At 42.8% G+C, this 98,634-nt stretch carries 75 protein-coding genes, 1 tRNA gene and 3 pseudogenes; 35 read left to right on the forward strand and 44 right to left on the reverse strand.

The genetic code is table 11. The features are described 5' to 3' along the window. Positions 1-61: 61 nt before the first annotated feature. The 4 genes from JMX89_RS07350 to JMX89_RS07365 all read right to left on the reverse strand — a co-directional run bounded on the left by JMX89_RS07350 (position 62) and on the right by JMX89_RS07365 (position 5,711). The gene (locus tag JMX89_RS07350; protein ID WP_201531816.1) at positions 62-1,690 is read right to left on the reverse strand and encodes a chromosome condensation regulator RCC1; all 1,629 of its coding nucleotides are present in this window, start codon (positions 1,688-1,690) and stop codon (positions 62-64) included. Positions 1,691-2,138: 448 nt separating this feature from the next. Next, on the reverse strand, positions 2,139-2,984 hold the full coding sequence (locus JMX89_RS07355; protein ID WP_011513564.1) for an IclR family transcriptional regulator: 846 nt from the start codon (positions 2,982-2,984) through the stop codon (positions 2,139-2,141). A 197-nt stretch (positions 2,985-3,181) separates the two neighbouring features. Then, positions 3,182-4,447 carry an MFS transporter gene (locus JMX89_RS07360; RefSeq protein ID WP_201531814.1) on the reverse strand — a complete coding sequence of 422 codons (1,266 nt, stop codon included), beginning with the start codon at positions 4,445-4,447 and terminating at the stop codon, positions 3,182-3,184. A 109-nt stretch (positions 4,448-4,556) separates the two neighbouring features. Continuing rightward, a complete protein-coding gene (locus JMX89_RS07365) occupies positions 4,557-5,711 on the reverse strand; it encodes an acyl-CoA dehydrogenase family protein (protein WP_133104286.1) in 1,155 nt (384 codons plus the stop codon). Between the two features lie 313 nt (positions 5,712-6,024). Here JMX89_RS07365 and JMX89_RS07370 point away from each other — a divergent pair, with 313 nt between their 5' ends. The 8 genes from JMX89_RS07370 (at position 6,025) to JMX89_RS12910 (ending at position 14,766) form a co-directional block, all read left to right on the forward strand. Beyond that, positions 6,025-6,801, forward strand: coding sequence for an enoyl-CoA hydratase (locus JMX89_RS07370; protein ID WP_201531812.1), 777 nt, complete (start codon positions 6,025-6,027; stop codon positions 6,799-6,801). Between the two features lie 89 nt (positions 6,802-6,890). Further along, positions 6,891-8,501 carry a 3-hydroxyacyl-CoA dehydrogenase gene (locus tag JMX89_RS07375; RefSeq protein WP_201531832.1) on the forward strand — a complete coding sequence of 537 codons (1,611 nt, stop codon included), beginning with the start codon at positions 6,891-6,893 and terminating at the stop codon, positions 8,499-8,501. Between the two features lie 81 nt (positions 8,502-8,582). Then, the gene (locus JMX89_RS07380) at positions 8,583-9,785 is read left to right on the forward strand and encodes a 3-oxoadipyl-CoA thiolase (protein WP_201531810.1); all 1,203 of its coding nucleotides are present in this window, start codon (positions 8,583-8,585) and stop codon (positions 9,783-9,785) included. A 48-nt stretch (positions 9,786-9,833) separates the two neighbouring features. Next, on the forward strand, positions 9,834-11,540 hold the full coding sequence (locus JMX89_RS07385) for a fatty acid--CoA ligase (protein WP_201531808.1): 1,707 nt from the start codon (positions 9,834-9,836) through the stop codon (positions 11,538-11,540). Positions 11,541-11,637: 97 nt separating this feature from the next. Then, the gene (locus tag JMX89_RS07390) at positions 11,638-12,108 is read left to right on the forward strand and encodes an acyl-CoA thioesterase (RefSeq protein WP_201531806.1); all 471 of its coding nucleotides are present in this window, start codon (positions 11,638-11,640) and stop codon (positions 12,106-12,108) included. A 116-nt stretch (positions 12,109-12,224) separates the two neighbouring features. Beyond that, the gene (locus JMX89_RS07395) at positions 12,225-13,256 is read left to right on the forward strand and encodes a hypothetical protein (RefSeq protein WP_201531804.1); all 1,032 of its coding nucleotides are present in this window, start codon (positions 12,225-12,227) and stop codon (positions 13,254-13,256) included. 335 nt (positions 13,257-13,591) lie between these two features. Beyond that, positions 13,592-14,314, forward strand: a complete 723-nt coding sequence (locus JMX89_RS12905; protein ID WP_265088682.1) for a M14-type cytosolic carboxypeptidase — start codon at positions 13,592-13,594, stop codon at positions 14,312-14,314. Then, complete coding sequence (locus JMX89_RS12910; protein WP_265088683.1) at positions 14,287-14,766, forward strand: hypothetical protein; 480 nt, start codon at positions 14,287-14,289, stop codon at positions 14,764-14,766. The genes JMX89_RS12905 and JMX89_RS12910 overlap by 28 nt, the downstream gene beginning before the upstream one ends. Before the next feature lie 189 nt (positions 14,767-14,955). On the opposite strand, the gene JMX89_RS07405 is transcribed toward JMX89_RS12910, so the two are convergent. The 5 genes from JMX89_RS07405 to JMX89_RS07425 form a co-directional block, all read right to left on the reverse strand. Further along, the gene (locus tag JMX89_RS07405; protein WP_201551275.1) at positions 14,956-15,675 is read right to left on the reverse strand and encodes a PAP2 family lipid A phosphatase; all 720 of its coding nucleotides are present in this window, start codon (positions 15,673-15,675) and stop codon (positions 14,956-14,958) included. 47 nt (positions 15,676-15,722) lie between these two features. Continuing rightward, positions 15,723-16,166, reverse strand: a complete 444-nt coding sequence (locus JMX89_RS07410) for a diacylglycerol kinase (protein WP_133104295.1) — start codon at positions 16,164-16,166, stop codon at positions 15,723-15,725. A gap of 171 nt (positions 16,167-16,337) precedes the next feature. Beyond that, positions 16,338-17,654: a sensor histidine kinase gene (locus tag JMX89_RS07415; RefSeq protein WP_201551276.1), complete on the reverse strand. Its 1,317-nt coding sequence runs from the start codon at positions 17,652-17,654 to the stop codon at positions 16,338-16,340. Positions 17,655-17,747: 93 nt separating this feature from the next. Further along, positions 17,748-18,434, reverse strand: a complete 687-nt coding sequence (locus tag JMX89_RS07420; RefSeq protein ID WP_149491567.1) for a response regulator transcription factor — start codon at positions 18,432-18,434, stop codon at positions 17,748-17,750. A gap of 43 nt (positions 18,435-18,477) precedes the next feature. After that, positions 18,478-20,196, reverse strand: coding sequence for a phosphoethanolamine transferase (locus JMX89_RS07425; protein ID WP_201551277.1), 1,719 nt, complete (start codon positions 20,194-20,196; stop codon positions 18,478-18,480). Between the two features lie 463 nt (positions 20,197-20,659). On the opposite strand from JMX89_RS07425, the gene JMX89_RS07430 reads away from it, so the two are divergent. The 4 genes from JMX89_RS07430 to JMX89_RS07445 all read left to right on the forward strand — a co-directional run bounded on the left by JMX89_RS07430 (position 20,660) and on the right by JMX89_RS07445 (position 24,155). Beyond that, on the forward strand, positions 20,660-21,373 hold the full coding sequence (locus tag JMX89_RS07430) for a phosphatase PAP2 family protein (protein ID WP_227673042.1): 714 nt from the start codon (positions 20,660-20,662) through the stop codon (positions 21,371-21,373). Positions 21,374-21,811: 438 nt separating this feature from the next. Beyond that, entirely contained in the window at positions 21,812-22,930 is a 1,119-nt protein-coding gene (locus JMX89_RS07435; RefSeq protein ID WP_201551279.1) for an energy transducer TonB, read from the forward strand. Between the two features lie 112 nt (positions 22,931-23,042). After that, on the forward strand, positions 23,043-23,699 hold the full coding sequence (locus JMX89_RS07440; RefSeq protein WP_201551280.1) for a MotA/TolQ/ExbB proton channel family protein: 657 nt from the start codon (positions 23,043-23,045) through the stop codon (positions 23,697-23,699). A 54-nt stretch (positions 23,700-23,753) separates the two neighbouring features. Next, on the forward strand, positions 23,754-24,155 hold the full coding sequence (locus tag JMX89_RS07445; protein WP_201551281.1) for an ExbD/TolR family protein: 402 nt from the start codon (positions 23,754-23,756) through the stop codon (positions 24,153-24,155). A 202-nt stretch (positions 24,156-24,357) separates the two neighbouring features. Here JMX89_RS07445 and JMX89_RS07450 read toward each other — a convergent pair whose 3' ends face one another. The 4 genes from JMX89_RS07450 to JMX89_RS07465 all read right to left on the reverse strand — a co-directional run bounded on the left by JMX89_RS07450 (position 24,358) and on the right by JMX89_RS07465 (position 28,503). Continuing rightward, positions 24,358-25,503, reverse strand: a complete 1,146-nt coding sequence (locus JMX89_RS07450; RefSeq protein WP_201551283.1) for a HupE/UreJ family protein — start codon at positions 25,501-25,503, stop codon at positions 24,358-24,360. Beyond that, entirely contained in the window at positions 25,500-26,666 is a 1,167-nt protein-coding gene (locus JMX89_RS07455) for a tetratricopeptide repeat protein (RefSeq protein WP_201551285.1), read from the reverse strand. Before JMX89_RS07455 ends, JMX89_RS07450 begins: the two co-directional genes overlap by 4 nt. Positions 26,667-26,742: 76 nt before the next feature. Then, positions 26,743-27,024: a hypothetical protein gene (locus JMX89_RS07460; protein WP_201551287.1), complete on the reverse strand. Its 282-nt coding sequence runs from the start codon at positions 27,022-27,024 to the stop codon at positions 26,743-26,745. Between the two features lie 27 nt (positions 27,025-27,051). After that, positions 27,052-28,503, reverse strand: a complete 1,452-nt coding sequence (locus JMX89_RS07465; RefSeq protein WP_201551289.1) for a DUF4331 domain-containing protein — start codon at positions 28,501-28,503, stop codon at positions 27,052-27,054. Positions 28,504-29,207: 704 nt separating this feature from the next. Here JMX89_RS07465 and arsS point away from each other — a divergent pair. From arsS to JMX89_RS07490, 5 genes are all read left to right on the forward strand, one after another. After that, positions 29,208-30,176: an arsenosugar biosynthesis radical SAM (seleno)protein ArsS gene (gene arsS, locus JMX89_RS07470; RefSeq protein WP_201551291.1), complete on the forward strand. Its 969-nt coding sequence runs from the start codon at positions 29,208-29,210 to the stop codon at positions 30,174-30,176. A gap of 93 nt (positions 30,177-30,269) precedes the next feature. Beyond that, positions 30,270-31,079 (forward strand): DUF547 domain-containing protein, encoded by an 810-nt coding sequence (locus JMX89_RS07475; protein WP_201551293.1) that lies wholly within the window; start codon positions 30,270-30,272, stop codon positions 31,077-31,079. A gap of 17 nt (positions 31,080-31,096) precedes the next feature. Then, a complete protein-coding gene (locus tag JMX89_RS07480; RefSeq protein WP_201551295.1) occupies positions 31,097-31,837 on the forward strand; it encodes a TIGR04283 family arsenosugar biosynthesis glycosyltransferase in 741 nt (246 codons plus the stop codon). A gap of 102 nt (positions 31,838-31,939) precedes the next feature. Then, complete coding sequence (locus JMX89_RS07485; RefSeq protein WP_201551297.1) at positions 31,940-32,563, forward strand: TIGR04282 family arsenosugar biosynthesis glycosyltransferase; 624 nt, start codon at positions 31,940-31,942, stop codon at positions 32,561-32,563. Positions 32,564-32,672: 109 nt separating this feature from the next. After that, a complete protein-coding gene (locus JMX89_RS07490) occupies positions 32,673-33,728 on the forward strand; it encodes a methyltransferase domain-containing protein (RefSeq protein ID WP_201551299.1) in 1,056 nt (351 codons plus the stop codon). Between the two features lie 132 nt (positions 33,729-33,860). Here the strand turns inward: JMX89_RS07490 and mtnP are convergent, their stop codons facing one another. The 6 genes and pseudogenes from mtnP to JMX89_RS07520 form a co-directional block, all read right to left on the reverse strand. Next, on the reverse strand, positions 33,861-34,754 hold the full coding sequence (gene mtnP / locus JMX89_RS07495; protein WP_201551301.1) for an S-methyl-5'-thioadenosine phosphorylase: 894 nt from the start codon (positions 34,752-34,754) through the stop codon (positions 33,861-33,863). 47 nt (positions 34,755-34,801) lie between these two features. Then, entirely contained in the window at positions 34,802-35,275 is a 474-nt protein-coding gene (locus tag JMX89_RS07500; protein ID WP_020443458.1) for a GFA family protein, read from the reverse strand. Positions 35,276-35,526: 251 nt separating this feature from the next. Further along, the gene (locus JMX89_RS07505) at positions 35,527-36,438 is read right to left on the reverse strand and encodes a haloalkane dehalogenase (RefSeq protein ID WP_201551303.1); all 912 of its coding nucleotides are present in this window, start codon (positions 36,436-36,438) and stop codon (positions 35,527-35,529) included. Between the two features lie 190 nt (positions 36,439-36,628). Continuing rightward, positions 36,629-37,318 carry a glutathione S-transferase family protein gene (locus JMX89_RS07510; RefSeq protein ID WP_201551305.1) on the reverse strand — a complete coding sequence of 230 codons (690 nt, stop codon included), beginning with the start codon at positions 37,316-37,318 and terminating at the stop codon, positions 36,629-36,631. A gap of 112 nt (positions 37,319-37,430) precedes the next feature. Further along, entirely contained in the window at positions 37,431-37,967 is a 537-nt protein-coding gene (locus tag JMX89_RS07515; RefSeq protein WP_201551307.1) for a peroxiredoxin-like family protein, read from the reverse strand. A 482-nt stretch (positions 37,968-38,449) separates the two neighbouring features. Further along, positions 38,450-38,956, reverse strand: a pseudogene (locus JMX89_RS07520) (IS1595 family transposase); the annotation flags it as partial. A gap of 70 nt (positions 38,957-39,026) precedes the next feature. On the opposite strand from JMX89_RS07520, the gene JMX89_RS07525 reads away from it, so the two are divergent. Then, positions 39,027-39,392: a LysR substrate-binding domain-containing protein gene (locus tag JMX89_RS07525; RefSeq protein ID WP_181210457.1), complete on the forward strand. Its 366-nt coding sequence runs from the start codon at positions 39,027-39,029 to the stop codon at positions 39,390-39,392. A 96-nt stretch (positions 39,393-39,488) separates the two neighbouring features. Here JMX89_RS07525 and JMX89_RS07530 read toward each other — a convergent pair whose 3' ends face one another. Beyond that, a complete protein-coding gene (locus tag JMX89_RS07530) occupies positions 39,489-40,400 on the reverse strand; it encodes a LysR family transcriptional regulator (protein ID WP_201531786.1) in 912 nt (303 codons plus the stop codon). Between the two features lie 173 nt (positions 40,401-40,573). On the opposite strand from JMX89_RS07530, the gene JMX89_RS07535 reads away from it, so the two are divergent. Both JMX89_RS07535 and JMX89_RS07540 read left to right on the forward strand, forming a co-directional pair. Then, complete coding sequence (locus tag JMX89_RS07535; RefSeq protein ID WP_201531784.1) at positions 40,574-41,026, forward strand: DoxX family protein; 453 nt, start codon at positions 40,574-40,576, stop codon at positions 41,024-41,026. Positions 41,027-41,260: 234 nt separating this feature from the next. Beyond that, positions 41,261-42,079, forward strand: a complete 819-nt coding sequence (locus JMX89_RS07540; RefSeq protein WP_201531782.1) for a DODA-type extradiol aromatic ring-opening family dioxygenase — start codon at positions 41,261-41,263, stop codon at positions 42,077-42,079. 735 nt (positions 42,080-42,814) lie between these two features. Here JMX89_RS07540 and JMX89_RS07545 read toward each other — a convergent pair. The 7 genes from JMX89_RS07545 to JMX89_RS07575 form a co-directional block, all read right to left on the reverse strand. Next, positions 42,815-44,080, reverse strand: coding sequence for a type III PLP-dependent enzyme (locus JMX89_RS07545; protein WP_133104322.1), 1,266 nt, complete (start codon positions 44,078-44,080; stop codon positions 42,815-42,817). Between the two features lies 1 nt (position 44,081). Beyond that, positions 44,082-46,127 (reverse strand): IucA/IucC family protein, encoded by a 2,046-nt coding sequence (locus tag JMX89_RS07550; RefSeq protein WP_201551309.1) that lies wholly within the window; start codon positions 46,125-46,127, stop codon positions 44,082-44,084. Positions 46,128-46,179: 52 nt separating this feature from the next. Beyond that, positions 46,180-47,445, reverse strand: coding sequence for an MFS transporter (locus JMX89_RS07555; protein ID WP_201551311.1), 1,266 nt, complete (start codon positions 47,443-47,445; stop codon positions 46,180-46,182). Then, positions 47,445-48,947: an IucA/IucC family protein gene (locus tag JMX89_RS07560; RefSeq protein ID WP_227673044.1), complete on the reverse strand. Its 1,503-nt coding sequence runs from the start codon at positions 48,945-48,947 to the stop codon at positions 47,445-47,447. Before JMX89_RS07560 ends, JMX89_RS07555 begins: the two co-directional genes overlap by 1 nt. Positions 48,948-49,115: 168 nt before the next feature. Then, positions 49,116-49,394, reverse strand: coding sequence for a hypothetical protein (locus JMX89_RS07565; RefSeq protein ID WP_227673045.1), 279 nt, complete (start codon positions 49,392-49,394; stop codon positions 49,116-49,118). A gap of 68 nt (positions 49,395-49,462) precedes the next feature. After that, entirely contained in the window at positions 49,463-50,698 is a 1,236-nt protein-coding gene (locus tag JMX89_RS07570) for an ATP-grasp domain-containing protein (protein WP_201551313.1), read from the reverse strand. Positions 50,699-50,992: 294 nt separating this feature from the next. Further along, a complete protein-coding gene (locus JMX89_RS07575) occupies positions 50,993-53,188 on the reverse strand; it encodes a TonB-dependent siderophore receptor (protein WP_320157816.1) in 2,196 nt (731 codons plus the stop codon). Between the two features lie 205 nt (positions 53,189-53,393). On the opposite strand from JMX89_RS07575, the gene JMX89_RS07580 reads away from it, so the two are divergent. The 5 genes from JMX89_RS07580 to fecE all read left to right on the forward strand — a co-directional run bounded on the left by JMX89_RS07580 (position 53,394) and on the right by fecE (position 59,735). Beyond that, complete coding sequence (locus tag JMX89_RS07580) at positions 53,394-55,481, forward strand: TonB-dependent receptor (protein WP_227673046.1); 2,088 nt, start codon at positions 53,394-53,396, stop codon at positions 55,479-55,481. Between the two features lie 73 nt (positions 55,482-55,554). Further along, positions 55,555-56,628 (forward strand): ABC transporter substrate-binding protein, encoded by a 1,074-nt coding sequence (locus JMX89_RS07585; RefSeq protein ID WP_201531768.1) that lies wholly within the window; start codon positions 55,555-55,557, stop codon positions 56,626-56,628. 42 nt (positions 56,629-56,670) lie between these two features. After that, on the forward strand, positions 56,671-57,747 hold the full coding sequence (locus JMX89_RS07590; protein WP_201531766.1) for a FecCD family ABC transporter permease: 1,077 nt from the start codon (positions 56,671-56,673) through the stop codon (positions 57,745-57,747). A 189-nt stretch (positions 57,748-57,936) separates the two neighbouring features. Further along, a complete protein-coding gene (locus tag JMX89_RS07595; RefSeq protein ID WP_201531764.1) occupies positions 57,937-58,968 on the forward strand; it encodes a FecCD family ABC transporter permease in 1,032 nt (343 codons plus the stop codon). Beyond that, positions 58,968-59,735 (forward strand): Fe(3+) dicitrate ABC transporter ATP-binding protein FecE, encoded by a 768-nt coding sequence (gene fecE / locus JMX89_RS07600; RefSeq protein WP_011513618.1) that lies wholly within the window; start codon positions 58,968-58,970, stop codon positions 59,733-59,735. Before JMX89_RS07595 ends, fecE begins: the two co-directional genes overlap by 1 nt. A 324-nt stretch (positions 59,736-60,059) precedes the next feature. On the opposite strand, the gene JMX89_RS07605 is transcribed toward fecE, so the two are convergent. After that, positions 60,060-61,676 (reverse strand): NAD(P)/FAD-dependent oxidoreductase, encoded by a 1,617-nt coding sequence (locus JMX89_RS07605; RefSeq protein WP_020443490.1) that lies wholly within the window; start codon positions 61,674-61,676, stop codon positions 60,060-60,062. A gap of 155 nt (positions 61,677-61,831) precedes the next feature. On the opposite strand from JMX89_RS07605, the pseudogene JMX89_RS07610 reads away from it, so the two are divergent. Further along, positions 61,832-61,996 (forward strand): annotated as a pseudogene (locus JMX89_RS07610) (indolepyruvate ferredoxin oxidoreductase subunit alpha); the annotation flags it as partial. Positions 61,997-62,291: 295 nt separating this feature from the next. Here JMX89_RS07610 and JMX89_RS07615 read toward each other — a convergent pair. The 3 genes from JMX89_RS07615 to JMX89_RS07625 all read right to left on the reverse strand — a co-directional run bounded on the left by JMX89_RS07615 (position 62,292) and on the right by JMX89_RS07625 (position 63,790). After that, positions 62,292-62,367: transfer RNA gene (locus tag JMX89_RS07615), tRNA-Arg, on the reverse strand. A 72-nt stretch (positions 62,368-62,439) separates the two neighbouring features. Then, positions 62,440-63,249, reverse strand: a complete 810-nt coding sequence (locus JMX89_RS07620; protein WP_201531762.1) for a hypothetical protein — start codon at positions 63,247-63,249, stop codon at positions 62,440-62,442. A 37-nt stretch (positions 63,250-63,286) separates the two neighbouring features. Further along, entirely contained in the window at positions 63,287-63,790 is a 504-nt protein-coding gene (locus JMX89_RS07625) for a hypothetical protein (RefSeq protein ID WP_201531760.1), read from the reverse strand. 377 nt (positions 63,791-64,167) lie between these two features. On the opposite strand from JMX89_RS07625, the gene JMX89_RS07630 reads away from it, so the two are divergent. From JMX89_RS07630 to recD, 3 genes are all read left to right on the forward strand, one after another. Then, positions 64,168-68,640: an exodeoxyribonuclease V subunit gamma gene (locus tag JMX89_RS07630; RefSeq protein WP_201551315.1), complete on the forward strand. Its 4,473-nt coding sequence runs from the start codon at positions 64,168-64,170 to the stop codon at positions 68,638-68,640. A 64-nt stretch (positions 68,641-68,704) separates the two neighbouring features. Beyond that, entirely contained in the window at positions 68,705-73,153 is a 4,449-nt protein-coding gene (locus tag JMX89_RS07635; protein WP_201551317.1) for a UvrD-helicase domain-containing protein, read from the forward strand. Between the two features lie 76 nt (positions 73,154-73,229). Then, positions 73,230-75,419, forward strand: a complete 2,190-nt coding sequence (gene recD / locus JMX89_RS07640) for an exodeoxyribonuclease V subunit alpha (protein WP_201551319.1) — start codon at positions 73,230-73,232, stop codon at positions 75,417-75,419. A gap of 129 nt (positions 75,420-75,548) precedes the next feature. Here the strand turns inward: recD and JMX89_RS07645 are convergent, their stop codons facing one another. Then, positions 75,549-76,112, reverse strand: a complete 564-nt coding sequence (locus JMX89_RS07645; protein WP_011513626.1) for a hypoxanthine-guanine phosphoribosyltransferase — start codon at positions 76,110-76,112, stop codon at positions 75,549-75,551. A gap of 102 nt (positions 76,113-76,214) precedes the next feature. Next, a complete protein-coding gene (locus tag JMX89_RS07650) occupies positions 76,215-76,883 on the reverse strand; it encodes a hypothetical protein (protein WP_133104339.1) in 669 nt (222 codons plus the stop codon). A gap of 308 nt (positions 76,884-77,191) precedes the next feature. Between JMX89_RS07650 and JMX89_RS07655 the strand changes: the two genes are divergently transcribed. The 3 genes from JMX89_RS07655 to JMX89_RS07665 all read left to right on the forward strand — a co-directional run bounded on the left by JMX89_RS07655 (position 77,192) and on the right by JMX89_RS07665 (position 80,338). After that, positions 77,192-78,871 (forward strand): carbon starvation protein A, encoded by a 1,680-nt coding sequence (locus tag JMX89_RS07655; RefSeq protein WP_201551321.1) that lies wholly within the window; start codon positions 77,192-77,194, stop codon positions 78,869-78,871. Between the two features lie 123 nt (positions 78,872-78,994). Continuing rightward, on the forward strand, positions 78,995-79,288 hold the full coding sequence (locus JMX89_RS07660; protein WP_011513629.1) for a cory-CC-star protein: 294 nt from the start codon (positions 78,995-78,997) through the stop codon (positions 79,286-79,288). Between the two features lie 33 nt (positions 79,289-79,321). Beyond that, the gene (locus JMX89_RS07665; RefSeq protein WP_133104341.1) at positions 79,322-80,338 is read left to right on the forward strand and encodes an ArsA family ATPase; all 1,017 of its coding nucleotides are present in this window, start codon (positions 79,322-79,324) and stop codon (positions 80,336-80,338) included. A gap of 41 nt (positions 80,339-80,379) precedes the next feature. Here the strand turns inward: JMX89_RS07665 and JMX89_RS07670 are convergent, their stop codons facing one another. Together JMX89_RS07670 and JMX89_RS07675 are read right to left on the reverse strand one after the other, a co-directional pair. Continuing rightward, positions 80,380-81,996, reverse strand: a complete 1,617-nt coding sequence (locus JMX89_RS07670; protein WP_201551323.1) for a DUF3482 domain-containing protein — start codon at positions 81,994-81,996, stop codon at positions 80,380-80,382. A 114-nt stretch (positions 81,997-82,110) separates the two neighbouring features. Beyond that, positions 82,111-83,517: a DUF2868 domain-containing protein gene (locus JMX89_RS07675; protein ID WP_201551325.1), complete on the reverse strand. Its 1,407-nt coding sequence runs from the start codon at positions 83,515-83,517 to the stop codon at positions 82,111-82,113. A 483-nt stretch (positions 83,518-84,000) separates the two neighbouring features. Between JMX89_RS07675 and JMX89_RS07680 the strand changes: the two genes are divergently transcribed. Continuing rightward, positions 84,001-85,482: a nucleobase:cation symporter-2 family protein gene (locus tag JMX89_RS07680; protein ID WP_133104344.1), complete on the forward strand. Its 1,482-nt coding sequence runs from the start codon at positions 84,001-84,003 to the stop codon at positions 85,480-85,482. A gap of 260 nt (positions 85,483-85,742) precedes the next feature. Next, the gene (locus JMX89_RS07685) at positions 85,743-86,534 is read left to right on the forward strand and encodes an SDR family oxidoreductase (RefSeq protein WP_201551327.1); all 792 of its coding nucleotides are present in this window, start codon (positions 85,743-85,745) and stop codon (positions 86,532-86,534) included. Between the two features lie 47 nt (positions 86,535-86,581). On the opposite strand, the gene JMX89_RS07690 is transcribed toward JMX89_RS07685, so the two are convergent. The 3 genes from JMX89_RS07690 to JMX89_RS07700 form a co-directional block, all read right to left on the reverse strand. Next, complete coding sequence (locus JMX89_RS07690; protein ID WP_201531738.1) at positions 86,582-88,084, reverse strand: bifunctional 2-methylcitrate dehydratase/aconitate hydratase; 1,503 nt, start codon at positions 88,082-88,084, stop codon at positions 86,582-86,584. Positions 88,085-88,225: 141 nt separating this feature from the next. Further along, on the reverse strand, positions 88,226-88,816 hold the full coding sequence (locus tag JMX89_RS07695; protein ID WP_011513636.1) for a GNAT family N-acetyltransferase: 591 nt from the start codon (positions 88,814-88,816) through the stop codon (positions 88,226-88,228). 83 nt (positions 88,817-88,899) lie between these two features. Then, entirely contained in the window at positions 88,900-90,753 is a 1,854-nt protein-coding gene (locus JMX89_RS07700) for an ABC transporter ATP-binding protein (RefSeq protein ID WP_227673047.1), read from the reverse strand. 115 nt (positions 90,754-90,868) lie between these two features. On the opposite strand from JMX89_RS07700, the gene JMX89_RS07705 reads away from it, so the two are divergent. Further along, on the forward strand, positions 90,869-91,333 hold the full coding sequence (locus JMX89_RS07705; RefSeq protein WP_133104347.1) for a DMT family transporter: 465 nt from the start codon (positions 90,869-90,871) through the stop codon (positions 91,331-91,333). Here the strand turns inward: JMX89_RS07705 and prpF are convergent. The 6 genes and pseudogenes from prpF to prpB form a co-directional block, all read right to left on the reverse strand. Then, positions 91,330-92,571, reverse strand: a complete 1,242-nt coding sequence (gene prpF / locus JMX89_RS07710) for a 2-methylaconitate cis-trans isomerase PrpF (protein ID WP_201531737.1) — start codon at positions 92,569-92,571, stop codon at positions 91,330-91,332. The genes JMX89_RS07705 and prpF overlap by 4 nt on opposite strands. An 80-nt stretch (positions 92,572-92,651) precedes the next feature. Then, entirely contained in the window at positions 92,652-92,912 is a 261-nt protein-coding gene (locus JMX89_RS07715) for a Txe/YoeB family addiction module toxin (protein ID WP_149491611.1), read from the reverse strand. A 113-nt stretch (positions 92,913-93,025) separates the two neighbouring features. Further along, a pseudogene (locus JMX89_RS07720) lies at positions 93,026-93,274 on the reverse strand (type II toxin-antitoxin system Phd/YefM family antitoxin); the annotation flags it as partial. A 192-nt stretch (positions 93,275-93,466) separates the two neighbouring features. Further along, a complete protein-coding gene (gene acnD / locus JMX89_RS07725) occupies positions 93,467-96,100 on the reverse strand; it encodes a Fe/S-dependent 2-methylisocitrate dehydratase AcnD (RefSeq protein WP_201531826.1) in 2,634 nt (877 codons plus the stop codon). A 249-nt stretch (positions 96,101-96,349) separates the two neighbouring features. Next, on the reverse strand, positions 96,350-97,477 hold the full coding sequence (prpC, locus tag JMX89_RS07730; protein ID WP_201531734.1) for a 2-methylcitrate synthase: 1,128 nt from the start codon (positions 97,475-97,477) through the stop codon (positions 96,350-96,352). Between the two features lie 115 nt (positions 97,478-97,592). Beyond that, positions 97,593-98,483 (reverse strand): methylisocitrate lyase, encoded by an 891-nt coding sequence (gene prpB / locus JMX89_RS07735; RefSeq protein WP_201531733.1) that lies wholly within the window; start codon positions 98,481-98,483, stop codon positions 97,593-97,595. Between the last annotated feature and the right edge of the window lie 151 nt (positions 98,484-98,634).

Consider the following 98,634-nt stretch of genomic DNA (forward strand, 5'->3'; position numbering starts at 1 on the left):
GAGTAAGTCATAATGATTAAGTATATCTATTGAGATGTTTTATCCTATAACACTTTTATATTTAATACGCTATATTTTCATTACCTAATGAACCCTCAAAGCTCCAGCCCCATGTAAATAGATTGCCGTTCTTAAAAGGTATGCCATTGTTCTGATTGAGTGGCTTTTCATGTGCAATCAGATGCATTGTACCCATCGTCATATTATCGATGTTTTTTAAGCTGGTCAGCTTGTTTGTTGGTTCATTTAAGTTTTCATAACTTGTTTTGCCTTTGCCGTCTGTTTCACCAAACATGCCCCAAGCATAAAGGATGCCATCTGATGCTCGAGTGTTACTATTATTTGCTGCAACATTGTCCAACAGCACATAGCTGGCATTGCCATTGGCGTAGACACGGCGAACCTCTTGACCTGCAAACCAAGGCAATTTGGTTGGCGCAGTTATGGTGCTTGCCCAAGCGTTGACAGTATTTTTAAAGCCAATTCCATTGTAGCCTATTTGGCTGCTAGCATTTAGCCCCCAACCATAGACAGAGTCTTTGTTGGTCAGTGCTAAAACATGATCTTTACCAGCAGCAAGCTGAGTGATTATTTCTTTTTCTACCCTTTGAGCAGTACTATCAGCCAAATCCTGTGCAATGACATTGATACGTACCGGTTTATTAGTAATATTGATGCAATTGTTGGCTTTATCACATGCTTGACTGCGCCCAAGATTGGCGCTCGCGTCGCTGCCCCAACCCCATACCTGACCTTTATCATCTAAGGCATATGAGCTACTGCTACTGGCTACGACTTGTATGATATGACCGACGCCCTCTGACGCCGAAAAGTCAACTTTGACTGGTATGCTGCTATTTATAGCGGTGTTATTACCGAGCTGCCCTTGAGCATTAGCGCCAAATGCCCAAATGCTGCCGTCTTTGGTCAACACCAAATTATGATTATAACCAGCCGCTAACATAACCGCATTATCAATACCGGCAATCGCGCTTATATCAAGACGGCAATCAGCGGATTTAACACAAGAATGACGATTTGACTGACCACGTCCTAATTGTCCATAAGCATCATTACCCCAGCTATAAACTTGACCTTTATTATCGATAGCAAGTGAGTGGTTTTGATTAAATTTAATAGATATTAGGTTTTTTGGGGCATTATTCATGAGTGTCGGTAACTCTGGATGTCCCATAGTATCAGTGAATGTCGAGGTATATGCGGTGCCTGTTTGCCCATAGTTATTACGACCCCAACCATAGAGCTGCCCATCATGAAGGGCTGCGGTATGTGAGCCACCAGCTGCCACCGTATCACCCAGATACATATTTTTGGTTGAGCGCATGATATTACCTGCATTGTCAGTGGCGGCTAAGGCAATGCTGTTTTCGCCTAAATCTAACAAGATGCGATCGTTAAAATAACCATTTGTGTCAATAGTTAGTGATTGAGGTGCTCTACCGTTCAATGTATAAGTCACAGACTTTATGCCACCGCTATCTTGCACTTGACCTGAGACAAATACGGCCGCAACTGCGCTATAACCACTCGAAAAGTTGCTATCCGTTGTCAAAAGTGGCGGTGTCCCATCAATGATTTCTGTGCTGACATCAGAATCATCGCCGCAAGCAGTCAACATCAAAGTAGCGGTAATCAAAGCGACTGCTTGGGTCAGAGTGGATAAACGCATAAATGTCTCAATCAGTGATCAATAAAAATAAAAGGGGTAGCGGTGCCAATCCTAAGATAGGGGCACTTAGTAAAGTGACTGTAATAATTTAAGCGAATAATATTACAAACGATAACTATTATCAATATGTAAATTAGGATGGCAGTATATTAGATATGCTATGTTACGGATCAGAGCAGCAAATATGATAATGGCGGCGTACAGATGAGGTGGTACTTATAGGGATTTGTTATCAGTATTTTTATAGGGCTGTAGCGAGGAGAGCTTTAATAAGACTTTATGATATGGTGGTAAAGATAGCGACTAGGCGCCTATCTGGAAGTATGGTAAAAGCGCGGATCATGCCACTGCGTTATATGTATGTTTCCATGATACTGAGTTAATAATAAAATCGCATACTCACTTATAGTGTTAATAATTATGCGATCTCTATCATTAATGACATTATCTAGCTAATGTAAAGATTGCTCTCAATACTATTTTTCATATGAAGTAGACGAGGGGCAACATCTTCCTCTAGTTTTGTACGGCTCAAAACGAAATTTGGCGCGCCACAATTAAAAGTCAGTAAACCCTCAGTAGGGTGCATTAAAGCAGTGGCAACTGCATTGACATCTTTTTGCCATTCGCTAATTGAAAAGCAATAGCCATAATCTTCATAATCTTTAAAAGCTTTATCCAGTCCTCTTCTAATCTTTATCCAATCCTCTTTGTACTTAGTGCGAATGGCATCAAGGATAAATTCTTGCTCAGCCTGCGGCATACTTGCTAGACAGGCTCTGCCCATCGAACTTAAGTGAATAGGCAAGTATGAGCCGACATTACGGCGCATAGTCGTAGTACCATCACCTTGCACCACATTCAAATATACCATCGTTAGTCGATCGCGAGTGGCCATGGCAACCGCACTATTTGCATACTCTGCTAATTCTTCCATGTATGGCGTTACTAGATTGTTGATAGAGATGTTCGCCATCATCGTATAGCCAAACCCTAAGACACCGGCAGACAATTGATATTTACTACTATTTATTGATTGCTTTAAATAGCCGAGCTTAACTAAAGTATAAGTAAGACGCGTAATCGTGCCTTTAGGCAGTCCTGTTAATTGACTTAAGTCTTGATTACCAAGATAAGGACGCTGTGGGGTAAAGCAACGAAGTAGCTCTAGCCCTCGCGCCAACGCGGTAACGAACTGCCGATCATTCTTATCGCGCATCTCTGCAATCGGCTCTAGCAGTTCGATATGTGTTGTGTTAGCCGAGCCTTCGGTAATAAGGTTTTTAGTTGTCATATATTATTTTTATTCTCAATTAAGTTAATACAAACGTAATGGTCAACATACTGCTTATCGTATTTTATTATCAGAATAAATTACTTTGGGCTAATAATAGTATGCACCTTTAACCATACTATCTTAAAGGTGCATTTAAAATACTTGGCACAGCTATTATAAGCTATTTCGCTATGCGGTATATATATTGAATAATGTTATGCTTTTTGTGGGTCATACTGTTGTTCTTTAATAAACAACGTCGGAATAAGACCACATAAGAAGTACGCACCTGCCATCAGCAATAAACCTGCGCCGATAGAATTTTGCATCGCCATATAACCAATAGCGACGGGTGCAATGACTGAGCCCAGTCGTCCGATATTGAATGCACCACCGATAGCAGTACCTCGAATAGCAGTCGGAAAGCTTTCGGTCAAATAGGTGGCGTTAATCGCATAAGGAATACCATATAAGAAGCCAAAGGTTATCATTAACCAACCGATGTTTTCTGGCGTATGCATGTAGACCAATACCGGTATAAATAGTGCCGTACCCATCGTACCAAAGGCGAACACTATTTTGCGACCTATCTTATCAGCCACAATACCTGCGACTAATTTGGCAAACATCATAGTCAGATAAGTACCTGCCATATAGATAGCCATCTCTTTAAACTTGATACCTAATTCAGTTTCTAGATAAGACGGTAACCAGTTGCTTACGCCAAAATAACCAAATAATAAAAGCCCTGAACTCATAGACCATAAAATAAACATGATGCGATGCTTTGGATTCTCAAATATGGCTTTGTAAGGGTTTTCAGGTTTTTGAAGTGAGTTCTTTGCGCCACTAAGTTTAAGGGCACGTGACTCTTTCCAAGACTGGGGCTCAGACACTAGAAAATACATCAATACTGCAAGAATAATAGGTATAAAGGTTAAGAGGTATAGAGTGCGCCAACCATAGCTAGGAATAATCCAAGCAGACAGGCTCGTAATAACGAGAGAGCCTAAAGTAAACCCTGTCATCAACATCGCAAGCACCGTCGTTCGATGTTTAGTAGGGACCATCTCAGACATCAACGTATTGGTCGCAATGTATAAGCTACCAAGACCCAAACATGCGGTGAACCGTAATGCTACAAAATGTTCGTAGCTCTGCGCAAACCCACTAAAACCTGATAATACAGAGAAGAGTGCGGTCGCAATCACGATAACCCGTACCCGTCCAAAACGATCACAGGCCCAGCCGCCAAAGAACCCGCCGATTGCCATGCCAAATAATGACCAACTGCCCAAAGCACCTGCTTGTACATTGCTCAATCCAAATTCTTGTTTTAAACTTGAAAGCGTAAAGGCAAGAATACCGATATCAGCCCCATCACATAACAAGACTAAAAAACAAAATACAAAGGCCAGTTTCCAAGGTTGCTTCTTAGCAGAATTTAAGCTTGGATTCGAAGTTATAGCCGCACTTTTCACAATACATATCCTTATCGTTGTGAGAATAAAAAACTATTTTGATAGTGTCTTTATGACGGTATTCACGTCCTAGCAAATACCGGTATCGCCTAGCTCATCAAACAAACTACTATTCACTTACTTCTTTAATCATATTACGGGCGATGATAATCTGCTGAATCTGAGTCGTACCTTCATATAAACGATATAAGCGCACATCACGATAAAAACGCTCAATGCCATAATCGGCAATATAACCCGCACCGCCATGAATTTGCACGGCTCTATCAGCAACGCGGCCACACATTTCAGTGGCAAACATCTTGGCACAGGAGGACTCAGTGACGACATCTTTACCTTCATCGCGCAGGCGTGAGGCGTCTAATACCATAGATTTAGCCGCATAAATTTCTGCTTTTGAATCAGCGAGCATCGCTTGAATAAGTTGAAAATTGGCAATGGGCTGCCCAAACTGCTTACGCTCAACGGCATAATGTAATGCATCATCCAACATGCGAGTAGCGGCTCCGGTACTCGCTGCAGCAATATGTAGGCGTCCTTTATCAAGTACTTTCATCGCGGTTTTGAAACCTACACCTTCGACACCACCAATCAAAGCATCAGCAGGCACGACACAATTATCAAAGATGACGTCACAGGTATGAGCACCTTTTTGCCCCATTTTTTTGTCAATTTTACCCAAAGTAATACCAGGGGTATCACTCTCAACGATAAAGGCTGAAATACCACCCGATCTTTTATTTTGCGGATCAGTACGCGCCATCACAGTAAACACGCCAGCTTCAGGGGCATTGGTAATATAACGCTTAGTACCGTTGATAATATAGGTATCACCGTCCTTGATAGCAGTGGTCTTTAATGAAGCGGCATCTGAGCCAGAATCCGGCTCGGTCAAACAAAATGAGCCGATGATTTCACCGCTGGCAAGTCTAGGTAGATATTTCTGTTTTTGCGCTTCAGTACCATCGATGACTAGTCCAGATGAGCCGATACCGTTATTTGTCCCTATCAATGAGCGAAAAGCAGGAGAGGTGCGCCCTAATTCAAATGCCAGTGTGACCTCTTCTTCCATCGTAACGCCAAGCCCGCCATACTCTTCAGGAATAGTCAGTCCAAACAGCCCTAACTCGCGCATTTGATTGATGATATCGTCTGGCAGACGGTCGTTTTCTGCTACCCAGTGTTCCATCGGTATTAATTGGTTATTCACAAATTGGCGGATAGTGTCGGTGATTTGGTTAAGAACGTCCTTATCTCTGATCATGTGATTCTTCCTTGTTTAATTGATATTCAAATTGATAGCGGCTTCATAATTGCCTTGAATAAACAGCATAATTGATAGTTTATGAAATTACAATAGTTTTGGTTTAAATAACCGCAATGCGGTATTTATTAAAAAATTAAAGTTTAAATGGTTGGTTTATTTCTCAATTTAACTAAGATTTACCCTTCACAAAGGAAAATAAACAGTATATATTGGTCTTAAATATCGCTATGCGGTATTAATTATCATAATTACTAGTGTTTTTTAAGGGTTGATGTACTTTACCTAAGGACACTGTTTAAGGGATAGCATCATGGAAGAGCCAATCATTATTTGTGAAACATTAGAAAATGGCGTTAGTGTGATAAGACTTAATCGTCCTAAAGTTCGCAATGCTTTAAACACTGAACTACGCGAACAAATGGCAGAGATTTTCATCAAATTAAACGACGATGTGAATACCAAGGCTATTGTGCTGACAGGTGGCGATAAGGTGTTCGCAGCCGGTGCTGATATCAATGATTTTTTAACCGCGAAAACAGTCGATGTGTATTTGCGTCATAGCGAACGCTACTGGGATGCCATCACCAATTGTCGCAAGCCGATTATTGCAGCAGTCAATGGCTATGCCCTTGGCGGCGGCTGTGAGCTTGCTATGCATGCCGACATCATTGTCGCTGGCAAGTCTGCTAAGTTTGGCCAACCAGAAATAAAAATAGGGCTGATGCCAGGAGCAGGGGGTACGCAGCGGCTATTTCGAGTAATTGGCAAACATAAAGCCATGAAGCTGATATTAACGGGCGACATGATAAGCGCTGATGAAGCAGATCAAATGGGGCTAGTCTCTGAAGTAGTCGAAGATGAAACGACTATCAAACGTGCTATCGAAATTGCGGAGAAACTAGCGAGTTATTCGCCTATTGCCTTAACCCAAATCAAAGAAGTTGCCAATCTCGGGGTGGACATGCCATTACAAGCCGCGTTGGCTTTAGAGCGTAAAGCCTTTCAAATCTTGTTTGATACCGAAGATCAAAAAGAAGGGGCAAAAGCCTTCTTAGAAAAGCGTAGTGCTGAATACAAAGGGCAGTAGCTTGTTGAATCATAGAAAGACATAGCTAAGCAACCCTGAAAACGAGACTATTTAACAAGAGCGCATAAAGTAACAAGACCATATAAGGGATTATTATGACTGTTAAATCATTGGCCATTATCGGCACCGGTATTATGGGTATGGGTATTGCGCAAATCGCCGCCCAAGTAGGCATTCAGGTACTTTTATTTGATGCCAAGGCAGGCGCTGCTGAGCAAGGACGCCAATCCCTTCAAGCTACCCTCGAAAAACTAGCCGCCAAAGGTAAATTCACCGATGAGCAGCTGCAATCTACTTTGAAAAATCTGATCGTAATTGAAGATATAGCCAAAATTGCCGAGGCTGATGTCGTTATTGAAGCAATTATTGAAAATTTAGAAATAAAACAACATCTTTTTAAACAATTAGAAAGCATTGTTCCTGCCGAGACGATTTTGGCAACCAATACCTCCTCGCTAGCGGTGACCGCGATTGCTTCTAATTGCGAGCACCCAGAGCGTGTGGCAGGATTTCACTTTTTTAATCCAGTACCCTTAATGAAAATCGTTGAAGTGATTCCCGGTATCTCTACCAAACCTTCAGTGGTTGAGACGCTGACGTCTTTAGCCAAACGCATGGGACATTTAGGGGTAGTGGCAAAAGATACCCCAGGATTTATCGTCAATCATGGCGGTAGAGCTTACGGTACAGAAGCGTTGAAAATATTAGGCGAGGGAGTTGCAAGTTTTGAGGGTATCGACCGTATTTTACGTGACGGCGCTGGCTTTCGAATGGGGCCATTCGAGCTGCTTGATCTTACGGGTATCGATGTCTCTCATCCGGTTATGGAGTCAATCTATAATCAATATTACTTTGAGCCTCGCTATCGTCCGCATCCCTTGACCCGTCAAATGCTAACGGGTAACAAGCTTGGGCGTAAAGTTGGTGAAGGCTTTTATCACTACACAGAAAATAAAAAACAAGACGGTCAAAAAGTGCCAGCAGATACGTCTGAACAATCATTGTTTGAATCATTAGTTCTTAAAACAGGGTCTGATACCTCAAATATCTCAGTTTGGATTGGCGCAGATTTAGCAGAAGATAGACAACAGCTGATTGATCATCTAAACGCTAATGGTATTACTATCGACGATAATGATAAGCCAAACCCTGATAGTTTAGTATTGCTGGCAATCTATGGCGAGGATACCACCAATGCTGCTATTCGCTATCAAGTCAATCCTAACCAAGCAGTCGCCATTGATATGCTGACTGACTTATCTAAGCATCGTACCTTGATGCCAAGTATTGTCACCCAAGATAACTTTATTGCACAAGCTTATGCTTTATTTGGTAGAAAAACAGATAACCGTTTAGTTGAGGACAAAGCCATTACACAGGTTGCTGTCGATGCCACGCTAATTACTGAAAGCACTGGGTTTGTGGCGCAGCGAGTCGTGGCTATGGTGATTAATTTAGGCTGTGATATTGCGATGCAAGGTATTGCGTCTCCTGAAGACATCGATAATGCCGTCAAGCTTGGATTAGGGTATCCATATGGTCCTATTTCATGGGGGGACGAGCTTGGGGCTCAGAGAATCTTACTTATCTTAGAGCGTATTTATGGGTTAACGGGTGATCCGCGTTATCGTCCTAGTCCATGGTTACAACGCCGCGCCACGCTAGGTATTTCGCTATTTACTCAGCAAACTAATTATTAATATTAATAGCAACAACCTAGCAATCTTGCTAAACCATATATCTTAATAAGACAAACTCTCAAAACACAACAAGGAAAAGTTATGTTAGATGCCTATATTTATGACGGATTAAGAAGCCCTTTTGGTCGCCATGGAGGCGCATTAGCCACCGTTCGTCCTGATGACATGATTGCGACAGTAATGAAAGCTTTGGTCGAAAAGCATCAATTACCTAATGATATCTTTGATGAAGTGCTGATCGGTAATACCAATCAAGCTGGTGAGGACTCACGCAATATCGCCCGCAATGCTGCGTTATTAGCAGGGTTAGATGTCAAAACACCCGGTCAAACCGTCAATCGCTTATGCGCTTCAGGACTATCTACTGTCATTGATGCCGCTCGTAGTATTACTTGTCATGAAGGGGATATATTTTTAGCAGGGGGCGTTGAGTCCATGACCCGCGCACCTTTTGTCTTTGCTAAGACTGAGCAGCCTTTCAGTCGTGAGTTTAAAGTATTTGATACGACTATTGGCAGCCGGTTCCCCAATCCTATCATCGAAAAACAGTTTGGCAGCGATAGCATGCCGCAAACGGGTGATAATGTCGCCCTCAAATACGGTATCACTCGCGAAGAAGCAGACAAATTCGCAGCGGCCTCGCAAGCCAAATACCAAGCGGCAAAACAAGCTGGGTTCTTCAATGATGAAATAACACCAATTATGGTATCGCAAGGTAAAAAATTACCCGAAAAAGCGATAGCGGAAGATGAGCATCCTCGTGCCAGCTCTACTGTTGAAGCGTTACAAAAACTTAAGCCTTTAAACAATGAAGGTGTCGTCACAGCAGGTAATGCCTCAGGTATCAATGATGGCGCAGCGGCTTTAATTATTGGCTCAAAGCAGGCGGAGGAAAAGTTGGGCTTTAAGCCTATTGCCAAGATTCTTTCATCCGGTGCTATGGGTGTTGAGCCGAGTATTATGGGCGTAGGACCTGTTGAGGCCATTAAACTGGCGTTGAAACGTGCTGATCTGACCCTTGATGATATGTCCATTATTGAGATTAATGAAGCGTTTGCCTCGCAAGTACTTGGCTGCTTAAAAGGTTTAGAAATTGACTTTGATGACAAACGCGTCAACCCCAATGGCGGTGCGATTGCCGTTGGTCATCCGCTGGGTGCATCAGGCGCAAGACTTGCGTTAAGTACGGCGCGTGAGCTACAGCGTACGGGCGAAAAATACGCGGTGGTCAGTTTATGCATTGGCATTGGGCAAGGGCTTGCCATGGTGATTGAACGAGTCTAACCCTTTCAATACTTTTGCCATATATTTTTAATTTCAAGGATGACCATAATGACTACGATACTTAACCAACATGAGGATTACCAGCAAGCTCAAGAAGCCTATGGTTTTCCTTTGATTATCAAACAGCTACTAAACCGTGCAAAAATCGCCTCTAAAGATCAAACCATTAGTTATGCGGATAAGGTTACTTATACGTATTCTGAATTTTTTAAGCGTGTTAATCGCTTGGCAAACGTACTTAAAAACATGGGTTTGCAAGCAGGTGATGTGGTTGCTGTTATGGATTGGGACAGTCATCGTTACCTTGAAGCGTACTTTGCTGTGCCTATGTCTGGAATGATTTTGCAAACGGTCAATGTACGTTTGGCTGAAGATAAAGTGCTGTATACCATCAACCATTCCAAACCAAAAGCCTTGTTACTTAATGCTGAGTTTGAGCCAATGGCTAAAAACTATCGTCATGAAGCCCCTTCTATTGAGAAAATTATTTGGCTGGATGACGCTCAGTATGGTGAAGACGATACAAAAAACTATACAAAAACTGAGCAAGCCAATATGCCAGATTATGTTGAAGGTGAGTATGAGGCAATGCTAGCCGCGGCCAGTGATGAGTTTGATTTTCCCGATTTTGATGAAAATACTATCGCTACCACATTTTATACCAGTGGTACGACGGGCGATCCAAAAGGGGTTTTCTTTACCCATCGACAGATCGTATTGCAGACGCTATCGAGTACGCTGGCCTCTGCACTCAGCGCCGAAGGTCAAGGTGCTCGCTACAATGATGTTTATATGCCGATGACGCCATTATTTCATGTACATGCATGGTGCTGGCCGTATGGGGCAACCATGATAGGGCTCAAACAAGTGTATCCAGGGCGCTATGTATCCGAAGTATTGGTTGACTTGATTGAACAGTATAAGGTAACGCTATCACATGGTGTCCCAACCATTTTACAAATGTTAATCAAAGAAATGGCCACCCGAGGACGCAAGTTTAACGGTCTTAAATTGTCAGTAGGTGGCTCCAAATTAAACGAAGCTCTAGCTGAAGCCGCTATTGAAAGTGGCATAGAGTTTATCTCGGGGTTTGGAATGTCAGAGTCATGTCCTGTACTCGCCAGAATGGCATTCGGCGATCAGACAAGTGCTATGACGACGACAGAAGAGATTAATTATCGTTGTCTTTCTGGCTCACCAATTATGCTGGTATCGATGGAGCTTTGGGATGCGAACGGCAAATCTTTACCGATGGATGGTGAGTCGACCGGCGAACTCGTCGTTCGAGCGCCTTGGCTGACCCAAAGCTATTTTAAGAATCCAGATGCTGGCGATGAGTTATGGCGCGGTGGCTGGATGCATACCCAAGATATTGCCTGTATTACCGCTGATGGTACTCTCAAAATTACCGATAGGCTCAAAGATGTCATCAAGTCAGGTGGCGAATGGGTATCCTCGCTTGAAGTCGAAAATATTTTATCATTCCATCCTTGCGTTGCTGAAGTGGCCGTCATTGGAGTAGCGGATGAAAAATGGGGCGAACGTCCTCTAGCGTTAGTGGTCCTGAAACCTGATCATACCGATATTAAAGCGGAGGAGATTTTAGCATTGGGTCATCAAGCAGTTGAAAAAGGCTATTTACCAAAGTATGGCGTCCCAAGTGAAATAAAGTTCTTAAGAGAAATGCCGAAGACCAGTGTGGGTAAGCTTGATAAGAAAAGAATGCGGATGATGTACGTAGAAAAATTGATTTAGCCCAAACAACTATATCAGTGACTGCAAAAAAACAGTTAATGCAGCTTACTGATAATTTGAATAGGTATGTTCATTGGCGCGACTAGACGAGATAACTATGAAAGATTTAGCAAAATTACCAGAAATACAAGAGACGCTTAATAAAGACAATAACCATCCTATGCATGGTTTTGCGGTTATTTACTCTCAACAAGTAGAGTGGGGCGATATGGATTCTTTTGGACATGTCAATAATGTGGTCTATTACACTTATGCCCAAAATGCTCGTATCCACTATAACAGTCAATTAAATCTATTCAATGAAAAGACTTTTTCAGTCATGGCAGCATCATCCTGCCAATATTTCAAACCAGTAATCTATCCCGATACCTTATGGATTGGGGTTCGAATTAAGAAAATTGGCAATGCCAGCTTGATTCATGAATATACCTATTATAGTACCGCTATGAATACTATCGTTGCTAGCGGTGAGTCAGTACTGGTATATCTTGATAAAGCCACTGGACAAAAGAAAAATATCGACGAGACAAAAAAAGCCGCTATTAGTGATTTTGAAAGGGTTCAATAAAATAGGAGACAAGTGTTTTTGTACAAGGAGATAGTACTGGTATTTATGAGGTAAAAAAATACAGTAGCGATAGGCATTTAAAGGAATTTTCAAACAATACAAGGAATGTATAGATCATGCTTTATATCAAAAAGTTGTCTTTTGGTTTGGCGGTTCTTGGGGTATGTGCACAAGCACAAGCCATAGATCTCGTCACAAATGCAGATACTACTCTAAGTATCGGTGGTTATGTTAAAGCCGAAGGTATATTTTATTCTCCAGATGAAGGCGAGTCAGAGTTTAAAGGCAATGCACGGCAATCTCGGATTAATCTGAAAACCACTAAGAAGGTAGAGGATAAAAAATTAACGGGTTTTATCGAAGGGGATTTTTATGGCAATGCCGCAAATGACGGTTCAGACTTGCGACTTCGCCATGCTTATGTTCAGGTCAACGATTTGACCGTAGGAAAGACATGGAACGGGCAGTTCTTGGCGGTCTACCCGCTTTTGACTGAACAGCTCGATTTTCGAGGTACGGGATTAGGAACTATCTCAGGTGGGGGCGCTGATATCCGTCCAGATTTGACGGTGCATTATACCCATAAAGGGCTTCGTTTTACCGCTCAACAACCTGTTTATGAGGACGCTAATCTGCCCGATATGGTGGTCAGCTATAAAAATAACATATCTGATCTTAGCTATAACTTAGCGGTCACTGCACGTGAGGCTAAAAATGGAAACGATTCAGATGTCGGTGTCGGTGCTTCTTTGGCCGGTAAACTCAAACTGGGTAATGACTCATTACATGCGAGCGTATTCAATGGTAAAGGGATGGGCGTCTATTCGACAGTATGTGTCGGAAAAATGCTTGGGGCAACTGGAGCTATAGATTGTGATGCTGAAAACGGCGAACTTGTGTCGCAAACAGGCTTTACGGTAGGATATAGACATAAATTTACAGAGAAGCTTCTGAGTAATATGCGTTATGGTGAGATTAATGTAGATGATGCGGCTGATACTTCCGTCAATGTAAAAAGTATAAACCTTGTCTATAATTATTTACCAGATCTCGATTTTGGTATTGAGTGGCGAGATCGAAGCGATAAGACATTATCGCAAGTAAAAAAAGGTCAGCAAGTCGAAATCATGGCCAAATATAGCTTCTAAGCTAAATAATTTCTAAGCCGAATAGCTGAATAGTATGTCGTTTAAAGTTATATGCCATCATCTAAATCATGATTATATAGTTAGTACTTATATAACAGGTTGCAGAAAAGGTGCATAAAGCTTGTTACTTATGGTAGTAAAGAGCGAAAGGATAAAAGGTTGTTAGCGTGACTGCAAGCAGGTGCAATGGGATTTTTATATACGGCTATGCCAAATTTAAGCTTTAGCGTTCTTCGGCATAGCTCATTTTTGCGTTGACTGCTACACTATTACACTATCTGGCATTCCGACATATTCTTTAAAGCACTACCATAAAAACTGATTAAGGACAGGTTATGCATATCACGGCAAATTTTGATGCGGGCAATATTGAGGTTATTAGTTTAGAAGATAAAAAAGATATCCAATTGGCTATTCGTCCGGACGTCGGTGGCGAATTTTTTCAATGGTTTAACTTTCGTATAACCGGTCAGATTGGCGAGCAATATGTGCTCAATATCCTAAATGCAGGGGAAGCCGCGTTTCCTGGAGGGTGGGAGAGTTATCAAGCAGTTGCTTCCTATGATCGTGAGTATTGGTTCCGCCTGCCCACCTCTTATAAAGACGGCAAGCTGACAATAAACGTAGACATGGAATGTGAAACCATTCAAATTGCTTTTTTTGCCCCTTACAGCTATGAGCGTCATCAAGATTTATTAGCCGCTGTACAAATGCACCCATTTGTGACGTTAGAGCATTTAGGTGAAACGCTTGATAAGCGCGACTTAACCTTAGTTAAAATTAGTGATGGCGATAGCAGTAGTGACGAGAGTAAGCGTAACATTTGGATCACAGCGCGTCAGCATCCTGGTGAGACTATGGCTGAATGGCTGGTCGAAGGTCTCATGTATAGCTTATTAGACGGTGATAATGCGACTGGCAAATTATTATTAGATAAAGCAAACTTTTATATTGTGCCGAATATGAACCCCGATGGCAGTGTACGTGGTCACCTACGTACCAATGCAGTCGGAACGAACCTAAACCGCGCTTGGTCAAAGCAGTCGGAACGAACCTAAACCGCGCTTGGTCAAATTCGAGTTTAGAAAAAAGCCCTGAAGTGTTTCATGTTATTAAGAAAATGGAAGCGACCGGTGTTGACCTATTTTATGATGTACACGGTGATGAAGAGATACCTTTTGTGTTCCTTGCTGGCTCTCAAGGTACCCCAAGTTATAACGACCGGCTCGCGCGACTACGTGATAGATTTGCAGAAGTGTTAAAGCTGGCCAGTGCTGACTTTCAGACTGAAGAAGGCTATGACGTTGATGCACCGGGTACAGCGAATATGACGCTCGCAACTCACTGGGTGGCCGAACGTTTTGACTGCCTAGCCAATACTTTAGAGATGCCGTTCATAGATAACAATAATGTACCTGATGCAGATACGGGTTGGTCACCAGAGCGTTCTATTAAGTTGGGAGAAGCGTCGCTAGTTGCCATGTTAGCGGTCGTTGATGATTTACGCTAATTAATAGCTTCTCTAATCCTAACTTTATAACACCACATAAGAAAAACCATCATAAAAAGGTTGCGATCGCTATATTACAAATAGCGATCGCAACCTTTTTTATATTTATATCTAAGATATTACAAGCCAGCCCCAAGACAATCTTCCAATGGCATTATCACAATGCAACTCATAACTTGTCTAAGTTTATTATTTTAAAGACCTTCTGAAAAATAGGCTGGCAAGCGCGCAGGCAAGCGTCAATGATAACAACATCGAGACTAAAGTATGGCTAAAAAAATGGTCGCCAAATGCCATTTTATATAGCCCCATCGTCCATCCTAAAACTGTGACGAGTATAAAAATTTTATAGCGATATTTCTGTACTGTCGGTAAAAATGCCAATCCATATAAAGAAAATCCTGCGCTGGCATGCGCCGCTGGAAAGCACTTCGCAGGCGTTTTAGCGAGTATGTTTTGCCAAAGATTGAGATATGGTAAATCACCATTGAAAAGAAATAAACTATTTGGGCAGCTAACATGGGTAAAGCTCTTAAGGGTTGCGATAACCGTGGGTACTATGATGATAGTGATTAATAAATAACCTACTTCTCGGCTAGACAATGCTGCGATTGGTCTAATAAAAAACACTTTAGCATTCACAGTATTAGCGTATCGACGTTGCCAATAGTGCCAAATTAATACCATTATTAAATAGCCGCCAAATAATATTAATAATAATTTTGGAAAATCATAAAAGATAAATCTATAAGGCTGCGCGCCTTTTTCAAGAAGCCAATGTCCATTCGTATAGAAAAGCTCACTAATACGAACGTCAAATTGGCTGTGCTCAAACGTCAATGTCGCAATAATCGTTAAGCACAGCAGCTTGAGCCACGTCCAATCAGTTGTGTTTTTTGCTAGCGTCATTGAGCCTCCTTTTAAACTATATTAAGTCGAAAATTTCTGAATCCTACTTAATATAAAAGGTTCCATAACGCCATTACCCATAAGACAAACAAAAGCAATAACGCCAAAAATTGCGCCGCAGAACCTACATCTTTAGCTATTTTAGCGAGTGGATGTTGGTTCGTTGAGGTATGATCAACACTGGCTTCAATACCAGTATTAAACAGCTCAACGATAAGGGATAAAAAACAGGTGATTGTCAGCATCATTTTTATGCTGATATCAAAAGGTATAAGTATGATGGCCATTAACAAGACGCTATTAAGCCAGAATACTTGTCTAAAAGCCGCCTCATATTTATAAGCGGCTTTAAAACCATCTAAAGAATAACCGGCGGCTTTAACAATACGAGAAAGACCTTTGTTGCCTTTGGCAAGACTGGCATAACTATTAGGTGCAAGCAGTTGAGTAGCCGTCGTTTGATTTTTTGATTCAGAGTTGATTGTATTCATATTGAATTCTTAATACTCATAGATATTGAGTTACGCTAGATGTTTTGAGTAATTAAAAAAATAATCAAAAAAAATTAGCATACTGTTCTTATGGAAACAGTATAAAACAGGGGATATTAAGAAAACGTTAAGACAATATTGATTGGTTGATTCATGAAATACAGTGAAGACTTATATACGGCATTTATTATAATAAATGCTAAACGTACTACCACCTGTAGCATTGTCTTGGTGCATAAGCTCCCAGTCCATATGAGTCATGATACGTTGCACAATGCTAAGACCCAAACCGCTACCTTCTACCTGATCGCTGGTATTTATGTCATTCAGACGCTCAAATCTCTCATAGAGTAAAGGCATCATAATTTCGGGAATACCAAGACCAGTATCAGTCACCGTAATTTTTTCAGCATCGATAGTGACAATGACTTCACCATCATCTGTGTATTGAAACGCATTTTTTATTAAATTACCTAATGCCATTTTTAGCAGCTCAGGGCGGACATTTGCTATGTAATCTTGCTCAGCGACTATTTTGCAACTTACCGGTTTATGGCGGAGCAAATATGTTAAGCGTGTCACTTCATCAAGGGCGATGGTGTTGATAGAAGTTGGCGGTGTGTCCAGCTGTTCAGGCGCGCGTGATAAAAGTAATAAAGCGCTGATGATTTCAGAAGTTTCTTTGGCGGTCGTACTAATACGGTTGGCGAATTCGCTCAGGCGACTGTGGTCTTCAAGTTGTGAGGCTAGTACCTCCGATGCACCCATGATAATGGTCAACGGTGTGCGTAATTCATGACTGACATCGCCAGTAAATAGCTGCTCGCGTTTTAGATATTGCTCTAGTTTATGATTTTTTTCATCGATAGCGCGTGCTAATACCCCAACTTCTGAGGGTAGATGGGTTAAGTCAGTGAGGTTTTGATGATCGGTTTCTACCGCTTGCTTTAAATCCAGTAAAGGCTTAATGATTTGCTTAGAGGATAAGTAAGAGAATAGCGCTGCAATAAGCAAGCTCAAAATAACCGCAATTTTTAGTGCATCTGCAAATATATCCTCTAACTCTTCGAAGATGGCTAAAACAGGATAGTTTTCCATCACCATCTCAGACCCTTCTAAGTAGGTCAAAATATATTTTTGCTCATTTTGTTGATGGGCAAAAAAATGAAGATTCGTTTCAGTGTCGCCCGTTTGATTGTTCACGGTTACCTGCATCTCTTGAACAGTTCCGTTTGCTATCGCTTTTAAATTTTCAGGCGCACTGTCATAACGATAAATTTTGATACCAGGATTTGCTGTATAAGCCGCCTGTTCGCCTTCTTTTTCTTGACTAAGTTGCAGCTGTTGTAAAAGACGCCCTTTCACTAAGTCCTGTTCGATTCGCATCTCAGCGTACATAAAAATACTGACGAACGTTGTGCAAAGCAGTAAGGCAAATAACAAATAGGAGATTCGAAACTTATTAGCGATGGATTCTATAGTGAACATGGCAGGTGCTTATTTAGAGTCAGGTAATATATAGGGAAGTACAGGCGTAACTACTTATAGTAAACTTCAATCTTTAAATTGTATTATGAATTTTCAAATTTTGTCTGGGTCAATAATTTGGTAACCAACACCAGCCATTGTTACTATCATGACTTTATCAAACGGTTTATCAACTTGCGCACGCACACTATGCAAATGGGTGCGAAGCGCATCACTACTTGGCACATCTTGTCCCCATACTTTTTCCTCAAGCTCAGTTTTACTGACTACCCGAGGCGAGGCAATCATCAGAGTGTGTAAGATTTTGAATCCCGTTGGGGTTAGTTTTAATGGTTTGTCTTCTCGTTTGATACTGTGTTCCTCAGTATTTAGAGACAGCTTGCCAACTTCTATATTGTGCTGAAAATGTTCATCTTGATGGCGGCGTATTAATGCTTTGATGCGAGCTTCTAATTCAACCAATGAGAAAGGTTTGACCAAATAATCATCCGCACCACTATCAAACCCTGCAACCTTATCCAAAACAGTATCACGCGCGGTCAGCATCAATACGGGCGTCTTATCATGCAGCTCTTCTCTAAGCGTTTTGCACAGCTTAGTACCATCCATACCGGGAAGCATCACGTCGAGCAATATAACATCGTAGCGATTGCTTGATGCCAGTGCTAAGCCACTCAGACCATTATGGGCATTGTCCAACTCGAAACCTTTTGGCTCAAAAAAAGCATAGATATTGGCTACGATATCAGGATTGTCTTCAATAATAAGTATCTTATACATAATGGCTACTATCTACAAAAAGCGTGAGTTAAATAAAAATAGTTTAATGGGTAGTCTTAAAAAAGGTTGGTTCTGACGCTACTTCTTGAGTAGTAATACCAAAAAAATGCAATAAGGTTGGCGTAATAAAATCATGTGACACTGGCTGATTGGTCATATTAGACAGACTCTTAGGATTGATGCCATTGTTTTTAGGTGACCAAATAATGACTGGCACCTGTTTTTGCGCATTCGGCGCAATACCGTACGGCAGACCATGTAAATATACATTGTTTTCACCCAGACTTTCCCCATGATCACTAATATATACCATCACCACATCATAATCTTGCTCGTAGGGTTTTAGCGTATCTATGACGGCATTTAAAAAGTAATCGGTATAGCGAATCGCATTGTCATAACCATTTACAACGGATTGAGCATCACACTTAGATAACTCGTTGGTCATGCAGACTGGCTTGTATTCTTCAAATTCCTTGGGATAACGTTGGTAATAAGCAGGACCGTGATTGCCCATTTGATGTAATAAAATCAGTGTATCTTGTGGCTTCGCAGCAGTCTTGACACCTGTGTCCGACTTAACTAAAGTATCAAAACCGTCCAACATGCCAATATCACGACATTCAATATCACAATTAGGATTTAGCTTAGGCGTTTTATAGTCCTCAACGGTGACTCGATCTGCCACGCCTTTAGAGCTAGAGTTATTGTCCCGCCAGATAACATTAACGCCTTGTTTATTGAGGGTATCAAGCACGTTTTCATTATATTCAGCAGTATCAACGTCGTAATCGCTTCGGTTTGCATAACTGAACATGCAAGGTACTGAATAAGCAGTTGACGTACCACAAGAGGTCGCATGCTTGTAGCTATAGGTATCCGGCTGGCTGGCTAGTAACGGCATCGTATCGCGTTTATAGCCATTCAAGCCAATATGGTCAGCGCGAACCGTTTCACCGACTACGAACACCATCAGCTTAGGTTTCGTTGTGCTACTGACGGCTGCGGTACGCTTTGCATCTGGCGCATGCAGTATCAAGGTATCAGGGCGGCGTAGCTCATCGACGTAATCGGTACCGAGTTTGATAACAGAATAAACAGGGGTAATAGGATTGGTATAACTACGCACTATTTTATGCTGGCGGAAAAAGCTGGCGTATTGATCTCCAAATGGTAATAGGCAAACCGCTATTATCGCAATAGACGTTATCAAGGTGATTGTCTTTTGCACGATTGAGCGAACTATAGACAAACGCTTTATACGAATCTTACTAATCAAAAAAGCAGGTAGCACACCCAATAGTAGCAGTCGAACAATAAAGCTTGGTGCTATCAAACCCATCGCTTCTGCTTGGTCTGTCTGCAAGCTGTTAACCAACATGCCAGTGTCAAATATCGTTCCATAAGCATCGGTGAAGTAACCACATATTGCCGCAATCAGCACCATAGCAATGAGCACTACTTTTGCCGTCGGTCGATAACATAATAGCTGAAACAACAACCACATCAGCCCAAACAGTAAGCCAGTCAGAGAAACGATAAAACCAATGTTATCAGCAAACGGATAGATCGTTAATACTTGTTTAAAGAAGCCAATATTTGCAGTAGCAACGAGATAGAGCGTAACCACTATAATCAGATAAGTAAGATTGACTTCACGATGATAAAATTTATTTTTATCGAAGGTTTCATTATTATTTTTAGCAAGACTTATATTATGGGTTTCTGCAATGGCTAGATCGGTAATTAAGTGTTTTGACATACACAGACTTCTTAATAGAGTGAGATAAATTTTATTCTCTAAGGTAGCAATTACCCTGTTAAGAAGATGTTAAGAAGCCTATATTAGATGCATAATAGATAACGAAGATACAGATTATATCTGATACTCTAAAAACTCATAAAATACTCACAAAAACGGCTGTAAAAGAGACTTCTCATTCATGATTACGCTTATCCAAAAAAATCAGCAGTTGTTCCTTTTAGGAGTCTTTATTCTATTAGTGGTGGTTGTTTTATGGGTTTTACACTATGTGATAATTCGCTATGGTCAGAAGGTACTGAATCAGGTGCCGACATATTGGACGGTGCTCGAACAATATTTTGGAAAAAGCAAGCGACTCACTCGCTTAAAAAATAACTATCCAAAACTGTATCATGCTTCGTTGCAAAGGCTCACTGTACAGCACTTTTATGGATTGCCTCTGACGGTTTTATTTTTAGTCATGGGTTATATCTTAGCTTTGTTTTTTGGTTTGGTTGAAGATGTGGTTACGTCAGATGCTATTGTGGCAACGGATTTTTTTGTGTCACAGCAGATGAGTATGCTGAGTGAGTCGCCTGTAGTGACGTTTTTTATTTTTATTACTAGCTTTGCCTCTACTGCAACGACCTGTTTAATCGTATTACTAGTCTGTATCCTATGCTGGGTGATTCGCCAACCCTATATATTAGTAGGGTTCTTAATAGCCACTTTAGGAAGTACGATATTTACTTTCCTCAGCAAGCTATTATTTCATCGCACGCGACCAGTAGATATTTTATTGTTTGAGCAGACAGATTCTTTTCCCAGTGGACATGCGACGGTTACGGTTGCGTTATATGGTTTTCTGGCTTACATGGCCATTCGTTTTAGTCGCAACTTTGCCACGCAAGTTCGGATAGCTGTGATTACTGTTTTTTTCTCACTATTGGTAGGATTAAGCAGGATTTTGCTGAATGAGCATTATTTGAGCGATGTACTGGGAGGTTATTTGGTAGGCGCATTATGGCTAACAGTAGCGATTAGTGTGACAGAGTGGCTAAGGACGCGTGAAAAAATTGATTGGCAGATAAGTTGGTCAGTTACTCAGGTTCGTCTGGTCTGGCTCAATATTGTATGTGTACTGATCGGCACCTCGATATATGCTGAATTTTATCAGTTGCCATTGTTAATCTAAGTAAATTCAAGGTATTAACGCCAAAAAAATATTATCGTTCATATTTAACATTAATAACGTATGGCTAGTTTTTAGTCATAGGCTTGTCCCAGTACAGTGGTGTACCATAATACCCATCCATAAAATCAACAAAGCATCTCACCTTCTGTGGTAACAGTTGAATGTGGGCATAAACTACATATAAGCCCAAAGCCTCAGTGCAATTTTTAGCAACACTACGACCACTTTACCACTCATAAGCGCTTCACTAATAATGAAAGCCGGCTGTAATATCAGTCCTGCTCTTGCAATAGATACATTCATCACTGTAAGCACAATAAGCTACTTCAGCACTCCATAAAAATTACTATATAATCTGACGCTTATAGGCAAATATTTGCTATCGTTGATGGACAATTATTCAACTGCTATTTCTAATAGGCTGCCTAATACATCATCATGATACTACATCCATTTACCCGTCTCAGCGGCTCTATCAGTGCTTGGATAACTATCTTTGTGATTATATTACACGGTCTTACTGTATGGGCTGTGATATCTATGGATAGCCCTGAAACTTTAGAGGCTAAAGCGGCTAAGCCTCAGGCAATCCAATTAGAGCTAGTGACATTGCCAAAATCATCCGCAGCGGCTACTGAAGAACGTCGTGCCGAAAATATCCTTACAAAATCTAACTCTGTTCCTCAACGACTGCCACAATCAGAGAAAAAATCCGCTGAACTATCAGATACTAAACAGGTAGAAGCTAAGTCAGTAAATGCTGTGTCAGAGCCAACCTTTAGTAAACCGCTAAATTCTATTAAACCTTTAAGTTCTGAACCAAAAAAACAAACATCTGATCCAATAAAAAATCAGTCAAATCCAGAAAAGACTAAGATAACAAAAGAAACTCAACTGCCAGTCTTGGTACAGAAAAATACGACCAAAGAATCGGAAGAAATTGCCAAAAAAATGACGGAAGAAGAACAGGATCTTGTAGCCTTGGTTCAAGCGATGACAGAACAGGTCAGCCCTGAATCAACAGATATGTCAACGGAAGGGCTGGTCGTAAAAGAGACGAGAAAAACAGTTAGGATTAAGGCTGAAGAAGAAATAGATATAGCGTCGTTAATCCGATCGGTGACAGCACAATTCAATCGTGATCAAGCACGTCAGTGGCAAGAAGGTAGAAAACGCGAAGGACAAGAGCTGCTGCAAGCGCAGGCTGGCAGGAGTAATGAGAAACGAAAACAGCTTAATCTCAATGATGAGGCAGTTGACTTTTTGGAGGAGCAAGCCAGCTGGCTTGATCAGAAGAAACCTGAAACAGACCTACCATCGGCGATTTGGCGCGAAGTGACTAGTCAATCAGGCGATATCTTCACTGTATTATTGGAGCTTCATGTCGATAAAAACGGCTACATTACGGATGTGCAATTGCTCGAATCATCGGATAATAAGATTATCGATATTGCAGCGATGACTCAAGTCAGAGCAGGACAACTTAAACCGTTCCAACAAAATGAGCGACCTGTTAATGGCATTGTACCGATGTCATTAATATATGAGCGACCTTAATCTAAGTAATAGCTCGTTTTCCTTTTTTGATTAAACCGACTATATGAAGAATGTGTTCATAAAAAATGTATTGTCAGCCTCACTAGCTACTTAACTGCTTTTAGGAGTCTATATGGATTTTACAGATTATTGGCAATATACGGATATCATTACTAAGAGTTTGTTTTTCGCATTATTTGCTTTGTCGATTGTGTCTTGGGTGACAGGGATTTTACGATTGTACTATAGCCATCAGTTGGCTAAAACCGTCGTCGTTGACTTAGCTCAGCAAATACACAATCAGATACCGCCCACTTTGCAAGCTAGTCCAGAAGAGCGCAGGCTTCTCACCGAACAGATGCTATTACAGCAGATTGGTCGATATCGTTATCAAAGCGAGCAAGGGTTACCACTGCTCGGTACGACTGCTGCTATTGCACCCTTTATTGGGCTATTTGGGACAGTGTGGGGCATATTCCATGCGCTACGTAGTATTGGTGATAGTGGGCAGGCAGGACTTGCCCAAGTAGCGGGCCCAGTAGGTGAAGCGCTTATTATGACTGGTCTAGGTCTTGCGGTCGCGATTCCTGCGGTGATTTTCTATAACGTCATTACGCGTATGAATCACCGAATCTTGTATAGAGCCAATGACATTGCGCATGGTCTATTAGGCGAGTCAATGCGGCCGAGTATGCTAGCAAATAGCAAAGCAACTCCCGTTAAAGCAACTGGTGCCAAAGTGACTGGTGCCAAAGTGACTGATAGTCAAGTTGCTGATGGCAAAGTATAGACAGTGGCTATCGATTTGATAAATTAACGAATAAAGAAAAATAAGGAGGCAGGTATGGCATTCCATCTAGGTGATGAAGAGACCCAAGGTATGAGCGAGATGAATCTCATACCGCTCATTGATATTATGTTGGTACTGATGATTATCTTTTTGGTCACAGCCACGGTGTTGAATCCAACCGTACCACTGGATCTGCCCGATACCAATGCCACAGTAAGCGGCTTGCCTGATGAGATATTGCAAATAAGCATTGACAAAGACAATGGTCTATTTTTGGATGAGGAAGCGCTGACGTTAGCGCAATTGCGATTGCGGCTTGAAGAAACATCAAAAGACGGTACTAATCCGAATATTCATTTGCGGGCGGATCAAGACACCCGTTATGATATGGTGGCGCAAGTGCTGGCTGCCGCCAGTAGTGCGGGTTTGACTAAGGTTGCTTTTGTCACTGAATAAATAGCCATTTATAGAATAGAAAATTTCCTGCTGCAAATATTAAAGAAGGGGCTAAGATTATTAATCTTAACCCCTTCTTTAATGTCTTGAACCGTGTTTATGATAAAAGTAAACATAGTAGAATCACTGTAAAACTAGTCGAAATTATTCAATAACGTATCTATGTTATGTTGAACAACCTATATGTATTTTAATTTTTTAATCACGTTATTCGTTCAAAAAACCACCACAATGCAATCGCAATACTGACAAGAGAGCCAGCATAAAATATAACCGATTTATAAAAACGTGTATGACGTAATAACAGCGCGATCGGAAATACTATGGCAATGAATACTAGTTGTCCTAGCTCAATCCCTATATTGAAGCTTAATAATGCTAATACGCGCTCACTTGTTGCTAGTGGCAGATCTACGAGCACATTGGCAAAGCCAAACCCGTGAATCAGACCAAAAACAAAGGCTAGATAGACGGCTCGCACTCGTAACATTGGTACCAGATTGTTTAACGCAGCGAATGCGATGGACAGAGCAATTAAAGATTCGATAAAGCGGGCAGGTATACTGACGATACCAAGGGCAGCTAAGCTTAAGGTAATCGAGTGCGCAAGCGTAAAAGACGTTGCAATCCAAAATACCTCAAGTAATGCAGCTCGCGGTCTGGCAACGGCAACCAATTGTTTTTGCTTACGCACGTAAACTGCTGGTATTAAAAGGACAAACAAAAATAATAGATGATCCCAGCCGATCAGCAAGTGGTGTATCCCACTTTTCAAAAAGTTTGTCGCCGTAGAGAGCCAGCCAGAGTCTGTCCCGGCACCTAATGAAGTTTGTCCAACAGTCAATACTTGAACCGGTAATTCGCTACCAGCTTGCGTCAGTATCAAGCGGTGGTTAGCATCGATACCTGCCAGAACTTGATAGTTAAGCTCTGATATAGGAGCAGCGCAGCCCAACTCAAATTCGGTATGTAAGTAATTAAAGCCACCACGCGTATTAATCGCTAGTGGCGCAAAGTTTGTGGTTTGACAGGATTGATCGCCCGCTGCTAATGTCACCTGAGCAGCAATAAGCTGTTCTATAAGCGTCGTCTGTGATTTGACCTCTGCCCAACTTACTTGACTATCTTGGTTTGAGTCTATATCTATCAGCAAAGCTAAGTCTCGAAGCGATAGCTCGTACTTAGCCTTATGAGCAGTATCTGCTGTACTCGACGAGCTCAGGGGCTCTAAGTTTAAGTAAGCCGTACTAGATTCATGTGCTTGTAGTGCCGTAGACGTCAGCACCAATAAGAATAAAGTCAGATAACGATAAGTGTGACTCCAAATGAGCCTGATAAATGCGCTCATGAAGGTGTCTCCTTACTTGAACGGCTGATTTTTCCTAAACGCAGATCGCGCTCGAGTGCTGGATATTCAAATTGTGTGTCTGTCATAAACTGGCGCAATAGCTCAATGTCTTTTTTACTACCGGCTTTGATGGCTGCTGTCGCATAGATCACGATGTCAGCCGTTTCGCGCTGTTGTTGCCAGTTTTCGCGAGCCCATTGCAGCGCTGGGTTAATTTGGTTAGCAAGTAGGGCATAAGTAGCCTGTTCACGCATGTGGGCATTTTCCTCACGTATCTTCCATACATCGATGCGTTCTTTCATAAGTCCTAAGTTTTGCTGAGCGTTAGGATCCCCCAGTTGAATTTGAGCCGTGATGAGCTTTAGCAGCAGCGCGTCTTTGTCAGTATGATCCTGAAGCAATAGCCGCGTTTTTTCATAGTCTCCTTGTTTTAATAGCCAATCAGCGCGTGCCATGAGTGCGGGTACAGTTTGAGTGTCCATCACACTAAAGACTTGAGTAGCAAGCGCAACATCCTTGCTACGCAGTGCAGCGTCTGCCTGAATAAGGTAAATCCAGCGTGCGGTCGATGCATCGAGTCCGGGCGCAAGATTGGCGAGCCCACTCAGAGTTTGCTTTGCTTGCGTCAGTTGACCGGTCATGCTCTGCACTTGAGCCATACATGCCAATTGATAAACGCGTAGGGAAGCATCATCGAGCTTTGTACAGTAGCTTATTGCCTCCTCAAACTGACCTTGTACGACAAGCAGAGAAGAGAGTGTCAACAGCGCATCTGCATGAGCAGGATCTTTACTTAATATCTGCTTTAGCTGTGCTTTAGCTTCGGAGAACTTGTGATCTGCCTGCAATGCTCGTGCTCGTAACATGAGGGTTTCTACATCCGGATCCTTTATTTGATCCAGCTGCGCTCGGGCTTGACCCAGCGCACGTGGATCACCCTGTAAGTAAGCGCGCTCTAAAAGCTTACTGGTTTGCTCAGGACTGGCTGTGCTCGCACTAGATAAAAAGCTGTCTGAGTTTGAGTAGCGCGGCGGCGGTGAATCGGTGGGTAAGGTCTCAAGAATTTGTTGGTCGCTTTTTGGAATAAAGGGTGCAGCATGAAGAAGGGGGCTGCCGATAAGTAATAACGGTAGTAGTCCAATAAAGGGCTTAATCCAGTTCATAAGATCTCTCAGCTCAAAACATAAAGAAACACCTGATCAAGAGTTTGATCAGGTGTCAGGTTTATATCACGTCAGATTACAACGAGGCGTTGGCACCTGTTACCGCAACAGGCTCTGCTAGATTGGCTTCGGGAAGGATAATCCGATCAATAACTTGCGGCTCATCGGTGTTGACATCCTTACTAGCGTCGATCACAGCAGAGACTCTCTCGACTGCTAGATTTGCATTCGCTTGATCTGTTGCTACATTGGGATTGCCCTGATTTCCTGTCTCAAAATTCTTGTTATCGTTATCACTGAAGCAGCCAGAAAGAGCAGCCGATCCGGTAACCAATATCGCTAAAAGTACATAGCGCATGGTGTTTCTCCTTAGGTTAGGTTCAGCTTATCGACTGCCTGCATGAGGGGTCTGTAGATAAGGAAAGACTGAGTCAAAAGCAGTCGCAGATTTCACGACTCCGTCAGTAAATGGTGCTGTACCGGCTTTAGCATCAGCGGGAACACAAGTCGCTTCTGCAGGTAGTCCAGCATGACATAGCACGCCCATCGCTACTCTTAAAGAGACATCAGTCACGTCATCACCAGGTCGTCTACCGTTCGGGAAGCCTGCAACATCACCACCAATCACACCTAAGTCATTTTGACTTCCGGCAGCTACAGTAGGTGTCGTGGTATTTAAGCGTAACATATCGGCTGGTACTAAAGCTTTGTTAGCCGGTTTGTTGATAGTAGGAACACCCGTTAAGAACGCAGTCACTAAATCTTGACGCGGGAAGTTAGTAGGTGCTGGTGCACTTGGATACAGTTTTTGAATCAAGGCAGGTAGCGTAGGATAGAACACATAATTCTTAAAGTTAGCCACGTCATCTTTTGGCTCTGAGGCGTTGAATTTGTCTTTGTCTTTAAGACCAATGACGACCTCATTGACCAGCGGCATACCCAATCTTGATACTTGAGTCCATGCACCACCTTTCTTAGCAGTGGTACTGATACCAGAAGCAGGTGAAGGATTGATTAAAGTAGCCTGACGGACACTGGCAGTCGTCCAAGCGCCAATCACAGGATCAACACCTGTCTTATTGTTGCCCAAATCTACTTGGGCTGCGTTAACGAGACAAGCTTTAGGAATCTCCATTGCAATAGAGGTAATGTTTTTATCTGCTAACACGTTCGTCCCACCATTACGTGGACCTAATGGGTTGAGGTTAATCAAATCAAATACTTTACCCAAATCAATGGCAAAGCTTTCAGCACGTTGTCCAACAAATACTCGGCCTGTTCCACAGCTACCTAAGCTCAAAGGTTTCATAAAGCTTTTTGCATAGGTAGGGTAGTCTGCAAAAGACTTGGTGCCGATGTAATCAAATGGCTTGTTGAAATTCCCCAGCGAAGTACGTGCGCCGCTGCGGCGATCACCTTTCACCATAGTTACGTTATAGCTCTCACTGGTTTGCACGTTAGCTGGGTTTGAGGCATCGCCCGCGTTAGACAAAGGTATCGCAACATTTGGCGTCGATGCATTGCCGTCTGAATCAATTTCGATACTATTTAGTGTTTGTTTAAAGTCAAATTGGAAAGTGACGTCTTCGACCGCATCACCGTTGTTATCAATGTGGATCTCATATAAAGCATCATCGTCTAGTGAAAAGTAGTTGGGTCCGCCGTAGGCGTCTTGTAGTGGTAAATAGTTGGCAATGATGGTGACGTAATCTGCTCGACCCGCTTCATAACTGTTGAACATATAGAGGTCGGTCGCATCGACTTTAGGCGTTTTGGTGATTGAGGGCGCTTCACGGTGACTAGAGGCTACGGCGCTTGCACTTGCGCATAAAGCCATCGCTGCTAATTAGAGCGTGTATAGTATATTTCATACGAATCCTTGTAGAAAAACTTGAGGGCTAATGAGTGTTTAAATAGTGACGGTATAACGGTATATCTTTCAGTATTGCCTTTCTGAATGGTGGATTTTGCAACATTTCTGGAAGGTTGCTGAGAGAATTCAAATGTGTATTATATATAATCCATATATAAATCCATCTAAACTACCCTTTAAATAAGTTAAACTAAACTATACACTTAAGCAAGAATTTTGTTAGGGCGCTCATCGGCTTTATCGTAACGTTCATCGGATTTATTGGGCTAAGTGTTGTTTTTCTGTTACAAAAGTGTTTTTAAATCACCTATAAAGGTATTTATTCAAAAACGTAAGAGAAATAAATGGAATATTAGCGTAAGAAAAGTGAAGGATAATGAACTTATAAGCCAACAAAAAAAGTGAATGATTGAGTAGCGAATTGATAACACTTTTAAGGTAATTAAAGTTATTAAAATATGGAAGATTCAGCTTTCGCTCATTTCTGATTAAAACTCTGAATGTTCAATAATCTAATATTACTGGCAATAAATAAGAAAAAATAAGGTATGATTAATTAGATAAGCTTTATATAAGCAGCAGATTTATAAGGCAAACACTGTTTATACCAAAATTTTAGTGATGTCCCTGTATAATCAAGAGGGATAGCAACTGGATTCTATACCCCTATGAAATCTACCATTGAATTACTCGAAGATACTGATTTTCCTACTATTAAAAGGCGAGAGCTTAAAACCTTGCAAGTGAATATGGGCTATTTATGCAATATGTCCTGTGTACATTGCCACGTTGCAGCCAGTCCATACCGTACAGAGATGATGTCACGCGCATTGGTTGAGCTGATTCCAAAGGTTCTACAAGCGCAAAATATCGATACACTGGATTTGACCGGTGGCGCGCCTGAGATGCATGAAGACTTTGAGTACTTGGTCAAAGCAGCACGAGCATTGGGTGTCAAAGTGATTGACCGCTGTAATCTGACGATTCTGATGGTGGAAGGCTATGAGGATATGGCGCAGTTCTTGGCGGACAATGAGGTTGAGGTTGTTGCTTCGCTTCCCTGTTACTCATTAGAAAACGTAGACAAGCAACGCGGCAAAGGGGCGTTTGATGACAGTATTTTAGGACTACACAAGCTTAATGCTTTAGGTTATGGTAAATCTGGTTCGAATCTGACATTGAATCTTGTGTATAACCCGCAAGGGGCGACACTACCACCCAATCAGCAGCAGCTAGAAGCTGATTATAAGCGCGAGTTAAAAGCGCACTTCGATATTGAGTTTAATCAGCTATTTGCGTTAACCAATATGCCCATTCAGCGCTTTGGTGCAGTGCTATTGGCTAAAAAACAGTTTCATCCTTATATGGATTTACTCAAAGCCAATTATGTGGCCTCCAATTTAACCGAAGTGATGTGTCGCTCGACTATCAGTGTAAATTGGCTGGGAGAATTATTTGATTGCGATTTCAACCAGCAGCTTGAGATTCCGGTACTAAACAAAGCCCGCCGTCATCTACGAGATTTATTGACGCAGAATCCTGCAGATGATGATATTGCCATTGCGGACCATTGCTATGGGTGTACGGCAGGACAGGGCAGTAGCTGCGGCGGTATTTTAGAAGAGTTAGCTATATAGCTTTACTAGAGTATATAAGAGTAGATTAGATAAAACTGGAATAAATGAGATTAGGATAGGCAAAAACCTATCTATCTAAGCGGAGTTACTACCATGTCATTATTAAATAACTTAATGGTCAAAACGACTATTGCCACCGCTATTTTGTTATCAAGCGCAGCCGCCTATGCGGATTTTAATCACAGCAGTTGGGATACGTTGCTAGATAAACATGTAACCATGACCAATGCTGGCAAAGCGTCGGTAGTTGATTATGTTGGCATGCAGTCAGATAAAAGTAAATTAGATAGCTATATGGCTGCCACTAGTAAGGTCAGTCAATCTGAATTTAACGGTTGGAATAAAGATGAGCAGCTAGCCTTTTTAATCAATGTCTATAACGCAGGCACGGTGGAGTTGGTGCTCACCAAGTATCCAAATATCAAATCAATTAAAGATATTGGATCTGTATTAAGCTCACCTTGGAAGCAGAATTTCATTCCGCTATTGGGTAAAACACGCTCGCTAGATGATATTGAACACAATCTGATTCGCGGCTCCAAGCGTTACAACGACCCACGCATTCACTTTGCGGTTAATTGTGCCAGCATTGGCTGTCCTGCGCTCCTAGACGATGCGTTTACTGGAAAGCGCTTAGAGAAGCAGTTAGAGCAAGTGACCAGTAAGTTTTTGGCAGACAGCAGTCGTAATCGCTTGAAGGGCAATACGCTTGAGGTATCGCCAATTTTTAAGTGGTATAAAGAAGATTTTACGATGGGTTGGCGCGGTACTAATGACGTTGCAGGATTTTTGGGACGTTATAGTCAAGCATTAGGAATGAATAGTACTCAAGTGAAGGCCTTAGAGCAGGGTAAAATAAAAGTCAGTTATACCAATTATGATTGGCGGTTGAATAAGAAATAAACTGGGCGTTAATAAAAATGACTGCTGCGCCAATCAAACTCTCTATCGTAATACCGTTATTAAACGAAGCGGATAATTTGCCTAAATTGATGGGTCATCTTGCTCATCTGAATCCAGCACCTTATCAGGTCATACTAGTGGATGGCGGTTCAACAGATAACTCAGTTGCCATTGCCAAGGAACTGATTGAAAGTTTGATAGATAGCAGTCCATCCGTTATTAGCGGACAGGTTATTGATTGGCAAATAATAGAGTCCACCGCTGGACGTGCGCTGCAAATGAATGCAGGTGCTGAGCTAGCAATGGGTGATGTATTATTGTTTTTGCATGCGGATACGCAGCTGCCGAACCACGCTATTGCTGATATTACATCAGCCGTCAGGCAAGCCGCGTGGGGGCGTTTTGATGTACGTTTGGAAAGTTCTACATGGATGCTTAAGGTAGTCAGCCAGATGATGAATTGGCGTTCCAGATTTAGTGGGATTGCAACGGGTGATCAAGCGATATTTATCAAAAAATCACTTTTTGAGCAGCTGGGTGGTTACCCTCAGCAGCCACTTATGGAAGATATTGAACTTTGCAAACGTCTTAAAGCTGTTGGTAAGCCAGCTTGTCTACGAAGCAAGGTGATAACTTCGGCACGGCGCTGGCAACAATATGGCACTTGGCGCACGATAGGTTTGATGTGGCATCTGCGTTTTGATTACTGGCGCGGTGTCTCTGCTGATAATATTAAGCAGCGTTATTATAAGACTTAGTAGCTAACAATTGCCTTTATTAGCCGTGAAGAATCCTAGAGTGCGCTCAAACCATTTAAACTTGTAATAATAAAAATTCAAATACTTATGCCAAGAGATGCTATGCAAACAGACACGCTTATTATTATCTTCGCCAAGTTCCCCGCTCGTGGTATGGCAAAGACACGTTTGCAGCCTGCGCTTGGTCTTGAGGGTGCGTCACTTATAGCAAAACAGCTGTTATTGCATAGCGTTGAGCAGGCACTAGCAACCGGATTTAGCGTCGAGCTGTGCGTGAGTCCAGCGCCAAATGATTTATGTTGGCAGACGCTTGGTTTACCTGAGTCATTGCAGTGGTCAGCGCAAGCAAATGATGACCTAGGCTTACGCATGTTAGCTGCTAGCAGGCAAGCGTTAAATACTTTTAAACAAGTGGTATTGATTGGTACGGATTGTCCAAGCTTAACGCCAGTGCGTATTCAAGAGGCAGTGCAGCAATTAGAGCAGTCTGATACGGTCATGATTCCTGCCTCAGATGGCGGTTACGTGCTCTTAGGGTTTAAGCAAGTTGATGCCAGTTTATTTTCGGATATTGAGTGGAGCACTGCCAGCGTGGCAGCAGTGACTCGACAACGTATTGCAGCATTGGGTTGGACATTGGCGTTATTAGACCCACTGCATGACATTGATGAGCCTGCAGATTTAAAACATTTGCCCGTAGGTTGGCTTCAAAAAATAGGCTCTTGATTAGCTGGTTCTTTAAATATGATTCATATTTCTTATCTTTAGGATGACCCTGATATAGGGTGCTGAATAAGGTTGCTTAAGCCGTTTTATTATTAACAAGGAAGTTATTATGCATGAGGTTGTTCAAGATTATTATGGCAAGCAGCTACAAAGTACTGAGGATTTAAAAACGTCAGCATGCTGTGATATTAGCAATATGCCAAGTTGGTTAAAGCCTTTATTAGCGAATATTCATGATGAGGTTCTAAGTCGATATTATGGTTGTGGCTTGGTCTGCCCAGCGCTACTTGAAGGCTGCCGTATCCTAGATTTGGGCTGCGGTTCGGGCCGTGATGTCTATGCATTAGCACAATTGGTTGGACGTACAGGTCATGTGGTCGGTGTCGATATGACGGATGAACAACTAGCCATTGCAAAGCAGCATCAAAATTATCATGTGGATAAATTTGGCTACGACAATGTGACTTTTCTCAAGGGCTACATCGAAAAGCTAGATGAGCTCAATTTAGACCCCAATAGCTTCGATATCATTGTCTCAAATTGTGTTATTAACCTATCGCCTGATAAAGCAGCGGTGATGGCCAGTGTGCAGCGTTTGCTCAAGCCTGGCGGTGAGTTTTATTTCTCTGATGTCTATGCAGACCGCCGTATCCCGCAGCATTTAGTCAATGATCCTGTCCTTTATGGAGAGTGTTTAAGTGGTGCCTTATATTGGAAGGATTTTGAGCGCTTAGCACGACATGCTGATTTTTTAGACCCGCGTTTGGTTGAAGATCGTCCGCTTGAAATCACCGATTCGCTACTTGCTGCTAAGATTGGCGATATTCAGTTTTTTTCCGCTACTTATCGATTATTCAAGATTGCCACGCTGGAAGATGCTTGTGAAGACCACGGTCAAGCAGTCATTTATTACGGAACCATTGACCAGCTACCGCATCATTTTAATTTAGATAAACATCATACGATTGAGACAGGTCGCGTTTTCCCTGTCTGTGGTAATACTTTTCGTATGCTAAAAGAGTCACGCTTTGCTAAGCATTTTGATTTTATTGGCGATGATAGTCGCCACTATGGTATTTTTGCAGGTTGTGGTGATATCTTACCGTTTGGTCATCAAGCGGATATAGTGTCTGGGCCGTTTGTTAATTCAGGAAGCTGTTGCTAAAAGTAAGACCTGTATGATGTTGAAAAAGCTATCTCTCCAAAAATCTATCTGTCAAAAATAAAAGAGGCCCTCAAATAGTTAGAAGGCCTCTTTTATATGAAAAAACATTATAGATGTCTAAGGTTTTAACCTCTACAGAAGCAATGCTGCAAGCCTTGTCTTAGTCTCTTCGCTCATCGCTTCAACAGGCGTGACTAATGCTTGGGTCAAAGCAGTATGAGCGATAGATTTCGGCTGTTCGGATGCAATTAATGCCACAGCTTGCTTAATGACTTGCTGCGCGTTGTCTGCATTTTTCATTAGATTTTGTATAGCATAATCTGCACTGACGGCTTGCTCATTTGGATGCCAACAATCAAAATCTGTCACCAGCGCCAATGTGGCATAAGCGATACTGGCTTCGCGAGCCAGCTTAGCTTCTGGCATATTGGTCATGCCGATAATATCCGCTTGCATCTGCCGATACCAGTGTGATTCTGCGCGAGTTGAAAACTGAGGTCCTTCGATACACAGATAGGTGGCTTTTGCGTGGCACTGCCCATCGGCAATATTTGCGTTGTCATAAGCTCGCATCAAGATGTCTGCCACTTCAGGGCATAAAGGGTCAGCCATTGACACATGGGCGACCGCACCATCTCCGAAGAACGTGCTTACTCTCTGCTTGGTCATATCAATCATTTGATCGGGGATGACCATATCTAGTGGTTTCAGCGTTTCTTGCAATGAGCCAACCGCTGATACTGAGATGATATAGCGTACACCTAAAGTCTTTAAGGCATAGATGTTGGCACGATAAGGCACCTCAGAGGGGGTTAACCTGTGTCCTTGACCATGTCGCGTTAAGAATGCAACTGTGACGCCATTAAGTTCACCGAGCACGATGTCATCAGATGGCTCACCATAGGGTGTCTCAATTTTAACGCTGCGCTTATTGGTCAAAGCTTGCATTTGATACAGACCGCTACCGCCGATAATAGCGATATCGGCAGCGTTATTTACCGTAATTTCTACTGCGGTTGAAGTCATATTGGGCTCCAAATGATAATTGGTAGAGTCTATCAAAGTTAATACTACTAGCGTTTACTGACTCTCTTATACATACCTTGAGCAAGCGCCTTCAAGATCATCGCCTGACTTTGCACAAAGCCGTTGTACTTGGGCAAATCATCCTCTATATCGCTGGTGCGGCGATTATAAAATAGATGCATAGTTGGCTTGGGTAGTGCCGCCACATCAGGATAATTTGTTGTGGGTATTAATATTAGATTGCCACCCAACGCCATTTCTATACTGGGTTTATTGCATCGGGTACAAAGTCCGCGGCTAATATTTGGTGGGAGTTTCCAACGGCGAAATTTGGTTCTGATAAGGTTTAATGAACTCACATCGGGTTTAAGTAAAATCGTCACATCATTATAAGCTTGGCCAGTGAATTCTTGGCAAATAGTGCAGTGGCAGATAAAGCGTCCAATGGGCTGATTGTTGATCGTATAAGTATTGCTATGACAGGAGCAAGAGCCTTCTTGTGGGATAAATTCTCTGCTCATTGGTCAGTCCTTAATAGTAGGGGCGTGGATATTTAGTATTTTGAAATATAGCACTATCCTAGCGTATTAGTGTAGTCGCTTTCAGTATCATGAACGAATAGGATCTATGCTAAAGAAGATGCAGAGATAAACTAGTGGTTTAATGAAGCATTTACCATGACTAACAAAAAGCAAAAGCTGTCAAAAAATTATAGAAAATAGCGCAAAGTTCTTTATATTTTTTACTTCAAGTCACTTAGGGTGATGATGAATTATCTCGGGTTATCATGAATAAATTGGACCAAAAGCTTAGCCACTTTTTCACCTTGGTCTTCTTGAAGAAAATGTCCGCCGTTGGCAATAGTCGTATGTGCTTGACCTTTGGTTCCGGGAATGATTTTTTGCATAATGCGATCGCCACCAGCAGTCACTGGGTCAGAATCGCTGAATAGTGTGATAAAGGGCTTTGTCCATTTACTCAGCTCAATCCATGCGGCGCGATTATTTTCTGAAGCAGGATCATCCGGCGTCGAGGGTACAAGCAGTGGAAACTGTCTAGCGCCCTCCTTATAGGATTCATCAGGAAATGGCGCATTGTAGGCGTCGATCACCGCCTGTGACAGCTCAGTAACGGTACCGCTCTTGATGGTCCCTCCGACATGAAATTGAGGTGTTTCCTGCGAGAATTGCTGCCATTTACGAAAACCTTCACCTAGATCGTGGTCGCCGGTGGGGAGCATGGTGTTGCCAGCTGCTACCCGAGCAAATCGGTCTGGATTTTCTGCAACCAAACGCAAACCAATCAGTCCACCCCAATCTTGACAAAACAGAGTGATGTTATTCAGATCTAATTGGTCGAGTACGGATTGCATCCAGTTGACATGACGTTGGTAGGTATAGTCAGTACGAGACGTGGGTTTGTCTGAGCGCCCAAAACCGGGGAGGTCTGGCGCAATAACGCGGTGTCCCGCTACAGTCAGTATCGGAATCATTTTACGATATAGATAACACCATGAAGGCTCCCCATGCAGCAGTAACACTGGATCAGCGTCTCTTGGTCCTTCGTCTAAATAATGCACACGCAGCTCATTGTCTTCGCTGTCATCGACCATTAGATAGTGTGGGTCAAAGTTGTAATCTGGTAGGTTTGCAAAACGCGAATCGGGAGTTCTGAGGATTTTCATGTCTCGTCCTTGAGTTGGGTAAATGAGCGCGTATTCTTACACAGCTGATGGAACCTTAGAGTTAGGGTGTATCGCCACAAAACCCGATGAGAATTGATGGCCGTCACCAATCTTAATCATGTGAGTATCATATTCCGTACTCTTACCCTATGCCAATTATTCCTCTAACTTGATCGTTGTTCTTTGGCTGTTAGGTATTCTTATCGGGTTTAGTAAAGTTTTGAGGGTATAGCGCGCGTGCTGCTACATCATCAAACTCGGTCTTAAACTCGATGCCTTTAGGAATATTTCGGGCTTTTTGGACTGCAGGACGAGCACTTATATTTGCAAACCAGCGCTTTAGATTAGGGTAGTTATCTAAACCTTCTTCGCCTAACACTACGGTTGCTTTATCAATCCACCCCCAAGCTGAAATATCAGCGATGGAATACTCATCGCCAACCAGATACTCGCGACCTTCCATGTGGGTCTCTAACACTTCGTAATGACGTTCGGCTTCACGAAGATAACGATTGATAGCATAAGGCGTTTTCTCTGGTGCCTTATGTCTAAAATGCACGGATTGACCAGAAAACGGCCCTAACCCTGTCGCTATAAACATCAACCATGACAGCATCTCGCCACGATCTTCTGGTTTACCGGCTAATTTCCCTGTTTTTTCGGAGAGATACATCAAGATAGCAGTAGAGTCAAACACGCGTTTGCCATTATCTTCGATTGCCGGGGTTTTACTATTAGGGTTAATAGCGCGATACTCAGGGCTATGTTGTTCGCCTTTTAAGGTATCTATAGCGATCAACTCATACGGCAAGCCAGTCTCTTCGAGATAGACAGCTACTTTCATCGGGTTTGGGGTTTGATGAAAATAAAATTTGAGCATAACCTGATCCTATCCTGTTGAGGTCTTAGTTTGACAATCATAAAAGCAATGAAAAATACAAATAATCCTTAAAGACTCATGCAGTCATTAAGGATTATTTTTTACAGTGAGCCTAACGATGCGTACCGCGAATAGGGTAGTCATTTTTTCGAATAAAGGCTAAACCATTCGCAAGGGCTTCAAGTTCAGGTCTAGCAAAAGGTGCGTTGGAGATATCAACGATTTGAATTTCTCCATCAGCATTAACCACAAACATACCAGGCTCTGCAAAGGGATGCTCAGTCTCTTTCTCTGAACGTGGCTCTGAGATATAAAGTCCTAGCGTATTCATCTGCTCAACAGTCAGACCATAGGCAATAGGGAAGTCGATATCTAATTTTTCTAAATGACTCTCTAATTGCTCTTTACTATCACCTGATACTGCAATGATATCGACACCCGCATCAGCAAATGACGATTTTACGGTTTCTAACTGGTTGAGGTATTTAGTACATATCGGACAATGTTGACCTCGATACACCACGACCAATTTCCAGTCATGACCGTTATCAGGCGTACCTAGTGACTTTATATCACCATTTAGCATTTGTACGTCTATATCGGGGAATTTGACACCGGCTTGAATTTTTTGTGCGTAATTTGATGGCATGATTTATCCTTTAGAAGTGTTTTATAAGTAGGAGTAATTTATATAGCAATGATCATCTTAACTGGACTAAAATAAATGTTCAAGATATATTTGAGCAATCACTCAAGTTGATTAATCATTCCAATCTACAGATGCTAATATTCAGTTTATTAAGCGTGTAGTAAAAGAGTATGGGCGCATAGGACAGGCATTATTTAAAATAGAAGGTAATGTGGTAGATTCACCATCACAACGAATATGAATGGATGCTTGTTTAGTTATACTCATTGGTATTCAGCTCCTTTGAACAAAATCCCTTTGAATAGAATTAAAATTTCTATCCTAAAAATTACCTTAAAGCTATTGCCTATACCTCTTTACTGTACCACTTGCAGCCCAGTTTGCAATACATAGTCAGAATGATGGCTACTATTGAATATAGAGCTAGGGGCTGTCCTAGATAACCAGTTCAGTTCCTGTCTAACCCATTGTTTTAGCTAATGTCATTGACGTTTTGGATCGCTATAGTTAAAACGCCACTCACATTCCTTTAAAAACAGATGGAAATACTCTTTTGGGATGCCATTATATTTACGCATATGTCGCTTGGCTTGGCTCCAAAAGTTCTCTATTCCATTAATATGGTTTCTGTCTTGTGCAAACTCTTTTGAATGATTGATACGGTAATGAGCGAACTCACTGACATCAAGTGCGTTGTAACTTCTGAATGAGTCAGTATAAACGATACCATCAGGCTTTACTTTCTCTCTTATGATAGGGATTAAGGTATCGGCTTTGGCATTAGGGATGATACAAGCATAGACGCTACCATTGCGCTTCAGTAGTCCAAAAACAGGAACTTTGTTACCAGCACCGCGACCACGTTTGCCTTTGCGTCTGCCGTCAAAGTAGCTCTCATCAACTTCTATTTCGCCTTCTAGAAGGTCAGGCTCCTAACTATTTTCATAAATCAGTAGTCTTAGCCTGTGAAAGTAATAGCTGGCTGTTGTATCCACTAAGCTTGTTGTAGTTCCTGTCAGTCACGTGCTTGTAAAGGAGAATCGTAATAGCATCAATCTAATGGATTTAACCAATGAAAATCTATTGTTATATCCAACAGCGCCGCGTCCCAGCTTTATTGATTATGTGTTGGAATTGTTTGAAGCTCGTAACTTAAAAGCCAATTATCTGACTGAAGTACGTGAGTTACATGTTGCGTTAGGGTTAGTAGCAGCAGGTGAAGGCCTGACTATTGTGCCAAAGACGCTTGAGCATCTGCGTAGTCAAGAAGTGACTTATATTCCATTTGAGGATGGTCATTTAACCTCACCGATTGTGATGAGTGTCAGGCATTTTGACAAATCAGAATTGTTAAAAACATTGTTAGACGTGACTTATCAGATTTATGATGAAGAAGGGTTTGATTATAAGCGTGAGAAAATATGAATACATCATAGTGTTAATATAGAATATAAACCTATGCGTGAGAATTTACGAGTGCTAGCTCAATAAACGAGTCATTGCCGTTAAGCCCAATAAAATCTAAGGTATGGACTCGTCCCAGTACGGTGGCGTGCCATAATAGCCTTCCACAAAATCAATAAAACACCTCACTTTATGTGGTAGCAATTTTCTATGGGCATAGACTGCATATAAGCCCAAAGCCTCAGGCTCAAGTTTTGGCAACACTACGACTAGTTTGCCACTACTAAGCGCTTCGCTGATAATAAAAGTCGGCTGTAATACTATTCCTGCGCCTGCAATAGCCGCGTCCACCAATACATCACCATTATTACTACGAAGCTCGCTACCTTGCTTGAGGTATTTTGCTTTTAATAATTGGTAGATATCGTCCTTACCATCCATATTCATATAGCTGTAATGCAAATATCGATGACGCTCTAAGTCTTCAGGTTGAGTAGGCGTGCCATGTTTGTTCAGGTAACCAGGTGCAGCGCATAACATCACACGAATGGGTGCGACCTTCTTAGCAATCAGTGACGAGCTTTTTAGCTGCCCGATACGCAAGGCCACATCGAAACCCTCCTCGACAATATCGACTTTGCGATCAGTCAATTGTAGGTCGACTTTGACCAATGGATAATGGATCTGAAAGTCAGTGATTAACTTAGCCATATGTTTTAAGGCAAACGATACTGGTGCACTGATTCTTAAGACGCCTTTGGGATTCTGTTGTAAACCACCTAATTTTGATTCCATATCATCAATGCTAAGTAAAATCTGTTGTGCATGTCCGAAGTAATGACTGCCAGCTTCGGTAAGGCTGACTTTACGAGTGGTGCGATTAAGCAGGCGTGTATTTAGCTGCTCCTCCAACTTAGAGACATATTTGCTCACCAACTGCGGTGACAGCTGCAAGGTATTTGCCGCATTACTAAAGCTGCCTTCGGTCACCACTGCCACAAAGGCGCGCATTGCATCGATTCTATCCATATTTTGCCCTATTTCTATTTAATCATCAAAATTCAACGCCAAAACAATTATCAATGATATGTTGTTAATTATTCAATATTATCTATCTTACTCTTTTACTGTGTTGATAGTAAAGTATGGTTATTCCAGGAATTAAATACCCTTCCTAAAATAAACCTAATGGAGTAATAACAATGAAAATGTCAGTAATGAATAGAATTTTGCTATCTAAAGCGGGCGCTGCCGCTTTAATCCTTCGTGTACCCGTAGGTTTGATTTTGGCAGCGCATGGTGCTCAAAAGTTATTTGGCTGGTTTGGTGGCAATGGGCTGGCTGGCACGGCTGAGTGGTTAAGCAGTATGGGTATGGAACCTGGTTTTCTAATGGCAATATTGGCAGGGGGTGCTGAGTTCTTTGGTGGTCTTGCCTTGGTATTAGGATTATTGACACGACCCGCTGCATTAGTCGCTGCATTCACTATGCTCGTTGCTATTTTTTCTGTTCATATAAATAATGGTCTATTTGTCGCTGATGGTGGCTATGAGTATGCCTTAGTATTGATGGTCGCTTCGATTGCTCTGGTAATACAAGGTGGCGGTTATCTCAGTATGGATAATGCTTTATCAGAAAAATTAGATAATGTTTAATAATCATCAGTAATAAATCCACATTTACTCGCTAATAATAAGTGTCCATCTTAAATAATGGCAACAATTGGACTAAAAACTGGCAACATATATAAGATAAAGAAGGCTATGTTCGCTGGCTTGTGACTTTAGTATGCTTCCATGTGGCTTATTATTATTTAAAAGCATTGAATTCCAGTAGAATTGTGCCTATTCATCCTAGCCGTATTTAGTAAAGATAATGGAGTGAAGCTAATGAATAATGAGTCTATTTCAGCCACGCAGCCAGTATTATTTATACCTCACGGTGCAGGTCCTTGTTTTTTTATGGAGTGGCAGCCAACTGATACTTGGGATCAAATGGCCGAATTTTTAAAAGGTATCTCAAGTCGCTTGCCACAGCGCCCAAAAGCTGTTTTGATCATCAGCGCACATTGGCAAACTCCCGAGTTTAGCATCACCACTAGCACACAACCTGATCTAATTTATGATTATTATGGGTTCCCTGAGCATACTTATCAGCTGACTTATCCGGCAGCGGGCGCGCCAGTATTGGCTGAACGGATAGGTAATATGCTCACTGATGCAGGTTTAAGCAATAAACAAGATGCTACAAGAGGCTTTGATCATGGAGTATTCATCCCGTTAAAACTCATGTTCCCTAATGCGGATATCCCAGTAGTGCAGTTATCGCTACGTCAGGATCTCGATCCTGAAGCCCATTTAATGGCAGGTAAAGCAATTGCGGCATTACGTGATGAAGGGGTGTTGATTGTGGGCAGCGGTATGAGTTTTCATAATATGCGCGGTTATGGCGATAAAAAATTCACGGCTCCATCAGTGGCATTTGATGATTGGTTGACTAAGACGGTTGCAGCCGATGCAGATGCGCGATTTGCAGCCCTTAGTGATTGGTCTAAAGCGCCCCATGCTATCGAGTCTCATCTATTAGGAAGCGAAGAGCATTTGATACCGCTGATGGTTATCGCGGGCGCAGCAGGAACAGATCGAGGGCAAAAGGTCTATTCTCAGCAAGTAATGAAGACTCAGATATCAGCCTTTCAGTTTGGCTAAGCTCAGATTCTTCTATCAAACCTAAATATCAATCAAGCTACCTTAATATTTCTAAAATTAATAAGAACCCGCTAAAATTCCTTAGTAGATGCTTAGTGGGTTTTTTATATATAACGCAGCTATGTGGTCTACGCTGTAAGTCAGGTAGGAACTAGATTGGGAGATTTTAGGCATACTGCTTAATCATAACCTATGCTATCGATTTCGTAATCATGCAATCCATATCTAAAATGAATAGTTCTATACCTGTATAGCGCATCGATCATAAATCAATGCAAATGAGTGTTATGGTTAGGAGGTTCTAAGCACACGAAAATCAACAGTCAGTCTATAGTGGTCAGCATACTATCAGGCGAGTCTGACACGAAAAATCCCATCACACGACGGGCATACAAACCTAAACACGGCTAGATAACACTAGCCGCCTTTGATACGAATATAGGTGATATCAACTGTCTAGAATTGTTTAAGCGCAGATGGGTTAAAGTTAAGGTTTAATAGGTCTTATGCGCACCATCAGCTTTCTTGTATTTATAAGTTTCTATTCAACGACTTTAAGGTTCTATTTTTGCCACAACATTACCTGTCAACCTGTCAACCTGTCAACCTGTCAACCTGTCAACCTGTCAACCTGTCAACCTGTCAACCTGAAATCAGCTTCATTCTTTCCTAATTATTAACGGTGCCTAGCAAATACGCACATTTTTCTTTATATATTAAATTAGCCTTATCCTTTTATAAAAAAATCATTTTCGGTGGCTGATGCATTAAGAAGTTTTGGTGAGAGATATTCCAAGCGTAAGCCCCTGCTAAGGTAAAAACAAGGTAATCGCCGATATGCAGCGCGTCAATCCATTGATCTTTTGCCAGTATGTCTTTGGGCGTACAAAGCTGACCGACAAGGGTTGCCTTGGTGCCAGTGATGGCGGCTTGCTCTATCAGATTTTCTAGCAACTGGTTTTCCATTGCGTGGCTCATGCGGCGCGGCACGATGAAAAAAGGATGGTTGTGCTGCTGCGCGGCGGGCGTTCTAAAGTGATGCGTGCCGCCATGACCAATCACAAATGTCTCGCCAAGATTTTTTTTGATATCCAGTACCTCCATGACGTAATAACCACAGGGTGCAGTGATAAAACGTCCAATCTCAAACCTGACCGTAAACTGCAGATTTGCCGTTAACATGCTGGCAAGCTGTTGACAGAATACTTCCCACTCAAAATGCTGCGGCTGCTGATCATAGTGAATACCAATACCGCCGCCCACATTGATGGTCAGTTTTGAGGGCAACGACGGATAATTCTGTTGCCATTTCTTGACCATCTCCATATAGCGCTGCATTAATAGCAGATGGCGCTCTACTGATAATTGATGCGACATCAAATGAAAATGAAACCCACAGAATTCAATAAATGGGCTTGAGTCGATGATAGCTAGCGCTTGCTTGAGATGGGTTTCATCTAGCCCAAAGGGGGTAGGCTTGCCGCCCATGACCAGCTTACTGCTGCCGATATCACCAATATCAATATTCATCCGCAAAAATATACGGACGGGAAGCTGCAAGGATTGGCTTAAGATCTGGATTCGAGTCAGCTCGACCAGACTCTCCACATGAATGGTATCGATTTGCTGTTGTATGGCTTGCTGTAAGTCTGAGGTCAGCTTGCCCGGTCCACCAAAAATAATAGGGTGGTTTGGCTGGTGGGTTTGTAGCCAATTTAGCTCGCCTGCAGAAGCGGCCTCAAACCCATCTACATGCTCTGCTAAGGTTGATAGTATTTGAGGCTCAGCATTGGCCTTTATGGCATAAAACAGCTGCGTGTTATCAGGCAGGCAGCGCTTCATAGCTGTTATACGCTCTTCTAGAGCTTTCAAGTCATAAATGTAAGCACAGAGCGGTGACGGCTTCGCACCATAATTATGGATACAGTCAATTATTTTTTGAGGAAGCGAATGCTTATCTGAGGTTTCGATTAAGTGTGTTGTTGTCGCGTTTGTCATCATTTTAGGCAACCTTTGATTCAGATGATTTATGAGTTTTTATATTGTCTTTATTGGCGTTGAGCATAGAGGACTGCCACGGGCAAGGAAGCATCACGTAGGCAGAATGTTTATCAGCAAGCGTAAGTAATCGAGTTTTATAATTGGTCTTGCTGGGTAAGCTGCCACCGGCTAACAAATCCTGAATTTCAGGCTGAATGCCATATACCAGCTGCCAATTCATCAATATCTCTTTGACATGCTGCCAAAGTCGCGCCTCTAAAATCTCTGCTGATTGCGCACCTCGGCATAAATAAAAGATGGCTTCACTAAGATTGTTCACAAAAACGCAATAAGCAATACGTGACCATCCTGCCGCTTTAGAGTAGCGGATAGATTGTTTACAGCGCTCAGATAAACCAGTCGCTTCAGCAAGTGACCACAGGCTATCAACCAGCTTGGTGCCTTCCAAATCTCGAATCCAGACGCATGTCGGCAGACCTTGATGAAAGCCAATCACCGTATTTTGTAAATGCGGCTCGAAAACAACGCCATGATTAAAAAAGTAATCAAACGTGCCGTCAATTAAAGTATTTGCATAACGGCTGAACCATAAGCAGGCTAGAGTGTCATAAGATGAATGCTCGTTATCACGTTGACCAGTGTGTACGCAATGTTTTTGTAGCTGGCGCTCGATGACGCTGTCTCCGAATCTATCCTCTGTAAATAAGGCCGCAGCAACTTGTGGCTTAAGATATTTAATTTCATCCGTCGTAAATGACTCTCGAAATAACATGCCAAAGGACTCGGTAATAAACTGAGTCGAGCTGGGATCGTCATCGGGGAATTTTGCGCTCATATCAAGGGTGGCAGCCCCCGGCTCTAACATCAGCTTAAAAGCTGGCGCAGTCAGACGCTTGCTGTGATCAATTTTTTCTAAAATAGCATTCAAATACACGGCACTGTGGAGCTCATACCAAGCGTTTTTGCGAATGCAATTGGTCAGACGAACATGGATAGAGCATTTGATAAAATGTGATAGCTGGTGATGATATAAGGTGCGCACCGATGAGGTTGGGGATACCGCCTTACCTGTCAGACCAAGCGGTATCATATATCCTGATGTGACTGCTCGCTTGATGGTCGGATTTGCCAAGATGTCATCGGCTTCCCACGGATGACAAGGGTAGTAAACCCAATCGGTGTCGCTATCAGGATGTAAACTATCAGTATCTGAATTAATAGACTCTGGTAAGTCGTCAGCGTCAGCAAGTAAGGTGTGAGCGATATTGCGCAGTATGGTTTTAGTGTCTTTGCCAATATAGCTGACGAGGGAGGAATCAACCTTAAACCAAAACAGAGCAAACTGGCTTTGGGTTTCGGGCGAGTGCGCCAATAAAGACGTCATGTCGACCCCTTGCCGGCTTTTTGGCGACGGATGATACGCATGACCCCACAGCAATGCTTGCTCGCTATCTATATAGCCATTAACGGTGGATTTATCTTGCTGTAAATCGTGATGGTAGTCAGTAGCGTGGTTGGCAGAAGTCTGCAAAAAAGCGGTTGTCACCCTGATGCTATTATCAATCTGATATTTTAGCTCTTGGTTGATATCGATTTGATAACGCGTAGCAATATAACTGTGCAGATAATCGACCAATTGATGAATGTTGAGGCATGCCCATGATTGACCGCGAGCTTTTAGCCAAGGCGCTCCGCTTGGCTGGCACTTGCCTAGATGACTAAAATACGCCACTGGCAATACGATTTTTGCAGAAGCAGCCTCATTAGCGACAGGAAATCGAATCGTTAATAGGCGCGTGATTAGGCAGACGCGGTTATCACGTAGACACAGTGGTAAGTCGTCATCAGACTCATCAATGCTTAGGTCTTGATTGGGGATAGCAAACTCACGAAGATAACAATTGATGATATTCGTCAGTGCATGCTGCTCAGACTTATACTGATGGTACTGCGAAAGCAGGCTTGGCACAGGGGTATTTTCAACTGTTTTACTCGGTGGTAGAAAATTTGGTATCGTGTTGTTTGATAGGGAATAGTTTGGTCTCATAAGTGATGTCTTTTTTAGATGTTTTTAGAGTGATTGTTGTCTGTAGTGCCCTCTACACAGTCTTGCTGTATTTTTCTTGATACATTTTGATAGTTATTATCGCGATAACTGCCATCATTGCTGAGAGAACAAACGGAGAGAGCAAACCAAACATCGGTACAAATAAAGTGACCGACAATCCTGCTAGCACGCCGCCCCATTTTGCTAGCGCATCGTATCTGGAAAATATTTTGCCGCTATGTTTAGACTGGTTAGTATCCGCCATCTGCGTATGCAGGCTTTGGTAACACATAAACATGCCAACGCCAAATAGCATTCTAGCCAACCAAATCAAGGGAAGATAATCCGTCAAATGCAGCAAAACCGCACTCGCTAATACCGTAAAACCAAGGCTTAAGGACATTGCTGGCAGGCGTTGGCTGATGCGCCCATAGAGCAGCTGGCAGATCAGATACATGACATGAGGCATGGCATATAACTGTCCTATTTGAGAGGTGCTAAGCCCAAAAGTTTTGGCAAATGGCAAAAAATAGGGGAAAGTCGCTACCATACAAAAGGCTAAGAAAAACTGCAGCACCGATATAAACAGATAAGGATTGGCGAAAAAATCTGCGCCCGTTATTGCTTGCAATGAGTCATGCGTCTGCTTTTTATCGCTTTTAGCTTGGTTACTATTACTGTTGTTGGTTTTGGTTTTAGTTTTTGTAGATGCTTTTGGCAATTGGGTAGTCTTGGTGCTTGTGCTGACATTGTCTGCTTTGATAACGTCTTTTTTTAACAAAAAGCTGAGTAGTAATGCTAAGAGCGGCAGGATGGCAAGTACGCGATACAAACTTAACACCTCGTAATGTTGTACCAAAAAACCCAGCCCAATCGGGGCCGTAATCAGGGCAAGTCGTGCTGAGAATTGAGTGAAATTCAACACCTGTTTTAAGGCGTTTTTATCAGTGATACTGGTGGCTAAATAGGCGTTTGAGGCAGCCATTGTCCCACCAAACAGCCCCTGAACGCTCAGCCCTATGACGAGCTGCCATAAAGACTGAGAAAATCCGCATATCAAAAACCCCACTGCCAAACCCAACTCCGCCCGCAACAAGGATGTTTTGCGACCATATGTATCGGCATAACGTCCCCAGTATCTGGCAGCGATGGCAGTCATGAGGGTCGGTAATATAAACAGCAAACCAACCCAGCCTGATTGCAATGGCGCATTTAGCTCTTGGAGCATGATTGGTAAAAACAAAGGCATACCTAACGCAGAAAACGCGGACAGGTAGTGACAACATAGGACGATTGCCACCATAATTCGATAGCTCATTAGGAATCCTGTTTGTGTCGCTGCATAAGTTTTAAGGTGTTGGGCGCTGATTTGCCATAGAACTTATTGATATCAGTCGCGCCAGACTGCTCTTTTGACAACAGACTGCCAGCAGACAATAAGTATTTGATATACCAGTGCTGGCTCTCTAATAAGACTTGCTGTGCAAGATGGATGTCGTAATCTTGTTTAGAGAGGCTGTGTAAGGTCGTATCAATACAGTCTATTAAGGTTTGATAGGCGTCATGACGGTTGATGATGTTATGGGCGCTCATCATCTCAATAATGGCAACGATGTCTAGCTGGAGCGTGATGGTCAAAAACATCTGCGCTAATGCCAACTCATCTTCAACGACGATACGTTGGTCTTTAATATCCTTGATGTCATTAATATCACTGCTATTTATCACATCGCCTAAACCAACTTGTGCCATGCTAGCGTTAAATCGTGGTGGATAAAGGCGTGCAGAATCATTGTCTTTCATGAGTAAACTCATCGTGCGGCTATGGTGGTCAAATACAATGACAGCATTTTGCTGATTGGCTTCTAGCGCAATGCCATATTTAATCCATAAATTTAAATGAACATGGCATAACAGGTGGATGTATTCTTTTAACCAAAGCTTACTATCACCGTCATAAAACTGTGCAATTAAGTGACTGATAAAGGGGCGACCATCAGGCATGACGCTGCCAAATGCTGCCACTGGGACAGGGGTTTTATCCGTTAAATTGATATCATCATAGCGCCTCACAATAAAGGCGAGAGTTTTATCGTCGCCCATATGACCACCTAGGCTTTCATCGCAATGGGTATAACACCCTTGCAGCGCGGCATCATTTTTTTCAATAAACTGTAAGGTGCGCTGAAACCAGTGACCATCATAAATGGTTGAGGGCTTAATTAAGCGCACGTTTTTATTGCCCAAGGTGCGGACGATGAGCGGTACTTTGATATGAATATTTGGGTCAGCACAGCACACTACCGTGCGCACAGATAAGGTTGGTTGTACGCTGAGCGCAGACTTGGGTGCCAATATAATTTGCAGCGAAGTATCCTTGAGAACATGCTGGTGCAGCAGCGGCAAGGTTAACGGATGTATGGGAAACAGATGGTGCGTCTGTTGGAGGTCCGGACTGAGACCGACGTCTGCAAAGCTTGGCCAAATATCAGGCAGCTTAGCGCTGACAGTGCTTATTGCTTTAGAGATAGCAACCCAATGTAGACTAAAGGTTGGTGCAAACTCTGGACTATAGGCTGCGATATCAGACGCGTCCAGACCAAGCTTGGCTCGGGCAGTCGGATAATAAGGGTGATCCAAATACGAGGCGACTTGATCGGCGTATAACAAACGCTCAGACCAGCTTGGGTATCCATTAATATTGCGCTCAAGATGGCAGCGTTGAGATGCAAAACCTTGGCGCGCTAACGCTCGGTGTTCGGTGGCACAATCAAGCTCAAGCAGATAGCTGTCGAGCGCAGTTTCACAGGCATCTGGCAACTGTTTGAGAATGGCGACAAAATCTTGGTAGTCATGCTTGATATAGTGAGTTCAGTATTAAAGCGATACAGTAGGACTGGGATGAATTTTACGCAGCCTCTGTCAGCGTAGTCACAGCACGCCAGAAAAATTTATACCAGTACTGCGTTGGAACATAACGTATCTGTTTTATTTGGAATTGACTATAGCGTAACCGTCTGAGCTTTTTTGCAGCCACATTGGGCTGGCAAGTTGCCAATATTGCATATAATCACTGGCTACAATCGGCAACCAGTTGGTTTGATTGGACGAGGTTATCTCTAGCCACAACTTCTGTTGTTTTAACACCTCTGGCAGATGAGGAATATCAAATTCTGTTTCGATAATCGCATGATCTGATAGCAAGCCATAGACATCTTCGCGGATGCAGGTGTTAATAAAGCGTTCGGTAATATATTGTTTGTCCATTATAAGCTCTCAAAATATAACAAGTTAAAAACTAAAAGTTAAATCGGTAAAAGTGGGTCTAAAAATTCTTATGATTCAAACTGCCATTGCAAACTTGCTATGGCATCGCTTAGTACGTCATTCATGGTGTTTGCGCAATCGGAATAAGCCAGTAGTCGGCTTAAATAGTCTTTATTAGAGTGGGTAATGTGAATAGTTTGATGTTGTTTTTTTAGGGGCTGATGAATAATGACACTTTGTTGGGTTTGTTTTTTAAATGAGGTAGGAGCAGAGCGAATCGTGCCAGATTGAGGTGTAACAATGTAATGAATGCGTGCATGCGTACTGATGGCGAGTGACCCGAACTCGGCTTCTAACTCAGCAATGCTGACCCCTTGATGCAATCTAACAATGGTATCAAACCAAGGGTAGTGCGCCATATCATGTAATAGAAACTCTCTACCATCGCCAATGCTGCGATAATTAATTTCAACCAAATGCACCTCGCCCGTTGGGGCAATAATAAACTCACTGTGACAGACGCCAAGTCCAACACCGATATCTTGTAGAATCGCCAAACAACGCTCACGGTACTGTACACACAAAGGCGTATTCCAAACTGCATCAAGCTCTACAAAATGTGGCGGTTCGGTCAATGTCACCTCAAAGCCGCCTACCGCCACCAAACGCTCACCATCTCCGAGTGTCTCTAAAGTAATTAAGCGCCCAGCCACATAGGACTCAACCAAAATAGGCAGGGTTTTTGATTGCCAAAAACTTTGGCAATAACTTAGCAGCTCGTTTTTATTCATACAAAGCTGAACGTCCATGCTAGCGACGCCTTGCTTGGGTTTAGCGACCAGAGGAAAGCTGATGCTGAGATTCTCAAGGTGTAAATCTTTAGCGCTTAGCAGCTGATAGCCGGCTTGATATAAGTAAGCAGAATGCAGCTGTGTTCTCATTAAGTACTTGTCTTTAAAGACCAAGCAGTGACGCCAGTCTTTACTAGGCAAATGGAAAAATTCAGCGACCACAGCGGTTGCGGCTTGTAGATGGTCGCTATTACTAAAGACGAGATTGGGCAGGATATGATAATTATTTAAGGTATCAATGATCGCTAGAGGGTTAAATACATCGCATTCAAGGATGCTGATTTGCGCCCCTAAAGGCGTCGCTATTAACGCATCCATGTGTGCCTCTTTATCATCGGTTATGATAATCAATTGACTGTCAGGTACGTGCCTCGATTTCAATAAGGCGGGGATAAAACCTTCAATAACTGCATCGTTGACCACATGAGTGATGAGAACCGTAGAATAAGTCATAGAGTTTTCCTTTCATAATTAGCTATAAATAAAAACAAGCAGCACAATCTTTTATTGAACGCAATAATAATGATAATGATAATCATTTACAAGTAAGTTATGAAAATATTGTGCTATTAATGGCAAGAATCTAGCAAGTTCTTATGAAGAGAGGTGTGATGACGGGCGGCTGAGTCGTTTTTTTATCTCTAACAGAGAAAACGGCTATGTTTTGGCGTCTTAGAATAAAGGCAAATCCATTTCAGATTTGCTTTTATCGTTGCGAAGTATTCAAGGATTAGGATTTGTTAACCCTTAAAATTGATAGTTAAGCCCCAATTTGTATGAACGTCCGGGTGCAGGATAGCGACCAACAGGACTGGTATCGACACCGCGGAAATAATACTGCTCATCAAATAAATTGTTAATACCGAACTGCACAGACAGCTTTTCGTTTTTCGTGTCTTGCAATGTTTTTTGTAGACTCAAGTTCCATACTTGATAGGCAGGTGTCTCACCAATGCCGCCGTCTTTGCTTTCTGCTACCGTGTTGGCATTATCAGCATAAGCTTTGTCATAGTAAACGCCAGATAAAGTGGCGTTGTAATCTTGATGCTTATAACTGGCGTGCCAGCCCAACTGATGTGGCGAGCTGTACGGCAGTTGATTGCCTTCATCTGCCCCTTCTTTTAGCATGGCATCAAGATAGTTGTAACTAAGACCTACATCTAGGTTTTTGAATGTTTTTGGGGCATAAGTAATCGCAGTTTCTAAACCTTGATGCAAGGTACGACCCACATTATCAAAGCTTTGCTCTGCGCTGTTCCATTGCAGCTGATCTTTAAAATCTATGCGATACAATCCCAAATTAGCTTGCAGATTATCGGTGGTATAGCGTGTACCTATTTCATAATTCCATGCAAGCTCACTGCCTTCTTCACCGTTACCGCGAATATTGGCAATTTGCGGCGTTCTTAGGGATTTCTGCGCATTGGCATAAATCAGCCAAAGCTTGTCATCAGACTTGGTTAATGCATAAGATGTGGTTAATCCAGGTAGCCACTCTGTGATGGTATTGTCTGCTTGCGTGTTATTACCAGCATCATTAAACGTCATTTTTGCATTTTCATAACGAATACCGGGGGTAACTTTTAGACGCTCATCCAGAAAGCTCATCTCATCGCTAACATAAGCGGCCCATGCATCCGTTTGTAGGTTCCAATCACGGGGCATGGTCGTCGTACCATCAGCAAGTTTGGTTTGCGTCAGTTTATAATCGATGTCTTCATTGACGTAGCGCACGCCACTGATGAGGTGGTGCTTGATATTTTTGCTATCACCAATCTTCATAGAAAACTTCGGCTCTACGCCATAAACAGTAAACTCACGAGGTGAGGTACGTAGGCTGTCTGCTGCAATAGCAGGATCTGCCCAATGTACACCTTGTTTGTTCGCTTGTGAGTTAAATCCCCACTCAAAATTACGTGTGGCATGATGACCAAAAGTAGTGAGGTCTAATACTGCTTCATCACCGATATCTAAGTAGTTTTTGTACTTAGCATGCCAGCGCGTTGATTTACCTTGATAAGCTTCAAGTGGGCGTTGACTCTGTTCGACATCTTGCTCATAGGCAGCAGGCGAGAGCGCACCCGGCATTTCTGTATCAGCATCATAGTATTGCAAGAACCCTTCCAATTCTTGATTGTCATCAATATACCAAAGGGCTTTGGCTTGTAGGTTAGTAACTTCAGTGTCTGAGTGATCTCTAAAGCTGTCACCCTTAATACCGTTGGCTTCTAGCTGTATTCCGAAATCATCATTTAACCAGCGGCTGTGACGAGCATATAAACTGGTCAATGGCTTACCATTTTGCTCAAAGACCGTTAAATTGGTACCAATCTCAGTTTGAGTCTCTTTCGTAATAGGTTTGGTGATGAGGTTAATCACACCGCCGACATTATTTGGACCATATTGGGTCGCAGCCCCGCCGCGTACGACATCGATGCGCTCAAGATTATCAAGGGTTGCTGGAAAGATGGACTGACCGGTATGACCATAAGGTGCTAAGGTTAAAGGAATGCCATCCATTAAAAACTGCGCCTGTCCACTACGGCTGGCACTCAACCCGCGAACAGAGATATTCGGTAACACGCCAGTGCCTGTTTCATCGTCAATTTTGACACCTGGAATAAACTGTAGCGCCCCGTCAATGGAGTTACTCACGGTTTTTTTAATAAAATCGTTGTCAATCACCGTACGATTACCGGCAAATGCTTTTACCTGATTAGCACTAGAATCACCTAACGTCTCTGCAGTGACAATGATTGGCGCGGCAGTAAAAGAAAGTACTTTTGTTTCTGCTTTATTATTAATGGAGCTAGTTGTAATGGAAGTGTCTGAGCGAGCCTCAACACTCGTTTTCTTACTAATGGGCGTCATCTCAGCGCTACTTTGTTGATAAATGCAAAACATATCAAGACAAAGCGCAGAACGTTTAAAAATAATAACCATAACAATTCCAATTATTTAGCAGGTGTTTATGTCAGTCAAAGGTGAATAGTGTTACTAAAACGTTGCAATTATAAACAGTAATAGTTATCATTTGCAAAATTATTATCATTTATATGCTTAAGTATTAGTAAATACTGTTCAATAATTATTGATACTAAGCCACTGACAACCTCGCTCATTCCTTAACACATCTATGGATCTAATTATGTCTCACCATCAACCTAAACCCTTAGTGACTGCGGTTCGTGCTCAATTATTCCTCGCCATGATGACGACTGGTCTAACCATGGTGGTGAGTCAACAGGTTGCTGCTCAAGAGACAGCTATACAGCCATTAACAACACTGCCATCAACGACGCTAGCGCCGATTGTGGTCATGGCTAAAACCTATGAAGGCTATGCTGCTTATGCTCCAACGTCAGGGACCAAGACGCAGACCGAGTGGTTAGATGTGCCGCAGTCAGTATCGGTAGTAACTAAAACGGAGCTAGAGGATAGAGGCGCGGTGCGCGTGATGGATGCTATGAAAGGCGTCGCCGGTTTGAATAACACGCTTGGCGAAGGTAGCCGAGACGAGTTTGTGCTGCGTGGATTCAATGGTTTAAACGATGTCTATAGCGATGGTATGCGTGATGATGGCAAATTGCAGTCCTATCGCAGCCTCGCCAATGTAGAGCGCGTAGAGGTGGTAAAAGGTCCAGCGGGCGCGCTGTATGGGCGTGGTAGTGCAGGTGGTATTATCAACCTCGTCAGTAAAAAAGCAGAAGGCGATGACTTTGATAAGGTGCAAGCACAAGTAGGTAGCGATGGCTTAGCCGTGGCGCGCATTGATAGCTCGCATAAATTATCAGATACCGTCAATGCCCGTATCAATGCCGAGTATCGCCGCAGTGACTCCTATATCGATCATGTCGATTCAAATGATGTCTTTATTGCACCAACGGTACGTTGGCAGCCGACTGACCAGCAAACGCTGGATTTCTCCCTCGATTTTATGCGTCAGCACCTAGTGCCTTATCGCGGTGTTCCGTCCAAAGATGGTAAGCCTGTTGATGTACCTCCTAATACCTTTTATGGCGGCACCAATGATTACCAAGATTCAGACACTTGGCATGCCAATGTCAATCATGAGTTTGATATAAATGATGATCTTAAATGGACCAATCGAGCTTCATACAGCCACATTACTTTAGAGCAAAAAGGCACCCGTCAATCATCTGCTGATGTGGTCAATGATAAGGTTGAACGTACTGTCAATAATTTTGGTTATGATCCACGCACGACAAAGACCTTACAGTCTGAGCTTGCTTGGAATAAGGGCAATCATGAGCTGCTATTTGGTGCCGATTATAATGACATTGATATCGATTTGACCCTTGCGACTGACAAAAATGTACCACCTACATCTGCAACTAACCCGAGCGCTGGTCCAACGCCTAACCCAGGTTTCCCCGCATTTCGTAAAAACAGCACCCAAAGCATCGGTGTCTTTGCCCAAGATGTCTATCACATTGGCGACTGGTCACTTGTCGGCAACGTTCGCTATGACAATATGCGCCTGAGTCAAAACGCTAATGGTAAGGACAGTGAGCTTAACGACGACAAATTCAGTTACCGAACAGGCGTCGTCTATAAGTTTAATGATGCCACCTCCGCTTATGCCACCGTAGCGCGTTCATGGCAGCTGCCTTATTCTGGAACGTTTATCAATCCAAAGTTGGGCGCACTTTACCAGACCGACCTAAAAGAAATTGGGGTGAAAACGTATTTAAATAATGACGATATTATGCTTAATGCTTCTCTCTATCGCATTGATAAAGAAGACCCAAAAACCAATGACAATCGCGAAGTGACGGATAAAGATGAGTTTCGTCATCAAGGTCTAGAGTTAGAAGCTCGAGGTAAGCTAAGTGATAATTGGGATGTGTCGGCAGGCTATAGTTATCTTGATGCTGAAGATAAAAAAACGGGTCTGATGCCAAACGACGTACCGAATCAAACGTTCTCGTTATGGACCGCTTATCAACCTGCTGATCAATGGCGAATTGGTGGCGGGGTGAATTATATCAGTGACCGCTACGCTGGAGACGCAGAGGCAGTCGAGCTAGCTGGCTATACGACCGTAGATTTAATGACTGCCTACAGCATGGGCAAACATAATCTGCAATTGAATCTAAATAACGCTCTGGATAAAGAATATGCGCTAGGGGCTACCAATGGCACCTCGGGCAAAAACCAAATTGGTCTTGGTGCGCCTAGAACATGGTTGTTGACGTATAACTACGAATTTTAACGAGTGCGTCTTAACGCCAAAATTTCATGTCCCTAGCGCCCAACCCATTGAATGATATTAAGAAAAGTTATTTATGAATCAACGTCCAAAGCTCACGCTTATTTTACCCTTACTGGTCATCGTATTGATTGTGGTTGGCGGTATTGTTTTTATTATGAATCAAAAAAATAATACTACGGCAACTCCATCATTGAATGCTGATAACGGCATGTCGGCAGCAGCAGTTACTAAGTCAAATGATAAAAATAACGTTCTTCTGCTAACCGATGAAGAAATTAAAGCGCGTCTGCCCAATCTAAGCGACTATCCGAGTGACCCGAAGCGTATTGTAGTTTTGGAATACTCATTTTTAGGGGATGCGTTAGCGTTAGGTCTGAAGCCAGTTGGTATTGCAGATGACAATAAGCCTGACAGTATCATTGCCGAGTTTACCAAACAACTCTCGGATTACACCTCTGTCGGTTCAAGATATCAGCCAAGCCTTGAGGCCATCGCTGATTTAAAACCCGACCTTATCATTGCCGATGATGAGCGCCATACCGTCATCGCCGATGAGCTTGGTCGCATTGCACCGTCGGTTGTACTCAAAAGTCGCGGCGAGAGTTATGTAGAGAATATCCAGACGGCGCAATTGGTCGGGCATATCGTACATCAAGATAAAAAAATGTCGCAAGTCATCAATACGCATCTAAAAAAGATGGCAGATTTAAAGTCGCAATTGGCAACAACCCCACTTGCTAACCACAGCGTTCAGTTTGCTATTATTAGTGATAAAGGCATGTGGCTGCATGGTCCAAGCTCGTATGCCGGTAGCTTACTTAATCATCTAAATATCAAAAGCCCTATTCCGGAACAAACAGGTGAGGCGTATATCGCAACCAGTTTGGAGCAATTATTGGCAGCTAATCCAGATTGGTTATTGATTGGGCGTTATAACGATCACACCATTTATGATGAATGGAAGTCCTCACCGCTATTTAATCAGCTAACGGCGGTCAAAAAGAATCAGGTCATCGAAGTCGATCCCAATTATTGGGCGCTCAATCGCAGTATGCAATCCGCTGAACATATGACAGCTGAGCTGCTTGAGATTGCTAAGCAAAAAGGCAAAAAAAGTCCAAGTCCTTCTGTAAAAGAGTCAAATTAATGAGACTTTGCACTACTGTCTTTTTAAAGCAAGGCGACTTTTATGGTTGATAAGCAACTTAGCCGCTCATCTTCCGTCTTGCCAAAACCCGCTATTGCAAAGCGCCCGATAACACGGGCGCTATTGTGGTGTGGGTTATTAGTCATTTTACTGATTGGCTGCTGGCAAGGGTTAACGGCATATTCAAAATTTGCCCTGTCGCTGACGGATTTACTTTCCTTATTGACGCAGCAAAATGGTCAAGCGTCGCTAACTGCACAATTATTAATAGAGATTCGCCTGCCGCGCGTGCTCGTGGCGATTATAGTCGGTGCCAATTTGGCGGTGGCTGGACTGCTAATGCAGGTGATGACCCGTAACTCACTGGCATCTCCTGCGGTATTGGGTATCAATGCAGGGGCAGCGTGCGTGGTTGCTTTATCCTCTATTGGTTTAGGATTTACCTTTTTAACCTCTACCTTTTTGCAAGCAATGGTTGGGGCAGTGCTCTCTTGTGCCCTCGTTGCAGGATTGGCGGGTTATTTTTCTGGGCGTCCGGTGCATCCTGTTCGTCTAATCTTATCGGGCGTTGCTATCAATGCGCTGCTGGTCGGCATGACACGAGCGGCGCTGATTACTACGGATGAGCAAGCTTATGGGGTACTGTATTGGCTGGCAGGTTCTATTGCCAATACGCGCTGGGAGTCCATTCCCATGCTAGCGGCTATATCGCTGCTGACCTTGGGTTATGGCTGGTGGCTATCACCTAAATTAAATGTCTTGGTGCTGGGCGATGATGTGGCAAGTAGCCTTGGGGTGAACCTGCGGGCATTACAGTGGTCATGTGGGGCATTGATTACGATATTGACGGCTATCAGTGTGGCGGTCACCGGTCCTGTTGCCTTTGTCGGTTTGATTATCCCCCATGTTGCCAAGCGCCTGTTAAAGCAGGTATCGAATATGGCTTATGAGCAGATTTTGCCATTGTCTATGCTGCTTGGCAGTATATTGATGGTGTGGGCGGATGTCTTGTCACGAGCAGTTGCTTATCCGGCAGAGACACCAGTGGGCTTGCTAACGGCACTTATTGGGACACCCGTTTTTATTGCGCTGGCATGTAGAAGACGACTCGATAGCTGATCGATATAGTCAGGGAAAAGTAATATCGATACATCAAGTACTGCTGATATTAATTTTTCTTGCTTGCTGTACCTACGCAGACAGAGGCTGCAAAAAATTTATACCAGCAGTACTTTAGCGTTTTTGAGATATTTTAACTATAACTAAAAGCGATTCAAAATCCTATCCAGCAACAAAAGTAAACAACGAATGACGATACAAACTAAAGCTTCTTCATCGCGCTCAAACTCACTATTTGCTCGTAAATCGGCAAGTAGGGCGGTGGTACTGATTATTGTGCTGCTATTGATACTCAGTATTAGCAGCATCTTTTTTGGTGCCAGTGAATTAACGCTAGTGCAAATCTGGCAGCATTTACAGCAAGGTTTTGGCGGCGACGAAGACTTTATTGTTTGGCAACATCGATTGCCACGCACGATATTATCAATTTTAGTCGGGGCAAGTCTCGGTTTATCAGGCTCATTGGTTCAAGGGGTCATTCGTAACCCGTTAGCATCACCTGACTTGATGGGTATCAGTGCTGGCGCAGGGTTTTGCGCGACTTTGTTGCTGGTTATGCTTCCTGCGGCACCAACGTGGTGGCTATCTGTCGCAGCTTTACTTGGCGGATTATTGGCCTTTTGTTTTATCATGCTGTTGGCACAGATATCTCAGCCAACGCCAGCACGTTTGGCATTGATTGGCGTCGCCATTAGTGCCTTTTTAGCCAGTGGGATTAATTTTTTACTGGTCATTTATCCAGTTGAAATTAACACCGCAATGATTTGGTTAACTGGTAGCTTGTGGGGTCGCAGCTGGCAACATATTCCCATGTTAACGATAATATTTGCCGTATTAATGGTCATCAGTATGTATTTAGCATGGCGTTTAGATGTATTGGGACTTGGCGAGGAAACGGCATATCATCTTGGTGTGTCAGTCAAGCCATTAGAATTTACTACATTATTTATCGCAGTGGTGATTGCGAGTTTGGCGGTGTCGGTGGCAGGGACAGTCAGTTTTATTGGTTTACTCGCGCCGCATATCGCACGATTGCTCTTTGGGCATCAGCACCGCATCTTGTTGCCAGCGTCAGCGCTGATAGGCGCGATCATTTTAGTCACCGCAGATGTATTGGCACGCAGTCTATTTGCGCCAATTGAGCTACCAGCTGGCGTCTTAACCTCAGTGATCGGTGCGCCTTATTTTATCTTTTTGCTATCGCGCTATAAGGGGTGGTGATGCTATCAGTGAATGAACTACAGCTTGGCTATCATGGCGGACAGACAGTTATCAAAAACTTGTCCCTTGAGTTGCCAGAAAATAAAGTCATTGGACTCATTGGTCCAAATGGTTGCGGAAAATCTACGCTATTAAAAGGCTTGTGCCGGCTGATTCAACCTCAATCGGGCAGAATCTTACTTAGACAACAAGATATGGCGCAATTGAATAATCGGCAGATTGCTCGTCAGATATCGGTATTGCCACAAGTACAGACCAATCCTGAAGGCTTGACTGTCAGACAGTTGGTTGAGTATGGCAGAACGCCCTATGTCTCACATTGGGGTAAGTTGAGCGCGACAGACAACCAGATAGTAGATAGCGTTATAAATGAGATGTCTATTCAATCTCTAGCTGAGACATCACTTGAAGCCTTATCTGGCGGTCAACAGCAGCGCGCTTGGCTCGCGATGGTTTTAGCGCAGGATACGGATATTATCATGCTGGATGAACCAACTACCTATCTAGATATCTCTTACCAAATAGAGCTGATGCGACTCATACGAGAATTAAAAGACAACGGCAAAAGCATTATAGTTGTGCTCCATGACCTCAACCAAGCAGCGAGATATTGTGATTTATTGGTGGTGCTAAAGTCGGGCGAACTGCAAATAATGGGCACCCCTTGTGAGGTGGTGACGGAGGGAATGCTTGCTGATATATTTGACGTGCAAGCCAAAGTGATTACAGACCCTGTAGCAGGTTCACCCATGTGTGTGTATTTATAGCATGCCTGCGCCGCTATCTTTTATCAGCTGAGCACCAGTACATTTACAGCTGGCAGCAGGACTTAGAGCCTAAAACAACCAGACACAAAGCACCGACCAAAATACCTAATGAAGCCTCACAAATCGATGTCGAATAGTATCCTGACGATTATATGTAGGAGCGTGCAAATCGTTTAGGTTGTAGTTAACTATAGTTCTTGCTTATTTCACATACACAAATTGATCATTAAAAATTCTGATAAACGATCAGCAATATTGTTTATCAGAATTAGTATAATGTTTGACTGAAACTTAACCTGCTTTAATAATTGCCTAAAGCCGCTCTTAATCTATCTTCAACATCGATTTCGCCACAGCTTCGGCCACTTTAATGCCATCAATCCCTGCTGATAATATGCCACCTGCGTAGCCAGCGCCTTCGCCTGCAGGGAATAAGCCTTTGGTATTAATGCTTTGGAATTCTTTATTGCGTTTAATACTGATTGGTGACGATGTTCTGGTTTCTACGCCAGTGAGTAAACCGTCGTCAGATGAAAACCCTTGGATTTTTTTATTAAACGCTGGAATGGCTTCGCGTATGGCATCCACGGCAAAGTCAGGTAAAGCTTTGCTTAAGTCGGTTAAGGTAATGCCCGGTGTGTAAGACGGGTTAACATCGCCCAATTCTGAGTCTGGCTTACCTTTTAAGAAATCGCCAATGGTTTGCGCTGGGGCACTGTAGTCTTTACCGCCTAATTCAAACGCTAAGGTTTCTAGTTGTCTTTGTAAGTCGATACCAGCAAGAGGGTGGTTTGGGTAATCTCGCTCTGGGTCGATGCCGACAACAATAGCACTGTTGGCGTTACGCTCGTTCCTTGAATATTGGCTCATGCCGTTAGTGACAACACGGCCTTCTTCTGATGCTGCGGCAACAACAGTTCCACCTGGACACATACAGAAGCTATAAACAGAACGACCATTTTTACAATGATGAACCAGTTTATAATCCGCAGCGCCAAGTATTTCGTTTCCAGCATTGTCACCAAAGCGTGCTTGGTCTATGGTTGACTGTTTATGTTCAATCCTAAAACCAATCGAGAAAGGTTTTGCTTCAACATACACGCCTTTATCATAGATCATTTGGAAGGTATCACGGGCGCTATGACCAACAGCTAAAACAACATGGTTAGTTTTTAAGGTTTCGCCACTATTAAGTGTCACGCCAGTTACTTTTGAGTCAGTTATATGCAAGTCATCTACGCGAGTAGCAAAACGGACTTCACCACCAAGTTCTATGATCTCGGCACGCATTTTTTCTACCATAGTGACTAACTTATAAGTACCTATGTGCGGTTTACTGACAAATAAAATCTCATCTGGTGCGCCAGCTTTTACAAATTCAGTCATGACTTTACGGCCATAATGATTTGGATCTTTCACTTGGCTATATAATTTACCATCGGAAAAGGTACCGGCTCCGCCTTCACCGAATTGTACGTTTGATTCAGTGTTTAATTTACGCTGACGCCAAAAGCCAAAGGTGTCTTTGGTGCGTTGTCTGACTTCATTACCGCGTTCAATGATAATAGGTTTAAAGCCCATTTGGGCAAGAGTAAGTGCTGCTAATAAACCACAAGGTCCAAAACCAATAACAACAGGACGCTCAGTTAAATCTTCTGGCGCTTTACCTACATATTTGTAGCTGGTATCTGGTGTTGCTTTAACGTGGTTATCTGACTCAAATTGAACCAGTAAATCATTGGTTAAATCCGAGTCGGTCAGTGTGATGTCTAGCGTATAAATTAATTGGATATTTCTTTTATTACGAGCATCATAACCACGTTTAAACATCACAAATGACACCATCTGCTCAGCAGAAATTTTAAGTTTTGTCGTTATAGCAGTCGTTAAATCTTCAGGTGCATGATTTAATGGCAATTTAATTTCAGTTAAACGTATCATTGGTTACTCATAAACTCGTGTAGAAAACAGTCTCGCATTTTACTGGTACTGATACAAATAAGCGAATAAATATTTTACTTACGCAGGGTAAATTTACGGATTTGTATTGTAGTTTGAAAATGATCCGCCATCTTGAATTATAAATGATAATTTTTATGGCGTTCATCGTTGATGATAACTGCATTAAATGCATATACACGGACTGTGTTGCAGTATGTCCCGTGGATGCATTTTTTGAAGGTCCTAACTTTTTAGCGATAGATCCTGATAATTGCATAGATTGCAGCTTGTGTGAGCCTGAATGCCCAGCCAATTCTATTACACTAGTATCGAAACCAAGATTTTAGAAAAGACCTATCGAAAAGCCATCTGCTAAAATAAATATCCATTCAGACGTTATATAAGATATAGATTTTTGCCATCACCATAGAGTGTAACTTTTTTGGATATTGAGTGTTTGGCGGTATCGGTTAATACCGTCTATGATACCGTTATTTTCACCGTGTACAAGTGGTAGATACCGTTATTAATCGGTGACTACCGTATATTAAACAATAAAAAACCCTTGCAGCGAGTGGCTTACAAGGGTTTATCGTGTTATATCGCTATGTTTGTTGGTGCGCCTACAGGGACTTGAACCCCGATCGATCGCTTAGGAGGCAACTGCTCTATCCTGTTGAGCTATAGGCGCATAATAGAATGCTATTGTAGAAAAAAGCACTTATAAAATCAATTAATACCGAGTAAGTAGAGGGTTTTGTATTTATTTAGCAATACTGATAGCGTCAGCGACATCTACTGTCAACTCGCCTGTTGCTTTTTTGCCTTGCGTATTTGACTTAAAAAGGTTTGCCATATCGTTTTGATAGCCATCGATATTTTCATAATCGTGTCTACTTAATATATCTTGCCCTGTACTTGAGAGTAAAAAGTTTCGAAAGTTAAGTGCAATAGGATTTTGAGTTAAGATGACACCGTCTACTTTTTTCTTGTCTTTTAAGGCATAACTAAACGATACAAGACTTCGAGTGTTTGTATTATCAGCTTCACCTTTAGCAGCGATTTCATCAGCATTACTATCTGCATCGATAGTATCTTCTACCATGCCATTTTTTGCCTTGCTCTGGTTTTGTTCATCTTGTGCTATTTTTAATTTTTCTTGTAATGGTGCTAAGCGCGCTGCCGATAAATTGCCATCAGCAATAATGATATCGGTATCAACAATAAATAAAGACGGCTCATTATCGGCTACTTTATTATCCGATAGCGTCAAAAGTGCAACAGAGGCGACATAACTTGTCATGATTTCTACATTGGGATAACGAGATTGAAAACTTGAAATCACAGCGTCTAAAGGCACTTGTATTTTTTCTTCTGCTTGTATGTGCAAAGTGCTTTTGGCAACCGTCTCTCCATCTTCTTCCGCGGAAGCAGTGGATCCACTCTCATTTGACATAATAGGCAATGGATCCATGTTTTTACGATTGCTGGTCCATAACCAAGTAAAGATGGCGATAAAAATAATCAGCAGCAGTAAAATGAGCCCAGCCAGTAGCAGCTTGTAGTCTTTCATATGGTACCGATCTTCTTATTGTTGGTTTAAATGTGGTTTAGAGCGGTTGATGCAGCACTTCATCTGCTAAATCCGCCAGCATATCCGAAAAAATATCAGTTTGTTCTGGGTTTTTATGAGCAGTGGTATTATTGCTACTTGCCAGAGCAGAGAGGTAGTTTGAAGGGGAAGAGGGTTGATTGTCAATCATTTTTGTGGAGGTTTGATGCGCCGCCAATGGTGATTGTCCTGCACTTAGTTTGTCTTTAAGCCATTCAAAGCCGTGAGTTTCCCACCATGCCTCGAAGCGTGATAAGGTGCTTCCACGTACTGCCATAGGTAGATTTAGGGTCCGTAATTTTTGTGCCAAAATAGGGTCGCTTATGGCTTGATGAATACTCAGATAGAGTCCACGACTGTCATCCTTATATGGCTGTCTATTTTGCCAAGATTGATCATCTATTTTCATGCGTGGCAATTGCCAAAGCTCACCGCGGTAGTATACGACATATAAACGTCGTTTAGGATGAATGAAAATGGCATCAATGGGACGCAAGGGCATAGTATTAAATTGTCTCATCACTAAGAATTGAGGTAAAACGCAGCGACATCTATTGTCGCAGTGTGTTTTTATCAGTGGTTTATATGCTAGTAAACGTTGACGAACAATGGCAAACTAATAGCCAGATTACTATTCGCCTTACAAGAGAGTCTGTAAGCGGATATACATGAGGGTTTACCAATGCAGTTTGATTTAACAGCGTCATGCTAGCAGAAATGTCATCCATTGACGACTGCTAAACATGGATTGACAAGTATTGCCGCCTACAGCGTTGTTATTACACTCAAAATTTTACTATGAATGTTTGCGTGCTATCTCGAGCATGTATTTTTTATCAATCCCTTTATTCTCCTGTTACCTCAATCAGACTATCCTCTATGTTTACCATTATACAATCCCATCGTACCGAAAATCTTGTTGATCAGCTTCTTGTACAATATCAGTCCAAAAATCAGCCTGTTTTTGAGCCTTTTATTGTCATTGTGCCTTCAATGGTATTGGGTGATTGGTTAGATAAAACTATTGCTAGCCGTGCTGGTATTAGTACCTTGGTGCGTACTAAGTTTTGGGGTCAATATCAGTGGACACTTATGCAGGATGTGTTAACCCGCCATAATGCATATCTGTTAGAGCGGGACCCTGATACAGCAACCTTGAATGTTCCTGAAGTGGCAGTATTGTCACCAACGGTCATGCAATGGCGATTGTTTGGGTATCTGACTTACTACCAAGAGTCGATTATTAAAGATGAAAAACATCCGGTGAATCCGCTGCTGGCGTCTTTGATTGATGAGCTACAAGAAGGGGTTGAGCAAGACAATGTACGACAAGATAAGTCGCAGCAAGATGCGCGTATTTGGCAGCTGTCAAATGATCTGGCGAGGGTGTTTAATCGCTATTTGACCCATCGTGAGGATTGGTTGGCATTATGGTCGCATAATAAACCGCTGAATGTGAATGAGTTGATAGCGGATAAAGATGCCTTATCCCTGCGCTTTGATAAATATGCGCGTGGCACGCCTGAGTGGTTGGTCGAGCATTATGTTGAGTTAGAAATTGCTCAACGCTTCTTATGGTCGCATTTATTTGCCGATGTGCATCAGCACCGTGTTGTACTGGAAGAGGTGTTTTGGCAAGCACTAAAGTCAAATAAGGCTGGCGAGCAAAGTCAGTTACCCAAAGTGCTGCGTATTTTTACCATCCAGCAGTTGCCACAGACTGAGCTGGACTTTTTGCAGCGCTTATCGCAATACATGGATATCACACTGTTGCATTACAATCCATCGAAGCTTTTTTGGGCGGACATTGTTGATAAGTCGTGGTTACAGCGCCAACAGATTATTAATCCTGAAAGCGTGTTCTTGCGTGACTATGGACACAGTCTGCTGTCTCGTTTGGGTAAACAATCGCGCGATACCTTTGCCATGCTTGCCAACTTGTCAGGTAATGAGCAATACCAAGATGCGCTTGTAGAATGGCAAGATAGCTTTAGTATTGGCGAAAACGGCGATGATGACTTGTATGATGAATTCGGCTTTGATGATAGCGTCTATGATGCTGATGTAAGCGGCAGTTTTCAAACTGCGCAAAACAGTCCAAGCTTACTTAGACGTTTGCAAAACGATGTGTTGATGCTTGATGAGCAATCGACCCAGCAAGCGACGGCTGCAAAAGTTTCGCAGGAGATGAGTAAGCAAATAGAGCTGGGCTTTGATCAAGAGCCGCATCAAACACCATGGTATGAAGATGAGGCGTTAGAGAATAAGCGCTTTGAAAAAGACCGCTTTTGGGCAATGTCTGCGCAAGATAATAGCCTAAGCATCCATTCGTGCCACAGTTTACAGCGCCAGCTTGAAGTACTACGTATCATGATTGGGCGCTGGCTGAATGAACCCATCAAAACTGGTGAGAAAAAGCGCCATATCTCTGACATTGTTGTGCTGCTACCTGATGTTGAGCGGCATCATGCGCTGATCAGCTCTATTTTTGTTAATGGCAAAGGTCAGGATGGTTTGACTCTGCCTGCTAAGGTGACTGGTGTTGTCGATGCAGACATTCGCCAGTTATGGGAAGCCATTATTGGTTTTTATAAACTATTGGGTAGCCATAGCGCCCGTTTTGAAGCGGCTGAAGTCTTAGATTGGCTCATGTTGCCTCCTTTATTTGAAAGCTTTGGGCTGACTCATGAGCAGATGAGCCGTGGTTGTGACTTGTTGGTAGAGGCGGGCTTTATCCGTGGTTTTGATGAGCAACATCTTAAGCAAACTTTGGACAGTAACGATTACGACTATCGCTTTAGCTTTGCACAGGCATTAGATAGATTAACTTTAGGTCTAGTGATGCCAGAGGCTGAGCTAAGCAATTGTTTATATACTCTGAATGACGATGAATGGCCAAGTACTGCGTTGCCAGAAATGACATTACCGTTACCACAAGTGAGCCTAAATGATGCGTTGATTGTTGAAGCGCTTTGCCGTATTTATGCAGGTTTGGTCGCACGACGTGATGATCATACACAAAAGATGAAAGCGGAAGATTGGCTCGATCAGATTGAGACACAAGTCATTCATCGTTACTTTGGCGATGTCGAGCAAACACGTACCATGCGCGCCATCTATAATGCAATGAATGGCTTTAAGTCAAGCCTGCGAGCCAATCGTCACTATAGGCAGTACGCTAGTGGTGATATCGACAACAGAGAAGTGGAGCAGAGGCTGTCAGGTGTGGAGCAGTTGCCGCTCAAGCTGAGCTTTATGCTAGACAGTATCGAAAACGAGCTTGAAAGTCAGCAGGTCAGTGCGGAGCCAACTGGGGTAATTACCTTTGGTCGATTTGGTGCACTAAGAAACGTGCCGTTTGAGTTAGTGGTGATGCTCAATATGGATCTCTCTGAGTTTCCTGGGCGTGATCGTGACAACCGCTATGATTTGATGAAAGCGACCAATGCACGCCGCGGTGACAGAGTCAGTGAAGATGATGACAACGGCGCATTTTTAGATGCGCTACTGTGCGCGCGCAGTGCATGTTGGATGTTCTACAATGGCCAAAGCTTGACGGATACTCATGAGCATTTGCCAGCCAACCCAGTGAGTGAGCTATTGCAGTTCTTGCAAGGTGAGGTGCAATGGCAGGTAAACTCGCTTGAGACATTACCTGAGAATATTGATCCCACTACCGAGAGTCTCAAGCGCTATTTGCCTAAATTAATTAAGCAGTGGTTAGTGACTGAGCATCCTGCACTCCCTTTCCATGAGAGTCTGTTTGAGACTGCAATTGAAGATGCTGATATTTCAAATCACACTTTTAAACCCAATCAAAATGAAGATATCAATATTCAAAATAACAGTCCTGTAGGTATGACTGATGAATTAGACGCTATCTTAAATAAAGCCATGCGCAAAACCAAGTTAGCGCAAAAAAAGCAGTTCCCGCCTGCGCCGCTTTGGCAAGCTGTGTTTGTTACCTTGAAGGGTCGAGTATCTAGCGAGCATCCACAGCTAGTAGGCTTACCTACAAAAGGGCAATATGAATCTATTGCTCAGATTTTCGGTCAAGGTTTGGGGCAAATGGGACAAGTAGATAATCAAACATTCTCTGCATTGATTGAGATGCTAGCGCTAGATAATACTGCTGATGCCAGTGATATGAATGAGGCACTCATCAAGATCCTATTTGATACTATATTTAACATTGGAGAGATAGACGTTGAGGGAGTATTGGCCTATCAAGTGCGTCATCCTGCCAAGGCTTTTTTGCGTACTCAAAAAGTGCATGTAGTGCAAGGCGAGGAAGCGATGGCGCATCAAGAGCCACTGTTTCTAGACAGTTTGACCACCTATCAGATTAAAGAGCATTTGATAAATGAATTGACCAACAATGCCACCAGTAATAATGCTGACGACACGTATAAACAAGACAGTCAAATCTTGATGTATCAAAAAATCATGCCAGCAGGTGTGGCTCGTCAAACCACGTTGCCCAATCAACAACAAAAACTGCAACAGCAATGTCTAGAGTTCAAAGAGCAGTTAGTTGCTAATGGCTTTGATGAGGCTGGAGAGGATAGCGCAGGTGGTTTACAGTTGCTGACTCCAACCTCTGAGCACCCTATTCAGATAGAGCTAGCAGCTGTATTAAATTGCGCTGATAATGAGTCACTGCTTAAGCTGCTACCTAAAATTATTAAGATAAAAGGCTCAGTACCAATATTAGCACCGATATCAGTGCCGATAGGTACTCATAATAGTCGCTCTCACCTACAGACAGGTAAGTCCTACGCCGAGCAATCCCCCAAACAGTGGTTAAATATATTGCCCAATTCTGCCAGTCCTAGGCATTTACTCAAATTTTGGTTGTCGCATTTGTATTGGCAAGTTGCCAGACGCACCACTACCGAACAAGCGGTATTAGATGATGGTGTGAGCATTTGGCGCTTTAATAAACCTAATTCGCAAGTCAAAAAATATGACAAAGTCATTGCATTTAAACTAAGCCCCATTGTGTATGAAGATGCGGCGGCCGAGCTCATAAAGTGGGCAATTTTTGCCAAGCTATCAGGTCAAGTACCTATTACACTCTTGCCAGAATATGCGCTCAGTTATCTTGATAAGTGCCTAAAATCTGAAGAGAGTGAGAACGGTAGCTATTGGCCAAAACGAGCAGAATTCTCGGAGTGGTTAAGACCTAGCTATCACACAGATACGATATATGATACTTGCTCGCAGCACGCCATTTGGCAGTACGTACTGCGTGACCAAGATGCGTTTAAAGCGCTATCAGCAGCGTTAACTACCTTAGCGAAGCCGCTATATGAGCCAATGTTTGCTGCACTAGATAGTCTAGATGGCTAGCTATTCCGAATGGTTGGTTTTTGCCCTTTGGTTTAATTGATAATAATAAAAAGTATAGGCTCCTATGACTAATTTTACCGATTTAGCTGATATATCTATACAGCCGTACTTATCCAATGAGTACCTAGATGAGTCACATAACCGATTCGATACGACAACCCATACGTCTGAGAGTGACGATATGATTGAGCAAAAGGCGGATGTGATACCGGCGGTAGATGTTGCACTGATGGGTCGGCATCTTATTGAAGCCTCAGCTGGTACAGGCAAGACTTGGACACTCACAGGCATTATGCTACGACTGCTCATTGAAGCGCGCCGTGCGCCAGAGCAGATCATTGCCACTACCTTTACTCGAGCCGCTGCCGCTGAGATGCGTCAGCGCATTCATGATCGTTTGATAGATTTTTATCAATTATTACAGTGGGTGAATAGTTTAAGTGCTGAACCCAATAACAAGGATGCTTTATATCCTGATGTACTACAGGTAACACCTGAAAGTAATAAGGATAAACAAGCAGGTAAAGGTTCAAGCGTTGATTCAAATGGTGGGACAGGGACGGATGAGTTCAATCAAGACATTGCTGCTGATAAGCAAGCGGCGGCTGAGAAACGTAAACAAGTAAGAAAAGATCGTGAAAACTGGCTAGTTAATCAGGCTAAATATGCACGCTTAGACGCCATTATGGACGATCCCATTAATCTGCATTTGACTGGGTTTTTACTTGATCATGTCCACAGCTATCCAATGGCGGAGGCCATTCGACGCACTGCGCTAGTACTAACCACGTTGGATAAGCTGTTTGTAGGCACACTCGACAGTTTGGCGCAAAAGTGGTTGATTGAATACAGTAGCGAGACCGGTCATCAGCAAGGTATGGCTATTATTGAAGACAGTAGTATTGAGCAGGTTACTGACAGTATTATTCATGATGAGCTGAGGCAGTTCCAAAGCAGACTGTATCACGAGGAGCCTAAACTATATGCGCTAATGGATCAGCAAGGCAAGCTGACTGCAGTTAGCGATCATAAAAAATATGTGACTCGTTCGCTTAACTTTATTTCAGCGCCGATTGATGACGTTGTAGTAAAGAGTTTTTCTTTTGAGGGCTATGAGCGGCTTATAAATACTATCATTGAGCGCAGCGATGAGCTTGATGTTTTTTTTAAGCCTGATGGCGAGTATTATGAAGTTCCGAAAGGTCAATTATTAAACAACAGAGACTCTTGGCCAAAAATCATCCAAACATTAGAAGATTCTGGCCCAACTGCTTATAAGTCTATATCAGACTCCAAAACTTATACAGGAAAGTTGATTGAGGCTTTTCAGAAAACGGATGATATAGGCAAGCAGTTCTATAAGCCAAAAGATGGTGAAAGAGTTAATTTAATATTTAACGAGTTGCAGGTCGTTCGTGATTTTAAACGGTATATCGAAGAAAGTAGAAAGCTAGATGAGTATGTCACGGCTATCTTAGCCAACCTTAATCGCTATATCGTGCTTGCGGTACGTGACAGGCTACCAGTTATCTTAGAAGAGCGCGGTGAGACGACCTTTAGTTTACAAATGGTGCGCTTAAATCAAGCGTTAACGGGTCGGCAAGGAGAGAAGCTAGCACGTTATATTCGTCATCATTATCCGGTTGCTCTGATTGATGAGTCGCAAGATATCAACGGCGAGCAAGCCATTATGATTGAAAGTATCTATCTGCCGAAAAGAAAACTTAAACACTCCGTTAGTGATAAAGCCAGTCATGAGTTTCTGTTATTAGTGGGTGATCCAAAGCAGGCCATTTACGGGTTTCGTGGCGGTGATGTGGCCAACTACAACTATATGAAAGCCCAGTTTGAGAAAAGTAGCCTTTGGACGCTCGATATTAACCGCCGCTCAAATGCTGGTGTAATTGATGCACTAAATTGCTGGTTTGGCATGCCAACGATAACGACTGCTGAGAATAAATTAGCACAGCTAGGTAGCAGTATTTATTATCAGCATATCAAAGCTTCTAAACCAGAAAACCAACTGTCTTGGTTTAATGAGCCAACTACTCAAAACAGTGCTTTAGTGACAGAAGTGCTTTCTGCTCAACCAGTGAGCTTGTTGCATCTACCTTATGATAAAGATAAAGAGCTTGAGTATGATGAGTTTGAAATCACCGCCCGTCATATAGCGACCTTGCTCATTAGTGGTCAGACCTTAAAAGGCAAACCGATTCAGCCTAGTGATATCGGTGTGCTGGCACGTACCAAAAAAGACTTAAAACGGGTTGAGGATGAGCTGGTAAAACTTAATGTGCCGACCTTGACCACCAGTGACGTCAGTATCTTTGAGACGATTATGGCAGAAGATGTGGCAGCATTGCTGAGTGCCATGCTATATCCGTATCGTCATGACATGATCAATCGGGTGCTGACTAGCCATCTGTATGGCCTGAGTATCAAAGAAGTCAAAGCCATGATGACTGACCATGAGTCAGGAGTAACAGAGGGTAGTCACTTAAGTAGCGCTAGTACGAAAGCAGTTAACAATAAAAAAAGCTATCAAGACTTTATTACCTACCTAAAACAAGCGGCTCAAAACTGGCAGCACTTTGGTGTTTTGTCAGCATTACATTACTTATTAGATAAAAACCCCGTGCAGCCGCAAGGCGTTTGGCAAGCTCTGGCAACTCATCCAGAAGGCGATCGTCACATTATGGATTTGCGTCATATGATGGATGTCTTGGCGCAGTATGGTATCGGCATGAGTGAGCACGAACTATTGGTTTGGTTTAGACAAAATATAGATGCTGCTCCCAATAGCGATTGGGCTAAGCAATACCCGCTACCGACAGAGTCTGGCGTGCAGCTTATGACCATCCACAAGTCCAAAGGGCTTGAGTTTCCCATTGTCTATGTATTGGGTATGGGCGATGCTAGTCGGAAGGCGGGCAATAATGAAAAGTTTGGGCTGTATCTATACAACGCCCAGCAAGCTCCGTCGATTTTAATGCAGCAATCGGCAGAGAATCAATCAACAGGTAACCAGCGTCGTTTCTCACCCGTACAAGGCTCTGTGACCACAGAAAGTCACTACACTGATATTGAGACACAAGAGGGCTTTGATGAGCTGCGACGGCTTGGTTATGTGGCATTTACGCGTGCCAGTGAGCAGCTTTATGTGGTGTTGCGAGATCCTAATAACAAAACAGGTTTTGAATTAAAGCCAGCGTTCTATTGGTTGGAATCACCAGAGGCAAAGTTTGATTTGCCTGATAGACTCAAAGGCACCATAGGCATCATTAGAGGGCATAATGTCAATGAGTTCTATAATAATGACAGTAACGGTGCTAATGCATTGGGCTTAGCGGGTAACGCAACGCTTGCCACTGCTAAATCTATAACTGAGACTATTGAGTACGCGCCTTTTGCAGAAGTTATGAAAACCAATTATTTTTATGGTTGGGCCAAGACCAGTTTTACGGCTTTAGCCCGTCAGCTAGATGAATCTACGCAGGCGCTGGCTGTAGTAGATGAACGTATGGATGATGCCATAGTCATTGATATGACAGAGTCGGTAGTATCGTCCAGTAATAGTGATTTTTTTGAACCAGCCAGTGAGTTGAGCCTCAAATCAGAGGATGATATCCGTTTTACTTTTGTCAAAGGCGCCAATGCTGGTACGTTTTTGCATGAAATATTTGAAAAAATTGATTTCAATAATAAATCGCAGTGGTCTCAGGTGATTGATAGGGCCGTTAGTAGTTATCAGCTGCCTTTGGTTTATAGTAGTGCTGAACAGCAAAGTCGACTATTACAAGCAAAGAATAGAGAAAATGGTCGTATACCTGACTTAGATTCAATAGATGCTACAAAGCATGAGGCATTACTTAACTGGATTGAAGAGGTTCTAAAGGCGCCGTTATTAGCGTCAAATCAACCGTTATGCTCTATCAATGCAAGTCAGCGGTTTGCTGAATTAGAGTTTAATATGGGGCTATCAGAGCGTTTTAAGGCGCAAGATATTAATAGCCTATTTCAGCAGTATCTCCCGAATGAAGCGGACAAACACGTCAATCTTGTTCCACAAAACAAAGCGCATTTGTATCGTTATCTGCGGGGTGAAATCGATTTGGTGTATGAGCATGCTGGCAAGTATTACGTTGTCGATTACAAGAGTAATTTTTTAGGAAATAGCCTAAGCGATTATGACGAAAGCACACTCAAACAAGCAATGTCAAAGGCAGGATATTGGTTACAGGCAGCGATTTATCAAGTCGCGTTACATCGTTTCCTTGCAATGAGAATTAGTGATTATGCAGGTAATGAAGATAAGTATCTTGGCGCTGTTGAGTATGTCTTTCTACGGGGCGTGTATGATTCAAATCCTCAAATAGCTGCTGATCTATTGCAAGATGTTAAAGAGGCTGATAATAGACACTCAATGCCCAACGACCGCTATGGATTAGTCACGTGGGATATTCCAATTGAGTTCATTAAGGCCCTAGATGCATTGTTTGGCCTGCCAGATTAGTGGGCCGTAAATAGCGAATTAAATAAGAAACAACCATGATAGCGATTAACTGGATAAAAATAGAGACAAGCATACTATGAGTAATAATAACAATAAGAGCAGAGCGGGCGTTAGCTTACAAGAAAGCTGGGCTAGTAACATCAGTAATTATATATTGCTGCGCCGTCAGCAAACGCACTTAGCGTATAACGTCACTGAGGCTAATGCTGATAGTAAGCAAATCGATAAGACGGAACAAAATGGCTTATTTACTGCTTTATTCGTTATGTTGGCCACTCATTTAGAAGAGGGACATACTGTACTCACCATTGAGGAAACTGAGCATGAAGTGCCGCTTAGCGGTCAAATCAATGGCGAGCTAATCACCCTATATGCCTGGCAGCAGCAACTATTAGAGATGCTAGCAACGCCCATTCTAGCACTGATTGACATTCAAACAGTTACTCAGCAAGAGGATGATTCTACAGCTGAGTTATCATTATTTATCCTGCTAGACATCATGTTTGGTAAGCGAGCTCAGCTATGGGCGCAGCTGGCACTTACTAATCGTGAAAAAGAGATACTTAGCAAACGCTTTGATGCGGTTGCTGCACTTTATCAGATAGTGAAAAACACGAATCTAAATTCCTTCATTCAGTCCATTCATGAGCATACTTTGTTCGCTGACGCTAATTCTAACGTGAATAATAAAAATAGCCTAAGCAAAAATAATCAACCTATTATGTATCAGCATATTAATAAACCAGAGGCTGATACACAAAATATTAAGATCACTTTTTGGTTACATCGAACTTGGCAAGCAGAATTCAACTTAGCACAGCACATTAATACTATTTTGAACCAACAGATAAACCCTTTAGAGATAGCGATACCGGAAAACCTACATGAGCAGCAGGTAATGGCTATTAATGTCGCTAATAACAATGCCTTTAGCATTATTACTGGTGGTCCCGGTACAGGGAAGACCTATACGGTTGCTCAATTAGTAATTGCTCTGCAACAAGCTGCAGAGAGTGGGGGTGATGAGCATGGAAAAATTCGGTTCAGTACGGACAGGGCCAGCCTAGCCTTAGCAGCACCGACTGGTAAGGCCGCACAGCGAATGCAGGAGTCCTTACAAGCGGCTCTGGATGCAGCAGATGTACAACTACAGCTGCAAGAAGCCAAGACTATTCATCGTTTGCTAGGTATTGGCCGGACTGGTAGACCTCGTTACAATGCAAATAACCCACTCGGCGAAGATATTATCATCGTTGATGAAGCATCTATGCTAGGGGTAGAGCTGGCTAATCATCTTGTGAGTGCGGTGAAACCAGGCGCTAGGCTTATACTATTAGGGGATGCTAATCAGTTAGCAGCGGTAGATGCAGGGGCAGTACTGGCTGACTTATGCCGCATTCCATTGCTACAACCTATACATGCAAAGCTAACAGAGAGTCGCCGATTTAGCGCAGACTCAGGGATTGGGAAGCTTGCCAATCAAATTAATAAGACAGAGGCAGATACTCAAGCCATTTGGCAATTACTAAGACAGGACAAGGCACTGAGTTTTCAATATGTAAATACGTTGCAAATAGAGACAGTTATAGATAATAAGATACAAAATAGCCTAAGCAATTATAGAATTATTTCAGACCTCACTCTAAATTACCGTCAATACCTGAATAAAGTTGAATCACTACTAAAGAATCCAGTAGAAAAATCCATGCCAGAATTAGTAAAAAGTACAATTACTTCATTAATGCAAACGTTTAATCAGTTTAGAGTCCTAAGTGCTGGTCATAATGGCGAGTGGGGTGATCACTACATTAATAATCATATCACTCAATGGCATCTTACTAAGCTAAAGCTACCGCTAGGTCAAAATACATGGTTTCATGGTCGTCCCGTTATGGTTTTACAAAACAACTATGAACTTGGATTATTTAATGGCGATATTGGTTTTTGCTTGCAAACAGGAGATGAAAGAAGCCGACTTGAGGTGTTCTTTGAGAATAAAGCACAGGGAATTGCTGTCAATCTGTTAAATGAAGACGTTATAGCCACAGCATATGCAATGACCATTCATAAATCGCAGGGGTCTGAGTTTGATCATGTGGCCATTACTTTTGATAATAGTCATGCAAGGCTTTTGAGCAAAGAGCTTATTTATACGGCGGTAACCCGCGCTAAAAAACAGGTGTCTATATATAGTACAAAACATGCTTTCGAAAAAGCCGTTCAGACACCGACTGAGCGCCATACGGGTTTGGCATTGCAGTTTTAGTTAGTATTTATCGCATGTATTATCACACTCAAATACATATACTTATCAATAAGCAATAAAAAAGCACCCATTGGATGCTTTTTTACTATGCTATTTTTTTACTATGCTATCAAGTCAATCAAAAACTGATTAAATCTTGTCTTCTTTAATAGCGTAGATACCAGGCAGATGACGTAAATAACCATGGAAGTCCATACCACAGCCATAAACATAGCGATCTGCAACATTAATACCAACGAAATCAACATCGAAACCTTTAACTTTACGATCATGCTCTTTATTAAGGAGAACACATGATTCAATCGATAAAGGTTTTTCCTTGCTCAATTCTTCAACCACTGCTTTTAAGGTGATGCCTTCATCAAAAATATCATCGATTAATAAGACATGCTCGCCTTCAATGTTAACATCAGGCTTAAATTTCCAATCAAGCTCATTGGTTCCTTCGTTATCACGATAGCGCGATGCATGGATATAATGCATACGATGATAAAAAGTAAGGTGAGTCAGTAATTGACCGGCTGGGATAAGCCCGCCATTCATAACGACCATAACAATCGGATTTAGACCAGCATAGTGCAGATTAAGCTGTGCGGCTAAACGCTCATAAGCGGCAGCAACTTCTATACTGCTGATTAGGCATTCTGAGTTACGTAATGTTTTTTCAATTTCTTGATTGCTGATTTGGGTCATCGGACGTGCCTTTGGTAAAAAGTGCCGCTTATTTTAGCAAATTTTCGTGAATATGCCCAATGCCAACTGGCTTTTGAGGCAAAATTAATCAAATATTGGCACTTATTCTGGCTTTTCTACGATAAAAGGGCGGTAATAGTTCGCCAAGCGATTCAATGAGCTGTCTGGCAAATCAGGTAACAACTTATTAAGTGCCATATTCATGCCTTTATCGATAGCTGCTTTGGCAACAGGTACAGATTTGCGTTTAATCATACCCAATTTTAAGGTTTCAGCAAAACGGCTAATAAAGTGAGTTAAAGTTTCTTCGTTCATGGTTTCAAGTGCGGTTTTAAATGTCTTGGTATCCACATGTTCAGGAGTAATGGCTGCAAAACCTTTTTGAATGATGGCAGTATGTTGTTCTGTGAGCTTAAAACCCACACGTTTTAGACCGTCATTATCGATAAAGGTTGCTCGATCTCTTAGAAAATGGAAGCTTGGCAATACTTCTTCGTTATTTTCTTTACCCAGCAAAATGTTAAGCAAGGTATCGGTCGCACGTTCAACAGTGACAACCACTTTACGCATGGACGCTTGGCGTTCAGGATTTGGGATAATGTCAACCAGACCAACCAATAAATTATCAATAAGATCACGCGCAGTCTGATGCGTTAAAGCATCGCGATATGGGTAGTATGGTACTTCCTCATTCGATGCAACGATTTGCTCAGCTTCAACGATTAATGCTTTTAATTTATCTGAAGGTACAAATCCAAAATAATGCGCCATTGTGCTTCCTTTATTTGTTGTTTTCGAGGTTTAACTAGCGTTACATTCTTCGTTAAATCGGTTAGTATTTAAATGGGTTGCCAACCAAAGATTCACCATATCATATACTGACTGATGACGTCTGCTAACTATAAAGTTCAGCCGTATTAATGGATGATGATATGACAAAATTTCTATCAACTGCTTAATTGCGTATGGTCAGGTGCTCTGAGTCACCTGCCGAAGACTAATTTAACATATTTTTTATATTCTAAATTAAAAAGCTTGAACTTATAAGGCTACCCATTACTTGTCTAAGGAGAGATAAGATGAATAGTGCAATCGTGCTATTGTTTGCTGTTGCCGCTATGCTTGGCGGTTATGTGTTTTATTCAAAATTTATCGCCACTAAAATTTTGGCATTGGATAATAGTATCCCCACGCCAGCACATACCATGAAGGATGGGGTAGATTATATTCCCACTAATAAATATGTGTTATGGGGACACCATTTTACTTCAGTCGCAGGGGCAGCACCGATTATTGGTCCTGCCATTGCGGTTATTTGGGGCTGGGTACCTGCTATCATTTGGGTGGTATTAGGTACTATTTTTATGGCGGGTGTCCACGACATGTCTGCCATTTGGGCAAGTATGCGCAATCGAGGTCAATCGATTGGCTCGATTGCCGGTACGGTCATGGGCACACGTGTGCGTAGCTTGATGATGATCGTTATCTTCTTATTATTACTCATGGTAAATGCGGTATTCGGCGTCGCTATTGCTAATATGATGATAAAAACCCCATCCGCTGTGCTGCCTGTTTGGGGCGCTTTGATAGTCGCCTTTATCATCGGTCAGTGCATTTATCGCTATAAGATGAATCTGGTTTGGGTATCAATCATTGGGGTTACGGCTTTATATGGGCTTATCTATCTTGGTCCTATGTTCCCTATTGTGTTACCTGAGACATTCTTAGGCTTACCTGACAATGCTGTTTGGATTATTATTTTGTTTGTCTATGCGGCAATCGCGTCTTTGTTACCAGTCTGGATGCTGTTGCAGCCGCGCGATTACATCAATGGCTTGCAGTTATTTGTCGGTCTGATTTTATTATATGCCGCCATCTTTATTGCGACTCCTAATATTGTCGCGCCAGCGATCAACACAGCATTGCCAATCGGTACACCATCTATGTTGCCTTTATTATTTGTGACCATTGCTTGTGGTGCAATCTCAGGCTTTCATGGTTTGGTAGCGACGGGTACGACGTCTAAGCAAATTGATAAAGAAGAAGATGTGCGATTCGTTGGTTACTTCGGCGCCATGGGTGAGGGCATGCTAGCACTTGGTGCGATACTTGCGGCAACAGCAGGCTTTGCAACCCTTGGCGACTGGCAAGCCGTTTATCAAAAATTTGGCGATGGCTCTATTGGTGCCTTTATTGATGGCGGTGCAACCATACTGAATGCAGGCGTCGGCATTGATATGGTTTTATCGCAGACGATGCTAACGGTAATGGCAGCCTTGTTTGCTGGTACCACGATGGATACTGGAGTACGTTTGCAACGCTATATCTTCCAAGAATTTGGTGAAATTTATAAACTGCCCGTGCTGAATAAGAGTGTGGTGGCAACATTGCTTGCTGTTGGTAGCTGTCTATTATTAGCATTCGGTGCTGGTGGCATCGATGGTGCTGGTGGTATGATTATTTGGCCGTTATTTGGCACGACAAATCAGCTCATGGCTGCACTAACCTTGATGATTGTCACCGTTATCTTATTACGTAAAGGCAGACCAGTATGGTATACCTTAGGACCATTGTCGTTCTTACTGGTCATGACGGTTTTTGCATTATTGATTCAGCTAAAAACCTTTTTCAATGACGGTAATTGGCTGCTTGTTATTATGGATATCATTATCTTGATAGCCACAATCTTAGTGACGTTTGAGAGTTTATCAGTACTCCGTAAAGAATGGTCGATACACAGAGGCAAAAGCAACCTCTAAGCCATGTTGAATGCCTAGTTAAATACTTACTGAATTACGATAAAAGCGCTAGCAGCAATTGCTGGCGTTTTTTGTCTCATATAGGCATGATAGATAATAAGCATACGCAAAATAAGGGTCATTATGGAAAAGGCAGATATCACAAAACCTATAAAAAATATTGAGCCATGGTGGCAACGGTTTGCGGCTGGGTTAAACGAGTTTTATCATGCGCCGTATCGCCAGACGATGGCACGCGCCGCGCGTGATGAGGAAGATTTTTTTATGCTACTCATGTTTGCGGAAAGCTTAGGCATCGATAATCCGGCAAGCTTCTATACGCTAGAATTGCAGCCTTTGTTTTTAGAAAATTTCCATGAATGGCATACACGCATGGGCATGGATAGATGTCCCTTTGATCATGTTGGTTGTTGTTAGTTTCCTTTGAATTAATTAAAACGAGATAAAAGTATGGCATTACATCCATTGCCTGCATTTGTAGAGCAATTAATGACACAGCCGATTATATTTATCGGTGGCAAAGGCGGAGTGGGTAAAACCACCACTGCCGCTGCACTTGCCAGCTATTATGCCAATCAAGGTAAAAAGACGCTGATTGTCTCGACTGATCCGGCACATAGCTTGGGCGATGTGTTAAACGTCCCGCTAAAAAATCAAAAAACAGTCGTAACCCCTTATTTGGACGCTATTGAACTAAACCCTGACATCATCGTTGATGAGCATTTTGCCCAAGTTGAACGCACCATTACCTCTTATGCCAATCCAGATATGATGCCAAAAATTCGCGAGCATCTACGGCTATCAAAATCAGCACCTGGTGCACAAGAAGCCGCGATGCTCGAATCCATGTGTCACCATCTAGTCGAAGCAGCAGATGCCGGCTATGAGCACGTCATTTTTGATACCGCACCGACGGGACATACACTGCGTTTATTAGTGCTGCCTGAGATGATGGGGGCATGGACGGATGGATTGCTCGCTCAGCAGCGAAGGCAGGCAAAACTGCGTTCAGTGGCAAATCATTTGGGCAGTCATGAACAAGACAATAATAAAAACGACTTAGCCAATCCATTTGCCGAAAAAAAGAATGATCGCTGGGAGCAAGCAGTATCTGTACTAGAAAAACGCAAACAGCTGTTTCGTCAGGCAGGGTTGCTGCTTCATGACCGTACACAAACCGCCATTGTATTAGTGATGACGGCTGACGTATTGCCACTGGCTGAAACAAAGCGAGCGATAGAGCAGTTAGAAGACAGTAAGCTTATGCCAGCCGCAATCGTTATCAATCAGTTGATAGCTCTGACCCAGTCCGATACGTTTTGGCGTCGTCGTGCTGAGCGCCAACAGCAATTAATGCAAGATATTGAGCAAAGCTTTCCCAATTATCCGCTATACCCAATATATCTACAGCAAACCGACGTACGCGGTACTGATGCCTTAAGTGCATTAGTAAGCCCAGCATCATAAAGCCCGTCAGTAAGAGATATTATCTTTAACATGTTTATGCATTATGGCTGACCCTGATACGACGACAGCTTACTTGCCAGCGACCATGCCATATCTGCGCGTAATAACTGCGCCTGCTCAGACTTGCCACTACTGAGTGATGACCACTGCGGTTTGCCACGAGCTTTTTTTAGCTCACTTGGCAGTTTGTGCGTTGCCCATGGCGTTATAGCATTATTATTCCCAGCGTCAGTATCACCAATTGACGCCTCACCCTTATATATCAGCTGCGTAGCATCTGTTGCTGCATGCCCACGGTGACGTAGCGCAGTGAGCAAATCTATCGCCCGAGTAGCTAGCAGGGTCAATGTTGCAGGGTCGATATATAACCGCTTAACCCCTGATATTTTATCGGCGATACTGCCAGTATTGGATAGCAATCCACCTGCGATGCCACCGATGGCAGCACCCAACCCCAAGGTTGTACCAAGAGCCGCCGCATCAATACCCAATCCTAGTAACGCGCCAGCCGCAGCGCCTGATGTGGTGCGAATGCCATAACTTTTGAGAAGCTCAGGGTCGAACGGGTCTTGCTGATAGGCCTGTAGCTCAAGTGGCGTTGCCGCTACGTCATTGTCATAAAATTTATATAAACTAAGCAAATTATGCTGCATTGCGCGTTCACTCTGTCTAACCGCTTCTTGCATTTGCTGTAATACTGGCATGGGATCATCATCTTCGCCAATCTCTCGTACAAATGCTGCGACGTTTAACAAGAAATCTGCAATGATAATATTGGCTTCATCATATAACTGTGCCCAGTTTTCAGTGCGGAGCGCCATTAATTGCTCAAGCATTTCAGAATGGGTAAGCATAGTCGCAAGATTCTGCCATAAACGCATCTCATCGTTAAATTCAAATGCAACTGAATCAAAGCGCGTTGAGATATGTAAGTTACGTCTTGCCAGCATAGTCTGCCAGTCATCAATATTGGCATCCTGAGCATCAGTGAAATTAAATACCGGCATAACAGGAATCGCGGCCCAAGATAAAATAGCCAGCTCATCTCTATATTTACCGAGTACCGGCTCACGTGCATCGACAACATAGATGGCCATATCACTTGCCAGCAGCTGCCGAATCACTTTGGCTTCTTGGCTATAGTCCTCATTGCTACTTAGCGCATCACTACTTTGAGCAATATCAGCTGCCAAAAACTGTTGCAGGCGCTCAATACCATCACGGCGACTGGCGGTATTATCCTCAAGCCAATCCATCAGCCCTGATGCGTCCTCCAAACCTGGCGTGTCATATAGAGCCACCAACACTTCACCAGTTTGACTATCCGTCAGTTGGGCACGCTCTACATGACGGGTAGTTGCGGCTTCATTTTTTACTTCACCGAAATAAACGTCACGCAATAGAGTACGTAATATAGAAGTCTTACCCGTATTGGTATGACCAACGACCGCAAGCTTTAATGCCTCACCACTAGCGATGGTTTTTTTAGCTGTCCTGTGGCTAGTCTCTGGTTCACTTGATGACTGTGTGGCTAATCCAGACGATGATGCTTGAGGATTTACCTCATACGCTTTATCAGAAAAAAGCCCTGCAGGCTTATCGGTTTTTTGCAGACTGTTCTGCGCATTATTTCCCTGATTATTATTGTCATTATTCATAATAGAATCTTATATTGATTGGTAGTATCCAAAAACATCATAGCCATTTATTGTAGAACAAATTGATCTATATTTCGGTATGAGTTCAATAATCCATCGACTAAAAAAAGGTTTTCAGTTATTAATCAAACCAATTTTTCGAGCAGATAGGGCGGTTTGCCATTGCTGGTAACGAACATATTGTTTTTCTAAATTCGAGTCTGAACCAGCATTTGAAACATCATTGCCCGTATTATGGTGCTCTGTCAGACTCAGGCTATTGTCCTCTAACAGTTGTACAATCAGTCCATGTTTGGCGTGATTGGCGATCTGATCAAGTTTACGCAATGTACCACGGTCAGGCAGCGCTTTAAAATGAATACCAAGCAATACCTGTACCGGATTTGCATCTAGGTAAGCCTTTAGCCGTGCCATATCTTCACGGTCATCAAGAATACCAAAATTCTCAATATCAGTCGTATCAGTAATGCCTGTAACGAAACCCGACTGCCACCATTGGTTTTGCTCCGCTGGATACTCTAATAGCGCAACCAGTTTTTTGCCCGCACTGACTTGGGCTTTTGGGGCGATAGGCGCGGGGGCTTCTTTAAAGTCATCAGCATCCACCACATGACGCTGCCAAAAATTCAAAATCTTTTGATAATAGGGCAGCTTGATATCCAAACGCATCTTTTTACGACGGAACATCAAGGCACAAAATACCCATGCAATTGCGCGTGGGACAATCCCATACATCAGCAAACTACCAACCAACAAGCCTGCCCATTGCCGTGCGACAGACAAAGGCATAGCATCAGTCACTAATCGGCTCTGTACGATAGCCGTACTGTCCGGAACATCGAATCCAACCATACTTGGTAACCATCCAAGTACTTGCGTCAAAGTAATTAGCGCCTGATCTGACAGCAGCGTTGACTCCCAGCTAAAGCTGTATTGACGCACAATCAACAGAAAAATAATCGCAAGCAGCATACCAGTCAGTGTGGCAAGCCATAACTGATGACTAAATCTGCCCAAATACCAACGCATACCGCTGTGTTGCAGCTGCCGCTCATATAAATTCACCGCTGCCTGAGTTACATCATCTTTACCACGTATCAAATAACTGGGACTGACAAAGCTGGCAAACCAGTTTGAAGACTGCTTGCCTTGATTGATAAGCGTCATAGCTAGCCAGCCCAGAAGCATAAGACTATGAAAACCCAATAAGCATACCAAGACGTAAAAGAAGTTCACCACATTGGTCTGCAATAAGGTAAATAAGCCCAAAAATCCCGAGAGACAGCAAATCACGCTCATAACAACCATGATGCCTTTGATGCGACCATCAATCTTACCAAGCACGCCTGCCAGCGCGGCATTGCTGTCTATTCGTGACGCTCGTCGATGCAGTTTTTGCAGTGGCGAGCCTTCTTCATTTTGCAGCTTTTCAGTAATGAGTAGCGGGTCAGTGGCAAAGACATGCTGCTGCGTCTCAAGAGTACGTACCAGCTCAGTCAATTGGTCTTGGGGCGATAGCATGGTCTGATGTCCGTATAATCAATGGTGAAATGAAATATCAAAATGTGTTGAAAATTATAATCATAAAAGCGTATGTGTTGATGCAATTGTTACTTTATTTCTGAAGGTTATAGATGTCAATTTTAACGATATTTATATTGCTAACAAAAAAACCTGACCATATGGTCAATAATAACTGGCAGTTATTATAAATAAGCGGTATGCTAAAAACACATTAGAATCCTGATTTAAATGTTTTATCAAATATTCATCCCTATTCTAATGTCAAATTCAGATTATACACAGCGCTATCTGCCGCTATAAACAAAAGTGGCGCTATAGCTGACCAATAATAAAGATTGATGAATAAAAGGGCGATACGCCTTTTTAGCAATGATAGGTAGAGTATTTGGTTTTATAACAATCTTGAGTCCCATTCTAGGAGTTGTCGAAGAACAAGCCTAGAACATATCAACAACAGAACACGAAGGACGGCTATTTAATATGGATATTAAATCTACTTCTCAATCGGCAGTTGCTCGCCCAGAAGATGAAAACTTGGGTGTTGGCGCCAATATTGCTTATGGCTTTCAACACGTACTGACCATGTACGGTGGTATTATTGCGGTTCCATTAATTGTGGGACAGGCAGCTGGATTATTACCCGCTGAAATTGGCTTGTTAATTGCCGCCTCATTATTTATCGGTGGTCTTGCGACTTTATTGCAAACGATTGGTGTGCCATTCTTTGGCTGTCAGCTGCCACTCGTACAAGGTGTATCGTTTGCGAGTGTGGCAACCGTGGTTGCGATTGTGACAACGGGGGGTGGACTACCTTCTGTGTTTGGTGCTGTCATTGCCGCCTCTGCTTTGGGCTTTTTGATCACGCCTATTTTCTCCCAAATTATCAAATTCTTCCCGCCATTAGTGACTGGCACCGTCATTACTACTATTGGTTTGACCTTGATGCCAGTCGCTGCCCGCTGGGCAATGGGCGGCAACAGCAACTTACCTACCTTTGGTAGTATGACCAATATTGGTCTTGCTGGCTTCACGCTAGCGATGGTGTTATTACTAAGCAAGCTTGGTAATGCTGCGATCAGTCGCCTATCGATTCTATTAGCGATGGTCATTGGTACTTTTGCTGCTTGGGCATTAGGCTTGGTTGATTTCTCTGGTATTACGACAGGCTCTATTTTTGCTTTCCCATCACCGTTCCATTTTGGTATGCCGACCTTTGAGATTGCGGCAATTATCTCTATGTTTATCGTGGTATTGGTTATTTTGGTTGAAACGTCAGCAGATATTTTGGCGGTTGGCGATATCATTGAGACAGATATCGATTCAAAACGTTTGGGTAATGGACTACGAGCTGATATGGCAGCCAGTATGATTGCCCCTATATTTGGCTCATTTACTCAAAGTGCTTTTGCACAAAACGTAGGCTTAGTTGCCGTAACGGGTGTTAAAAGCCGTTTTGTAGTCGCTTATGCCGGTATTATTTTGGTTATTTTGGGCTTGATGCCGATTATGGGTCGTGTTATCGCTACTGTTCCTACTGCCGTACTTGGCGGCGCCGGTATCGTATTGTTTGGTACGGTTGCAGCCAGTGGTATTCGTACGCTTGCGCAGGTCAGCTACACCAATAATATGAATCTAATCATCGTTGCGACCTCCATCGGTTTTGGTATGCTACCGATTGCAGCGCCAGCGTTTTATGATCAATTTCCAGACTGGTTTGCAACGATTTTCCATTCAGGTATCAGTTCTGCTGCCATCATGGCCATTGCCCTAAACTTGTTGTTTAACCACTTAAAAATAGGCAATTCAGACCAACAGTCCGTATTTGTTGCTGGTACAGAAGACCGCTCGGTACGTCCTGTAGTGATGATTGATCTATATGAAGGTGATTATTTTACTGAAGGCAAATTGTTTGATTGCGATGGTAAAGAGATACCTATATCAAAAGAACCAGCGCATCACTAGAAGCTAAAATCAAAGGCTAAAAAAAGCCAGACAATTAAAGCAAACGTATAAAAAGCTGCCTGTTATGGCAGCTTTTTTGTTCTTGTGTATATTCTATTTCATCAAAATAATAAGGCTGCGAAAATTTATCACATGATCAGCGTTCAATATAAGTGACACACTCCCCCTATGGTAAATAGGTTTACATTGAATCAATATAGTAGAAGTAGTTTTAATATTGCGTTATAACCCCTATAAATACTCACAAGGATGAACGCCTTATGAATACTAAAAATTATTTTATCATCGGTGGTACAGGCGGTATCGGTAAAGCCATGGTTGAACAATTGGTACAAACTGCAGCCAATGAACACGCTAGCACCCTTACGAATAATGATATGCACACCAATACTGACATCCGTGTCTTTGCCACATACCATAAAAGCGTGCCTGATTTTGAAGCAGAAAATCTGTATTGGATAGCGATGGATATCTGTGACGAGCAAAGTATCAAACAAGCAGCTGATGCGATTAAGCAGCAAACCACACATATAGATTGGGTGATTAACTGTGCTGGATTGCTGCATACCAAGACGCGTCAGCCAGAAAAATCACTACAACAGATTGAAAGTGAGTTTTTTTTACAGAATATGCAGGTTAATGCTTTGGCAAGCTTGCTCATTGCCAAGCACATCAAACCGCTATTGGCGAAAGCTGAACGAAGCGCAGACAAACCGGCGATTTTTGCGACGATATCGGCAAGGGTAGGTAGTATCAGTGACAATCAACTCGGCGGGTGGTACAGCTACCGCATGAGTAAGGCGGCGCTTAATATGGGTATGAAAAACCTGAGTATTGAATGGAGTCGCTCTCTTAAAGACGTCTGCGTGGTAGTAATGCAGCCAGGCACTGTCAACACCCAGCTATCAGCTCCGTTTCAAGGCAACGTAGCTGACGGGCAGCTATTTTCGCCAGCCTATAGTGCTGAATGCTTGCTTGAGGTACTCAGTAAGATGGGTGCTGCCCAATCAGGGAGTTTTGTGGATTGGGCAGGGGAATCTATACCGTGGTAGGTTTTAGAATGAGCCTTATTTCATTAGAAATTGACGAGTTAAGGCGATCAATAGGCGACAAATAAATCCATAAATTCGTTTACTGGTGTCTGCTCTAAACGCTGTTGGTCGCTACACAATGCAAAAATCTCTGTACAGCGACTGTCGATAAACCGTGTCGCAAGACTGGCACGGAACTTTGCCTCCAATATCGGCAAACCTTCAGTACGGCGGCGTTTATGACCGATAGGGTATTCAATCGCTACCTTATCGGTACTACTGCCATCTTTAAAAAACACCTGAATGGCATTGGCAATCGAGCGCTTGCTTGGATCATGATAGTCTTTTGAATAACCAGCATCTTCTTCAACGACCATCTTATGACGCAGACCATCAATCAAAATATGATGCTCGGCATGATAATCATCTTCATAGTTTTCAGCCATCAAATCACCGGTGAGTAAAGCCACTGCAACCATATATTGCAAACAATGATCGCGATCAGCAGGATTGGCCAGCGTCCCTTCCTTTGAGATGATCCGAATAGCAGACTCATGAGTCGTTAAGATGATTTTTTCAATCTCTTCCATGCGGTCATCGATACGTGGATGCAAGATAACGGCCGCCTCACAAGCAGTTTGCGCATGGAACTCGGCAGGGAAGCTTATCTTAAATAAGACATTCTCCATCACATAGCTGCCAAACTCGCGCTGGAAGGTAAAGCACCGCTCGTTTTCAGGCTTAAGCGCCAAATCCTTATTAGTATGACTAAAGAGCACATCATAAAAGCCCCATTGCGGCGCTGTCAATGCAGAGGGAATGCCCATCTCGCCGCGGCGCGTGATATCGACCAAACGTACGGCGCGACTGGTCGCATCCCCCGCCGCCCATGATTTGCGACTACCAGCATTAGGTGCATGACGATAGGTACGTAGCGCTTGACCATCGACGATAGCTTGAGAGATGGCAGCCATGATACGCTCATGTGGCAGTTTATAAAGTTTGGCAACAACAGCGGTCGATGCTAACTTCACTAAAAATACATGATCAAGACCCACACGATTAAAGGAATTGTCTAATGCTAACACCCCTTGAATCTCGTGCGCCATAATCATGGCTTCTAGCACTTCTTTCATAATAAGAGGTGCATGCCCCTGACTGACGTTTTGCTGGCTGATATAATCTGCTACTGCCAAAATCGCCCCTAAATTGTCAGAGGGGTGACCCCATTCGGCAGCGAGCCATGTATCATTATAATCAAGCCAGCGCACGATACAACCAATGTCAAAGGCAGCTTTAATAGGGTCTAAGCGATAGGAGGTGCCGGGGACACGCGCGCCATTAGGAGTAATTTGATCGGCGCAATCAGGACCTAAATGCTTGGTACATTCAGGGAAACGTAATGCCAGTAGTCCGCAGCCAAGCGTATCCATCAGGCAGTAGCGAGCGGTATTCCAAGCATCAGAGCTATTGGGTGAGTCGTTATCTATAGAGTAATTGAGTACATAATCGGCGATTTTTTCAATCTCGCTATCATACTCCGGTCGTACATTGCTTTCCACAGTAGACATAATCGTTACCTCTTCCTTGAGTCAGATATATAAGTGACTTATCAATCCTATTGCGAATCAATAAACCTGCTATCAAAAATAGCATACTCACAATCGAACCACAGTGAAGTAGTGTAAGACCTGCCTTGAGTGGAAAAATCTTTAGACCATCAAATACAGCAAACCAATAATAAACAACACTGCTAATATCAATAGCAAAAAGCTAAGAATACTGCTTGTCGTACCTGAGCTTTCTCTTTTTACTTTTACCTTTTTAATAATAGGTAGCACCATAATGACATGCTCAATACCGTCTTCAAGATAATGCTCGCCTTCAGGGATAAACCCAAGAGATTGGTAAAAGTTTAGTAGATAAGTCTGGGCTGAGATGATGATAGGTTTTTTACCGTATTTTTTACGACAATATTTGATAGCCTCTAGCATCATTTGACGGGCGACACCATCACCGCGATGTGCTGCTAAAACCAACACTCTACCAATCGATGGGATAGGACCTGATGGGGTTACGGCAGATTTTTTGGTATTAAAAACAGGCGGGATGATACGGCAATAGCCAATCAGCTGCTCGTTTTGGTGCGCGACCAGATGTAAGCAATCAAAATCGACCTCATCCATGTCTTGATAAGGGCAATTTTGCTCAACCACAAACACTTGCGAGCGCGCTTTTAAAATATGATACAGATCAACGGAGGTTAATTCATCAAAGGTTTTTATCGAAATTTCACAAGTCATAATCACACAGCTTCTAACGATTTAAAGGATAATCAAAAATAGGATGCAGCAAAGAGTGAGCATTATAACGATTTCGTACCGCATTAACTATTCAAGGTTTGACTGATTTTATCTAAGTTCAGGCTATCTGACATGGCACTGAATATTTCAAAATACTTGCCGCCTTTATGGTAGAGATCCTCATGGGTGCCGGTCTCGACCACGCGCCCATCTTCTATCACTACCAAGTCATCGGCATCAATGATTTGGGCAATATTGTGTGAGACCATAATCACGGTTCGGTCTTTTTTTATCAGGTCCAGGCTTTTCTTTACTTGCTGACTGGCTATCGCGTCTAAGCTAGCAGTAGGCTCATCCAAAAACACAATAGGCGGATCCTTTAAGAACATCCTTGCCAGCGCAATACGTTGCTGCTGTCCACCTGATAGAGATTTTGCGGTACTCTCATAGCCTTTGGATAACGACATGATTTGCTCATGAATAGAGGCTTTTTTTGCTGCAATCACAATATCATCGTCACTAGCACTCATATCACCATAACGGATATTTTCGCCAATCGTACCCGAAAAAATATGATTGCTTTGTAGTACCAACCCGATATTTTGACGCAACTCATGAGTATCACAGTCGGCTAAATTATGCCCATCTAAACATATTGTGCCGATGTCTGGCGCGTAAAACTTTACCAATAGGCTAATAATCGTACTCTTGCCAGCACCGGAGAGGCCCACCAGCGCAGTAATTCGATTGGGTTTGATGGTAAAGCTGACATCTTTTAGCGCTTGGGTGCCATTAGGATAAGTAAAATCAACGTTTTTAAGTTCAATGAGACCTTTTAAGTCTTTACTGCTTCTGCCAGTGATGTTCTCAACTTGGCTTTCATCTTCTAAAATCTCAAAAAATCCTTCGGCATAGGTCAGCGCATTGTTGATTTGGTCATAAATACGATGTAATTGACGGATAGGAGCGGCGACGTTTTGGAATAGCATGACGTGGAATAAAATCATCCCGATGGTCATTTGACCTTTTAATACAAAGTAGGCGGTCAGTAAAATAATCACCACCACGCCGATTTGCTCAATAAAGGTCTTTACTGCATCATAAATAAAACCAATGCTACGAATACGCAGCTGATTATCGGTCATGTCTTTTTGAATCTGTAAATGCTTCTCCGCCTCGATAGACTCGCGGACAAACGATTTTACGACACTGATAGAATTAATCAAAGAGATAACCATCCCACTTTTGGCTTCTCTAAAGCCACGCATCTGCCGGCGAAAACCTTGCAACCGTCTCGCTTGTTTTTGACTAATAAAAAAGTAAATCGGGATGATAATCAGACCAACCAAGCCTATCCAAAAATTGGTCGAAAACATGATAATCAGTGAAACGATCGCGCTAGCAAACAGCGGTAGCATATCGATAAAGAAGTTTTGCACCAAGCTTGTAAGACTACTAACACCATAATCGATACGAGTTTGCAATTTTCCGCTGTCGTTTTCACTACTGGTATAAAATGCCATGCGGTAGGTTAAGATGCGCTCAATGATTTTTTGGGACAAGTCGCGAGACAAGTTAATACGAATCTTTTCGCCAAAAAAGCGCTGACCAAAAGAGATAAATATCGACAGTATCTCTTTGGTCAAGAGCACCGCACTGATAATGGTCAGCATGCGCAGACCTGCTTCCCATGGCTCGGCAAGGGTAGCGATTTCGGTCAAGGTATCAACGGCATAGCGCAACACAAAGGCATTAACTTGCGCGGTAAAGGAGCCAAGCACCGTTAAGATTAGCGTAGCGATAATTAAGGTTTTGTAAGGCGCGGCAAATACCGCCAGTTTTTTTAGAATATCCCACAACAGCGCCCGCCGTTCTTTTTTCTCGACCGGCGGCTTTTTATCTAACTGCACATGGCGTGACTGGGGACGGGTTGGCATAAAAATTTAGCTCATGGATTTTAATGTTTTACTAAATCATATTTATATTAAAATTATTAAAATAAAGTTTGGTATTATATAGAGCCATTCTTTGTTCTCTTTTGGTGGACGCCATTTGAAAATGCTTCCTTATATCTTGATTAGCCTGTTAGGCGGTGCCATTGTTCCGCTCCAGCTGGCTATTGTCAACGCTTTTCGAGAAAGTACGCAAGCTTCGCAGATCCAATCTACCTTTTATTTATACTTAGGAGGTGCATTGGCTTCTCTAGTGCTGTCCTATATGATGAGTGGTGGTATCAAGCCGCCAATAATTGAAAATGCGACATGGTGGATGTGGTTACCAGGATTTTTAGGCAGCTTTTATATCTTGTTTATGTTTATTGCTGCGCCAAAAATAGGCGCAGGTAATACATTGCTCTGGGTTTTTCTAGGGCAAATGTATTTTGCCTTGATTCTAAGCCAAACTGGCTTATTTGGCTTAGAGGTTAAAACAATAGATATCTATAAAATTTCTGGTTTAGCCTTAGTCACTATAGGCGGGATGTTAATGATATATGGAGAGAGTAAAGTAAACGGTTAAAAAGCATCCGCTGGCACAAAAACTTCACCAACCATGATACGACGTGCTGAGCGACTCATCGAGACTTTTTTGGCTTGCCAGCGCCCATCGACCAGTTCAGTTTTTCCACCGACGAGCAACGTACCTGATGGGTGACCAAAACGTACTTCATCGAACTTCTGACCACCAGCGGCCTCATTAACCAGTGTACCTTGTGTGGTTGCCGCTGCTGCAATGGCGACGGCTGCTGTACCCATCATGGCATGATGCAATTGCCCCATGCTCATAGCACGTACCACCAAATCAATCTCGCTAGCATCAACCGATTTGCCACTAGAGGCGGTATAGCTCTGTGCTGCGCCTACCCAAGCGACTTTAGGAATATGTTGGCTGGTCTGCGCCTCGCTCACATCTTTAAACAAGCCCATCGCAACGCCGCCTTTGGCGCGGATAGTCTCAAGCTTGGCAAGTAGCTCACCGTCGCTGTTGATATTGCCTTGCAACTCAGTACCCGTAAAGCCTAAATCTACTGCTTTCAGAAAGATAGTTGGGATGCCTGCGCTGATAAAAGTGGCTTTGACGCTGTCGGTAGTTAAGCCACAACCAGATACATCGAAGTCATCGATTAGATTGTTTGTCGGGAACATGTCACTAGATGAATCAACTGGATCGATGAACTCAATTTTGACTTCAGCGGCTGGGAAGGTCACACCGTCTAATTCAAAGTCACCGGTTTCTTGCACTTGTACCTTGCCTTGCTCATCTTGATACACAGGCACGTGAGCGATAATGGTTTTACTGATATTCTCTTGCCAAATATGCACTTCACAGATGCCAGTATTCGCACTATTGGCGATCTTATCAGCATCGATCAGACCCATATTAATCGCACAAGCGCCAACTGAAGCGGTTAAGTTGCCACAGTTTCCCGCCCAATCAATCATTGGCTTGGCGATATTGACTTGTCCAAACAGATAGTTCACGTCGTGATCTGATTTGTCAGAGGCCGATAAAATGACCGTTTTTGACGTGCTGGAGCTGCCATTACCTAAGCCATCGATTTGCTTGCCATAAGGATCTGGGCTACCGATGACACGTAGCAAAAACTTATCACGTGATTCACCAGCAACTTGGCAACGCTCAGGTAAATCAGACAGTTTAAAAAACGTGCCTTTTGACGTGCCACCGCGCATGTAGGTAGCCGGAACTGAGATTTGTGGGGCGAATTTTGGTTTTGATTTAGAATTGGTTTGGGTCACTGTATTAAGTCCTTTTTACATTGTTATAAGATTGGGTATGGTGCCATCAGCAAGTAAACCCGAACGACTAAGAGCGCTTGTTAATAATGATAGCGACAAGAAATAATCGTGAGGTAATTATCATCGACGGCATATACCAACCGATTGGCATCATCGATGCGTCTTGACCAAAATCCGGATAGATTCTCTTTTAGGGGCTCAGGCTTACCAATGCCTTCAAACGGATTACGCTTACATTCGGTGATGAGCTTATTGACACGTTTGAGTGTTTTTTTGTCTTGTGTCTGCCAGTACAAATAGTCCTTCCACGCAGCATCTGTCCATGCTAGTTGCTCACTCATTATCAGACCTTTTACGTTTATTAAAGCCTTTGAGCTCAAGCATTCTCAACGTCGCTATCCGTATGCTCATTGTTATCGCTGCTACCATTACTTTTATCACTGCCTTCTGCCGTATCAATGAGCTCACGCGTAACAGTCTTGCCAGCTTTATATTGGGTAATAGATTCCGCTAAGTGCGCCGCATTGGCAGGAGATTTTAATAGATAGACGGTTTCCATCAGACTATTGTAATAATCAAGCGACATTACAACCGCATCATCAGCGTCACGACGGGTCACGATAGTGGCGTTGGCATCATCGTTTACCGTATCTAGAACGGACTTTAAGTGCTTTCTGGCTTCTGAAAAACTAATGACTCTCACAACATACTCCATAACTTGTACAATATATAGTACATATTACGCCATTAATTAAGTAAACTCAATATTTAGCTACTATCTAATACTTAGGTATAAGTAAGAAGGCTCAGTGTGTAGAATGCAAAAGCAAATAAAAGCCGATGTCATATAAGGTTATACAACATCGGCTCTTTGATTATTTCACACTCATGACACTTACGCGATATCTAACGTGCCATCGATAAACTCTTTGGCAAAGCGCTGTAGCATCCCGCCTGCGTTATACATTTTAACCTCATCAGCGGTATCTAAACGGCAAATGATAGGGGTTTCAGTCGTGCTACCATCAGCACGGTTAATCACCAGCGTCATCATGCCGCCAGCAGAAACTTCGCCTGTGACATCAAAGACTTCCGTACCATCTATATTTAGGGTGTTCCGAGTCGTACCTTTTTCAAACTGCAAAGGTAGTGCACCCATACCAACTAAGTTTTGACGATGGATACGCTCAAAATCTTCAGCGACCACCACCTCAACGCCTGCTAAACGCACGCCTTTGGCAGCCCAATCACGGCTTGATCCTTGACCATAGCCGTCACCTGCGATAATGATCAGCGGCTGTTCACGGTTCATATAGGTTTCGATTGCTTCCCACATGCGCATGACCTGACCTTGTGGTTCAACCCTAGCAAGCGAACCTTGGATTACTTCACCTTTTTCATCACGTACCATTTCATTCAATAGCTTTGGATTGGCAAAGGTTGCACGCTGAGCCGTTAAATGGTCGCCGCGATGGGTGGCATAAGAGTTATAGTCTTCGCTTGGCAGACCCATGGTATCAAGGTACTCGCCAGCTGCTGAGTCGCCCAAAATCGCATTAGACGGTGATAAATGGTCAGTGGTAATATTGTCACCTAATACCGCTAATGGACGCATACCTTTTAGCTTATTCATCGCTGCCATTTTGCCTTCCCAATAGGGTGGACGACGAATATAAGTGGTCTGATCACGCCAGTTATATAGTGGACTGAGCGCTTTACCCGTATCTTTTTTGGCTTCATCAAACATCGGGATATACACGGCATTGAACTGCTCAGGCTTCACGGCAGCAGCGACAATAGCATCGACTTCGTCATCATCAAACCAAATGTCTTTTAGATAAACATCATTGCCATCCATGTCTTTGCCCAATGAATCTTTTTCAATATCAAAACGGATATTACCGGCGATAGCATAAGCGATGACCAGTGGCGGTGACGCTAAGAACGCTTGCTTGGCATACGGGTGGATACGACCATCAAAGTTACGGTTACCCGATAATACCGCAGTGGTGAACAGATCGTTATCGATGATTTCTTTTTCGATATCAGGATCAAGCGCGCCACTCATACCATTACAAGTGGTACAAGCAAAGCCAACCACGTCAAAGCCGATTTCTTGTAGCTCAGGCATCAGACCCGCTTCTTCTAGATACATTTTGACGGTTTTTGAGCCGGGTGCTAATGACGATTTCACCCAAGGCTTACGCAATAAGCCTTTCTTATTAGCATTACGGGCGACAAGACCAGCAGCAACCATGTTGCGAGGATTAGACGTATTGGTACAGCTGGTAATCGCGGCGATAATCACCGCGCCATTTGGCATCAAACCATCTTTTGGCTCTGGTAATTTATCACCCTCACCGTGAGCAATACCTTTCGCAACCAAATCTGTGGTTGACACGCGCGCATGCGGACGTGAAGGGCCTGCCATATTACGGACTACTGATGATAGATCAAACTCAAGCACACGTGCATATTCCGCATTTTCCATGCCGTCAGCCCATAGACCGGTCTGCTTGGCATATTGCTCAACCAGTTTAATTTGTGCTTCACTACGACCTGTTAAGCGTAGGTAGTCAATGGTTTGCTCATCGATATAGAACATCGCTGCGGTTGCGCCATATTCTGGGGTCATGTTTGAGATAGAAGCACGGTCACCGACGCTTAATTGGCGTGCCCCTTCACCGAAGAATTCAATATATGTAGATACCACGCCTGCATCACGCAAGAACTCGGTCATAGCCAATACCAAATCGGTACCAGTAATGCCTCTTTGTAATTTACCAGTTAGCTTAACACCTACATAATCAGGGAGACGCATATAAGACGGGTTACCAAGCATGACGCTTTCCGCTTCAAGCCCGCCAACACCGATTGAGATAACGCCTAAGGCATCAACCATCGGCGTATGACTATCGGTACCGACCAAGGTATCGGCAAACGCCACTTGTTCACCGGCTTTATTTTGCACCACTTGTACAACCGGTGACATTTTTTCTAAGTTGATTTGATGCATGATGCCGTTACCCGGTGGTACGACGTTCACATTATCAAAGGCATACTGACACCAGTTGATAAAGTGAAAACGATCATCGTTACGGCGCTCTTCGATAGCACGGTTTTTCTCAAATGCATTTTCTTCAAAGCCTGCATGCTCAACAGCCAATGAATGGTCGACAATCAGTTGCGTTGGAACAATCGGATTCACTTTTGATGGGTCACCGCCTTGTTCAGCGATGGCATCACGTAGACCTGCCAAATCAACAAACGCGGTCTGACCTAGGATATCGTGGCAGACGACGCGAGCAGGGTACCAAGGAAAATCTAAATCTTGCTTGCCTTCGATATGTTGCTTGAGCGCCGCCGTTAAATCTTCTGGCGGGCAACGACGTACCAAGTTTTCACACAGTACTTTTGAGCAGAACGGTAGCTTGTCATACGCGCCCGCTTCGATGTTTTCGATTGCTTCACGGGTATCAAAGTAATACAAATCTGTGTCAGGTAATGGCTTTTTAAAGGGTTCATTCATCGGTTGTACAAGGGCGTTGTCCATAAGTCACCTTTAGCTGTTGGCTGGTTTAAATTCAAAAAATAGTCATTCTTTTAGCAAAATCATCAGTGAAATGAGACGTTAGAAGAGTGCTTTGCTAAAAAAATACGGTTAAAAAGACAGTGAGGTTATTAAGAAAAGGTTTAACTACTAAATTGTTGTATATGTTTAGCAGTTAAACCGCCTATCTCACATAAGTATTTATGCGAGATAGTAAATATATATGGATTAACGCGCACTCATCTCTGGTACTGGGCGCAGCTCTTCACCGGTATATTCCGCACTTGGGCGAATGATACGGTTATTGGCACGTTGCTCAAACACGTGTGCTGCCCAGCCTGTTAGACGCGAGCAAACAAAGATTGGCGTGAACAGTTTGGTTGGAATACCCATAAAGTGATAGGCAGACGCATGGAAAAAATCAGCATTACAGAACAACTTCTTCTCGCGCCACATGACTTCTTCACAGCGTACTGATACTGGGTATAGCACTTCATCACCAACATCTGCTGCCAGTTTTTCAGCCCAACCTTTAATCACGACATTACGTGGATCTGATTCGCTATAGATAGCATGACCAAAGCCCATAATCTTATCTTTACGCGCTAGCATTGCCATCATCTCAGACTCTGCTTGATCAGGAGAAGTAAAGCCTTCAATCATATCCATCGCCGCTTCGTTGGCGCCGCCATGCAAATGACCGCGTAATGAGCCAATCGCGCCAGTGATACAAGAATGAATGTCAGATAAAGTAGATGCACAAACGCGAGCGGTAAAGGTTGAGGCGTTAAACTCGTGCTCTGCATAAAGAATCAGTGAGACGTTCATTACCTTAGTATGTAGCTCGTTTGGTTTTTCACCTTTTAGCAGATGTAAGAAATGACCGCCAATGGTATCGTCATCAGTTTCAGTTTCGATACGCACGTTGTCGTGGCTGAAGCGATACCAGTAATTGATGATTGATGGGAAAACCGCCAGCATACGGTCGGTTTTATCGTTCTCTTGTGAGAAGTCAGTTTCCATCTCAAGGTTACCAAGCATCGAGCAACCGGTACGTAATACGTCCATCGGATGGGCGTCCGCAGGAATACGCTCAAGCACATCTTTTAATGCTTGTGGTAAGCCACGTAAACCTTTCAATTTAGTTTGATAAGCATCAAGCTCACTTTGGGTAGGTAAGTTGCCGTATAGCAACATATAAGCCACTTCCTCAAAGATGCACTTGTCTGCCAATTCTGAGACATCATAACCACGATAAGTCAGACCTGAGCCTGATTTACCAACGGTAGATAGAGCCGTCTTACCTGCTACTTGACCACGAAGACCTGCGCCCGAAAGTTCTTTTTGTGCTGCCATGATAAATTCCTTTTGTTGGTAGCTTGTGTTGGATAAAAGATAAAGGTACTGCAAATATCAAATACTGCGTTGACATCCTCATTGCTAGAAAAACCAACGCTTTTAACCGCTAAAACTACTTATTATCTGCAAATAACTTGTCTAGCGTTTGTTCAAACTCATGATAGTTTAAGAAGTCATACAGCTCCATACGGGTTTGCATGGTGTCAACAACTTTTTCTTGTGTGCCATCAGTCAATAGATGCTGATATACGTTTAATGCCGCTTTGTTCATCGCACGGAAGGCTGACAACGGATAAAGCACCATATCGACACCCACCGCGTATAACTGCTCGGTGGTATATAGATCGGTCTGACCAAATTCGGTCATATTAGCTAGGACTGGAATATCAAGCACATCGGTAAACTTACGGTACATCTCAATATCAGTGAGTGCTTCGGCAAAAATCATATCAGCACCAGCTTCTTGAAAAGCAACCGCGCGCTCAACCGCTGCATCAAGACCTTCGACAGATAGGGCGTCGGTACGTGCCATCACCACAAAATCTTTGTCCGTCTTGGCATCAAGTGCCGCTTTTAGGCGATCAACCATTTCTGAGATACTAACGATTTCTTTATTTGGACGATGACCACAACGCTTTTGCGCCACTTGGTCTTCGATATGAACCGCCGCCACACCGGCTTTTTCCATTTTACGAATGGTTTGAGCAATATTAAATGCACCACCAAAACCGGTGTCAATATCAACCAATAATGGCGTATCAACCGCATCGGTAATACGGCGCGCATCTTCTAAGACGTTATCAAGGCTAGTCATACCCAAGTCTGGCAAGCCAAATGAGGCATTGGCCACGCCAGCACCAGAGAGATATAAGGCTTGATGACCAACTTGAGTTGCCATCATTGCTGTATAAGCGTTAATCGCGCCAGCAATCTGTAGCGGTTGATTATTATCATTTTTTTGTTTCATTGCACTGCGAAAGCGAGCGCCAGCTGATAGGGTCATGTCGTGGTCCTTACGTGGAGGGAAGATCTTGTCGTTATCATTCGCGATTCAATCGTTGTGCTTGATTATAACCAATTATTCAGGACTACAAAGCGGGATTTTCATTCAACTCTTAATATAAATTAAATTCATAAATTAAATATATTAATAA

This window comes from Psychrobacter sp. DD43 (assembly GCF_904846555.1).
GTDB classification, from domain to species: Bacteria; Pseudomonadota; Gammaproteobacteria; order Pseudomonadales; family Moraxellaceae; genus Psychrobacter; species Psychrobacter cryohalolentis.

Excerpts from the sequence above, each read along its gene's own strand:
- JMX89_RS07535 (WP_201531784.1), top strand. The coding sequence starts at position 40,574 with ATGAAAATGTCAGTAATGAATAGAATTTTGCTATCTAAAGCGGGCGCT.
- JMX89_RS07430 (WP_227673042.1), top strand. The coding sequence starts at position 20,660 with ATGGGTTATATCTTAGCTTTGTTTTTTGGTTTGGTTGAAGATGTGGTT.
- acnD (WP_201531826.1), bottom strand. The coding sequence starts at position 96,100 with ATGAATGAACCCTTTAAAAAGCCATTACCTGACACAGATTTGTATTAC.
- JMX89_RS07650 (WP_133104339.1), bottom strand. The coding sequence starts at position 76,883 with ATGGCGCATTATTTTGGATTTGTACCTTCAGATAAATTAAAAGCATTA.
- JMX89_RS07445 (WP_201551281.1), top strand. The coding sequence starts at position 23,754 with ATGGCATTCCATCTAGGTGATGAAGAGACCCAAGGTATGAGCGAGATG.
- fecE (WP_011513618.1), top strand. The coding sequence starts at position 58,968 with ATGCTATCAGTGAATGAACTACAGCTTGGCTATCATGGCGGACAGACA.
- mtnP (WP_201551301.1), bottom strand. The coding sequence starts at position 34,754 with ATGACTTCAACCGCAGTAGAAATTACGGTAAATAACGCTGCCGATATC.
- JMX89_RS07515 (WP_201551307.1), bottom strand. The coding sequence starts at position 37,967 with ATGCCATCAAATTACGCACAAAAAATTCAAGCCGGTGTCAAATTCCCC.
- JMX89_RS12905 (WP_265088682.1), top strand. The coding sequence starts at position 13,592 with ATGCATATCACGGCAAATTTTGATGCGGGCAATATTGAGGTTATTAGT.
- JMX89_RS07405 (WP_201551275.1), bottom strand. The coding sequence starts at position 15,675 with ATGACGCTAGCAAAAAACACAACTGATTGGACGTGGCTCAAGCTGCTG.
- JMX89_RS07440 (WP_201551280.1), top strand. The coding sequence starts at position 23,043 with ATGGATTTTACAGATTATTGGCAATATACGGATATCATTACTAAGAGT.
- JMX89_RS07690 (WP_201531738.1), bottom strand. The coding sequence starts at position 88,084 with ATGTCTACTGTGGAAAGCAATGTACGACCGGAGTATGATAGCGAGATT.
- JMX89_RS07460 (WP_201551287.1), bottom strand. The coding sequence starts at position 27,024 with ATGCGCTATGTACTTTTAGCGATATTGGTTACCGGATCGGCTGCTCTT.
- arsS (WP_201551291.1), top strand. The coding sequence starts at position 29,208 with ATGAAATCTACCATTGAATTACTCGAAGATACTGATTTTCCTACTATT.
- JMX89_RS07485 (WP_201551297.1), top strand. The coding sequence starts at position 31,940 with ATGCAAACAGACACGCTTATTATTATCTTCGCCAAGTTCCCCGCTCGT.
- JMX89_RS07455 (WP_201551285.1), bottom strand. The coding sequence starts at position 26,666 with ATGAACTGGATTAAGCCCTTTATTGGACTACTACCGTTATTACTTATC.
- JMX89_RS07510 (WP_201551305.1), bottom strand. The coding sequence starts at position 37,318 with ATGCTCAAATTTTATTTTCATCAAACCCCAAACCCGATGAAAGTAGCT.
- JMX89_RS07570 (WP_201551313.1), bottom strand. The coding sequence starts at position 50,698 with ATGACTTATTCTACGGTTCTCATCACTCATGTGGTCAACGATGCAGTT.
- JMX89_RS07545 (WP_133104322.1), bottom strand. The coding sequence starts at position 44,080 with ATGATGACAAACGCGACAACAACACACTTAATCGAAACCTCAGATAAG.
- JMX89_RS07365 (WP_133104286.1), bottom strand. The coding sequence starts at position 5,711 with ATGATCAGAGATAAGGACGTTCTTAACCAAATCACCGACACTATCCGC.
- JMX89_RS07490 (WP_201551299.1), top strand. The coding sequence starts at position 32,673 with ATGCATGAGGTTGTTCAAGATTATTATGGCAAGCAGCTACAAAGTACT.
- JMX89_RS07660 (WP_011513629.1), top strand. The coding sequence starts at position 78,995 with ATGGAAAAGGCAGATATCACAAAACCTATAAAAAATATTGAGCCATGG.
- JMX89_RS07480 (WP_201551295.1), top strand. The coding sequence starts at position 31,097 with ATGACTGCTGCGCCAATCAAACTCTCTATCGTAATACCGTTATTAAAC.
- JMX89_RS07475 (WP_201551293.1), top strand. The coding sequence starts at position 30,270 with ATGTCATTATTAAATAACTTAATGGTCAAAACGACTATTGCCACCGCT.
- JMX89_RS07435 (WP_201551279.1), top strand. The coding sequence starts at position 21,812 with ATGATACTACATCCATTTACCCGTCTCAGCGGCTCTATCAGTGCTTGG.
- prpC (WP_201531734.1), bottom strand. The coding sequence starts at position 97,477 with ATGGCAGCACAAAAAGAACTTTCGGGCGCAGGTCTTCGTGGTCAAGTA.
- JMX89_RS07675 (WP_201551325.1), bottom strand. The coding sequence starts at position 83,517 with ATGCTATCGCCCCAAGACCAATTGACTGAGCTGGTACGTACTCTTGAG.
- JMX89_RS07715 (WP_149491611.1), bottom strand. The coding sequence starts at position 92,912 with ATGAGTGAGCAACTAGCATGGACAGATGCTGCGTGGAAGGACTATTTG.
- JMX89_RS07465 (WP_201551289.1), bottom strand. The coding sequence starts at position 28,503 with ATGGCTTTATGCGCAAGTGCAAGCGCCGTAGCCTCTAGTCACCGTGAA.
- JMX89_RS07695 (WP_011513636.1), bottom strand. The coding sequence starts at position 88,816 with ATGACTTGTGAAATTTCGATAAAAACCTTTGATGAATTAACCTCCGTT.
- JMX89_RS07590 (WP_201531766.1), top strand. The coding sequence starts at position 56,671 with ATGGTTGATAAGCAACTTAGCCGCTCATCTTCCGTCTTGCCAAAACCC.
- JMX89_RS07420 (WP_149491567.1), bottom strand. The coding sequence starts at position 18,434 with ATGTATAAGATACTTATTATTGAAGACAATCCTGATATCGTAGCCAAT.
- JMX89_RS07530 (WP_201531786.1), bottom strand. The coding sequence starts at position 40,400 with ATGGATAGAATCGATGCAATGCGCGCCTTTGTGGCAGTGGTGACCGAA.
- prpB (WP_201531733.1), bottom strand. The coding sequence starts at position 98,483 with ATGACCCTATCAGCTGGCGCTCGCTTTCGCAGTGCAATGAAACAAAAA.
- JMX89_RS07575 (WP_320157816.1), bottom strand. The coding sequence starts at position 53,188 with ATGGTTATTATTTTTAAACGTTCTGCGCTTTGTCTTGATATGTTTTGC.
- JMX89_RS07625 (WP_201531760.1), bottom strand. The coding sequence starts at position 63,790 with ATGCCCTTGCGTCCCATTGATGCCATTTTCATTCATCCTAAACGACGT.
- JMX89_RS07350 (WP_201531816.1), bottom strand. The coding sequence starts at position 1,690 with ATGCGTTTATCCACTCTGACCCAAGCAGTCGCTTTGATTACCGCTACT.
- JMX89_RS07665 (WP_133104341.1), top strand. The coding sequence starts at position 79,322 with ATGGCATTACATCCATTGCCTGCATTTGTAGAGCAATTAATGACACAG.
- JMX89_RS07415 (WP_201551276.1), bottom strand. The coding sequence starts at position 17,654 with ATGTTCACTATAGAATCCATCGCTAATAAGTTTCGAATCTCCTATTTG.
- JMX89_RS07680 (WP_133104344.1), top strand. The coding sequence starts at position 84,001 with ATGGATATTAAATCTACTTCTCAATCGGCAGTTGCTCGCCCAGAAGAT.
- JMX89_RS07580 (WP_227673046.1), top strand. The coding sequence starts at position 53,394 with ATGTCTCACCATCAACCTAAACCCTTAGTGACTGCGGTTCGTGCTCAA.
- recD (WP_201551319.1), top strand. The coding sequence starts at position 73,230 with ATGAGTAATAATAACAATAAGAGCAGAGCGGGCGTTAGCTTACAAGAA.
- JMX89_RS07450 (WP_201551283.1), bottom strand. The coding sequence starts at position 25,503 with ATGAGCGCATTTATCAGGCTCATTTGGAGTCACACTTATCGTTATCTG.
- JMX89_RS07670 (WP_201551323.1), bottom strand. The coding sequence starts at position 81,996 with ATGAATAATGACAATAATAATCAGGGAAATAATGCGCAGAACAGTCTG.
- JMX89_RS07620 (WP_201531762.1), bottom strand. The coding sequence starts at position 63,249 with ATGAAAGACTACAAGCTGCTACTGGCTGGGCTCATTTTACTGCTGCTG.
- JMX89_RS07540 (WP_201531782.1), top strand. The coding sequence starts at position 41,261 with ATGAATAATGAGTCTATTTCAGCCACGCAGCCAGTATTATTTATACCT.
- JMX89_RS07630 (WP_201551315.1), top strand. The coding sequence starts at position 64,168 with ATGTTTACCATTATACAATCCCATCGTACCGAAAATCTTGTTGATCAG.
- JMX89_RS07645 (WP_011513626.1), bottom strand. The coding sequence starts at position 76,112 with ATGACCCAAATCAGCAATCAAGAAATTGAAAAAACATTACGTAACTCA.
- JMX89_RS07655 (WP_201551321.1), top strand. The coding sequence starts at position 77,192 with ATGAATAGTGCAATCGTGCTATTGTTTGCTGTTGCCGCTATGCTTGGC.
- JMX89_RS07550 (WP_201551309.1), bottom strand. The coding sequence starts at position 46,127 with ATGAGACCAAACTATTCCCTATCAAACAACACGATACCAAATTTTCTA.
- JMX89_RS07595 (WP_201531764.1), top strand. The coding sequence starts at position 57,937 with ATGACGATACAAACTAAAGCTTCTTCATCGCGCTCAAACTCACTATTT.
- JMX89_RS07390 (WP_201531806.1), top strand. The coding sequence starts at position 11,638 with ATGAAAGATTTAGCAAAATTACCAGAAATACAAGAGACGCTTAATAAA.
- JMX89_RS07685 (WP_201551327.1), top strand. The coding sequence starts at position 85,743 with ATGAATACTAAAAATTATTTTATCATCGGTGGTACAGGCGGTATCGGT.
- JMX89_RS07565 (WP_227673045.1), bottom strand. The coding sequence starts at position 49,394 with ATGGACAAACAATATATTACCGAACGCTTTATTAACACCTGCATCCGC.
- JMX89_RS07635 (WP_201551317.1), top strand. The coding sequence starts at position 68,705 with ATGACTAATTTTACCGATTTAGCTGATATATCTATACAGCCGTACTTA.
- JMX89_RS07605 (WP_020443490.1), bottom strand. The coding sequence starts at position 61,676 with ATGATACGTTTAACTGAAATTAAATTGCCATTAAATCATGCACCTGAA.
- JMX89_RS07505 (WP_201551303.1), bottom strand. The coding sequence starts at position 36,438 with ATGAAAATCCTCAGAACTCCCGATTCGCGTTTTGCAAACCTACCAGAT.
- JMX89_RS07555 (WP_201551311.1), bottom strand. The coding sequence starts at position 47,445 with ATGAGCTATCGAATTATGGTGGCAATCGTCCTATGTTGTCACTACCTG.
- JMX89_RS07410 (WP_133104295.1), bottom strand. The coding sequence starts at position 16,166 with ATGAATACAATCAACTCTGAATCAAAAAATCAAACGACGGCTACTCAA.
- JMX89_RS07500 (WP_020443458.1), bottom strand. The coding sequence starts at position 35,275 with ATGAGCAGAGAATTTATCCCACAAGAAGGCTCTTGCTCCTGTCATAGC.
- JMX89_RS07525 (WP_181210457.1), top strand. The coding sequence starts at position 39,027 with ATGGATTTAACCAATGAAAATCTATTGTTATATCCAACAGCGCCGCGT.
- JMX89_RS07385 (WP_201531808.1), top strand. The coding sequence starts at position 9,834 with ATGACTACGATACTTAACCAACATGAGGATTACCAGCAAGCTCAAGAA.
- JMX89_RS07370 (WP_201531812.1), top strand. The coding sequence starts at position 6,025 with ATGGAAGAGCCAATCATTATTTGTGAAACATTAGAAAATGGCGTTAGT.
- JMX89_RS07700 (WP_227673047.1), bottom strand. The coding sequence starts at position 90,753 with ATGCCAACCCGTCCCCAGTCACGCCATGTGCAGTTAGATAAAAAGCCG.
- JMX89_RS07355 (WP_011513564.1), bottom strand. The coding sequence starts at position 2,984 with ATGACAACTAAAAACCTTATTACCGAAGGCTCGGCTAACACAACACAT.
- JMX89_RS07425 (WP_201551277.1), bottom strand. The coding sequence starts at position 20,196 with ATGTCAAAACACTTAATTACCGATCTAGCCATTGCAGAAACCCATAAT.
- JMX89_RS07395 (WP_201531804.1), top strand. The coding sequence starts at position 12,225 with ATGCTTTATATCAAAAAGTTGTCTTTTGGTTTGGCGGTTCTTGGGGTA.
- JMX89_RS07380 (WP_201531810.1), top strand. The coding sequence starts at position 8,583 with ATGTTAGATGCCTATATTTATGACGGATTAAGAAGCCCTTTTGGTCGC.
- JMX89_RS07585 (WP_201531768.1), top strand. The coding sequence starts at position 55,555 with ATGAATCAACGTCCAAAGCTCACGCTTATTTTACCCTTACTGGTCATC.